This is a genomic window from Faecalibacterium prausnitzii (assembly GCF_003287405.1).
Classification (GTDB): domain Bacteria; phylum Bacillota; class Clostridia; order Oscillospirales; family Ruminococcaceae; genus Faecalibacterium; species Faecalibacterium intestinale.
Window position 1 is genome coordinate 1 of record NZ_PRLD01000012.1, and the last position, 88,929, is coordinate 88,929.

Below are 88,929 nucleotides of genomic sequence, written 5' to 3' on the forward strand. Positions count from 1 at the left end.
ACGCTCCGCTGGGCCAGAGGCAGGGAGGGGTGTTCCGACTCCCCCCTCCCTACCTCTGGACTCCACCCACCCCGCAATGCAACAACTGCGACCGCCGCCAGCGGCGGAAACAGGGAGCAGTTGTTGGGGCAGCGGCCAGCAAGACGCGAGTGCCGCCCAAGGCACGAAGCGGATGCTGGGTGCCACAACCCGTCGTCAAGGGCTACACGCCCTTGACAATCCTAAAGAAGAAGTCGAAGCACAAAAAAGCTAGCGCTGCGCCAGTCGGCGCTATCGCTTTAACGCTTTTTTCGCTTCTCCATTTATAGCCCCTCAGTCGCTGCGCGACAGCTCCCCCGAGGGGGAGCGAGCACACCCGGAAACTTTGCAGTTTAACCGCAAACTTTCCCGCTATGCCAAAGGCTCCCTCCCAGAGGGAGCTGGCAAAACCGTCAGGTTTTGACTGAGGGAGTTTCCTTACCATCCTATGCAGCGCCATTACTCCTCATGCGGTGCGGGCAGCGGAGATTTATCGGGGTCGGGTGCGGGAAGGGGTTCCAGCGTCAGCCAGAAGTCCTCCTGCTCCTTACGATCTTTTTCGTTGGGGGTATTTGTTTTATCCATACAGCATCCCTGCCTTTCTGCATAAAGGGTCGCCCGTTGGGTCATGCTTTATGCACAAAAAGGAGGAAAGAGCCATGAAACACGCAAAACGCAGCGGCTGGCGTCCCTTCTGGGCGGCGCTGTGCGCCGCCCTGCTGGTGCTGCTGCCGCTGGTGGGCGGCACGGTGCTGCTCAGCCGCGCCCAGCTGCGCAGCAGTCTGCGGCAGGCCGCAAAAAGCCAGAGCGGGGTGCCCATCCGTCTGCCCAAAGCCACAGACCAGTGCACCGTGCTGCTGTGTGTGGCAGACGAGACTCCGGGCTTTGTGCTGGCCTACCTGAACGCCGGGCAGAACTGCATCCATCTGCTGGCGGTGCCCGCCGCGCTGGAAGTGCCCTTTGGGGGCAAAAACGTCCCCCTTGCGGATTGTTACGCAGCCGCAGGACCCGCCCGCTGCCGGGAAGCGCTGGGCGAGGTATTCGCCCTGCCGGAGGACGCCGACTATCTTGCCATCGCCCCTGCGGTGCTGACAAAACTGGCGGCGCGGTACGGCGCAGTGCGGGTGGGCTTTACCGGGGCGCTCACCCCGGAGCAGCTGGCGCGGTACGGCAAGGGCACTGGGGTGCAGGGTATCTCCGCCGCCGATGCTCACGGCTTTTTAGCGGCGCTGGATGCCGACACTTCTCTTTCGCCCCGGCGCAGCGCCGCCGCCCGGGCAGCGGTGTGGGATGCGTTTTTCCGGCAGGCGCTGGAGCTGCTGCCCACCACCCTGCCGCAGGGTCTGCGGGAGGTGAGCAGCAGTCTGCTGACCAGTCTGACCGCCGTAGACCTTGCTACACTGGAACGCACGCTGGAATTTTTAGCCACCAGCGCCGAGCCGGTGGATATCACCGCCGACGCCCTGCCCGGGGACTGGGCGGGCGGGCACTATACGGTGTCCGATGCTTCCCGGGCGGCGGTGCAGAGCTTTTTTAACCTCTCCCCGGCGGCGGCGCAGTCCGCGTCCGGCAGCGAGCCGTAACCCAGCACCAGTGTCCCGGCGGCAGAGTGTGCCGTGCCGGTCAGGTCGTAGTCGCTCAGCAGGGAACAGCGCACCCCGTACTGCCGGGCAGCAGCCCGCAGGGCGGCGTCCGGCGGCGGGTTTTTCAGCTGTGCCAACAGGTGCAGACCGGTGTGCAGCCCCGCAAGGGTAAGCTCTTCCGGTGCAAAGGAGGTGCGCAGCGCCGCCGCCAGCGCATCCCGCCGGGCTTTGTAGGCGGTGCGCTCCCGCGCCAGATGTCGGGTGAAATAGCCCCCGGTGATAAAGCGCGCCAGCGTCTGCTGCTCAAACCGTCCCACCGTGCCGGAGTAGAGCCGGTATTTTTCCTGCCACGCACCCAGCAGCTGCCGGGGCAGCACCATGTAGGCAATGCGGATGCCCGGGGCAAGGCTGCGGGAGCAGGTGGACAGGTACACCACCGGGCCGTCTGCGCCCGCCATGCCCTGCAAACTGGGCAGCGGGCGGGTGTCAAAGCGGAACTCCGAGTCGTAGTCGTCCTCTATGATGTACCGCCGTCCCGGGGCGCGGGCTGCCCAGTGCAGCAATTCTGCCCGGCGTCCGGCGGGCATGGTGACCCCGGTGGGAAACTGGTGGCTGGGGGTGACGTAGCACACCGCCGCATCGCTGGCAGAAAGAGCCGTCAGCGACAGGCCGTCCGCGTCCACCGGCAGGCAGCAGCAGGGCACGCCGTTGTTTTCCAGCACTTGCCGGGCGCGGGGGTAGCCGGGGGTCTCCACGGCGGCGGGGCCGGGCAGCAGCGGTGCCAGCAGCCCCAGCAGATATTCCAGCCCTGCGCCCACCACCAGCTGTTCCGGGTCGCACTGCACGCCCCGGTACTCGGCCAGATACCCTGCCAGCGCCTGCCGCAGGGCGGCATCGCCCCGGGCGTCCCCGGGGGTGAGCAGTTCCGGCGCGGAGTAGAGTAGTTCCTTTTGCAGCCGCGCCCATGTGCGGAAGGGGAACAGCCCCGGGTCCACGCCCCGGGTGGACAGGTCGAACTGCACCGGCGGGGCAGTGTCAGCGGGGGGCGCTGCCGCCGGTGCAGAGGGTGCGGCGGGCGGCTGCGTCCCCTGCGGCAGGGCAAGATACTCCTGCACCGTAAACCCGCTGCGCTCCCGGGCAGTCAGGTAGCCCTCGGCTGCCAGCATCTGGTAGGCGGTGTCCACCGTGTTCACCGAGACCGACAGCTCCGCCGCCAGCCGCCGCTTGCCGGGAATCCGGGTGCCCGCCGTCAGGGTGCCCGCCCGCATCTCGGCGGCAAGGCTGCGGTAAAGCTGCTCGTACAGCGGCACCGCCGAGGCCGGGTCCAGCGCCGTGGTCAGATGTACCATAGAATGTCCCTCCCGTGTAGGCATTTTGTCAAACTGACCCCATAAAAAAACTTTATTCTGGGTATTTTCATAGGGTCAGTTCTGCGTATAATAGGAGCATACCCGCCGGACACCCAAATGTCAAGTAGTTTTGTGGGGTTATCGGCGTGATTGGAGGGAAAGTATCATGTCTACTACTGCAATGTGGCTGCTGCTGGCAGTCGTCGTTATCCTGATCCTGTTTTTCAGTGTGCTGTACAAGCGCCGCTTTACGGTGCACGAGCTGGCGCTTACCGGCGTGATGGCTGCGCTGAGCCTTGTGGCCTACCTGTTCTTCCGCATCCCGTTCTACGGCGGTTCCTCGTTCCATCTGGGCAACACCTTTACTGCCCTGACGGCGCTGCTGCTGGACGGCGTGTCCGGCGGTCTGGCGGGTGCCATCGGTCTGGCGCTGGCGGATATCCTTGCCGGTGACCCGGGCTACGCTATTACCACCTTTGTGCTCAAGTTTATCATCGGCATCACCTGCGGTGCCGTGGCACATAAGGTGTTCAAGCTGCGGGATCAGGATCGTCACAGTGCCGGGTATCTGGTCAAGGTGATCGTCTCTGCGGGTTCCGGTCTGCTGCTGAACGTGTTCACCGACCCCTTCCTTGGCTACTTCCGCAACGTGTACATCTTTGGGCAGGAGTACACTGTGGCACAGGCGCTGACCAAGATCGCCGGCGGCGTCACCTTTGTGAACAGTGTGGCTTCCACCGCCTGCGCCGTGGTGCTGTATCTGGCACTGCGCCCCGCGCTGGAGCGTGCAAAGCTGCTTTCCAAGGGCGAGTAAAAATAAAAAGGGCTCCTGAAGCGCCAGCTGGCGCTTCAGGAGCCCTTTTTTTGTTACCGTTTTCGGCTGCAAAGGTGCTTTGCGGCGTCCCGCCCGGCGGCAAGGCCGCTGCCGAACGCCCAGTGCAGGTTGAAGCCGCCGCAGCTTCCGGCGCAGTCCAACGTTTCCCCCACGAAGTACAGCCCCGGACAGCCCTTGAACTGGAAGGTCGGTTCCACCTCGGTCAGGGCAAGCCCGCCGCCGGTGGTCTGCGCCTGCCGCCAGCCGCAGGGGGTAAGCCCCTCGCACCGCCAGTGCTTGGCGGTGCGGGCAAGCTTCTGCCAGCTGCCTGCAGGCAGGGCGTGGGGGGCAGTGTCCGGCAGGGCGGCGGCAGCCCAGAGGGCACGGCCAATCTTGCCGTGCAAAAGCCCCAGCCAGAACGCCGCCGCCGTGTCCTCGGCAAGCAGCGGCGTCCGCGCCGCAAACAGGGCGGCAAGCTCTGTCTCCGGCACAGCGGGGAAGAGATCAAGTTCTACCGCCGGGTGCTTCGGGCTGCGCCCGGGGGCAAGCAGGCCGGACAGCTGCATGATGCAGATGCCGGAAAGCCCGTAGTCGGTAAACTGCACCTCGCCCATCTCTTCTGCCAGCATCCGGTCGCCGTCCAGCAGGCGGGCAGCGGCCTTGGCGCGGATGCCCGCAAGGCTCTTGTTCGGCTTTGCGCATTGCAGGGCGGTCAGGCAGGGGTAAAGCGGGCGCATCTGCCCGCCGCAGGCGGCGGCAAAGCGGGTGCCGAAGCCGTCCGTGCCGAACTGCGGCCCGGCAGCACCGCCCATGGCGCAGATAACGGCATCTGCCCGCAGGCTTTCGGTGCCGCCCTCGGCGGTGGTAAACTGCACCGCATAGCCGCCCTTGCTCTGCCGCAGGGTGCTTACCGTGCAGCCGGTGCGCAGCTGTACCTTGTGCCGCTGCAAATGCAGCTCCAGCAGCGCCAGCACGTCGGCGGCCTGATTGGAATAGGGGTACACCCGCCCGGCGTCATCGGTGCGGGTGTACAGCCCCAGCTGCTCGAACCACGCCAGCGGCGCGGCGGCATCCACCGCCGCCAGCAAAGGCCGCAGCGCGGCGGGGTCGGCGGTGAAGTATTTTTCCGGCGCAATGGCGGTGTTGTCCAGATTGCAGCGGCCGTTGCCGGTAGCCAGCAGCTTTTTGCCCACCTTGGGGTTGCGCTCCAGCACCGTGACGCGGGCAGAGGGCGCGGCCTGTGCAGCCGCCAGCGCAGCGGCCAGTCCGGCGGCACCGCCGCCCAGAATAAGGATGTGTGCCATGCGGACACCTGCTTTCTTTAGGTTTATTCCTATTTATTGTAGCAGAACCCCGCCCGGAACGCAATGCGGCGGGCAAAGCAAAAAATGCGCTGCCGGTATAATTTGCCGCCGCTGACAGATACTACATACAAAGGAAACCAAAAGGAGGACACTATAAATGAAAGCAACCGGTATCGTGCGCCGCATCGACGAGCTTGGCAGGGTGGTGATCCCCAAGGAGATCCGCCGCACCCAGCGCATCCGGCGGGGCGACCCGCTGGAGATCTTTACCACCGGCGACGGGGAAGTGATCTTTAAAAAGTACTCGCCCATGGGCGAGGTGAACACCCTTGCCGCCCAGCTGGCGGAGGTGCTCAGCCGCCAGTTTGCGCTGACCGCCTTTGTGTGCGACAGGGACCGCATTCTGGCGGTCAGCGGCAGCGGGCGGCGGGAGCTGGCAGACCGCAGTATCAGCCAGCCGCTGGAAAAGCTGATGGAAGCCCGCAAGCCCTACCAGAGCCCCGGCAGCCCGGAAAAGACCCTGCTGCCCTGCGAGGGCGCACCCCGGGTGCTGCTATGCGCCGCACCGGTACTGGCGGGCGGGGACGTGACCGGCGCAGTGGGTCTGCTGACCGAGGATCGCGCCGCCTGTCCGGAGGACGCCCAGTGCAAGGCAGTGGCGGTGGCAGCGGCCTTTCTGGCAAAGCAGATGGAAGAGTAAGGCGGAGCGATTTTAAATGGCCTCCGCAGAGCTCTGGCCATCATCAGCGGAAAACATTTTATATTTCGGGGTACAGAAACGCCTGCGGGCGTTTCTGTACCCCATTTTCACGGGTTGGGGCGTGGGAAACAAACTCCCCCAGTCATCGCTGCGCGATGCCAGCCCCCTCTGGGATGGGGCCTTTGGCATAGCGGTAAAGTTTCCGGCTAAAGCGCAAAGCTTGCGGGCGCGCCAGAGGCTCCCTCCCAGAGGGAGCTGGCAAAGCCGCAGGCTTTGACTGAGGGAGTTCACACCCCCCCTTTATGACAGAATTATGAATCTTTATAAACATTTTTGCAAAGGGCTTGACAGCAGGGCAAAAACGATTATAATGGTCTTAGCACTCAGGAACAAGGAGTGCTAAACAAACAAAAGCGATACAAAAAGGAGGCAGGCGCTATGACGATGGATGCACGCAAGCAACGGGTCTTGCAGGCAATCGTGGCGCTGTATGGCCTTGAGGGCGAGCCGGTGGGCAGCAGCGTGCTGGCAAACTACTTTGATATGGCAGTGTCCAGCGCAACGCTGCGCAACGAGATGGCGGCGCTGACAAAGCTGGGCTTGCTGGAGCAGCCCCACACCAGCGCGGGGCGTGTGCCCAGCGCCAAGGGCTACCGGTATTATCTGGACAACCTGCTGACCGACGATCAGCCGCTGGACCGCGTTACCCGCGCCCGGGTAGATGCGGTGTTCGCCAGTCTTGACCACGAGCCGGAAAAGCTGGCACAGGGTGCTGCCAAGGCGCTGGCCGCCATCAGCGGCTGCACCGCCGCCGTCAGCACTCCCTGCGCCGAGGATCTGTGCATCGCCCATTACGAGGTGGTGCAGGTGGGCCGCAGCGCAGCCGCTGTGCTGGCTGTGACCACCGCCGGTTACGTCCGCACCCGGGTGGCGCGGGTACGCACCGGGCTTTCCCGGGAAAATGCAGCCGCCCTTGCGGCGCTGCTCAACCGCAACCTTACCTTTGTGGCACCGGTGGATCTTTCCACCCGGATGCTCAGCGAGCTGTGCAGCCAGATCGCACCGGAGCTTGTGCCGGTGGTCAGCGCCGCAGCCGCAATTTTGCAGGACAGCGTAAAGCCCCATGTATTTCTGGGCGGCGAGCAGTACCTGCTGGACTGGCCGCAGCTGGACGGCCGGGTGGGTGATATCCTTACCCTGCTGAACGACGAGGAACAGGCCGCAAGCCTGATCGCACCCCCGGAAAACCGCAGCGAAAGCGTGCTGCTGGGCGAGGATCTGGAACCGCAGATCCCCGGGCTGTGCATCGTGAGCGACCGGTATCTGGTAGGCGGCGGGCTGTGGGGCTCCATTGCCCTGATCGGCCCCACCCGGATGCCCTTCCAGAAGCTGATGCCCCTGCTGCACGAGTTTGCAGACCAGCTGGGCGAGGGCATGAGCGGCAAACGAAAAGACACCCCGCAGGCTGCCGTACCACGGCGGACTGTGATCTATAAGGAGGATCTGGAATGAGCGAAGAAGCAAAGAACACGGTGCCCGAGACCGAGCAGCCGGAGACTGCCCCCGAGGAAAAGACCGCTGCTGCAGCGCCCGAACAGGCTGCTGCCGAAGCTGCCACCGAAGAGGACAAGAAGAAGGACGGCGGCTGGTTCAACAAGAAGGCCCGGGAGATGGAAGCCGTTAAGGCAAAGCTGGATGCAGCGGAAAAGAACGCTGCACAGGCCAAGGATCAGCTGCTGCGCATGGCTGCCGAGTACGACAACTACCGCAAGCGCTCCACCCGCGAGGCCGACCAGAAGTTTGGCGACGGTGTTTCCCACGCAGTGGAAAAGATCATCCCCATTCTGGATACGCTGGATATGGCTGCCAACGCCCCCACCACCGATGAGAACTACAAAAAGGGCGTGGTCATGACGCTGGATAAGGCGGCAAAGGCACTGGAAGCCCTCCATGTGGAGGAGATCGAGGTGCTGGGCAAGCCCTTTGATCCCAACTTTATGAATGCTGTGCAGCAGATCCCCGCCCCGGATGGGCAGGAGAGCGGCACGGTGGTCACCGTTTTCCAGAAGGGTTACAAGCTGGGTGACAAGATCATCCGCCATGCAACCGTTGTGGTGGCCGAATAAACAAGCCGAACCTCCCGCAAGGGAGTTTGCAATAACATCCGCTTGACATCATCATAAGCATCATATAAACAAGATTTGTTCTTTCGAGAGGAGACTTCATTATGAGTAAGATTATTGGTATCGACCTTGGTACTACCAACAGCTGCGTGGCTGTTATGGAGGGCGGCGAGCCTGTTGTCATCGCCAACTCTGAGGGTGCCCGCACCACCCCGTCCGTTGTCGGCTTCACCAAGACCGGCGACCGTCTGGTAGGTCAGGTTGCAAAGCGTCAGGCTATCACCAACCCCGACAACACCGTTTCTTCCATCAAGCGTCAGATGGGCACCGACCATAAGGTGACCCTGAACGGCAAGGAGTACACTCCCCAGCAGGTCAGCGCTATGATCCTGCAGAAGCTGAAGGCTGATGCCGAGGCTTATCTGGGCGAGACCGTCACCGAGGCTGTCATCACTGTGCCTGCCTACTTCAACGACAGCCAGCGTCAGGCAACCAAGGACGCAGGCACCATTGCCGGCCTGAACGTCCGCCGTATCATCAACGAGCCCACCGCAGCTGCTCTGGCTTACGGTGTGGATAAAGAGGACGACCAGAAGATCATGGTCTACGATCTGGGCGGCGGCACCTTCGATGTGTCCATCATCGAGATGGGCGACGGCGTTACCGAGGTTCTGGCCACCAACGGCGATACCCATCTGGGCGGCGATGACTTCGACCAGCGCATCATCGACTGGATGGCAGACGCCTTCCAGACCGAGAACGGCATCGACCTGCGCAAGGACAAGATGGCTGCACAGCGCTTGAAGGAAGCTGCCGAGAAGGCTAAGATCGAGCTGTCCAGCGCAATGAGCAGCCAGATCAACCTGCCCTTCATCACCGCCGATGCTACCGGCCCCAAGCACTTGGATATGACCCTGACCCGCGCAAAGTTCAACGAGCTGACCGCTGATCTGGTGGATCGTACTATGACCCCCGTGCGCAAGGCTCTGCAGGATGCAGGTCTGCGCGCTTCCGACCTGAAGAAGGTGCTGATGGTCGGTGGTTCTACCCGTATCCCCGCTGTCTACGACGCAGTGAAGAAGGAACTGAACTGTGAGCCCTTCAAGGGCATCAACCCCGATGAGTGCGTGGCTGTCGGTGCTGCTATTCAGGGCGGCGTTCTGAACGGCGAAAAGAAGGGTCTGCTGCTGCTGGATGTCACCCCGCTGAGCCTTGGCATTGAGACTCTGGGCGGCGTGTGCACCAAGATCATCGACCGCAACACCACCATCCCCACCCACAAGAGCCAGGTGTTCTCCACCGCAGCCGACAACCAGCCCTCTGTTGAGGTCAACGTGCTGCAGGGCGAGCGTGAGTTTGCCCGCGACAACAAGAGTCTGGGTGTGTTCCATCTGGATGGCATTGCACCGGCTCCCCGTGGCGTGCCTCAGATCGAAGTTACCTTCGATATCGATGCCAACGGCATCGTGAAGGTCAGCGCCAAGGATCTGGGCACCGGCAAGGAGCAGAACATCACCATCACCGCTTCCACCAATATGTCCAAGGAGGACATCGACAAGGCTGTGAAGGAAGCTGAGCAGTTTGCTGCCGACGATAAGAAGAAGCGTGAAGAGGTCGATATCCGCAACGGTGCCGACCAGATGGTGTTCCAGACCGAAAAGATGCTGAAGGAGAACGGCGACAAGCTGCCCGCAGACGTGAAGAGCGATGCCGAGGCAAAGCTGGCTGACCTGAAGACCGCTGTCCAGTCCGGCAACGTGGACGACATCAAGGCAAAGCAGGAAGCCCTGAGCCAGGTGTTCGAGAAGATGTATCAGGCAGCCGCTGCCGCACAGCAGGCCGCCGGTGCACAGCCCGGTGCTGACGCAGGCGCAGCCAACGAAAAGTCCAACGATGACGGCGTTGTGGATGCCGACTTCAAGGAAGTCTAAGTCTGAAACAAAGCGCTGTGTCCGGCCAAACCGGCGGGCATACGCGCAATAAAGCAAAAGCCGCTCCGGTTTAGGCCGGAGCGGCTCTTGCTGGTTTATAGAGTGAGGAACCGACCGGGGCGTTACCCGGGGAGGGCGTTCCCGGAGAGGTGAGTGGATATGGCACAGGAAAAGCGTGATTATTACGAAGTGCTGGGGGTATCCAAGGGCGCAAGCGATGCCGAGATCAAAAAGGCATACCGCAAGCTTGCCATGAAGTACCACCCGGACTATAACCCCGGCGATAAGGACGCCGAGGCAAAGTTCAAGGAGATCAACGAGGCAAACGAGGTGCTTTCGGACCCGAAGAAGCGCCAGCTGTACGACCAGTACGGCTTTGCCGGTGTTGACCCCACCTACGCAGCACAGAACGGCGGCGGCCCCGGCGGCTTTAGCGGTTTTGGCGGCGATGGTGTGGATCTGGGCGACATCTTTGGCGATATCTTCGGCGGCGGCTTTGGCGGCTTCGGCGGCTCGTCTCGTCAGGCAAATCCCAACGCCCCCCGCAAGGGTCAGGACATCCGGGTGCGCATCACCCTGAGCTTTGACGAGGCCGTGCACGGCTGCAAGAAGAACATTACCATCACCCGTCAGCAGGAGTGCACCGAGTGTCACGGCTCCGGCTGTGCCGCCGGCAGCAGCCCCGAGACCTGCCCGGACTGCGGCGGACGCGGCTTTGTCATCCGCCAGCAGCGCACCCCCTTTGGCGTGATGCAGACCCAGCAGCCCTGCTCCCGCTGCGGCGGCAAGGGCAAGCTGGTAAAGAACCCCTGCAAGGTCTGCCACGGCAGCGGCAAGGTGGCTACCAAAAAGACGCTGGAGGTGTCCATCCCCATGGGCATCGACGACGACCAGAGCTTTGCACTGCGCGGCATGGGCGATGCCGGTACCAACGGCGGCCCCGCCGGTGATGTCATCGTCATGGTCAGCGTGCGCCCCAGCGAGGTGTTCCAGCGCGACGGCTACGATGTGTGGGTCACCGTGCCCATCACTTACAGTCAGGCTGTGCTGGGCGACAGCGTCACCGTGCCCTCCATTGACGGCAAGGTGGAGTACACCGTGCCCGAGGGCACCCAGAGCGGCACCACCTTCCGCCTGCGCGGCAAGGGCATCCAGTACCTGAACGGCCGTGGCCGCGGTGATATGTACGTCAAGTGCGAGGTGGAGATCCCCAAAAAGCTGAACAAGACCCAGCGCGATGCCCTGAAAAAATTTGAGGGCACTTTGAAAGAAGAAAACTACGAAAAGCGTAAGGGCTTCTTCAAAAAGCTGAAGGATATGTTCAACGCATAAAATACCAAACGGCGGCGCGTTCCATCGGAACGTGCCGCCGTTTTTTGCGTGTGCGCAAGGCCGATTCGTCTCACACACTTGCGCTTTCGTCTAAAATAGGGTATGATTGAGACGAAAGACGGGCATCATGAGACAAAAGAACCGCCGGAAGAAGGAGGAAACACAGTATGAGAAGCTTTGACTACGGACAACTGGCAGACCGGATGTGGGATATGGAAACGCTCTCGTATGTGGCAAAGATCCATGAATGCAAAGGCCGACAGGAGCTTTATGTGCGCCAGAAACCGGCAGAACTGGATCGTTTGGTGGAGATTGCCAGAATACAGAGCACAGAGGCTTCCAATAAGATCGAGGGCATCGTAACGACCGATACCCGCATGAAGCAGCTGCTGGCCGATAAAACCACACCGCGCAACCGGGACGAAAGCGAGATCATGGGGTACCGAGAGGTGCTGAACACCATCCATGAAAACCATGATCTGATCCCGGTCAACTCCAATTATATCCTTCAGCTGCATCGGGACATGATGCAGTATGCAGGCGTTTCGTACGGAGGACATTTTAAGAACGTACAGAACTATATCAACGAGACCAGACCGGACGGCACGCAGGTGACCCGGTTTCAGCCGGTGGCACCCTATGAAACGCCTGCGGCGATACAGGCCATCTGCGAGAGCTATAATCAGACGCTTTTACAGGAAAAGGTGGACCCGCTGCTGGTGATCCCGGCGTTTGTATGCGATTTTTTGTGTATCCACCCTTTTAACGATGGCAATGGTCGGATGAGCCGTCTGCTGACGCTGCTTCTGCTCTACCGCAGCGGGTACGAGGTGGGAAAGTATATCAGCATTGAAAAGCAGATCGAAAAAACGAAGGATACCTACTACGAGGTGTTGCAGCAGATCGATCAGGGCTGGTATGAGGGAACGAATGACCCGGTGCCGTTTATCCGGTATATGCTGAAGATCATTTTGGCTTGCTATGCTGAGTTTGAACAGCGCGTAGGGCTGGTGAACGCAGAGGGAACACGGAGCACGGCACAGCAGATCGTGGAGCATTATGTCAACGGAAAAATCGGGCGTTTTACAAGTGCAGAGGTGATGGCAGCCTGCCCGATGATTGCAAGATCTACAGTGCTGCGGGAACTGAAGGAGCTGACCCGGAAAGGCGTTCTGCAAAGGCTTGGCACAGGCAAAAACACCTGCTATGTCCGCAGGGATGCGCTGGAGAAGTAAGGCCGATTCGTCTCATACACTTGCACTTTCGTCTAAAATGCACCCTGTTTTAGACGAAAACTTGGATACATGAGACGAAAGCTAAAAGAGAACCCTATAAAAACAGCGGAGGCGCTGCCCTTTCGGGCAGCGCCTCCGCCTGCTTTGTTCTTTGGTGTACTCCGAGCCGGTCTTATGAGATAAGATGGATCAGAGCAGAACGATCGCTGCGTTGATGATCAGGCCGACACCGGTAGCGCTGGTGCTGATCATGTAAGCGGTGCAAGCGATGTCACGGATGGCATTGGCAGTGCCCTTGTTCATGTCGGCAGTCAGAGCATCCAGACCGGTCTCGGTCCAGGTGTTGGGGTTCTTACGGCGGTAGTCGCGGACAGCGGTCACGCCTCTGAACCAGCCATACGGCGGGATCAGCCAGCACAGCAGAGCCTCGGTCATGGTGGCAGTAGCGCCGCCTTCGGTGTAGGTCATTTCCTCAGTGGACAGTACATTGTAGTACGCGGGCATCATCATTTTTTCCATAATAACACTCCTTTTGAAACAAAGCTATCCAAAACGGTGCACCCAAACGCACCGTTTTATCTGATTAAAAGGCTCAGCGCACGATCAGCAGGATGGCGCTCAGGGGAGCCAGTGCCACTACCGTGGTGGCGGAAACGGCGTCCCGTACAAAGTTGCTGGCAGATTTGCCCATATCGGCGGCAATGGCATCGGTAGCGCGGCCCAGCACGGTAAAGAAGTTGCCGTCTCTGTTGCCCTCCTGCTGCAGCCATGTGCGTGCCTGCCCAATGCCCCAGACATAGCTGGAAGCCAGCACCACAGCGCCTACGACCGTTGCGGCAGTAGTGGCAATCCCGGCAGCATCATCGATCGTGCCGCCGCCTGTGGTATAGGTCATTTCTTCGTTGGAAAGCACCGCATAATCTGCGGGATAAGTCATCTTTTTCATCTTCAATACTCCTTTGTCAAGGGGAAATGCCGCATTGCATCCCGTTCCCACGGCGTCTATATCCAAGTGCCGATAGAGCATTGTTCTCTATATGGTCATTCTACAACAGCAGTCGGATTTTATCAAGGGGTTTTGGCACATCTGTGCAAAAACTGGCGGGACGCATGAAATTGCGGCTGCAAATTTGTGAAAATAGACTGCAATAATTTCGGCATTTGGCAGTTTAGCCTTTTACCCCGGCGCGGTAGAGGTAGGGGTCGCTCTTGAAGCTGTCAAAATTGTACAGCACAAGGATCTGGTCGTAGCCGTTATCGGCGATCAGCTGATCCAAGCCGTAGTTGTAGTTGCGGAAATCCACCACGTCAATGTCAGCGTAGTTGGCGGTCAGGTAGGGCACAAAGCAGTTGGCGTAGCTGTCCTTGATGACAAGGATGCGTCCGCTGCCGTTGCCCTGCACCCGGCTCAGGCCGTTGTTGCCGTGCAGGAACATGGCGTACTTGTCGTAGACGGAAAGCTTCTCCGTATCATACAGGCCGGTGGTCTGCCCCTCGGCGGGCTGACCCGCCGCCGTCACGTTCCATACCGTCAGGGTGTTGGCAAGGTCGTAGTAGGTGATCACGTCCGGCACAGCGTTCCATGTGCGCGCCTTGGCGTAGTGGGTGCCGTAAAAGCCGTCGGCAGTCAGGGCGGTATGGGCGGTGGTATCAAAGGGGGCAAGGTCAAGGGCATCGCACAGCTGGCTGTAAGCGTAGTAGGCGCCAAGGCTCGTCCAGTGGTGGTCGGTGCGGTAGTAGATATACTCGCTCTTGTGGGCGGCAAGGGTCTGGCGCACGTCCACAAAGCTGCCGCCTGCAGCCTGTACCGCAGCGGAAAGCTGGTCAAGGTAACCGTCCTCGTCCAGCAGGGGGGCGTTTGCGGGTACGTTCTCCTTGTAGATATCGCTGGCGGCGGGTGCCAGCAGCACATTCACCTTGCCCGGGTAGCGCTGGCACAGGCTGGTGAGCGCGGCGGTGTTCTTGGGCAGGGTGCGCTCCTCGCTGGAAAGCAGCCCGTAAGTGCGGGGGAACATCATGTGCTCTTTGCCCAGCAGGATGCCGCCGTTCTGCTGCTTTTGCAGCAGAGTGGTCTCCACCACGCTTTGCAGGCTGATCCACTGGTCGCGCCCTGCCACCTGATCCTTGACGTATTTGGTGTAGGCAGTAAAGTAGCTGTTCAGCCCCTTGGCGGTGAACTGGGTCAGCGCCGGGCGCTGGCTCAGGGTGGTGTTCTCCAGCTCGCTGTAACTGCGGTCCGGGGTGACCATATCCAGCGCGAACAGCCCGATGAAAAACAGGCTGAACACCACCAGCACCGGGTAGTGCAAAAGGGAGGAGGTCTTTTTCTCGTGTTTGGACATCTTCCAGCCTCCTTAAAAGTTAAAGTACAGGAACGGGCTGTTGGTGCTGCCCACCACATAGGCGGTGGAGACCACCAGCAGCGTCAGGATGGCGGCGCAGCGGGTGACCACGTTTTTGCGCAGCACATCCCACAGCTTTTCGATCAGCGGGGTGCAGCACACCACGCTTACCGCCAGCAGCACGCCGTAGTTCCGCAGGAAATACAGCGGCGACACCCCGCCGGAGGGGACAAAGAGCTTTTGGAACAGCAGCCCGAAGGACACGCCGGTGTCGTTGCCCACGAACATCGCCCAGCCTACCACCACAAGGAACAGGGTGTAGAAATGCGGCCACACCTTACCCTTTTTCAGGTAGGGCAGCAGGAACAGCTTTTCGACAGCCAGCAGCACAAAGTAGTAAAGACCCCAGCAGATAAAGTTCCAGTTCGCGCCGTGCCAGATGCCGGTGAGCAGCTCCACGATGAACAGGTTCAGGATCTGCCGCTTAAGCCCCTTGCGGTTGCCGCCCAACGGGATATACACATACTCGCGGAACCAGCCGGACAGGGTCATGTGCCAGCGCCGCCAGAACTCGGTGATGGAAGCGGAGATATAGGGGTAGTTGAAGTTTGCGGGGAAGTCGAAGCCCAGCATCTTGCCCATGCCGATGCCCATCAGGGAGTAGCCGGAGAAATCGAAGTACAGCTGCAAACTGTAGGCGATGATGCCCAGCCACACCAGCGGGGTGGAAGCGTTTGCCAGACCCACAAAGGTGGTGGAGGGGCTGTCGGCTACCCCGATAATGTCCGTCCACAGCGCGCCCACGGCGTCCGCCAGCAGCACCTTTTTGGCAAGACCGAAGGTGAACAGGGTCATGCCCTCTTCAATTTGCTTGAGGTTATAGCGGTGCTTGTAGACGTGCAGCTGGTCGGAGACGTCCCGGTACTTGACGATAGGCCCCGCGATGAGCTGCGGGAACATGACCACATAAGCGCCGAAGTCGATGATATTGCGCTCGGCTTTTACATCCCGGCGGTAGACGTCGATGGAGTAGGAAAGGGTCTGGAAGGTGTAGAAGCTGATGCCCAGCGGCAAGGTGCCGATGCCTTGTATCTCGGCAAAGGCGGTACCCAGCAGGGCGTTTGCGCTGCGCAGCACAAAGTTTGCGTACTTGAAGTAGAACAGCATCCCCAAGCTGCCGACAAGCGCCACCAGCAGAAAGAAGCGGCGCAGCGCGGGCTTTGCATCAAAGTATTCGATGGCAAGGCCGCTGAGATAGTTGATGAGGATAAGCGCCACCATGACCGGGAAAAAGCGCACTTCGCCCCAGCAGTAGAACACCAGACTGCATAAAAACAGCACGGTGTTCTTGAGTTTTGCGGGGGCAAGATAGTACAGCGCCAGCGTGATGGGCAGAAAACGGAACAGGAAGATGATGGTGCTGAAAACCAAGGGGTCAGCCTCCTTTTTTACACGGAATTACAGACTCAGCCTTCCCCCGGCCGGGGGAAGGCGGCATGACGGATGCGGGCGCATCTTCAGCAGAAATACCCCTCATCAGGGGCTTTTCTACTGAAAAAAGCCGATGCCGCAGATGGCACCGGCTCAGAAGGTCAGATTCAGCTGTTCAGGGCGCTGTCCACAGCACTGTTCAGGTCTGCGGTGCACGCGTTGGAAGCGATCACCATGACCACACGGTCGCCCTTGGAGGAGATGATGGCGTTTTCCACGTTGCTCTGTGCCTGTGCAAACTCGGCGTAGTTGCCGTAGAAAGCCACCTGATCCTGCTTGTAGCTCTCCAGCGCGGTCACCACGTCCTGTGCCTTGCCGGAAGCAGCTTCCACCACCAGCACAAGGCCGGCATCGCCGTTGTCGTTGCTCTTCACGCCCTTGTAGGCGGCTACGTCCTCCGCTTTCAGGCCGAAGTCGTACTCGATGTTCATGGCGGCGATCTCGAACTGGTTGGAGATGGGGTCAGCAGCCAGCAGGCTTTCCACGACGCTGTCCAGCGCGGCGGTGCCGTTTTCAGCGGTATCCGCTGCCGGGGCGGCAGTGCTGGAAGCCGGTGCAGAGGTGGCGGCGCTGGACACGGAGGACGGCGCGGAAGAAGCGCTGCCGCCGCAGCCGGTCAGGGCAACAGCCAGCACGGCACTGACGGCGATCACAGAGAGTTTTGTGCGGTTTATCATAAAATATTCCTTCTTTTGTTGAATTCATTTGTCGGGGTGCGGGGCTGCACCGCGCACACGGGCAGACTGTATTTATCTTACCATAACGGCGGGTAAATTGCAACGCACCCCACAGGGTTTTCCGGCAGTTTTCATCGGATTTTAACCGGTCACGGTCTCCCCGGCGGCAATGCGCTGCAAAACGGCTACCGCGTCCTCCAGACACAGGCCGCTCTGGTTGAGCAGGGCGGCGTTTTCCGCGCCCACATAGCGCCAGTGCCACGGCTCGTAAGTGATGCCGGTCACGCTTTCGGCTTCCTTGGGGTAGCGCAGGATAAAGCCGTACTGTTCCGCGTTCTCGCACAGCCAGCGGAAGGCGGCGGTGTCGGCAAAGCCGGTGTCAAGGGTGGTGTGCTCCGGGCTGTTCAGGTCGGCGGCAAGGCCGCAGTTGTGCTCGGAGCAGCCCGGCGGGTTGACGATGACAGCCGCCTTTTCCCGGGCGGCGGCTTCGCTCAGACCCTTATCACGGTAGTACTGGGTCTTGTTGTCGTACAGCTTTTTCTGGTAGCTGACGCTGCGGTAGCCGCTCTGCATCCGCACATCCACGCCGTCCTTGGCGGCAGCAGCCTGCATGGAGAGAAAGGCATCGGCGGCTTCAGTCTGCAAAGTCTTGTTGATGGCGGTAGCCGAGCCGCATTCCTTGGTCTCGACAGGATAGTCCTCCGTTATCGGGTGGGTGCGGCTGACAAGGATCATGCGGGGGTCATCCAGGATGGCCTGTGCCTGTGCGGCGGTAAGGGTGCTCTGCTGCACGCCGTATTCGGCGGGCTGCGCAAGGCTCTCGGCAGGCAGCTCGGGCAGCTGCGGCACGGCGGCCTTGCGGGTGCAGGCGTAGGCGGTGCCGCCCGCCGCAAAGCAGAGCAGCGCCGTCAGGCAGAGCAGACGGCGGGCATGATGTTTATGGTGGTGGGAAGAATACATAGAACCTACCTTCTTTCACAAAAAAGGATAAGTGCCCGCCGCCCCGGGCAGACTATCCGCAAAAGGGGGCGCGGGAAGATGAAGATGACAGCGCAGGAATACGCACGCCGGGTGCAGAAGGCCGGGCCGCACTCGCCGCTTTTGGCAGACTGCCTTTGGGCGTTCTGCGTGGGCGGCGGTATCTGCCTGCTGGGCGAAGGGCTGCGGCAGCTGTTTCTGCGGCAGGGCGCGGACGCCGAAGCGGCGGGCACCCTGACCAGCTGCACCTTGATTTTGCTCTCGGCGGTGCTGACCACGCTGGGCTGGTACCAGAAGCTGGCGGCAAAGGCCGGGGCGGGGTCGCTGGTACCCATTACCGGCTTTGCCAACGCGGTGGTCAGTGCGGCCATCGAGTTCAAGGCCGAGGGCCGTGTACCGGGCACGGGAGCCAAGATGTTCCTCATCGCCGGGCCGGTCATCGTGTACGGCACGCTGGCGGCGGTGGTGTACGGTGTGGTGCTGTGGCTGCTGGGGGCTTCTGCCTTATAATACGGAACAGCCCCGCCGGATATTGCAGTGCTACAGCACCAGTATAGCACGTTCCGGGGCATTTTTTGCAGAAAAGGAGAAATTTTTTATGACAGAGCGCCGGGGCGATACCCTGTTGTTCCATACCCCGCCGGTCATCGCCGCACAGGCGGCGGCGGGCGGCAAAAAAGAGAGCGAGGGCCCGTTGGCAGCGGGCTTTGACGAACTGACCACCGACAATCGGCTGGGACAGTGCAGCTGGGAAGCCGCCGAAAAGCAGTTGCAGCTGCGGGCGGCGCGGCTCTGCCTGCAAAAGGCTGGCTTGCCCGCAGAGCAGGTGGACCTTGCGCTGGCGGGAGATCTGCAGGCGCAGTGCACCGCCTCCGGCTACGCGCTGCGGGAACTGGGCGTGCCCTTTGCGGGGCTGTTCGGGGCGTGCAGCACCATGGCGGAGGCGCTGGCGCTGGGCGCGGCGCTGTGCAGCAGCGGGGCGGCGCAGAACCTGCTGGCCATGACTTCCAGTCATTTCTGCGCGGCAGAGCGTCAGTTCCGCACCCCACTGAGTTACGGCGCGGTGCGCACCCCTACCGCCCAGTGGACGGCTACCGCCGCCGGGTGCTGCCTGCTGCGTCCGGCAGGGCAGGGGGTGGGCATTGCCGCCGCCACCTTTGGGCGGGTGCAGGACTATAACATCAAGGATATCAACAACATGGGCGCAGCCATGGCACCGGCAGCAGCCGCTACGCTGCTGCAGTATCTTGCCGACACCCATGCAGAGCTGCGGGATTTCGACTGCATCTACACCGGCGACCTTGGGCTGGTAGGCAGTCAGATGCTGCGGGAGCTGTTGGCAGCAGAGGGTCTGCTGCTGAAAAACCACGCGGACTGCGGCTGTCTGCTTTACGATGCCGGGGAGCAGCGGGTAAAAAGCGGCGGTTCGGGCGCGGGCTGCTGCGCCGCCGTACTCTGCGCGCATATCCTGCCAAAGCTGCTGCGCCGCGGCAGCCGCCGGGTGCTGTTTATCGCCACCGGGGCGCTGATGAGCCAGACCACCTTTTTGCAGAAGGAGAGCATCCCGGCGGTGGCACATTTGGTAGAGCTGACCGCGCCGGAAAAGGAGAGCTGAAATGAACTATCTGTGGGCATTTTTAATAGGCGGCGCCATCTGCGCGGTGGGGCAGTTGTTCATCGACCTGACAAAGCTGACCCCGGCACGCATCCTGACCGGCTATGTGGTGGCGGGAGTGGTGCTTTCGGCGGTGGGGCTGTATGCGCCGCTGGCAGAGTTTGCCGGTGCGGGGGCGACGGTGCCGCTGCTGGGCTTCGGGCATCTGCTGGCAAAGGGGGTGCGCACCGCCGTGGCGGAAAAGGGCGCTGTCGGCATCCTGACCGGCGGGCTGACTGCTGCCTCTGCGGGCATCACCGCAAGCCTTGTCTGCGGCGTGGTGTGCAGCCTTGCGGGCAAAAGCCATGACCAGAACTGAATAATAGGATGCGTTTGCGGGCAGCATCCTTGCCCTCTCAGCCATCGCTACGCGATGCCAGATTCCCCCTTTTGTCGCTGCGCGACATCTTCCCCCGGCCGGGGGAAGTCGGCCCTCAAAGTGGGAGCCCTTGGCAGTCCACACAAACTTCATCTCTTTGCCAAGGCCTCTCCCTTTGGGAGAGGTGTCACCACAGGTGACGGAGAGGGCGAGCCCGCTAAAGAAATACAAGAGAACATCATCACTTTGTCCGCGCTGCTTCGCTATATTTTGCGCCCGGCGGCTGGTAAACTGGGGGCAAAACGGAGGTGAAGCGGATGAAACACAGCGGTCAGACCGTATTGTGGGAGCTGTGGGCGGCGCTGTGCCTGTGCACGGCGCTGGTGCTGCCGCCGGGCAGCCCGTGGCTGCACGAGCCGGCGCTGTTGTACCCGGGGCTTTCGCTGGCAGTGCTTGTGCCCGCCGCGTGGGCGGCGTGGTGGATGGCGGTGCCGCCGCAGCCGTTGCCGCCGGAGCAGCTGCTGGAGCCGGTGCAGCGGCAGAGCCTTGCCGCGCTGTGTGGGACATAACAGCGGAAAAAACAAAAACCCCTGTGCCGGGTACCCGGTACAGAGGTTTTGTTCGTCAATCAAACTGCGCGATCAAGCGTTCTTGTTAGCACGCTTTGCCATACGGCTGATCTTGCGGCTGGCGGTGTTCTTCTTGATGACACCCTTAGCGCGAGCCTTGTCGATCGCGGAAACAGCAGCCAGGACGGTTGCGTCCTTGTCAGCGGCATTCGCATCGATGGCAGCGTCTGCCTTCTTGACGACTGTTTTCAGGTTGGTCTTAATGGCCTTGTTGTGAGCCTGCTCTGCAGCAGCCTGCACGACGCGGTCCTTCTGAGATTTGATGTTAGGCATTCGTTCCACCTCCTTGGCTACCTATAACAGCGCACCCTATGATACCATATTTCGCGTACCAGCGCAAGCGTTTTTTTGATTTTTGTTTGGAAAAGTTTTGTTTTTCCCATACTTTCCGGCAATAAGGCGGGCTTTTGCCCCAAAAAAGGAACGGAGAGTGTGGAAAATGCGTACTACGGATATGGCTGACGAGCTGTTCAGCGGCGCGGCGCAGCCGCTGCCCGCAGGGGTGCGGCTGGCTACCGCCCGCCACGGCGGGGTGACAGTGACCCGGGTGGAGATCGCCCGCGAGGGGCTCAGCCGTCCCCGGGGCAGGTATGTGACGCTGGAAATGCCCAGCGTCAGCGTGCTGGACGAGCGGGATGCCGCCGTCATCGAGGTGTGCGCCCGGGAGCTGCGCGCCCTTTTGCCGCCGGAAGGGCCGGTACTGGTGCTGGGGGTGGGCAACCGCCGCATCACCGCCGATGCCCTTGGCCCGCGCACGGTGCAGCGCATCCTTGTCACCATGGGCGCGGGCGCTGCCCCGCCGGTGCGGGGCTTGCGGCCGGTAGCAGCCGTTGCGCCCGGGGTGGCGGCAGCCACCGGGCTTTCGCTTCAGCAGCTGGCGGCGGCGCTGGTGGGGCAGCTGCACCCGGCGGCGGTGGTCTGCGTGGACAGTCTCTGCTCCGCCGAGGGGCAGCGGCTGGGGCGCACGGTGCAGTTTTCGGACACCGGGCTTTACCCGGCGCAGGCCGACCACACCCGCCACCTGACCCGGGACACCCTTGGCGTGCCGGTGGTGGCGGCGGGCATCCCTACCCTGATGCAAGCGCAGGAGGGCGCAGACCTTGTGGTCACGCCCCGCGCGCTGGACAGCGTCATCGCCCACGGCGCGGCTCTGCTGGCGTGTGCGGTCAACCGCGCCTTGCAGCCCCGCCTTACCGTGCAGCAGCTCTGCTGGCTGACGGGGTGAAGAAAGGAGGTCTTGCCATGCGCAGCAGAGAGCCTTGGCGTCTGCCTGCGGGGCAGAGCAGGGCAGTGCCCTTTTTGCAGGCCGCGGTGCTGTTTGCAGCGCTGTGCATCTTTGCCCGCAGCGCCGCGCTGGTGCTGGCGGCCTTTCTGGCAGCGCCGGTGCCTGCCGCGCAGACTTTGCTGCATCTGGGACAGCAGGCCGTGGAGAGCCGCGCTGCGGCATCTGCGGAAAGCGTGCCGGAGGACGTGTCCGCGCCCTCTCCGGCGCAGGAAGCTGACGTCCCGGTGCAGACCGGGGTGGAGCGGTATTTTGTGGCGCTGCAGCCGGACGAAGCCCGCCCTGCCGATGCCGGCACGGTGACAGAGCAGCAGTTCGGGCAGGGCAGCGGCGAAAAGTACATTCCCTGCGGCGCGGGCAGCATCAAGAATAACACCCGGCAGACGGCGGCAGACATTGCCGCTGAGGTGGCGCAGCCCCTGCCCTTTGCCATCGAAAAAGACAGCGCCGCGCCGCAGGTGCTCATCATGCACACCCACGCCACCGAGGACTACCGCCTTTCTGCCGGGCTGTGGTTCACCCCCGGGGACGGGGCGCGCAGCACCGACCGCAGCATCAATATGTGCGCGGTGGGGCGGGTGATGGCCGATACCCTCAATGCGGCGGGCATCTGCACCCTGCACGACGAGACCCTGAACGACTACCCCAGCTACACCGGCAGCTACGCCAACAGCCGGGCGGTGGTGCAGCAGTATCTGGCGCAGTACCCCAGCATCAAGGTGGTGCTGGACGTCCACCGCGACGCCATCGAGCGGGAAAACGGCACCCGCTGCGCCCCGGTATGCACCATAGACGGACGGCAGGCGGCGCAGGTGATGATCATCTGCGGGTGCGACAACGGCACCAGCGTGCAGCTGCCCGCATGGCGGCAGAACCTGCGCTTTGCCGCTGCGTGGGAGCGCAGCATGGAAGCAAAATACCCCGGCCTTACCCGCCCGGTGCTGTTCAGCTACCGGTTCTATAATCAGGACCTGACCACCGGCAGTCTGCTGATCGAGATCGGCGGGCACGGCAACAACCTAAATGAGGCCCTGTACGCCGGATATCTGGCAGCACAGGGCCTCGCGGATGCATTATTAAGCTGAATCAGCCGCCAAGGCTGGAGATCATGCTGCTCTTGGCAGACTGATAGTAGCTCCATGCCTGATCGGCCACGGTCTCGGGCTGGTTATACTGCCGCAGCACGCTGCGCATCTCGCTGACCACCGAGGAGACGGCACTGTCGTAGGTGCTCTCCACAGAGGAAAGATGGCTGTAGGCGATGCTGACCTTATTGGCAAAGGTCCGCTCTTCGGCGGGCAGAGAGTGGTACTCATCCTTTGCGCTCTGGATGGCGCTGCTGACATCCGACCGTGCCGAGGACTCCAGTGAATACAGCTCGCTCATCAGAGAGGAGATCTTGGCATCGCACTCGGGGTTTGGCGGGTCGTAGACGTGGCCGGGGTCACTGGCAGTGCTGCTGCCCGGTGCAGCCGACTGGGAGGCGCTTCCGTAGGCGGGAAGCCAGTCGCCGAACATGAATTCCTTGTATCCGGCAATGAATTCCTCTTTGGTGCAGCCGCTCAGCAGGGCTGCCAGTGCGCAGCTGACCACGGCAAGGGTCAGCAGGCGGATGATATGGTGTATGTGTTTCATGATTTCCTCCAGAATCTGTTTTTGCGGAATACCGCTTTTTCCCAGTTTACCAGAGAAAAGGCGGCCTGACAAGAAAAAATGCAGAATTTTACCGGATTCCGCATGGTAAGGTTGACAAAATGCCGCCAACGTGCTATTTTAAAACAACAAATGCAAGGAACGGGAAAAGTAGCGCGGGCCGTCCGGCCCAGAGAGTGCGGCACAGCTGAGAGCCGCGCCCGTGCGCCGCGTGAACGAACACCCGGGAGCAGCAAACTGAACACGGCAGCGCGTCTGCCGCTAAGTAGGTGCGCCGCAGGTCCAGCGTTATAGGGACAGCGCTTAAACAAAGAGCGCGTGAGCGACCGGGCACTTCCGGTAATTCAGGTGGCACCGCGGACATTACAAGACAGCTTGTTCGCCCTGAACTTTCAGGGCAAAAGCTGTCTTTTTTCTTTGTAAAGGAGAACTATTATGGAACGTACCGAGATCCTTTCGCTGTTCAAGAACACCCCGGCGGACGGCACCGAGATCACTGTCTGCGGCTGGGCAAAGAACATCCGCGACTCCAAGAACATCGGCTTCATCGCCCTGTCGGACGGCGGCTGCTTCAAGACCCTGCAGGTGGTGCTGGAAGCCGGCAAGCTGGCAAACTATGATGAAGTCATCCACACCGGTCTGTACAGCAGCCTGCGCATCAAGGGCAAGCTGGTGCTCACCCCGCAGGCAAAGCAGCCCTTTGAGCTGAACGCCGAGAGCGTGGAGATCCTGGGCGACTGCCCCGCCGACGAGTACCCCCTGCAGAAAAAGAAGATGAGCATGGAGTATCTGCGCACCATGCCCACCCTGCGCCCCCGCACCAACACCTTCAACGCCGCTTTCCGCGTGCGCAGCGTGGCAGCCTACGCTATCCACAAGTTCTTCCAGGAGAACGGCTTTGTCTACGCCCACTCTCCGCTGATCACCGCCTCCGACTGCGAGGGTGCCGGCGAGATGTTCCGCGTGACTACACTGGATCTGGACAATGTGCCCAAGACCGAGGACGGCGCTGTGGATTACAGCCAGGACTTCTTTGAAAAGCCGGTCAACCTGACTGTTTCCGGTCAGCTGGAAGCCGAGGCCATGGCCATGGCATTCGGCAAGGTTTACACCTTTGGCCCCACCTTCCGCGCCGAGAAGAGCTTTACCACCCGCCATGCTGCGGAGTTCTGGATGATCGAGCCGGAGATGGCCTTCTGTGACCTGAACGGCTACATGGACAACGCCGAGGCCATGATCAAGTACGTCATCCGCTATGTGCTGGACAACTGCCCGGACGAGATGGCTTTCTTCAACCAGTTCATTGATAAGGGTCTTGTCGAGCGTCTGGAGCTGGTGGCAAACAGCGATTTTGCTCGCATCAGCTACACCGAAGCCATTGAGATCTTGGAAAAGAACAACAAGAAGTTCCAGTACCCCGTGGAGTGGGGCGTGGATATCCAGACCGAGCACGAGCGCTACCTGACCGAGGTGGTGTACAAAAAGCCGGTCTTTGTCACCGACTACCCCAAGGAGATCAAGAGCTTCTACATGAAGCAGAATGCCGACGGCAAGACTGTGGCAGCAGCAGATATGCTGGTGCCCGGCATCGGCGAGCTGATCGGCGGCAGCCAGCGTGAAGAGGACTACGGCAAGCTGGTGGCCCGCATGGACGAGCTGGGCATGGACAAGACCAACTACGAGTGGTACCTGAATCTGCGCAAGTTCGGCGGCGTGGAGCACGCAGGCTACGGCTTGGGCTTTGAGCGCATGATCATGTACCTCACCGGCATCCAGAACATCCGTGACGTGCTGCCCTTCCCCCGCACCGCATACGGCTTCTGAGAAGCGCGCATACTGTAATCAAAGAAAGCCGCCGCCTTTGCGGCGGCTTTTTTGGTTGAACGGGAGCGCCTTCGATGAACGGCCTCGCCCTCTCAGTCACCTTCGGTGACAGCTCTCCCAAAGGGAGAGCCTCTGGCGAAACCGGTAACTTCGCGTGGACTGCCAAAGCCTCTCCCTTTGGGAGAGGTGGATTTGCGAAGCAAAGACGGAGAGGGCGAGGATGCTAACCGCAGCACCGCGCTTTCGCAGAAAGCGGCGCTGCAAATGCCGTTTCCCTCTACGACCCCACCCGTGAAAATGGAGCAGCGGAACGCCCGCAGGCGTTCCACTGCTCCGAAATAAAAATAATTCTTCCGCTGAATATTGCCAGAGCGAAGCGGAGACAATTCTGAATCGTAAAAACGCCTATCTTTTCAACAAGGAGCACAAAACAAGTGGAAAACATTTCGCCTGCCCTCTTGGACTGGTTTTACAAAAACCGCCGCAGCCTGCCCTTCCGGGAGGACCCCACCCCCTACCATGTGTGGCTCAGCGAGGTGATGCTGCAACAGACCCGGGTGTCGGCGGTGCTGCCGTATTACTACCGCTTTCTGGAAACGCTGCCGGATATCCCCGCGCTTGCCGCCTGCGAGGAGGAAAGGCTGCATAAGCTGTGGGAGGGGCTGGGCTATTACAGCCGGGTGCGCAACCTGCAAAAGGCCGCAAAGCTCGTCTGTGCGCAGTACGGCGGGCAGCTGCCCGCCGACTACGCCGCCCTGCGTGCACTGCCCGGCATCGGGGAGTACACCGCCGGAGCCATCGCGTCCATCAGCTTCGGACTTCCCGTGCCCGCCGTGGACGGCAATGTGCTGCGGGTGTTTTCCCGCCTGTATAATGACCCGGGCGTGATTACAGAACCGGCGGTAAAAAAGGCCTTTACAGCCCGGGTCATGGAGCATCAGCCGCCGGAAAAGGCCGGGGACTACAATCAGGCGCTGATGGAGCTGGGTGCGCTGGTCTGTGTGCCCAACGGTGCGCCTTTGTGCGGGCAGTGCCCGCTGGCGGAAAGCTGCCTTGCCCGGGCGGCGGGCACCACCGCCCAGCTGCCCCAAAAGGCAAAGCCGAAGCCCCGCAAGCTTGTGCCGGTAACGCTGGCACTGGTGGAAAGCCCGGCGGGCTTTCTGGTACAGCAGCGGCCGCAAAAAGGGCTGCTGGCCGGGCTGTGGCAGCCGGTGCTGTGGGAGGACGAGCATCTTTTGCAGGCCGAGGTGCTGGCGCGGCTGGCGGCACTGGGGCTGGACACCGGCACGGCAACTCCCGCCGCCCTGCCCGCCGCAAAGCACATCTTTACCCACATCGAGTGGCTCATGTCCGGCGTGCAGCTGCACGTTGCGGCGCAGAGCGCCCCGGCGGGCTATGTCTGGGCAAACCGGGAGCAGCTGCGCACCACCTACACCCTGCCCGGGGCGTTCCGGGCGTATAAGCCGCTGCTGCTGTGACTTTGGCAATTTGCTGTAATGAACCGCGCCAAAACCGGCACACTGCCCAAACTGCGCCCCGCAGCACCTTCGGGGCGTGAAAATTGGGGTGCAACGGTTGTAATTTTGGGCGGGAACGGGTATAATAAAAGCTACAAAGCGGCGCTGACTGCCGCTTGAATCAAGATCCTTTTGCGGGACGCCCGCTGGAAAAATCAAGCTGAAACAACGTTTCAACTGCAAAAAGGAGTGTACTGAATCTATGAAAAAATCTTGCTTGGTCGCTGTGATCGCTGTTCTGGCTGCTGTGGCTGGTGCGCTGGCTGCTGTGGCACTTTACCTGAACCGCCGCGAGAAGGAGCTGGACGAGTACGAGCGCCTGCTGTTCGGCGAGGATGACGCAGAAACCGTAGAGCCGGAGGAAGCCGCTGCTGAGGACGAGGCAGAATAATTCCCCAAAATACCGGAAACTGCCGGGAAGATAAGCGCATCGGGGCGCACGGAGCAGTCTGTCTGAACGGACTTGCCCCGGTGCGCCCTTTTTGTACATAAGGAGAAGGAACATGAAGCGTTTTTTGCTTTGGCTCATCAGTGTGGCGCTGGGTGTGGTGGTGCTGCTGGCGGCTGTGATGGGGGTAAGCTATGCCTTTACCACCGAGGGCGGCTGCCCGGACGGGGCGGCGCAGTACGGCGGGCAGGCGCTGGAGCCGAACGGCTCCTGCTGGCAGGTGCCGCTGCTGGGCGGGCAGCTGGATAAAGTGTTCGCCAGCCCCGCCACCCTGACCGTGCAGAAGCTGGGGGTGCTGTACACCGCCCACCCGGAGCTGACGTTGCCGGACTGGACGGGCTACACCGCCCTGACCATCCAGAATGCGGCGGGGGATGTGCTGTTTGCGGGCAGTGCGGGGGAGTACCAGAACTTTCTCTTCCCCGCGAACGGCGAGTATAAGGCGGAGCTGACCGCATGGCGTGTGCCCAAGGGCGGGGTCATCACCCAGTTCGAGGGCGGCAGCACCGGGCAGCTGCGCAAAAACTTAGGTCTGGAGCGCCCGGCCAAGCCCACCGGCTGGTACCGGTACAGCTTCCGGTTCACTTTGCAGGCCAGTGCGGAGGTGGAGCTTTCCGCCGAGCGGGTGGAGCAGGGCGGCACGGTGGGCGTGCGCATCTCCGGCATGACCGGAGACGCCGTGCCCATCATTGAGACCGACCTTGGCAGCGTGCAGTGCGTGCGCGCCGCCGAGGGCTGGCGCGCCTATATCCCGGCAGCCTATAACGCTTCCTCCGGCGGACACGAGGTGAACATCACGGTGAACGGCGAGACCATCACCCGCACCCTGACCGTGCTGCCGAAGGACTTTGGCACGGTGGAGGTGGAAGCCGAAGAACCGGCTGCGGAGAGCGCCAACGCCCAGTTCCGCAGCGCCATCTGGCCGCTGTACGAAGCTGCCGCCACCGCCAAGCAGTGGCAGGGCGGCTTTGTGCCCCCGGCTGAGGACTCCATGACCCTGGTGGACTACGGGCAGATCAAAGTAACGGACGGCCAGCAGGGCAGCCGCTCCAACTCCACAAAGCTGTACACCATCCCCGGTGCGCCCTGCCGCGCCGCAGCCAACGGCACGGTGGTGTTTGCGGGCGATCTTGCGCTTACCGGCAATACGGTGGTCATCGACCACGGCTGCGGGCTGCGCAGCTACCTGTACGGCTTGCAGGAGATTTCGGTCAGCAGGGGACAGACCGTGGAAAAGGGGCAGGCTGTGGGCGCACTGGGCGAGGAGCTGACCATGGACTTCAAGCTGGGCAGCAGAAGCGTGAACCCGCGCCTGCTGTTCCAGACCTCCGGCGGGCTGTTCTGGAAGGAAAACTGAACAAACTCCCTCAGTCTTCGCTTCTGCGTGGCTGGGGGAGTTTTTTGAAAAAACCTGTAACGTTTTTCCTCTTTGTGCGTTATTGGGGTGAAAGGGCGCACGAAAGCCCGCAAAGGAGGAAATGACCATGAAGCTGGAATGTGACGTGATCCGCGATCTACTGCCCCTGTACGCCGAAAAGCTTGCCAGCCCCGCCAGCAGTGCGCTGGTGGAGCAGCACCTTGCAGCGTGCCCTGCCTGCCGTGCAGAGCTGGAACAGATGGAAAAACCGGTGCCGGTGCAGCCGGAACCCCAGCCGGATGCACCGCTGAAAAACATCCGCAGCAGCCTGAACCGCCGCCGTCTGCGCACCATGCTGTGCAGCTTTGCGGCAGCGCTGGCGCTGGCGGCGGTGTGCGGCTTTGGCTGGTACGGCTACACCGCCTGCGACCGGGTATCCTTTTTTGATGCACGATTGCAGGCTTCCTACCAGCAGGCGGAAAACGGTGCCAACGGCTGGGTGCTGGAGACCCGCGCCGAGGACGTATATCTGAAGCCGACCTATGCCGACAGGCACTACGAGGTCATCCGCTACCGCATTCCGTGGGTGCACGATGCCCTTGACAAGCTGCTGCAAAAGGACACAGACCTTCTCCGCTGCACCGGATGGATGCGCACTGACCGCTCGGCGGTGGTGGATGCAGCGGATATGACGGTGGCGTTCAACGGTCAGGACGGCACATGGTATGCGCTGGGCAGCGCCCCTGTGGCATGGGATGAGGTTGAATGGCCGGAGTGATGCCTATGGACATTGAAACCATCTACCGGCTCTACTTCCGGGACGTCTGCCTGTTTTTGCAGGGGCTTACCCGCAGCGAAGCGCTGGCCGAGGAGCTGACGCAGGAGACCTTTTTCCGAGCGCTGGACGGCCTTGAGGACTATGACGGCAGGCAGGATGTGCGGGCGTGGCTGTTCACCGTGGCGCGCAACGCCTACTACGACCACTGCCGCCGCGCAAAGCACGCCGCCCCGCTGGAAGATGCCGAAACAAAAGCCGCCGACAGCCCGGACATCGCGCAGCTGTTGGTGGACAAGGACGCCGCTTTTACGGTGCACCAGTGTCTGCACGCGCTGGAAGAACCCTACAAGGAGGTTTTCAGCCTGCGGGTGTTCGGCGAGCTGCCCTTTGACCGCATCGGGGCGATCTTTGGTCACAATGCCGCATGGGCGCGGGTGACCTATTACCGCGCCAAGACCCGCATCCAGACCATGCTGGAACAGCAGAAATAATAAAACAACACCGGAGCGTCCGAAGATGCTCCGGTGTTGTTCTGTTTATCCTCAGGAAATTGCGTCCACATCCCACTTCATGCGGACGGCATCGGCGCCGTCCAGCTTGATGTGCATGGCACCGGCGTTATCCAGCACCTGCTCCGGCTTGCGGGCACCGCACAGGACGTGCAGCCCCGGGATCATGCGGGCGGTCATGGCGATGACCAGCTGCGCCATGGTGCAGTTGTACTTTTCGGTCAGGTCGCTCCACTTTGCCAGCAGTTCCAGCGCCTGTGCCCGGCGGGTGGGCTGGAAACAGGGGTTCGTGTTGCGGGTGCTGCCCTCCGGGTAGGTGGTGTCCATGGTCACCTTGCCGGTCAGCAGTCCCTGCTCCAGCGGGGAGTAGGCCTGCACCGAGACGCCCAGCTCCTTGCAGGTGGGCAGCAGCTGCTTTTCAATGCGGCGGGTCAGCAGGCTGTACTTTTCCTGAATGACGTCCAGCTGGCCGTACTTGCAGTAGCCCCGGATGATGTCGGAGGTGACGTTGGAAGCGCCGATGGCGCGGATCTTGCCCTGCTCCTTCAGCTTCATCATGGCTTCCATGGTCTCTTCCAGCGGATATACGCCGAAGTCCGGGCTCTGCCAGTGGGTGTACAGCACGTCCAGATGGTCGGTGTGCAGACGGCGCAGGCTGTCCTCCACGTCCTCGATGATGCCCTTGGCGGAGAGGTCGCGGTACACCTGTACGCCGTCCACTACCTTGTGCAGGATGGGGGACTCGTGCCGCCACTCCAAGCCACACTTGGTGGAAAGCACCACCTTGTCGCGGTCGATGTGCTTCATGGCTTCGCCCACCACTTCCTCGCTGTGGTACAGCCCGTAGATGGGCGCAGTGTCGATCCACTGGATGCCCTGCTCCACGGCGGTCTGAATGGCCTTTACCGACAGTGCATCGTCGTTATCGCCCCACCATGCACCGCCGCCGATGGCCCATGTACCCATGCCCAGAAACGGCACGGAAATGCCGCTTTTGCCAATGTTGATGTTCTGCATATACTTTACCCTCCATGCCAGCAGTGTTCCCCGCAATGGGAACCCTCATTCCAATGTCTGGCATACTTTGTTGTGTTTTTTATTCTATAAAAAAGAACTGCGGAGCGCAGGTGCACTCCGCAGCGCTCTTTTATCAGATGTTGCCGAACTCGCTCAGCTGCAAGCTCTCGTTGTGAGTCTCTGCCCAGCGCACCGCCCAGTCGGAGGTGAACAGCAGCAGACGGTTGCCCTTCATGTCCTCCACAGCCTTGGTGTCGCTGGTCAGGTCCAGATCCCGCAGGTTGTAGGTGTCGGGATCGTTCTGCACCCAGCGCAGCTGCTCAAAGGGCAGCTGCTGCATACGGATCTCCACGTTGTACTCGGTGTTCAGGCGGTACTCCAGCACTTCCAGCTGCAGCACACCGACCACGCCGACCACCACTTCTTCCATGCCGCCGCCGACCTCGCGGAAGATCTGGATGGCGCCTTCCTGCGCGATCTGCTCCATACCCTTCACGAACTGCTTGCGCTTCATGGTGTCCTTCTGCTCAATGCGGGCAAAGTGCTCCGGGGAGAAGGTGGGGATGCCCGCGAACTGGACCTTCTTTTTGCCGGTGCACAGGGTATCGCCGATGGAGAAGATGCCCGGGTCGAACAGGCCGATGATGTCGCCGGCGTAGGCCTCGTCCACGATGGCGCGGTCCTGCGCCATCAGCTGGGTGCCGGTGGCAAGCTTGATGTTCTTGCCCTCCTGCACATGGTAGGCTTCCATGCCGCGCTCGAACTTGCCGGAGCAGATGCGCATAAAGGCAATGCGGTCGCGGTGGGCCTTGTTCATGTTGGCCTGAATCTTAAAGATAAAGGCGGAGAACTCGTCCCGGCAGGGATCCACCGGCTCGCCGGTCAGGCTGTCCACGCGGGCCAGCGGGGCGGAGGTGAGCCGCAGGAAGTTTTCAAGGAAGGGCTCCACGCCGAAGTTGGTCAATGCAGAGCCGAAGAACACGGGGCTCAGCTCGCCGCGCAGCACCTTGTCCAGATCAAACTCCTCGGCAGCGCCGTCCAGCAGCTCGATCTCGTCCACCAGCTGCTGGTGCAGGTAGGGGGTCAGCAGCTCGTCCAGTGCGGGGTCGCCCAGCTCGGCTTCGGTCTCGCTGACCTTCTTCACGCCGTTGGCGCGGCCATCGCTGGAGAAAGCCAGCACCTTGCGTGCGTTGCGGTCGAACACGCCCTTGAACTCCTTGCCGCAGCCGATGGGCCAGTTCATGGGGTAGGTCTTGATGCCCAGAATTTCTTCGATGTTCTCCATCAGCTCAAAGGGGTCGCGGGCTTCGCGGTCCATCTTGTTGATGAAGGTAAAAATGGGGATATGGCGCAGGGTGCACACCTTGAACAGCTTGATGGTCTGCGCCTCAACGCCCTTTGCGGCGTCGATGACCATGACGGCAGAGTCTGCCGCCATCAGGGTGCGGTAGGTATCCTCCGAGAAGTCCTGATGGCCGGGGGTGTCCAGAATGTTCACGCACTTACCGGCGTAGTTGAACTGCAGCACCGAAGAGGTGACCGAGATACCACGCTGCTTTTCAATGTCCATCCAGTCGGACACGGCGTGCTTGGCGCTCTGCTTGCCCTTGACGGAACCAGCCTGATTGATGGCTCCACCGTACAGCAGCAGCTTTTCGGTAAGGGTAGTCTTACCTGCGTCGGGGTGGCTGATGATGGCGAACGTCCTGCGGCGTTCGATCTCTTCACGATTTGTCATAGATGATAGCTTCTCCTATAAAAATTGCCTTTGCAAGGCAGAGAATAAACGGCAGACAGATGGTGTCTTACATGGGAGCCTCCATCCTGCTTTCTGAGAAAACCCTCTCCGGCATACTGTCAGTCGTGACGGAGAGGATTCTTGTTTTTACACATACGCACCTTATTCTATACGAAAACGCGTGATAATGCAAGGGTTTTCGTTATTTTTTCAGGATCAGGCAGGGCAGAGGGGCAGTTTCGGCCCAATTGGCAAAATCACACACCAGAACGGTGAAACTTTTCAGTGGAAGTGCCCGCAGAAAACGCAGCACCGCCTGTTTTTCGTCCGAGCCGATGACCGCCCCGCTGTACAGGATGGCACTCACGATGCCGCCGGGGCGCACCGCCTGCAGCGCCGCCTGCAAGGCGGGGATGCTGCTCTGCGCGGTGGAGAACACCCCGTGGTCCGCCCCCGGCAGCCAGCCAAAGTTGAACATGACTGCATCGGCAGTGCCGGGCTGCACATACTGTAATAAGTCGGCGTGGCTGCCGCAGATGAGCTTGTACCGGTCGGCGGGCACATTTGCCTGTTCCAGCCGGGCGCGGGTGGAGCGGATGGCTTCGGGCTGCACGTCAAAGGCCAGCACCCGCCCGGCGGGGGCGGTCAGATTGCACAGAAAGGCGGTGTCGCCGCCGTTGCCGCAGGTGGCGTCCACGCACAGCTGCGGGTGCACCAGCCGGGCGGCTAAAAAGTCCTGCACGAACTTGACCGCCGTTAAATCCGGGGTGCGGCGGCGCACCAGCTGCCCGCCCTCGGCGGCAAAGCCGAATTTGCCCCAGAAGGCAAGCTCGGCGGCGTTTTCCGGCAGCGGGGCGGTAAAAACGGTGGCGGTTTCCCGGTCATAACCGCCAAAGCTGCGCAATACTTCTTTTAACAGGTAGGAACCGTAGCCCTTGCGCCGCCACCGGGGCAGGATGCACAGGGCGGCAAGCTGTGCGCCCTTGGGGGCGGGGGAGAGGGTGCACTCTCCGATGCAGTCCTTTTCTTTATACAGGGCAAACCCCTGTTCGGTGCGGCGCAGTTCCATAAAAAGCTCCTCCTTGACGGGCCAATATTCTTCCCTTACAATAGCAAGCGGCGGCGCAGCTGTCAAGGGCAGAAAAGCAGGACCGCATTTCACATATTCTTCACGGCGCAAGCGATTGATTTTCACATTTGACGGTTACAATAGGGACAGTTCAAAGGAACAGATGTCCCTGCGGACCGGCCTTTGAGGGAAGGATGTAGTAACATGGAAAACGAGAACAAGTGGGAATACGATTATTCCGCTTCCAATAACGAGACCGGCTACCCCAACGTGGGCAGCAGCGGCATGAACACGGCAAACCAGTATAACGAGCCGGAAGCACAGCCCGTGCGCCCGGCGTATACCGCCCCGGCAGACGGCGGCAGCGTGCCGCCCACCCCGCCGGAGCAGCCGCAGTACAGCGCCCCGCAGCAGCCGGAAAAGCCCCGCCGCAAAAAGAAGAAGTTCAATGGCGGAAAGCTGGTGCGCAGCGCCGTGGCGCTGGTGCTGGCAGCTGCCATGGGCTTTGCGGGCGGCTTTGTGGGTGCAAAATACGGCGGCGGCAGCAAGGTGGTCATCCAGCAGGTGGAGCGCCCTGCCAGCTCTGACAGCAGCACCGACAGCACCGGCAATTCCATCAGCGCCACCAGCGGCACCGGCCTGAGCACCGCACAGGTGGCAGAGCTGGTCAGCCCCAGCGTGGTGGTCATCACCACCGAGCAGGTGGTCTACTCCCAGTGGTCATGGTACGGCCAGAGTCAGGTGGAGAGCGGCGCGGGCAGCGGCGTCATCATCAGCTCGGATGGTTATATCCTCACCTGCGCCCATGTGGTGAGCGGCGCTTCCAACATCACTGTGAGCATCGGCGACAAGGATTACCCCGCTACGCTGGTGGGCGAGGATACCACCAGTGATATCGCCGTGGTGAAGGTCGACGCCACCGGCCTGACCCCCGCCACCGTGGGTGACAGCGATAACCTGAAGGTGGGCGAAAGCGTCATGGCCGTGGGCAACCCCTTGGGTGAGCTGGGCGGCACCGTGACCAGCGGCATCGTCAGCGCCCTGAACCGCAGCGTCAGCATTCAGGGTTCCAGCTCTGTCAACACTATGTCCCTGATCCAGATGGATGCCTCCGTCAGCCCCGGCAACTCCGGCGGCGGCCTGTTCAACATGAACGGCGAGCTGGTGGGCATCGTCAATGCAAAGTCCTCCGACAGCGATGCCGAGGGTCTGGGCTTTGCCATCCCGGTAAATGACGCCGTCAAGGTGGCGCAGGAGCTGCTGGAAAACGGCTATGTGACCGGGCGTCCCTATCTGGGCATCAGCTACTATGCCGTGACCGACGCCCAGACCGCCGCCCAGCTGGGCGTGAACGCCTACGGTGTCTACATCGTGGAAGTGGTCAAGGGCGGCCCTGCCGACAAGGCGGGCCTGCAGGCCGGTGACCGCATCGTGAGCGTAGACGGCAGCGAGGTTGCCACCCAGAGCGACCTTGGCACCCTGATGCAGGACCACAAGGCCGGCGACACCATCGAGATCACCGTGGCACGCGGCGGTCAGATGCAGACCGTCACCGTCACCCTTGGCGAAAAGGGCGCAGAGAATAACTGAAAATAGTAAAAAGGCTGCTGCACGGAATGTGCAGCAGCCTTTTTTGGTTGTGGGAAAAACTCCCCCAGTCGCCTACGGCGACAGCCCCCTCTGGGATGGGGCCTTTGGCATAACGGTAAACTTTCCGGCTAAAGTGCAAAGCTTCCGGGCGCGCCAGAGGCTCCCTCTCCGAGGGAGCTGGCAAAACCGTCAGGTTTTGACTGAGGGAGTTCGTTCTTTATTTACACCGCACCAAAAACAGTCGCGCTGTACGGCGCAAGGGGGGCTTTGTTTGTAAAAACGCGGCTTGCCCCCCGCCACAGGCTGGAAGAAGTGCCGTCGCTCAGTAGCTTCCACTGCCCGGCGGGCAGGGGAACGGTGCAGGCGGTTTCGGTGGGGTTATAAAAGACGCACAAAGCGCTCCACGCCGCGCCGTCTCCCCAGACGGCGGGCAGTGTCCAGCCCACCAGCGGCTGCTCCAGTGCAAAGAACTGCAAGGCCTCCGGGGCGTGACGGTCGGTGCTGCCCAGCCGGGGAAAGGCTGCCCGCAGCGCCAGAAGCCCCCGGTAGTAGTCCACAAGGGCGTGGTACTGCTCGGCGCGGTTCCAGTCCAGACGGTTCAGGGCGGGGGAGGAGCGGTAGCTGTTGCCCACGCCCTTTTTGGTGCGGGCGAACTCCTCGCCTGCCTGCATGAAGGGCAGGCCGAAGCTGGTCAGGTAGATACCCGCCGCCAGCCGGTTCTGTGCCAGCGCCACGGTGTCCCGGGCGGTGAACTCCGGCTTTTCGTACCGGACGCAGAGCAGCTTGTCCCACAGGGTAAAGTTGTCGTGGGTGGAAACGTAGCTCACGATCTGGCTGGGCGCGTGGGGCGGCAGACGGTCGCTGCGGCACCATGCCGCCACCGCTGCGCCGATATCCCAGAAGCTGCCGGGCTTGCCCTCCACATAGCCCGGCTCCCGGGCATCGAAGCAGCCGCCCTTGATGGCGTCCCGGGTGTCATCGCAGAAGATGCCCACCCGCTCGTTGAGCATGGCAAGGTTCGCTTTGTTGGCTTCGTACCGGTGCAGCTGGCTGGCACCGCCCTGCCACGGCTCGCCGTACAGCAGGATGTCCCGCCCGCCGGGCAGGCTGTCCAGCGCAGCGCGCACCGCATTGATGCTCTCGGCATCGTACAGACCCATCAGGTCGAACCGGAAGCCGTCGATGTGGTACTCCTTCGCCCAGTAGAGGATGGAGTCGATGAGGTACCGCCGCGCCATGGGGCGCTCGCTGGCAAACTCGTTGCCGCAGCCGCTGCCGTTGGAAAAGCTGCCGTCCGCATTCTGCCGGAAAAAGTAATAGGGCACGGTATTGTTCAGGGGATTTTCGGTACGGTAGGTGTGGTTATACACCACGTCCATCACCACCCCGATGCCCGCCGCATGGAGGGCGGCGATCATCTCCCGGCACTCCCGGATGCGCACCTCGCCCCGGGTGGGGTCGGTGGAGTAGCTGCCCTCCGGCACGTTGAAGTTGGTGGGGTCGTAGCCCCAGTTATACTGCCGCAGCAAGGGCTTTGCTTCGTCCACGCTGCCAAAATCGAAAATGGGCATCAGCTGGACGTATTTTACCCCCAGCCGCTTGAGGTAGTTCAGGCAGGTGGGGTGGATGCCATCGCCGTGCAATGTGGTGCCCTGCTGGGTAAAGGCCATATATTTACCCCGCCACGCCGGGCGCACCCCGCTGGCGGCATCCTGCGAGAAGTCCCGCACGCTCACCTCCCACACGGCGCGCTGCGCCGGGGGGATAACGGGGCGCACATCCCGCTCCCACCCGGAGGGCGCGGTGCGGGCAAGATCTACGATCATGCTGCGGACGCCGTTTACCCCCACCGCCCGGGCGTAGGGGTCGCCGGTCTCGCGGGTGATGCCGTTTACGGTAACGGCAAAGGTGTAGTAGCGGCCGTGCTGCTCCCCGGGCAGCCAGATGCTCCACACCCCATGCGCCCCGCGCACAAGGGGCTCTGTGCCCAGCACGGCGCCGCCGTCTCCCTTGTGGTATAAGGTCACGGTAACTGCTTCGGCGGTGGGTGCCCACAGCCGCAGACAGGTGCCGCCGGGGGCGTAGTCCGGCCCAAGAGGGCCAGTATAGTAGTTTTCGCGGTGGAAGGGTACGTTTTCAAACAGTGTTTTCCACTGGGCAGGCGTTTTTGCGGCCATGGTCAGCTTCATTCCTTCTTGTAAGATTCATTATATTCAGTGTATCGGACAACGCGCTTTTTTTCAAGAGGGAATCCCTTGCAAAATGCCGCGCAGTTCACTATACTGGAAGAAAAACACCGATGGAGGGCAGCACCATGGCATATACCGATGATTGGGAAAGCTTGATGAACGGCGTGTTCGGCGCGGGCGGCAAACTGAAGTTCGGCGGCGCACAGCCGCAGCCGGAAAAGCCGCAGCCCAAAAAACCGGCGGGCAGCGGCCTGCCGGATCTGAATGCGGCGCTGCTGGAACAGCAAAAGCAGCTGGACGAAATGCTCAAGCAGCAGAACGCCCGGCTGAAAGCGCAGGATGCCGGGGTGCAGACGGCGCTGGAGGACAGCCGCCAGATGCTGCGGGATATGGAAGCAGACGGCTTGCTGGCCAAGGGCACGGCGGACACAAAGCCGGAGCAGCTGGGCAGCTTTGAGGGCCTTGCCGCCGAGGTAAAAAAGACTGTCCTTGGGCAGGATGCCTTTGTGGACAGCGTGGTGCGGGCAATGCGCCGCCCCTTTGTGCTGGGCACCGAGGGCGCAGCCGCCCACAACGTGATCCTGCTGTGGGGCGCACCGGGCACGGGACGGCACTTTGCGCTGGCAGAGACTGCCCGCATCATGGCGGCGCGGGGGCTTTTGCAGAGCGACCGGATGGCGGTGATGGATCTCGCACTCTACCCCGACCCCGGCGCGGAAAAGCTGTTTTTGCAGGACTTGTACGCTGCGCTGCACGCCCCGGGCGAGATCGTGGTGTTCGAGCACTACGAGAGCTGCCACCCCGGCTTTCTGCGCATCCTCTCCGACCTCGCGGTCAAGGGCAGTGCGCCTTTGTCCAGCCGGTATCTGGTCAACAAGGAGGGCATTCTGGTGGAAGCCGGCACGGCGCTTGCCCCCGGTGCAGTGAGCCGCATCGACCCCTGCGGCAAGTACCTGATCTTCTTCTCCCGCAAGGGACGGGAAGCGCTGGCAGATAAATTCGGCGCGTCCTTTGTGGCGGCGGTAGGGGATGTGTGCCAGACCGCCCCCTTCACCCCGGAAGCACTCGCCGCGCTGGCGGCGCAGCAGCTGAACGCGCTGGCGCAGCGGGTGCACAGCCGTCTGGGGCTGACCCTCACCGCCGGGGCGGAGGTGCGGGACTATGTGGCAGCGCAGTGCTCCAAGGAAAAGGGCGCAGAGGGGCTGGCAGACTGCTGTGAGCGCATTTTCCGCGCCCTGAGCGAGTATTGTTTGCAGACCGATGCAAAGCTGTCCGGCACGGTGGCGCTGACCGCCGCGCCCGAAGGGCTGCAATTTGCGCTGAACGGCGCTGCGCCCGCAGACCTGTTCAGCCTGCTGCCGGCGGCCTACACCGGCGCGGTGGAGCAGATCCGCGCCGAACTGGATGCGCTGGTGGGGCTTGCCCCGGTCAAGGAGTATGTGTTCGGGCTGGCAGACAATTTACAGGTACAGCAGCGCCGCGCGGCGGCGGGCTTCAAGACCGCAAGCCTGTCCATGCACATGATCTTTACCGGCAACCCCGGCACCGGCAAGACCACCATTGCCCGGCTGGTGGCAAAGTACCTCAAGGCCATCGGCGCGCTGGGGGGCGGGCAGCTGGTGGAGGTGACCCGCGCCGACCTTGTGGGGCGCTACACCGGGCACACCGCCCCGCTGACCAACAGCGTCATCGAGAGCGCACTGGGGGGCGTTTTGTTCATCGACGAAGCGTACAGTCTGTACCGCGGCGAGCAGGACAGTTTTGGGCTGGAAGCCATCGACACCCTTGTAAAGGGCATGGAGGATCACCGGGACGAGCTGGTGGTCATCCTTGCGGGCTACACCAAGGAGATGGAGGTGTTCCTCACCGCCAACAGCGGCCTTGCCAGCCGCTTCCCCAACAAGATCGAGTTCCCGGACTATACGGCGGACGAGCTGCTGGACATCACCGCCGTGCTGGCAAAGGGCAAGGGCTACCGCCTTGCCGAGAGCTGCACCTTCCCGCTGCTGGGGTACTACAAGCGCCGTCAGGCGCTGGACAGCCGCACCGCCGGCAATGGCCGTCTGGCGCGCAACACGCTGGAAAAGGCCATCTTCAACCAGAGCCGCCGCCTTGTGGCTGAGCCTGCCGCAGAGCTTGACCTCATCCAGCCCAGCGATCTGGAATTTGAAGAATAAAGAAAACACCATGCCGGACAGCCTGCGGGCTGTCCGGCATGATGTTTTTACGGTCAGAACCTTTCGTTCTGCAACCCGTCCAATACTTCGTACAAATCGCGGCACTCGGCGGTGTACAGACGGCGCATCTCGTCATCGGCGGGGGCCATGTCCGGCACCATCACGGTGACAAAGTGCCCGGCGGCACCGGCGCGCACGCCGTTGTAGCTGTCCTCCAGCACAAGGGTGCGGCCGGGCACAGTGCCCAGCGCTTCCGCTGCCCGCAGAAAGATCTCCGGGTCGGGTTTGGAAGCCGAGAACTGCTCGCCGGAGACAATCACCTTAAAATAGTGGGTCAGACCCCAGCCGTCCAAATGATGCCGGATAGACGCCATCCGGCTGGAGGAAGCCACCGCCATGGGGATGTGCTGCGCGTCCAGCCATGTCAGAATTTCGTCCAGTCCGGGCTTTTTGGGCGGCGGTGCCTGAAACGCCTTTTCCGCCTGTGCGTGCAGCGCCTCGATGATAGCATCCGTGTCGCAGTTTTCCCCGTAGAAGCGGCGCAGCACCGCCCGCATGGTGTCCCCTGCCGTGCCGCGGGCGGCAACGTCCAGCCCTTCCTTATAAGAAAGCCCAAGGGTGGCCAGTGCCGGCTCCCACAGGGTCGCCCACACCCGCTCGGTGTCAAACATCAGGCCGTCCATATCAAAAATAACGCTGTCGATCATGGCAGTATGCTCCTTCCATAGAAAAGCGGGGCTGTGCTCCGCAAAAGTGCTCTGTGCCCCTATTGTACCATAGATTTGGCAGTTTGCACACCACTGTGCTCATAATTTGGTGCAACTTACCGGGTGGAAAGATGAAACATTTTGTGATTCCTTGCAAAACCGGCTGGGAATATTATAATAGAAACCAACATTTGTGTCATAAAGCGCCGGAAATCGTGCGCACGCGCATAAAAGGAAAGAGGGAAACTCACTATGTTGGATATCAAGATCACCCGCACGGCTGCGCCCAAGGCAAAGCCCACCGATGAGACGAAGCTCGGCTTCGGCAAAAAGTTCTCCGACCATATGTTCGTCATGGATTACACCGAGGGCGAGGGCTGGCACGATGCCCGCATCGTTCCCTACGGCCCCTTTGAGCTGGACCCCGCTACCGTGGTGTTCCACTACGCACAGGAGATCTTTGAGGGCATGAAGGCCTACCGCACCGCCGATGACACCGTGCAGCTGTTCCGCCCGGACTGCAACGCCAAGCGTTTTCAGGATTCTGCCGACCGTCTGTGCATCCCCAAGATCCCGGTAGAGGACTACATTCAGGCCGTTGAGACTCTGGTGGATGTGGACCGCGACTGGGTGCCCCACACCGACGGCGCTTCCCTGTACATCCGTCCCTTCATCTTTGCCAATGATGTGGGTTTGGGCGTGCACGCTTCCAAGCACTATATCTTCTGCATCATCTGCGCTCCCTCCGGCGCTTACTACGCCGAGGGCATCAACCCCGTGCGCATCTACGTGGAGGACGAGTACATCCGCGCCGCCCCGGGTCTGACCGGCTTTACCAAGTGCGGCGGCAACTACGCCGCTTCCATCAAGGCCGGCGAGCTGGCCGAGGAGCAGGGCTACGCACAGGTGCTGTGGCTGGACGGCGTGGAGAAGAAGTACGTTGAAGAAGTGGGCAGCATGAACATCATGTTCAAGATCGACGGCAAGGTGTACACCGCTGCTACCGTGGGCACCGTGCTGCCCGGCGTTACCCGCCGCAGCTGCATCGAGCTGCTGAAGGACTGGGGCTACGAGGTCGTTGAGGGCAAGATCGCCATTGCCGACATCATGGCAGCTGCCCGCGAAGGCAAGCTGGAAGAGGTGTTCGGCACCGGTACTGCCGCTGTCGTCTCCCCCGTCAAGGAGCTGGTCTGGAAGGGCGAGCACGCCTTTATCGGCGACGGCAAGATCGGCCCTGTCACCCAGAAGCTGTACGACACCATGACCGGTATGCAGTGGGGCAAGCTGCCCGATACCAAGGGCTGGATCGTGCCTGTGGAAAAGAAATATTGAGCCGCCTGTCACCCTACGGCTTTTTAAGGGACTGCTGCACACCGTCTGGGGCAACAGTCCCTTTTGCATCACCGCAGATGCCGTTTGCTGCTTTAGCTGGCTCGCCCTCTCAGGCGCTTACGCGCCAGCTCTCCCAAAGGGAGAGCCCTTGGCATGGCGGTGCAGTTTCCGGCTGAAGTGCAAAGTGTACGGTTTCGCCAGAGGTGGCACGGCGTAAGCCGTGACGGAGAGGGCGAGCACACCGACCACAGCGCCGTGCTTTCGCAGAAAGCGGCGCTGTAGATGCCGTTCACCGTCACGACCCCTCTCGTGAAAATGCGTTTGGAGCGGCCCGCAGGCCGCGACAAACGCGAAAATAAAATAATTATTCCGCTATTTATGCGCAGAGCGAAGCGGAGCGCATTCTAAATCATCCCGCCGCCCCTTTGCGCATAAAGATTGCATTTCCCGCCGCATGGTGCTACACTACCTATAAAGGGCGTGGGCTTGCTGCCTGTGCCCTTTGCAGGAAGATTTGAGAGGAAAGAAGCACCATGATCAAAAAATGGAGCATGAGTTACCCGGCGGTCAACGGCACCGAGCAGCGCCGGGTGTATGTCTACCTGCCCACCATGTACGAAGCACAGCCGGAGCGCCGGTTCCCCGTGCTGTATATGTTCGATGGGCAGAACGTGTTTTTCAACGAGGATGCCACCTACGGCAAAAGCTGGGGCGTGGCGGATTATCTGGACTATACCGACACCCCGCTGATCGTGGCGGCCATCGAGTGCAACGCCGGGGCAAACAACGAGCGTCTGGTGGAGTATTCCCCCTACCGCTTCGATGACCCCACCTACGGCCACTTTGACGGCAAGGGACAGGCCACCATGAGCTGGTTCATCCACCGGTTCAAGCCTTTGATCGACCAGAATTTCCGCACCCTGCCGGACAGGGCAAATACCTTTATCGGCGGCAGCAGCATGGGCGGACTGATGAGCCTGTATGCCCTGCTGCAGTATAACGATACTTACAGCCGTGCCGCAGCACTTTCCCCCTCCATCTGGGTGGCGCCGGATAAGCTTTCCGGCCTTGTGGGGCGTGCAAAGCTTTCCCCCGGCACGGTGCTGTACATGGACTACGGCTCCCGGGAGATGGGCAACCACGAGGGCATCCGGCGGGAATTTTCCAACTTGAGCGGCAAGCTGATGACCCGGGGCATCCACCTGACCAGCCGCATCGTGCCCGGCGGCACCCACAGCGAAGCCAGCTGGGAAAAACAGCTGCCCTTCGTGTTCCACACCCTGCTGTATGAGGTAGAGGAATAAAAGAAGGGTAACACCATCACCACACCAAAGGAGGAAACACCATGGAGATGCAGTATTTCAAGGAGTACAGCCCGGAACTGGGACGGGATATGGAGTGCAAACTTTACGGCCACGCCGGCCGCCCGATGCTGTATATCCCCTGTCAGGACGGCCGTTTTTTCGATTTTGAAAACTTCCACATGACCGACACCCTTGCCCCGTGGATCGAGTCCGGGCAGATTATGGTGCTTTCCATCGACACCATGGATCAGGAAACATGGTCGGACGCACAGGGCAACCCCTATTGGCGCATCCGCCGCTATGAGCAGTGGCTGCACTATATCACCCGCGAAGCCGCCCCGATGCTTCAGCATCTGGCGCAGCAGCGCAACGGCTGGAACGATCTGCCCGGCATCATCGCTTTCGGGTGCAGTCTGGGCGCTACCCACGCGGTAAACCTGTACCTGCGCCGCCCGGATATCTTCTGCGGCTGTCTGGCACTCAGCGGCATCTACACTGCTCACTACGGCTTTGGCGACTACATGGACGAGCTGGTGTACATGAACTCCCCCGTGGACTACATGAAGAACTTCCCGGAGGATCACCCCTATATGCAGCTGTTCCGCAATCAGAAGGCGGTCATCTGCTGCGGTCAGGGCGACTGGGAACAGCCGGACACCACATGGCTGCTCAAGCGCATCTTTGAAGCAAAGCATATCCCCATCTGGGTAGACCTGTGGGGTCACGATGTCAACCACGACTGGAACTGGTGGTACAAGCAGGTGGCGTACTATATGCCCTACATTCTGGGCCAGCAGTGACCCATCCCGTGAAAATGGCACAACGGCGCGTCCATGGACGCGCCGTTGTTTCCCAATATTAAAGTCTGTCCCGCCCCGCAGGGGCTTTTGCAATAGAGGTAACGGAAAGAGGAATCAACAAATACTATGCAGAACTTTATTTTTATCTCCCCCAACTTCCCCACGAACTACTGGCAGTTCTGCCGGGAGCTGAAGAACAACGGCCTGAACGTGCTGGGCATCGGCGACCAGCCCTACGAGGAGCTGAAGCCGGAACTGAAGGCAAGCCTGAACGAATACTACAAGGTGAACAGTCTGGAAAACTACGACGAGGTGTACCGCGCCGTGGCCTTTTTCACCTTCAAGTATGGCCGCATCGACTGGCTGGAGTCCAACAATGAATACTGGCTGGAGCGGGATGCCGCCCTGCGCACCGATTTCCACATCACCAGCGGCTTCCAGACCTCTGATATGCCCCGCATCAAGTACAAGAGCAAGATGAAGGAGTACTACCAGAAAGCCGGTATCGCCACCGCCCGCTACCACATGGTGGATGACCTTGCAGGCTGCAAGGCCTTTGTGGCACAGGTAGGCTACCCGGTGGTGGTCAAGCCGGACAACGGCGTGGGCGCTTCGGATACCCACCGCCTTTCCAGCGACAAGGAGCTGAAAGAATTTCTGGCCTACAAGGAGAAGGAGCACCCGGATGTGGCCTACATCATGGAGGAATTCGTCCGCGCCGAGGTGAACAGCTACGATGCCATCATCGACGCCCACGGCAACCCCATTTTTGAGGCGGGCAACGTAAGCCCCGTATCCATCATGGACATCGTGAACAACGATGACAACTCCATCTACTACATCATCAAGGATCTGCCGGAGGACACCCGCGCCGCAGGCCGTGCCGCCGTCAAGAGCTTTGGGGTGAAGAGCCGCTTTGTCCACTTCGAGTTCTTCCGCATGACCGAGAATCAGGCCAGCATGGGCAAAAAAGGTCAGATCGTGGCGCTGGAGGTCAATATGCGCCCCTGCGGCGGCTTTACCCCGGACATGATCGACTTTGCCCGTTCCACCAACGTGTACAAGATCTGGGCGGACATGATCGCCTTCGGCGGCACCGATATGCCGGTGGGTGAGCACTATTACTGCGCCTTTGCCGGCCGCCGGGACGGCAAGAGTTTTGTTTACAGCCACGAGCAGCTGATGCAGAAGTATCAGGACAATATGCGCATGGTAGACCGCATCCCCGAGGCACTGTCCGGTGCCATGGGCAACCAGATGTATGTGGCTACCTTCTCCACCCGTGACGAGATGGAAAAGTTCTACTCCGATGTGCTGGCCGTCACCGATGCCACCAACGCCAAGGTGCAGGCCGAACTGACGAAGGTGCTGGCTCTGGGTGAGCCGGAGACGGTAAAGGCTGAGAAATAATTGGTGTGCTGGAGTGCGCTCCCCCATAAGCGTCCTCGCCCTCTCCGTCACGGCTTGCGCCGTGCCACCTCTCCCAAAGGGAGAGGCTCTGGCGAAACCGCACACTTTGCACATGAATCGGAAACTGTACCGTTATGCCAAGGGCTCTCCCTTTGAGGAAAGACTTCCCCCGTTCCGGGGGAAGATGTCGCACAGCGACAAAAGGGGGAATCAGTCACCGAAGGTGACTGAGAGGGCGAGCCCGCTGCCCTCCCGTGAAAACACAAGCCCGGAAAGTCCGCAGACTTTCCGGGCTTGTTCTATTTCATTACACCTTTGCAGCGCCACGCTCCAGAATACCGTTGAAGCGGGAGAAGAAGGTGATGGTGGTAATGGTAGCCGCCAGAATATCGCTGACCGGCTCTGCCAGAAAGACGCCGAATACCGGGTTCGGCAGCAGGTGCGGCAGAATGAAGATGAGCGGGATCAGCAAAATGATCTTGCGCAGACAGGCCAGCAGCAGGCTGACCTTGGCCTGACCCAGCGCCATAAAGCTCTGCTGACAGGCGATCTGGAAGCCCATGGCAAAGATACCTGCCATGTAGATGCGCATGGACCATGTGGTGTAGTCGATCAGCGCCGTATCCGAGGTGAAGATGCCCGCCACAGCCCCCGGCGCCAGCATCATGAGCAGCCAGAACAGGCAGGTGTAGCAGCCGCACAGCAGCAGCTGGAAGTGGAACGCCTCCTTGACGCGGGACTTTTTGCCCGCGCCGAAGTTGAAGCTCATCACCGGCTGACCGCCCTGACAGATGCCCTGAATGGGCAGGGTGCACAGCTGGGAGGCGCTGGTGATGACGGTCATGGCACCCACAGCCACATCGCCGCCGTACCGCGCCAGACTAGAGCTGAAGCTGATGGACAGCAGGCTCTCAGTGGACATCATCACAAAGGTGGAGATGCCCAGCGCCATCACTGGCAGGATGACCTTCTTTTCCGGGCGCATACAGTCCTTGCGCAGGCGCAGGATGGTCTTTTTGCCGGTAAGGAAGCGCAGAATCCACACCGCGCCCACCGCCTGACTGAGCACGGTGGCAATGGCAGCGCCCCGCACGCCCAGACCCAGACCAAAGATCAGGATGGGGTCGAGAATAATGTTGATGACCGCACCGATGACGGTGGTAAGCATACTGGTCTTGGCAAAGCCCTGCGTGGTGATGAAGGGGTTCATGCCCAGCACCAGCAGCACGAACACCGAGCCCAGAATGTAGATGCGGCTGTACGCCAGCGCATAGGGCAGGGTGGCGTCACTGGCACCAAAGAGCCGCAGCAGGGTGGGTGCTCCGGCGTAGAACACCACGGTCAGCACCACCGAAAAGAGCAGCAGCATGGTAAAGCTGTTGGAGATGATCTTTTCCGCCTGCTCCTTGTCGCCCTGTCCCAGCGCAATGGCGGTGCGGGGTGCGCCGCCCGCGCCCACCAGCATGGCGAATGCGTTCAGCAGCATAAGGATGGGGGTGAACAGTCCCACGCCGGTCAGCGCTGCCGCGCCGATGCCGGCAATATGTCCGATGTAAATGCGGTCCACAATGTTATACAGCAGGTTGACCACCTGTGCAACGACCGCCGGGATCATGAGCTGCAGCATCAGTTTTTTTACGCTGCCAGAGCCCATATCCTGTTTTGCCTGTGCCATGGATGTGATTCTCCTTTTTATCGCAATTTTCAAGAATAGCGCCTATCAAAACGGCATATTTGCGATATGCAGTTTGCGGATGTTGCCAAGGCATTAAAAACGCAAACTGCTATACTTCAAATTTGAACTATCTCTTCTCTATTATACTCAAAACCCGCAAAAATACCAGTCCCTTTTTGCAAAATTTTCCGTGCTGCGCAAAAAGCTGAAAACCCCGGGACTGCTGCACCGCAGCCCCGGGGTTTGGAATGCGAAAAAGTGTTGACGCCAACAGGCTTTTTTGCTATACTATATAAAGTTTATCATGGAGATGTATCGAAGCGGTCGTAACGAGAACGACTCGAAATCCAAGTGGATGCTTCGCCGGATGTCTCCATATCACACGAGGAAACGTCAATTTTGATGTCCTGGCAGGCTTCAAAGCCTGTCTGAACAATGCGTTTTCTAACAATATTCTAACAGCAAATATTCCAAGTTTCAAGGCCGATTTGCGATATACAAATCGTAAATTTGCTATGAAAATATACTTGGAGATGTATCGAAGCGGTCGTAACGAGAACGACTCGAAATCGTTTTGTCCTTAACCGGGCACGTGGGTTCGAATCCCACCATCTCCGCCAGAAGTCGCAGATTCAAACGAACCTGCGACTTTTTCTTTTGCATCAAGCAAAGAAAGACCGCTTTTTCCTCATCACAGTATGCTTTATACATGAACGATAAATCCATAATTATTTGGGGAGCTTGGATTCTCCCAGAAGGTTCGCAATGACCCCAGCAGACCCCTGTTTGCTTTTGTAATCGAGATGTGCGTAGATGTCAGCGGTGGTAGAAAAGGTGCTGTGCCCCAGCCATTCCTGAACCTGCTTCATAGATACGCCGTTCATCACCATCAGGCTGGCGCAGCTGTGGCGCAGATCGTGGAAACGGATATGCTTCAGCCCGTACTTGGTCAGAAGCCAGTCGAAGTGCTCCGTCACGAAGTTCGGGCGGATCAGCTTGCCTTCCTGATCGGTGCAGACGAAATCCAGATACTCAGTGCTGTAGCTCTTCTTGAACAGCTTGCGGTAAAGCTGCTGCCTTTCCTTCTGCTTCAGAAGTTCTTCTTCCACAGCCGGGATCAGCGGCAGGGTGCGGCAGCTGGTCTTGTTCTTCATCACATCGCTGACCACAGGAACGTACTTGCCGTTCACCAACTGTTCCGTCACCTTGTGATTGATGGTGATGGACTTGCGCTCAAAGTCGATAGACGACCACTTCAGCCCAAGCACCTCGCTGCGGCGCAGACCGTAGTAGGCTGTAATGAGGATGCACAGGTGCAGGGGGTCATCCTGCGATACTTCCAGCAGCTGCTGGACTTCATCCTTGGAGTAGAAGTTGGGCCGGAAGCTGTTCTTCTTCGGGCGGTCAACTTTCAGCATCGGGTTGGTTTCCAGATAGTCCTTGCGGACGGCATCCTTAAACGCTTTACCGAAGATGGCGTGGTAGTGAATGACCGTGTTAGTGGTGTAGCCCTCCAGCAAGATCTTCTCCTGAAACTCATCCAGCACCTGCGGCGTGACCTCGCACAGCTTCAAGCCCAGCGGCTCAAAATACTGCGTGATGCGCCCGGTGATCATCTGATTGTAGCTGATAAAGGTTGCAGGCTGGATGGATGCTTTATGGACTTGCACCCACTCGTTGAGATAATCCAGAAACAGCATCTCCGACTTGCTGACGGGTTGGAGATGCTGCGGCAGGGGCTTGGCGGTTTTAGCATCTACTTTTTCGTAGGCTCCGCCCCGCCCTGTGGGCAGCTCCCCGGTCTCATCATAGTGGAGCAATACTTCCCGGAGCATGGATTCTGCCTTGCGCTTGTTGCCTCGGACGGTCAAACCTGTGGAGATCCACTTGATCCTCCGCTTGCCGTTGGCATCATAAAGATTGATCACGAAATAGAAACGTCCATTTTTCTCTTGGACAGACCCTGTAGTTTTCATCATAAACCTCCTTTGGGTCAACAGGCGTGCTGTCCGTTGCTGCACCCACAGCATACCACATCCAGCGGCGGATTTCCAGCCGGGAAGGTGCTCTGCCCGGTGAGCAGGAACTCGATCACACTCAGCTTCGGGATACGATAGGTGCGGCCGATTTTAAGCGCAAATAGGCGGCGGGAACGGATCAGTTCCCCAACTGTATGGCGGTTCAGACCGAGCATCTCCGCAGCCTGCTGAAGGCTGACGGCATCGGGGTAACCGGGAAACATCTGGGAATAGGCATTGTTAAACTTCATAGGCACTCCTTCAGCATAAGTAGTCTAAGGTCAAAAAGTGTGTTACCTGCGGTTATATCCTTTGCAGCAAAGCTGCGGTCAGGTGGCAATGTAAAGAGAGCTGACAGTAGTTTCAACTCTCGCATCGCAGATAGACTTGCAGCCCATCTGCGTCAATATGATATAGGTCTCCCATATTCGCCCTCGGCACCCTAGGAGTGGGGAATCGTCCGGCAGCGGATTCACACCGCACCATTGGCATTTCAGCCACCCCGTCTTCGTTATGACCGGGCTGCGAGTTACAGAAGTACCTTTTGTGAAGTGCCGGACGATTGAGCTATTCTGTTTTCAAAGAACAGAGTATTATAGAAAATCTTCGGAATTTAGGGCTTCCGAAAATTATCCCTCTAATTGGTAGCCGATGAAAAAGGGCTTTTTGTTACCAGAAAAAGAAATTCGTTAAAAAGTTCTTGGAAAATATAGCCGAAGTAGCTTCTTGGTTAAAATAACGTCGGTCCATGGGGTAACCGATGGAGGGCGAAACTTTGCAACAATGGCGGTGCCTGAAGTTGAAAGTGGTCTTGAAAAAAGATGCCCTCAATAGGTAGCCGACGAAAAAGGCCAAAACGTAGCAATGTTTTTGAAAATTAACAAAAAAGTCACAATTTGCATTTGCAAATCGTGCGTCTGCTATTAAACGGAATTGTCATAATAATCATACGAGTACAAGCAAACCTTCGTGAAAGAAGATACTCCGAAGAAATACCCCTCTATATACGAGCCCACGAAAAGGGCTATTCTGCACCCACCACTTACAATCTGTAACCAAGATGTAATCGTTCAAATTGATACTAGCCAGAAGAATCCTTCATAGCGTCAAAAAGTGTGTCACCTGCGGATAGGTGGCAATGTAAAGAGAGCTGACAGTAGTTTCAACTCTCGCGTCGCAGATAGGCTTACAGTCCATCTGCGTCAATATGATATAGGTCTCCCATATTCGCCCTCGGCACCCTAGGGGTGGGGAATCGTCCAGCAGCGGGCTTGCACCGCTTCATTGGCATTTCAGCCACCCCGTCTTCGTTATGACCGGGCTGCGAGTTACAGAAGTACCTTTTGTGAAGTACCGGACGATTGAACTGTTCTGTTTTCAAGGAGCCGCTTTTTATAGAAAATCTTCGGAATTTAGGGCTTTTGAAAAATCATCCCCCTAATTGGTAGCCGACGAAAAAGGCCATTCTGCACCCACAATTTATAACTTGTAACCAAGATGTAATCTCTCGAATCGATATTCGCCAAAAAAAGAAGCCTTCATATACGAACCCAGTTGAAAGGCCAAAATACAACCACATCTTCGAAAGTTAACAAAAAAGTCACAATTGGCACTTATGAAAAAAGAAGACTGGATTTCTCCAGCCTTCCAAAAGTATGTATCAATGGTTGCAGTTCAAGATCTTCTCAAGCGTGTCCGCAAACCTGACATTCTGCTCCTTCGTCCGCTTTGGGCTCCCCTTGGGGTGCTTTCCGGCACGGAGGAGCTTTTTGTTTTCATACCGCCGCAGCATGAGAGCGTCTATGTTGTCGGCGGTGTATTCCAGACCATTCTGGTTCAGCACCCGGGCGCACTTGGCAAGGCACATACTCGCCAGCCCGTAGTCCTGTGTTACGACAACATCCCCCGGCTTTACCCGGTTGACAAGCGCAAAGTCTACGCTGTCGATACCCTTGTCGAATACCATCGTCTGTGCACCCTCACGTTCGATCTGGTGCGAGGTGTCGCACAGGATAATGACAGGAACGCCGAACTGCTTTGCAATCTGCAATGTCAAATCGACAACCGGACAGCCATCTGCATCGATCAAAATGGTCATGCGTGTTCCTCCATCACCCACCGAAAGGCTTTCGCAGTGCGCAGGTCGGCGTCTTTGAAATGCCCGCCGCTGTTCCATTCAAGGGTGCAGTCTGCGCCACGCTCTGCAAGCCGACTGTGCAGGGTGCGGATATTATCCCCCACCGCAGCCATGACAGCGTTTTTCGTGCGCTCTTCCTTGTCGCCAAGGCTCAGATAAATGTGCTGTGCCTGTATCGGATGCTGCTGTTCAAACTCCATCCAGCCCGGAAACCAAACAGAGGGGGATGCGGCGGCGACACCATAGAACAGATCAGTCTGGGTGGATGCCCACAACGCAAACAGCCCGGCCAGTGAATAGCCGCCCAGAATGATTTTGACGTTTTCCGGGAGATGAAACTGCCGCTTCAGCGTGGGGATGACCTGTTCTATCAGAAAGCGCAGGGTGTCCATAGCATTGCCGCCAAATCCTTGCGTTCCCCACACAGCAGGGGCTTCCCACGGAGAAAGTGCATTGTTCCAGCTTTCCACGGGCACGGCCGCAAACAAAAAATTCCAGCTGCTCTGCGCAATCACTGTCACTTCATGGTCTATGCTCTGCAACTCATGTTCGCCTGTCATTTGGAGCAGTAGGTATTCTGCATGGGGCTCGCCGTAAATGCGGCAAGGTTTGTTCCCGATTTGCATTGTCTGTGCAGTCATTGCGGCGTCCTCCCGAAAAAACTTTGATAAGCCCAGTATAGCAACTGAAAAATTGTTTTGCAATTCAAAAGGCGTTCGCATTCGCAGCAAGCAGTGCTTCGTGGTACCATTCTGGAACACCGAAGCTGTCTTGCAAGCAATGTCTTTGTATATACAAAGACTCTTGCCTTGCAAGAGCTTGTTGGGCGCAGCCCAAACCCGTTGTTCTGCCTCGTGCCGATGCAGGCTTCGCGTTTCTGCAAAACGCTCTTTCAGCACTCTGTAAGAGTGCACAGCCATCACGGTTCCGTGATGTTCACAGGGATTGGGACTGCATCCCAACAAGCAGAATACGCACGGCAAATTTGCAATGCCATGCGTGTTTGAGCCTTTGTATATACAGAGGCACTGCTTGCTGGAGCAATCCAAAATCCAAAACTTGTTTTTTGTGGAAAGAAGAAATTTTGAAACTAGCAACCATTATTACGCTTTTCAGACAGTAATGAGATAGCTTCTCCGAGAAGATTGTGAATCTCAGGTCGGTCTGCTATTTTAGCATATAGACCCTTCATATTTAGCAGAAGATAGTCTAGCCGACAGATTTGACGATCGAGCTCTAATTGCTTATAGAAATCAGTTACTTCGCTTGGTTGTCCATCCACAACCCTTATGTAATATAGTTCATCTCTAAAAAAAGCATTCCGTATACCATCGTGATCTGGATGTAATAATGATCGAATCTCAGGTTCTATTAAGAAGTCGCTCTTATTATGGTTGCATGTCTGACAAGATAATACGATGTTGCTAATATCCCCTGCAGCCGCTTTATTAACAAAGCAGTCTGCTGATTGGGGGATAAAGTGATCGATTTCAAACATTGTCTTTGGAATGATTTTTATCGAAGTACCACAATAGGCACACTTTCCATTGTAGATTTTTATAAAGTCTTTCTTGTAGGTGCCCTCATTCTTTGAAACATACGCATGAATATCCTTTGCACGTGGGTGCTGTGTACGGAATGAATCCATGAAAATTTTCTTGTCTTCTAATATGTTGCCATATCCGGGACAATATTCTGTATCTCTGTAATCTTTACTCATTGATTATTTTTGACATCTCCTGAAAAGCGAGTACAAGTTTATCGATATCTGCTGCGGTAAGACTATCATATGCTGCGGTGCCATTCAAGGAACCAAGTACCCGTTCTTTTATAATCGGCTCCCAACTGTCGTTGCTCTTAAATCGAATTGCCAAATTGCGATAAATTTTCACTTGTTCAATTGCATGTTTGATAATATCAGGAAGAATATGATCATAGTATTCCTTTGCAGCTAATCCACATTTGGGATTGAATTTTGCAATGGTTTTGACAGAATCATCCTCACCATTTTGAGTAATAACTACAACTTCGATAAATGGAAATTGCTTTTTTAAAATAATCTTGAACTCTTCTCCGGAAAATTTCCCATCGGTTGCAGAATTGTTTTCAAAAAGCCGCGAGTCAATCAGAATGATATTTGCCGTAGCCACTTGAGGATTTTCTAGTAGACTTTTGTATCCTTCAGCTGGTTTGAATTCGTGTTCAGATATATTAAGGACTATATCACTTTGCAGAGCGTTTTTTAAGTCTTTGTCTAAATATTCGCTTAGTTGTGAATCGATGTCATCATCGATATAAAGTAAATTATATTCCTCCATTACAATGAACCTCCAATTGAAAACTCGGCAAAAAATCCTTTTGTACCGCGAATATCCAAAATTTGACCACCAGACATATTTACGGTGTTATTGACGATCCACATTCCGAGACCATGACCGTTTTTTCGGGTTGTTTCGTGAACCTCTAAAATTTTCATAGGATTGTTCTGATACTTTCGGGCTAAGCCTACACCATTATCGGAATATGAAAATTTCAGCAAACCATCTTCTAATGAACCCTGAATTATAATATTCAGATGGTTGCTCTTTTCATTTTGCTGAATACTATTTAGTATAAGATTGTCAAAAATAACATGAAGCACGTCCTCAGATAGATAGTACTCAATATCAGAAGCTACTCTAATACATATCGATATCCACGCATAATCTCGTTCCCAACTCTCTTTTATACGGTTTAAAAGTACTATTATAGACTGCATTCCAGGCTGAAATTGACGCTTTTCGATTTCTGAAAGCATTGTATCCATAAAAGAAACAATCTTAGCACATTTTTCACGTCCCTTTTCAAGAAGTACGGGAACATTTTTATACGCCTTCCTTGTCTTTTCTGGCGATAAAAGCTCATCCCACATTCCATATTCTTGCAGTGCGGCAATAATATAATCTGTATTCGCTGAAATCGAATTACGATCGTTTCTCATTTCATGGGCAATAGAAGAAGCTTTCAGGCCGGTTGTTGCAAGCACATTTAGAATACGGATGTCATACTTATAACGTTCCTCTACATTCGTCCGCTCTTGGCGAGCATCTTGGCTTTCTTGGCGGTAGTTCTTGATTTCGTCAACGAGTTGCATAGATTCTTGCACGGTAAGCGTAGGAACCAATTTTGGATTTTGAACGACTTTATCTGAAACGGGAGTTTTAGCAGGAATGGAAACAGATTCATTCTTGACATTAATATGTCTCACGATATCTTGACGGTACCGCTCAAACTCCTTAAATCCCAGCAAAATAATATCAACAAAGAGCTGATAATAAATATTTTCATCCAGACCTTGTCTATTAGATAAGTCTTGAAGCATCGCGTTGCGCCTTTTGTCGATTTCTATCTTTCCCGATATCTGGTTTTCACGAACTCTCCAAGCTCCTGTGGGATGTGAAGCTGCAGCGGGTGATTTACGGGAACGTTTTCCAAAGCCTAACCAATCTTTTTTTCCGTCATAGGCGGATATACTGAAGGCATTTCTATACAGAATCACTCCGCCTGGCATTGGCGCAGGTAAACCGTGATGTTTATACAAAAATTTTTCACATTCAATGGATGATGGCTTCATACAAAAGAAAAAAGTGCCTGAGAAATCACCTAATTGAGATGCAATGTCTTCCAATTGTTCTTCCGTTAAATCATAATTGGGTAATCCGGTTAGCTCGGTAACGATATCAACTTCACTTTCTTTTCTTTGGAGATTTATATTTGGACAATAATCCTGAGCAGAATCCAAAAATTCATCCGAATCAATTACTGTGTTCAGTGTTTTTTCATGGCTGTTATAATTTATAGAAATGCAAGAAAGACAATTCACGCCAAGAACTGGTTGAGGAAGATAGAAGGGAATATCGCCAGAAAAGTCTGGATGTGTCACAGAGATGTTCATAGCCCTGTCATTATAGGTTTTCGACAAGAAATTGACGAGATTTTCAATTTTCTTTTTGCCCCACTTTTCGCGCAATCCAGAGATTTTGATAGTAGTTCCCACGGATAATTTTGTTGAATCCTGCCGCATGGAAGATGAATTCCAATCTGTTTCCCAAATTATTCCTGCATTGGAATCCTTCTTTGTTTGAATCATTACATGATTGCCGAGTCGTGCCAAGGCAAAACGACCAACGCCTTTTGATCCGGCCAGAACTCGCTTCCGATTATTTGCATCAAAAATTTCATAAGATTTATCGCTTTTTCCAACATGCATCCATGCCGTTCTGATATTATTTTCGTCCATTCCTTGTCCGTCGTCAGCAATAACAAGCTGATCTCCTGAAAAAGAAATGTTCACATGCAGAGCTCCGGCGTCATAGGAATTTTTGACTAGTTCAAGAATAGCGGATTCGTCGTTTGTGAAGTTGTTCACACCCAGCAGATACGCAATTGTGCTGTCTTCAATTACATATTGTAAATGTTCCATGAAATCAAATCTCCTCAAACTGATAGTCGTTGATATCTTTGCAAGTTATTCGCTTGGATTTTCCACTAACACTTAAGCCTTGGTTTAAAATATACTCCAAAAAATCTTTGCTTTGAAGGATTGTTAGCGCGTCTTGTAGACTGGATTTACCATCGGAAACGGTTATATAGATACCGGAATATGGGATGTCATCAGCTGCCAAATAATATACCTCAACAGTATTTGTTACTACTGTTGAGAGAAGAAGTTTTTCCTGATGGAGATGGCTTAAAGCCTGTGAGCGACCATATTCGTACCACTTTGCTGATTTGTCAGCATCACGCACAATGAGTTTGTCTTTGAAAGCGAGTAGGTGTTCGTATGTGTTTGGAAATCGAGATTTAAAATCATCTTCTTCATAGCGCATCAGGGTATCTTTTTCATCATAATAGTACGGGAAAATTATTTGTTCTTTTACATTGCGCCGGAGAGAGCGTGGAGCGGCACCTTTTCTTAAACATCCCGGTTCAATAGAGGCTTCTTCTTTTACAATAAATGCCTTATTTAATTGAGTTGCAACGGCTATAGATGCGTGATACCTGCTACCAAACCGGATTGTTCTTTTTCTGTTAATATCAGTATTCAAAAAAACCCATTTATCGCCTAAAAGTTTTTTTTTCACTTGAACGCTATTTGCTTTCGATGTGGCACGATAATTAATAGTTGCTATATTATCTCTGCTTTCATAAACCAGAATGCTGCTTGATGTAAGCGTATCTTCAAATAATTGACTATTGGGATATTCCCATACGGTGCTGATGCCAGGAAGAAGTTTTTTTCGTATATCGTCTGCAAAAACATTCTTGTAAATATTGCTTGGAATCAATTGAACCATCTTTCCACCAGAAGCAAGTAAGTCGACACCTTTTTCTAGGAAAGCATAGCAGTAGTCGAATTTCCCCTTTTTACAAGTTCTAAAATTTTGACGGATGAATTTTCGATTTGTTTCATCAATATCGTGATATGAAATATACGGAGGATTTCCAATAATAAAATCAAATTTAATATCTGGAGTCCACTGAAGTGCATCTGTGCACACAAACGACCAATTGACGGTTGAAATTCCATAACTCCTTACGATTTCATTGAGATCGCTGATGCATTGATCGTACAATTGTGGATCAAGTTCAATACCATAAATGTCAGCAGACAGTCCAGAGGAAATATTATTAACATCGATATTCTGCGTGAGAGCATCCTCAACGTATCGCTTGACAATTTGTTTGATAATATTACCAGATCCAAATGAATACTCTAAAACTTTTTTCCCAAATAAGTCACGAGAATAACCTGCCAAATCGAGCATGTCGTCTACTTTGTTTAAGGGGGTAAACTTTTGGCACTTCTTTTTATTGCGTTCATTAGCTATAATTGGATTCATGACTTACCTCGAACTCTCAAATGTATTTCGCTTTTTACATGTATGAATCGACAAACAAGAAATCATTGATGCAAAATTTTCTATTAATAGTTTTTTGTTGACTTTTGAATTACATATGTCAACCGGCATAGAAAGGTGCACTATTATAGTATTGCTTTTTGAATCTTTTCCAGAATCGTCTGATCAGCCGGGAGCCACGGAACAGAATCAAGCTCCTCTTTAGTCAGCCAGCGTGCAGCCTCGGCTTCTTTCAGCACCAGTTCGCCGGAGACCACCTCACACCAGAAACAGTCCATGGAAAGATGGAAGGCGGGATAATCGTATTCAATGGTGCCAATCAAATCGCCTACCGCGATCTCGGTGTCCAGCTCTTCCCGGATCTCTCGTTTCAGCGCCTGCTGCGGGGGTTCACCCGGCTCGATTTTGCCGCCTGGGAATTCCCATCCGCCCTTATATTCGCCGTAGCCGCGGGCGGTGGCATAAATTTTATGTTTCGTCTGAATATCGTCGCAGATCACAGCTGCAACAACGCGAACAACCTTCATGATATTCTCCTTTTAACCGACCACCAGCTTGTTGGTCTTTTTGAGGAACTTTGCAGGAATCGGGCGGTCCAGCTTCCATGTGATGTTCATGGGGCGGGAGCCCTCGTGCTTCACATAATTCACCGTGCCCAGATAGGTATACGCCCCTGCACCGCCAAAACGGGCATCTGCCTTGAACTCGCGCACGAACAGCAGAACCCGGCTTCCTTTTGCCCGGTGATGGATGTACCGCTGCCCGGTGGCAGAGTTTTCGGCGGTGGTGCTCTGGCTCTGCCAGTGGAACAGGCTTTCGTTAATGGAATAATCCTTGTACATGGTGCTGGGAGAGTAATCCTTGTCCGCTTTGTTCAGGGTCACAAAGAATACGTCCAGCTGCTTTTCCGGCAGCCACTTCACGCCCTCGCGGACGGTAGCAGGCTTCAAAAAGTCCAGTGCTACCAGCAGCTGGTCGCGGGTATAGGTGCAGTGCAGGTCCAGCGGACAATCAAAGCCTACATCCACAGGTTCGTCGATAAAATCAATGCGGTCATATTGATACTGCAAAAGTGCCTGCAGTTCCCCCAGCAAAACGGGACTATCTGAAAGTGCATACAGGTTGTCGAGCACTTCCTCGCCGTTCCAATCTTCAGCGGTTTTGCCCCAGACAGTGACATAGAACATCTGCAACATCCTCTGTTCAACAGGCGGCAAAGCTGAAAAATCCGTATTGTCCAGTTTGGGCAAAAGGTCCAGTAAAAATTGAATCCACCGGCGGGAATCTACTACCGCGAACCGTGCAAAGGCTTTCGTCATAATCTCTTCAAGCGGTTCCGCGAAATCGTCCGTTACACCGGCGCGGACACACAACCGTGCAAAGCAGAGCTTCTTGCTGTAAATTGCACGCGGGTCAAGATGATAGTAATCGAGAAAATCGCCAAGGGTCAGCGGCAGGCCGGTGTCCTCTGTAAAAGATGCCGCGCGTGCCACAAGGCCGGAAGTGCGGTCATAGGAAGAGCTGATATTATCCAGCACATATTTTGCCGCGATCTTTTCCAGCTGGATATAACAGCCCTTGGGCGCAGAGACAAAACCCTCTTTAATCTCTCGGCTGACGCTGTGGGTGGTGTTGGAGAGCAGGGCCGTAAACTTTTCCTCGAAATTGTACTTCTTGTTTGCCTGCCCGATGAAGTCCAGCACGGTCAGGCATTCCTTGTTTTCAGCCAGACGCAGGCCGCGGCCCAGCTGCTGCAAAAACACGGTCAGCGACTCGGTGGGGCGCAGGAACAGCACGGTGTTGACTTCCGGGATGTCCACGCCTTCGTTGTAAATGTCCACCACAAAAATGAAACGAATCTCCCCGGAAACGAGCTGCTGTTTGGCGGTGTTGCGCTCCTCATCGGAAGAATCGCCGGTCAGCGCTATGGACGGGATGGCGTGGGTGTTAAAATAGTCCGCCATGAACCGGGCGTGCTCGATGGAAACGCAGAAGCCAAGCCCCTTTACCTCGTCAATATCGGTGACATATTTCAGGATAGAATTAACCACAAGGTCAGCGCGGCGCTGTGCCACCATGCCGCTGAAGGTGTACAGGTTGGACAGTTCGGCCTTATCATAACCGCCGGTGCGCCATTTCAGACTGCTCAGGTCGGCCGTATCGGTCACGCCGAAATATTGGAACGGGCACAGCAGTTTCCGGTCAATGGCTTCCGGCAGGCGAATCTCGGCGGCAACGCGCCCACCGAAATAATCCAGAATGCTCTTGCCGTCCATACGCTCCGGTGTGGCAGTCAGGCCCAACAAAATATGTGGCTGATAATACTCCAACAGCTTCTGATAGGTGGGCGCGGCGGCATGGTGGAATTCGTCCACCACGATATAATCGTAGAAATCAGCCCCGGTCTTGGCGGTAAAATCCTGCGAGTTGAAGGTTTGGATGGAAATAAACAGGTATTCAATGCTGTCCGCTTTGTAATTGCCGACCAACAGTTCGCCGAAATTGGCATCTTTCAACACGGCACGGAAAGTGTACAGGCTCTGTTTCAGGATTTCTTCCCGATGCGCCACGAACAGCAGCCGGCAGGGCTTGCCGGGATGCTGTTTACAGAACCGCTTGTAATCCAGCGCCGAGATGACCGTTTTGCCGGTGCCGGTGGCGGCAACCACCAGATTGCGATTGTGCCCGCGCACGGTGCGTTCGGCTTCCAGCTTGTCCAGAATTTCCTGCTGGTAGGAATACGGCAGAATGTCCAGCGTGTAAATGCCGCTGTGGTCGGTCTCGCTGTACTTTTCGGCTTTCAGGGCCCGCGCAAGGCGCTCCCGCTGACCTTCGTTGTAGTACTCAAACTCGCCGGCGTTCCAGTAGCTTTCAAAGGTGGCGGCAATCTTATCGATGGTCTCCGGTAGGTCTTTCCGGGTCACTTTGACGTTCCATTCCAGTCCGCTGGAAATGGCCGCGTTGGACAGGTTGGACGAGCCGACATAGGCTGTTGTAAAACCGGTGTCCCGGTAGAACACATACGTCTTTGCGTGGAGCCGGGTGCGCTTGGTGTCGTAGCTGACCTTGATTTTCGTATTAGGCAGCTGGCGCAGTTCTTCGATAGCCTTTACATCGGTGGCACCCATGTAGGAAGTGGTAATGATACGCAGCTCTCCGCCGTTCTGGGTAAACTGCCGCAGCTCGTCCATAAGCAGGCGCAGACCGCTCCACTTGATGAAGGACACCAGCATGTCGATGTGGTCGGCAGACACGATCTCCTTTTTCAGTTCAGTGTACATCTGCGGCTCGTGGATGGCACCGGTGAACAACGAGCTTTGCGCAAGAGGCGTTTCCGGCCGTTCGATGTCTTTGGCCGCTTTTCCGGTGGCAAGGCGGGGGTCATTTTCCCGTAAAAGCGCAAGAAGCTGCTCTGCACGCTGGTCAACGCCCAGCGCGGCAAAGTCAGGTTCTTTGGTGGTAGTCTGGATGGTGCTTACGATCTGGTTTGCCAGAGCAATCTGTGCTTCGATGCCGCCGCCATTGTCCTGTACGTTGTCGAGGCCTTTCTGTACCACTTCGGTCAGGTACTGCGCCAGCACTTTAGAGGCTTCTGCCGTGTCGATGGGCGCAGTGGATTTACGAGCTTCCGGAACCTCCGAAAGCTCACGGTTCAGCGCATTGTTAATGACCTGTTCGTACAGTCCGGGGTGAAGCATGATGACACTTCCTTGCAGTTTTCTTCTATTATAGCGCGGACAAAAGCCCTATTCAATGCTCACAATACGGATGAGACATTGCTTAACCACTCAAAAAGAACAATAAACAGGCAGGCTGCTGACATATTTCTGTACTAATCTCTGGAAAGAAGTCAGAAAGTGCTCTATAATGAACTTATAACGAATTCGGATTCTACAAAATACCCAAAGAGGTGTGCTCTATGGAACCATTAAAAGCAACCAGCGTCAATAGCCGTACGGAAGAACTGTTTGTTCAGCTGTTCTGTGAAGCATTCGGCCCGGAGAAAACAGAAAATTTGCAGGTTCAGTATCCGTGTGTTGATATCTATGGTCGGCATCGCTACATCGACTTTGCGTTGGAATCGCCTGAATCCAAAATTGCAATCGAGATAGACGGAGAAACTTACCACAACCCAAGTAAGGTTTCCGAGAACAAGTATGCAGATGACCTTCTGAAGCAGAACAGTCTGGTTTATGATAACTGGAAGGTTTACCGCTGGATTTACAGTCAGCTGGAAAAGCAGCCGGAAAAGGTCAAGGATGAGCTGATTACATTTTTGGGCAGCAGCCCAATGTTCAAGGCATTTGAAGCAGACCTTCCGGTTCAGATGGGTCAGACAATCGAACTCCGGGATTATCAGCAGGAAGCCATCGAGAACCTGAAAAAGGTGCGGGACGATGGGAAAACCATCGCATTGCTGTACCATGCGACAGGCGTAGGAAAGACCATTACCGCAGCGACAGATGCGAAAGCCGTGGGCGGGCGCACGCTGTTTCTGGTAAATGCGCTGAAACTAGCATCTCAGGCGAAGGATACCTTTGCGAGGGTGTGGCCGGAGGCGACACTTGGCGAGTATACCGGTGGACAGAAAGATGTTTCACAGACCGTTATTTTTGCAACTGTCCAGAGCATTTCCAAAGATTTGGAAAAGTTTTCGCCCACAGCGTTTGACTACCTGATTGTTGACGAGTGCCACCATGCGGCAGCGAATACCTATCAAAAAATCTTTACATATTTTCACCCGAAGTTCATTCTTGGCCTGACAGCGACCCCGGAACGCAGCGATGGCGAGGATATGCTGGAACTGTTTCAGAATGTGGCGCACAAGGTGGATTTGAAAACAGCAGTGGAACGTGGCGTGCTGGTGCCCATCCGCTGCATCCGGGTCAAAACTAACATCGATCTGACGGACGTGCGCATCAACGGTATCAAGTATAATTCGCAGGACTTGGAAAGCAAGCTGTTTATCCCGGAACGGAATCAGCTGATCGTGGATACCTATCTGAAATATGTGAACGGAAAAAAGACGGTGATCTTCTGCGCCAGCGTAGACCATGCTGCGGAAATCGCAAAGTTGCTGCGCGACAATGGAGTAGACGCAGAAGCCGTTTCTGGACGTGACCGTGTGGAGATTCGGGAGAAAGTCCTGAAGGATTACGAAACAGGGTCAACGGACGTATTGTGCGCCTGCGATTTGCTGAACGAAGGCTGGGACAGCCCGCATACCACCGTTCTGTTTATGGCACGGCCAACGATGTCCAAAACTATCTATATGCAGCAGCTTGGTCGTGGTACGCGCCGTTGTCCGGGCAAGGATGACTTGCTTGTCATCGACTTCGTAGACAACGCCAATATGTTCAATATGCCGTATAGTCTGCATCGTGTGCTGAACATTGCCAAATATCAGCCGATGGCCTATGTTCTGGCACCGGAAAATAAACGGAAATTGGATCAGGATATGCTTTTCAAAGGCGAGAAGCCCGAAGCATGGCTGGATGTTCCGATTGATGTGGATAACTATGAAATCATTGACCTGTTCAACTGGCAGAACAGCGTCAAAGATATGATTTCGCAGATTGAGCTTGTCCGCATGGTCGATGTTCAGTCCGAAACGGTTGAACGCTATATTAAAGACGGAAAAATCAAGCCTGATCTTTCCATTCCGTTTGGGGATAAGCGGATGTTCCACTATTTCCGGGAGGAAAGCATCCGAAATATCGCTAAACAGTATGGCTGGGATTTAATTACGCCGCAGAATATGGCAGACAAGTTTATGAAGTTCATCGAAACAATGGATATGAGCTATTCCTATAAGCCGGTGCTGCTCAAGGCAATCTACGAGTATATGGACAGCAACGGTCGGGTAGCTCTGCCGGATGTTGTGGATTATTTTATCGACTTCTATGAAGATCGTAAAGCGCATGGGATGATAGCAGAAAAGCCGAACAGCATCTATCAGAAGGGTGGATACACCCGGAAAGATGTGGAGAAAAATGTTCTTTCCAATCCGTTCAAGCGGTTTGAGGATATGCGTTTCCTGATGCGCTGCAAGGATGTGGAAACCATTGAAGTCAACCCAATCATTTTCCGCAAGCTCACGAAGGAAGATTGGCTGCATATCATAAGGGTCTGCGATAAGAGTCTGGAAAAGTATTATACGAGAATCTCTTGAAGTTAGTATAGAAAATATCGATTTGGGGTGGCGATAACGATGAAGATAAATCAACTTTTAGATGAAATAGATCTTCCTGAAAGGTACTTTAGTGAGGCATTTATCATTGGTGAAAAATTCGAAGAGGAAGCAAGTAAATACCTAACACTTCTTGACAATTGTGATGAGTGTGATCTTGATGCCGATAAAAAAGCTGAATTTAATGAAAAATTAAATGAGTCAAAAAGGGTTGCCGCTGAGATAAGTACAAAAATAATTGCTGTCTTCGAAAGCTATGAAGAATCGAATTATAAGGTATCGCAAGAACTATTCGATGAAGTCATGGAAATTTTGAGACCAGCTCTTTTTATAAGTTTGATGAACGGGAGAATTCTTGTATCTGCTGGAGAAAAAACAATCTGCACATGTATGAGACTGTTTGGAAGTTCTAATGGGGGACGATACTTTAGAATTAGGGCTGTAGATGGCCGTAGTCAGACTATCAAAAGTAATCCAAATGAATTGTTTCATATTCCAATGAATAAGCGAGCATATTCGAGTAATGAAAGATTCAGCTTAGCAGGATTTCCATGCCTGTACTTATCTACAATGCTCCCTCTCGCTTGGCAGGAATGTAATTATCCCTCAAAATATTATTATTCTGAATATCAATATATTTGGAGTGAAAGCCAGGATAATAAAATAGATCTGAGCAAAGAACTGAAATTATTGGCATTATATTCTCCCATGGAGATAAAAACGTGGGGATTTACGGTAAAATACAATGATTTTGAAGTGTGGAATGAGGTGATCTGTCGGTATCTTAAAATGTATCCGTTGATTTTGGCATGCTCATTTATAAATCAAAGTGGCAACACACCATATAAGCAGGAATATATAATTTCACAAATGCTGATGCAGTGGGTTAAGCGAAATCATGAAACCGTTCAAGGGATAGACTATTTTTCTTGTGTAGATATGTTCTTTGATACATCTAAATGGTGTGCTAATAATATCGTGATTCCGGCTTTTCCTAACTATGAAAATGGTATTAGTGTTCCTTTGCGTGAAAAATTTTCATGGACAATGCCTGCTTTTTGTGAGCTTCCGATTGTTTCAAAAAATAAAACGGAACGGGATCGAAAATTCATATATGAATTCATGGAGCAAATCAATCATGCGCTTCGGGTACGTCGGCCCATGCCTGATATGTATATTAGAGTCCTTCAGAGCATGAAGGAAACAGCGGATTGCCTTCTGAATTTAATGGCAAATGACAATATTTGCGACATGAGATTGATGTTGAAAATTTTAAAATCGCTTGGTTCAAATGTTGCGGATATTTCACGGATGAATTTATTGGAAAACATTGAGGATAAAATATCAGAAGCTGAAGATGGAAAATGGTCAACGGAAGAGGTTAAAGCGGCCAGTGTTGAATTTGAAAAATTGTATAGAGACTTCACAGGGCAGGATAATAGTGTTAAGTCTATAATCGATAAGCATCAAGATTTGATATGGAATCACCATGAGACTCAACCAACGTTGGAAATATTGTATCAAGGTGCACACGAAATCATTGGTTTTAAAGATCTGCTTCACAATGCTCATCGCCTATTTGGATTTAGTGAAATCAAAGACAACGAGGATACATTTAATAACCTGACGAGACTCGCACAGGATGCAGGTGTTCCGATAGGAACGTTTTGGGAACAAGAAGGAAAGGACGACGTGTGGCTAAGAAATCATATCATAGAAATAAAAAGTCCAATATTGATTGAACGGAATAACACAAGTATTTATTCAGATAAAAAAGTTAAGTCACAACAGATTCTATGCATTGGATGTACTGAGAAAAAGCTAAAAGAAATATTACAAAAGTAAATGCTCGGATGCACATCTGTAAATTGGGAAACAGAAAGATGCGAATTATTATATCGAACAAAATCCGTTGCAAACGCTGTGGAGACGTCATCGAAAGCAAAAGCCATTACGATTTGGAGAAGTGCAGCTGTGGTCTCTGTTGCGTAGATGGCGGCAAGGACTACGTGCGGCGCGTTATCAGGACCACCGAAGGCGGAAAATATGCGGACTACTGCGAAGAACTTTCAGAGTGGGTAGAAGTTCCTGACCCAAACGATGATGACGGAACTTAAATGAATAAGACCCACAGATTGGAGGCTCATTCCAATCTGTGGGTCTTGTTGTATCCATTGGCTGATACCTATTGATACCAATTAGTATCAATATATTAACAACCAACAAAAAAATTATATAAATAGGACTGCTTCAAACCTTACTCAATTATGCTTTCCCTTAAAATCGGCTGCATTTTAAGGGAAAAGCAAAGCGATTAAGGGATTCTGCTCTAAAAAAGCTGGACATTCGAGAAGAACCAGTATATACGGCAGCAATGCCGCCTTAAAGTGAGGGGTCGATGGATTGAGCCCTAGTATTGATACTAGTTGGTATCAGCTGACTTCTGATATTCGGCCATGATCCTTCTTGCCCTGCCGCGGGTGGTATCCTCAAAAGTCTCAGCTTCGCTGAAATGCAGCCAGAAAGGGTCCTCCATCAAGCAGGCATTGGTGCGCTTGACGATTTCCCACGCATTGTAGTCTGGCAGGCCCATCATCTCCAGAATCTCCTTGCAGTCCATCCGGTTTCGGGGGAAGATGCGCTTCTTTGCCCAGACGACCACATCGACCAGTGGGACTTTGCGGCTGCTGCCGATAAAGAGGTTCAAGGGCAGGTCGTACTGTGGCACCCCCTCATTGGCGCAGAGATACTGCCCATCTTCGCTCAAATGAGCGATTTCCTTTTCATCCAGCATCAATTTCAGGTAAGCCATAAAGACACCTCTCAAACTTTGGAGTTCAGGTATTCGACAAGCTCCCAAACGGTTGTTAGTGGATTGCTTTGTCGAGATATCAGCTCTGTGTCTTGATTCCGGACTTGTTCAGCCCGTGCTTTTGCCCGCTGGATTGCAGTGGATTGCAAAGGCTTCAAAACGTCAAAGTAATCCTTGCTCTTCTCATAATCGGGGATTCTGTTCGATTGTTTCAGTAAGTGAATCAATGCTTGACAATCCTCAACTTCTGCCTGTTGATTTACAAAATGTAGTAGGAACCACAACTCGAAAGATGGGTTAGAATAGGCCAGATGGTAGCCTTCCTTTTGAGCGGACTGTTTGGCACGCAGAAGAACCTCGTTGGAGTTATCGTCACGGTCAAATACGCACCAGATGGAGTCACCATCTTCCGGATAGTATGGATTATTGCCCATCGTTGCTTTGGCCTTTTGCACAAGCCTGTCGGCAGACTTATACTGAGAAGAAATCGGGATAATGTCAATATTGCATCCTCGACCGCGGAAACGCTTGAAATAGCGGATCTCGGTTTCACTGCCCTCGCAGATAAGATACACGACCGGGTTGCGCTTTCTGGTGTGGGCAGACTTGCGGCTGATCTCTTTTATTCTGCCCATGCCGCATTACCTCCAATGAACGGAATCGCACCGTAGCGACCTTGTAAATAGCCCTTGGAGATATTCTCACCTTTCCGGGGAGAAAACTCGGTCAGGGCGTAAATATCGGTCTGCATGGTCTTTTCGTTCTTCTCTGCAAACCAAATCTGATCGCGCCGCAGCAACGTCAGGTCGAGAAGTCCGGTATCGTGTGTTGTAAAGATGAGTTGTGCATGGTTTGTATTGATAGCGGCATCCTGCACCATCTCGATCAGATGCCTTGTCAGCAGCGGGTGCATACTGGATTCTATCTCGTCTACTACCAAAACAGAGCCTGCTTCTAGTGCAGTGAGCCACATACCGATGCGAGAGAAGAAACGCTGTGTCCCAACGGATTCCTGACCCAACGGGAGCCAGAAACCCTTAGAAGTGCCATCTTCGGCATCGAGGGTGTGCAGTGCGGAAATGATAGGCTCTTCCTTGGAGCCTGTAATGCGGATGTCCTTGATACCGAGGTCTGCATACAGCATTTCATGCAGGATACGGCTCTTTTCAGAGCCACCCTGCCGAATGGCAGATAATGTAGCATCCAGCCGCATTTCGGTTCCCATAAAGCCTGTCAGCTTTTCAAAGAACCACAGATACGCTTTTTCGGTCTGGGGGCAGTTCCACTCGTTCGAGCTGGACAGATAAAGGCGGTTTTCAGCAGTTCGTCCAGCAAGCGTGAACTGCTCTTGAATATTCTCGCGGAACTGATAGCCATTGTTTTCTCTTGAAAAAATCAAGGCTTCTCGGCCATTCGGCCAGTGATAGAGATATTCGGTCAGGACTTTGGACTTGTCAAACGAGAACCCATAGGCATACTTGATGCCGCCATAAAAATAGATGGCTTCAAAGCTGGTCGGCTGTGTGGGCTGGTCAGTGAAAGCAAACGGCTCCTGCGGAAGGGACTCACCTTTCAGCAGCTTGGCATATCGGCCACAGACCATTTCCCGCATGAGCAGGAGGGCATGGAGAACATTGCTCTTCCCGGCTGCATTTGCGCCGTACAGTGCCAGCACAGGCACAAGCTGTTTCTTCTCGTCCGGCGAAATCAGGCAATCGGACAGACTTTTATCCGTAGATGCTTTCAAGCTGATGATAGCTGTATCTTTGATGGAACGATGGTTGGTGACTGAAAATTGAAGCAGCATCGCAATTCCTCCCAGATGATTTTCTGAATTCAGTGTACTCTATTCTGAGCGGAAAGTCAAATTTTGATTTTGAAATTCGAAAATATTCCGCAAAAATCAAGAATAAAATCTAAAAAATCGGCTTTTGATACCGTTCGGATGCTATCAGAGATCATTCTGCATACACGACTTCCCTCACCACCACTTCTTCCGCCTGCGCTTTCAGCCCGTTCATATGGGCCGCCCAGAAAAGCTGTGATCGCTCTTTGTCCGGCGCAGGGAACTTGTCTGCCAAGGCCGCAATCGTGCGCTCCAGCTGTTCTGAGGCGGCTCTCTGGACTTCCTGCAAATGCGGCCAGAGCGTACCGTTCAGCAACATCCGGTTGTACAGCACAGGACGCTGATTCTTGAGATAGGCCAGCCGCATCCGGCCATACTTGCCCAGCGGTTCGGTATCATCGGTCTGCGGCAGGGTGAGCAAGGGCAGCTGATACTCCCCAACCTGTGCGTAATGGATCTCGGTGCGGACAGTGTTTGTGCTCTTCATGGAAATTCTCCTTTGCATTTTCAATGCGTTTTGCGGTCTTTGCGGAAAACAGCGCTCACTTCTTCCGATTCTGTGCGGTCAGCCAGTTGCCCTGCGCCTGATAGTAGTGCTCCATCGTGGTGGGTGCGTTCAGGATGGTGGTGCGCAGATAGGCCATGATGTTCTTGATGGGCTGGGTGGTGTTGGACATCACATCGAAGATGTACTCAACGTGCTGGCTGGTCAGCTTGTCCAGCCGCAGCCGAATGGCTTTAGTGGTCTGCGGCTGCTTGCCGACGTACTGAGTCTGTCGTGGACAGCAGTACATCTCCACAATGTTGTCCAGCAGTTCCTCCAGCTTGTCGGGGTCGTACCGCTGGGCAAGGGTGTCGATCTCCAAACGTTCCCGAAACTCCTCCCGCACCTGTGCTTCCATCTGGTCAAAATCTGCGGATTCGTCTGTCTGCCCTGATAGATTAGTACTTTGTCTTTTAGTATTTTGTTTATTAGTATTTTGTTGCGTTGCCTTTTCCAAATTGGGCTCAGCCAAATTTGGAAAATCCAAAAATGGTGAAGAACAAGGTTTCATGCGACTTTTGGTTGCGGACGGGTCCGACGGATCGCCTTCCTTGCCGGGAACGGCAGGAGCGTCCTCAACAGGCGATTCATAAACCTGATAATCGTAGTCGATGATCTGCCCTTTGGCATTGCGGACTTTCTGACGGCGGACGTAGCCGTGTTCTTCCAGTTCCAGAACAGCGGTGCGTACACTGTCCAGACCATCCTTGCAACCAACGGTCAGTCCCTTCAGGCTATAATCCCAATCGTCCGGCAGGGAGAGCATATAGGACAGCAGTCCCTTGGCTTTCAGGGACAGCCTCTTATCCTGCAGGTGGTGGTTGCTCATGACGGTGTAGTTAACATTTTTATTGACGCGGAATGTTGACATGGCGGCTTCCCTTTCAGCCCAATGCGGGCAAGAGAAAACGCAGCATTTCCCGGCTTTCGGGAAACGCTGCGTTCAGACAGGGAAGCCTGCTGTGAGCTGGCACAGCAACGGCAGCACTGCATAATTCAATCGCAAGTTTAACGGCAGCTTTCAATCCAAACAGCTTATTTGCGATATACAATTCGCAGTTGTTGCCAACGAATCAAAATGCGAATTGTAATAACGGACATCTAACACAACTACACCTGAAATGCAGACGCTGACGGCCCGTGTGAAAAAGGCTTTTTCTAACGTCATTTCGCAAAAAGCGGCTGATTTTTGCCTGCAAATTGCGGTGTGACGTGCCTTTTTTGAGGTTACAAAAATGCCCTCAGCTGCCAATGACGGCCGCGCGGGACCAGCTTCATCCAACAATTTTAAAGACTCGAAATCGTTTTGTCCTTAATCGGGCACGTGGGTTCGAATCCCACCATCTCCGCCAACAAAAAGCATCAGCTCAGGCTGGTGCTTTTTTTGCGGCAAAGATGGTGAGGATGAGAACAGGGCGGCGGTCCGCAGACCGCAAGCAATCAGCCCAGTGCAACGACGACGACCGCTGCCTGTGGCAGAAACAGGGAGGAGTTGTTGGGGCAGCGTTCTGATTTTTCAAAGCCCTGCCAAGGGGCTGCGGAAAAATCAGCAAACGCAACCCGTTGCTGTTGCTTAGCCCGCGGGAGAATATCCACCATCTCCGCCAACAAAAGGCATCAGCTCAGGCTGGTGCCTTTTTATGTTCTCCAGCCATTAAAAAGAATGTATCAATATTTTTTGCTCAGAATCTTCTCAAGCGTATCCGCAAACCTGACATCCTGCTCCTTCGTCCGCTTTGGGCTTCCCTTGGGGTGCTTTCCGGCACGGAGGAGCTTTTTGTTTTCATAACGCCGCAACATGAGAGCGTCTATGTTGTCGGCGGTGTATTCCAGACCGTTCTGGTTCAGCACTCGTGCGCACTTGGCAAGGCACATACTCGCCAGCCCGTAGTCCTGTGTTACGACAATATCCCCTGGTTTTACCTGGTTGACGAGAGCAAAGTCTACACTGTCAGTCCCTTTATCGAACACCAGCGTCTGCGCACCTTCTCGCTCGATTTGGTGAGCTGTGTCGCACAGGATGATGACCGGAATGCAAAACCGCTTTGCAATCTGCAAAGTCAAATCCACCACCGGGCAGCCGTCTGCATCGATCAAAATATTCATCGGCTTTCCTCCATCACCCACCGAAATGCTCTTGCGGTACGCAAATCGGCGTCTTTGAAATGCCCGCCGCTGTTCCATTCAAGGGTGCAGTCTGCGCCACGCGCGGTAAGCCGACTGTGCAGGGCACGGATGTTATCGCCCACCGCAGCCATGACGGCGTTTTTCGTGCGCTCTTCCTTGTCGCCAAGGCTCAGATAAACGTGCTGTGCCTGTATTGGGTGCTGTTGTTCAAACTCCATCCAGCCCGGAAACCAAACCGAGGGGGATGCAGCGGCGACACCGTAGAACAAATCGGTCTGGGTGGATGCCCACAGCGCAAACAATCCCGCCAGCGAGTAGCCGCCCAGAATGATTTTGACGTCCTCCGGGAGATGAAACTGCTGCTTCAGTGTGGGAACGACCTGTTCTGTCAGAAAGCGCAGGGTGTCCATAGCATTGCCGCCAAACCCTTGCGTTCCCCACACGGCAGGGGCTTCCCACGGAGAAAGTGCATCGTTCCAGTTTGAGACCGGAACGGCGGCAAACAGAAAGTGGTGCGCACTCTGTGCAATAGCGGTAATCTCGCTTTCCATGCTTTGCTGCTCGTGTTCACCGGTCATTTGGAGCAGCAGGTATTTTGCATGGGCTTCGCCGTAAATACGGCAAGGTCTGTTCCCGATTTGCATTGTCTGTGCGGTCACTGCGACTTCCTCCCGAAAAAATTTTGATAAGCCCAGTATAGCAACTGAAAAATCATTTTGCAATTCAAAAGGCGTTCGCATTCGCTGCAAGCAGTGCAAGTTGGTCAGAACGTTTCCCATATCAAATACACTACTTCCTCACCTGCGCTTCGATCTCTCCGGTAAACTGAAACCATCCATCCTCATAGTCCATAACAAAGTCTGCGTGATACTTGTTCAGAATAAGTTTTATATTGGAAAGCCCGAATCCATGAAGACTTGCATTCGGTTTTGTCGTCTGGATCGTATCATTTTTTATTTCGACCGGAAGGGTCGTATTCCGAACAGAAAACAAAAAGCTTTGTTTTAACACTGCAGAAACCCGAATCACCCGATCGCCCTCGATTTTTTCGCAGGCTTCAATGGCGTTATCCAGCAGATTGGAAAACAGGACGACCATATCCGATACATCAAAAGGCAGAGCCGATAAATCGTTCAGCTCGAAATCAATGTCGATCCCCTTCTGGATCGCTTCCGTTGCTTTCGTATTGAACAGTGCATCCAAGATCGCATGGTGAGAGTTGACGAGGAACGATCGGTCTGTCTGTTCCTTGGATACAGAATTCAAATATTGCTCTGCCGCATCATATTCCTGATTTTGCAAAAGATCTTGAAGTGTATTGAGATGTGCCTGAAAGTCATGTACCTTATGGCGCTGAGCCGTATAGAGCTGACTTGCGGCTTCCATATTTTTAGCCTGAAACTGGAGCTGCTGTTCCAGCGCCAAAACTCTTTCCTGATTTTCAACGGTCTTTTCCATTCGTTCCAAAAGATACAGCACTGCCACATTTGCGGCAAAAATCAAACCGCATACCGCAGCAATCACCATTTCGCTTGCGCTTTTACCAGTCGTCATGTACAGCAAAAGCACCAGCATCACAAAAGATGTTCCCGGAAACAAAAAATAAAGACCTGATTTTACGCCCGTCAGCTTGTTGGGGGTTCTCAAGCTCCTTCTTCTCCGCATAAGCTTTCGAAATGTGTATGCCAGAAAAAGCTCTGCCGAATAGTTGATAACTCCATAGCTTATCATAAGCGGAAAACTTGTTCGAAAGGACGCTCCGTCCATTCCACAGATAAAAGCACCTGCCATGCCAAGCCCAAAAGACAAACAGTAGGTCATGAGATATTCTATACAGACTAAGAGCAGCAGCATTCCGCTGGAGATCTCTCTATACAATGCTCTTGCGCTCAATGTGTACGACAAAAGGATCATGCCGATCTTTACAGCCGGATCTCGGCCAAAGAAAACAAGCGGAACTTGCAGGATCCAGAAATTCAGAGCAACAAGGCACCCGATGCCCAACGTAAACTTCCAATTATCCCATCGTCTTTGGGCAAATGCATCCAAAAAGAAGATCAAAGACAGTGTATCGACCACCGTATAAAGAAAGCTCAAGAGATCGCCCATCGATTTTTCCCTCTCCACTTCAAGTAATGCTGTTTTAATTCCTTGTGGCTTTTAGCGCTTGAGGGCAAAACGATCCCTCCGCGTAAGTGCACCTTTTCATACTGCATCTGTTCGATGTACTCCATATTTACCAGAAAGGACTTTTGGATACGCAGAAACCCAAGGTCTTCCAACTTTTCCGATAAATCTGTCATATTTCCATAAAACCGATATTCGGTCCGTTCGTCGTGGATCAGGTGCATGATAACGATTCTCAGATTTGACTCCAGATAGAGAATATGATTTACCGGAATATCGATCAATTCCGAATTGACGGAGATCGTAATGATTTGTTTTTTTCGGACCACTTCTTTGACTGCATCCTCAAAATAGGATACCAGTCTTTCCTGCATATTGGTTTTCAAAAGATACCGAAACGCCTGTACTTCAAACCCTTCCGGCGCATACTGGATGAAGTTGGTCAGAAAAATGATCACGATCCCCGGTTTTTCTTTCCGAAGTCTCCACGCCAGATCGATGCCGCTGAAGTCTCCCATATCGATATCCAGAATCGCGATATCGCACCCCGCAAGGTCTTTGATCGCACAGGGATCATCAAACAGGTGAAACCGCACCTGCATTCCATTTTCTGCGCAATGCTTTTGGAGCAGCTCTGAAACCTGCTCTGTAACACGCCACTCATCATCACAGATCAATACATTCATCTGAAATTTCCCCCAAGATAAACGAACCGGCTTTTGGTTATTCAAAATATCTCATCCGCTCTCACAGCGATTATAATACGATTAGGTTGAAATCGCAAATAGTGCACTCTATAGGACAGAGCCGTGCCTTTTCATGACAGAAAAACCGTTTTTCGTTACCATAATGTGGATTTTTTCGTGGTATGAGCGTAAAACAAAACCACCTTCCCGCATTATAAAATACCAAGGAGTGTCGTCATGAAAGCACCGCGATATAACAGCAGTTTGCGCAAGAGGTTCCTCGCTTTCGCAGCTGCTCTTGTCCTTCTTTTCGCTCTTGTGTTTGAACTTTATCCAAGAAGCGCTCAGATCATCGATCTCTCCACCGGTTCCGGGCTTTCCAGAATGCTCCGATACGATGACGCGCAGGTCTATATCTTTGGCGAGATTCATCGAAAAGTAGAATACCAAAAGTTCCGCAATGTGCTATTCAAGTATCTTGTGGAGAAAAAAGGTGTGCGTGTCCTTTTGATGGAGCATGGCTATGCAAGCGGCTTTATCGAAAACGAAACGATACAGAACCGGATGACCTTTTCCGATGCGTTCGATCAGTTTACGATATCCCAAGAGGACTACGAATTATTCCGGTGGATGTCGGAATTCAACCGAAACAGACCGGACAATGATAAGATCTCCATCGTTGGCGCAGATATCACGGATTCGATTGAGATGCTCTGCACCTTCTGCAAGTATCTTCTGAAAGATTGTGATTTTTCAGCAGCAGACAGAGAGACACAGATGCTTTTGATCGGCATCCAGAAATGCCGGTTGCAGTATCGTTTTCAAAACAGTCTGCTGCCACAGCTGATCGAGCAGATGCAGACTCGGCCGGAACAACTCGAATTAGTGCTGGGCGATAAGATGATCCATCTGGAGCGTGCTCTTCTGGGCTGGCAACAGGAGCTGACGTGCAATGAACTGAACGATTATCAGGCAGAGCTTCAACCTGGCGGCAAGGCTATGGCTTATCGGGAGGATGCCCTGTATGCAAATCTCCAGCGGATCTATCAGGAAAATCCAACTGCAAAGTATTTCGGTTCGTTCGGGGCAGCACACGTCCAAATGACACGCTATGTTGGCGATGGAACGGTTTATTGGATCGATGATTGTTTCGTTTCACGGATGGCTGGTGAAGAAAGCTTCCTTGACGGCAAACTGACCGTCATTGACGGCATCGTGACCTATGAGATCGGAGATCTGGGCGAATCTGATACGAACCATATCATCTTGTATAATACCGCCCGCGCAAAGAATCCCGCCGCTGAAAACGGAAAGTTCTTTGCGGGAGCCCCTGACATCCCGGATGAAAAAATTGCGCAGTATGCAATATTGTTTGAGCACCCGGATCAGATCACAAGCAGCGAGGAGCATCCGGGCTGGTATTGGCTCAGCCATAGGTAAAATTTTCCCCAAAGCAAAATTTGGTATTGACAAATCCCAAATCCGTGCTTTAATATAGGCAAATTCAATACACTAAACCGTTGAAGCGGAGATAACGGCGAACCATGCCTGTACAGAGAGCCTGCGCAGCTGAGAAGCAGACCGGAAACAGTTCGTCAAGGAAAAGGCGGCCTTGCGTCGCTTTTTCCTGAAATGGACCGCTGAGGGTGCAGGGAACTGCGGTGCTTTTGCCGCACAGTATTCTGCAACGTAGGGCATACGTCAGTTGCCGGGGATGTGTTGGCATCCCGCCAAGTGCATGGGGTCGTTCCCATGAAGTCAGGGTGGCACCGCGGATCAAAGGCCAAGCTTTATTCGTCCTTGACAGAAGAAGGTTTCTTCTGTCAAGGGCGTTTTTCTTTTACACTCCTCCGGCAGAAGCGCCGGGCTTTTTGTATATCGTGTCCAGCCTTGGCGTCACCGGCACCCGCAGTGAGATCAAAACCGACCTTGCCGCCATTGTAAAGGTGGTGCGGGAGAACACCAAGACGCCCTGCGCCATCGGTTTTGGCATCTCCACCCCGGAGCAGGCCGCAAAGATGGCAGGCATCGCCGATGGTGCCATCGTCGGCTCGGCCATCATCAAGCTGCTGGAGCAGTACGGCACTGCCGCACCGGAGCAGATCGGTGCCTACGTCAAACGCATGAAGGACGCCGTGCGCGGATGACCGCGCACAAACAAAGAACATAAATAAAAGCATCGGCAGCTTCCGCTTCTGAACCTCAGAAAACCAGCGGAGTTTGCCGATGCTTTTTGTTCTTTTTTGCAGCTTGCTCAGACGATGCGTTTGCCGTCCAGCACGGCCTGCTTCAGGGTATCGCCGTCATACACCAGCTTGAGGGAAAAGTAGGGATGCTCTTCCTCCAGCAGACGGAAAAAGAGCTTGTCTCCCTCCCAGATGGGCAGCGTTTGCACCTCAGACTTCTGCACCCACTGCAGTTCTCCCTCGGCGCAGGCATCACCCCGGATCATTTCGCCCTCCCACCGGTCGGCGGTGTACAGATGGATGAACTCGGTCATATTGCCCCACACAAAGGTCAGCAGTCCCCGGGCGCGGTAGCGCGTCAGGGTAAGGCCGGTCTCCTCCCGCACCTCCCGCACAAGGCAGTCCTCCGGGCTTTCAAACCGTTCAAATTTGCCGCCCACACCCACCCATTTGTCGTGGTTGTAGTCATCCTGCTTTTTGATGCGGTGCAGCATCAGGTAAGCGTCCTCCCGCTCCAGATAGCAAAGGGTGGTGCTGAAGATGGGAAATTCCGGGTCCATAAATGCGCCTAAGTTCATGGGGAGTTCTCCTTTTTTGTCCGATGTTTTTTGTCAGTATGCTCGCCCTCTCCGTCTGCTCACTGCGTTCGCATCCACACTCCCCCTTTTGTCGCTGCGCGACATCTTCCCCCGGTGCGGGGGAAGTCTTTCCTCAAAGGGAGAGGCCTTGGCAAAGAGATGAAGTTTGTGTGGACTGCCAAGGGCTCCCACTTTGGGGGAGCTGGCATCGCGTAGCGATGACTGAGAGGGCGAGACCGCTGACCGTATCTCTTTTCATAAGAAAGGGCTGCTGCATGAAACGCTGTGCAGCAGCCCTTTGGGAAGTGTCTCCGCTGCGGATGCCCACAAAGCAGCGGAAGCGTTTTTCGATTTATGCCTTGCGTTCGGCGCGTCCCTTGCCTGCGCTGTTCAGCTTGCGCACCAAATCGTTCTGGTGCTTGCGCTGGCTGGGGGTGGGCTGGGGGTCTTTGGCTTCCCCGGCACGCTTGCCGGCCTGGGCAGCGTCGGGGTCGATGCGCTCCAGCGTCCACTCCTGATTGCCGCCCGCCACATAGTTCCAGATCTGCGCCTGCGCGCCGTTGGCAGTGTTCATGCCCACAAGGTCGATGTACTTATCCGACAGCACATTGCGGATGCGGGTGCGTCCGCTGCGGGTAGGTTCCAGCGCCCAGCACTGGCTCAGCCCGCTGGTGCGGCTCCACTGGTGCAGCCATGTGCCCTCCACCACGCCGCCAAGCGCCAGATCGATCATCTTGCCGGTAAAGCGGTTCTGGATGCGCCAGCGTCCCTCGCCCGCGTCCACAAACTGCCACTGCTGCCACGGATGCCCCGCATAGCTCCACAGCTGGATGCCGGCGCCGTTCTCCGTGTTGAAATCCTTTACTTCCAGTACCTTTCCGTTGGGGGACTTGATAATGTAGTATTCCCCCTCCATAATGACGACCTGCGATGCCTTTGCCATAGAGCACAACTCCTTTCCGCTATGGTAGCCCTATTATACCCGATTTGCCCGCTGGCAACAAGAATGCTTTTCCATAATCTTTCTTTTGTTTTTTGTGCATTCTGTCGTGTTTTTGCAGCGCAAACGTTTTCGGAAGCCAGCAATGTTTTTTACCGGCGGGCACTTTGCACTCCGGCGCAGGTTGTGGTACAATAAAGCCATCCACTATTAAGGAGGGGATCTTTCATGACCAACGAGACTTTACAAACCATTCACAGCCGCCGCAGCTGCCGCGCCTACAAGCCCCAGCAGATCACGGATGCAGAGCTGGACGCCGTGCTGGAGGCCGGCACCTACGCTGCCAGCGCTATGGGACGCCAGAGCGCTAAGATCGTGGTCGTGCAGGATGCCGCTACCCGCGCCCAACTGACCCGGATGAACGCCGCCGTCATGGGTGCCGACAGCGACCCCATGTACGGCGCACCCACCATTCTGGTGGTGCTGGCCGATGCCCACGCAAACTGCGCCGTGCAGGACGGCAGCCTTGTCATGGGTAACCTGATGCTGGCTGCCGCATCGCTGGGGCTGGGCAGCTGCTGGATCAACCGCGCCCGGGAGGAGTTCGACTCCGCCGAGGGCAAGGCACTGCTGAAAAAGTGGGGCATCGAGGGCGACTGGATCGGCGTAGGCCACTGCATTCTGGGCTACCCCGCCGCCGAACCCAAGCCCGCCGCGCCCCGCAAACCGGATTACATCGTAAGAGTATAAGGAGTTTTATGAAGCCTGATTACAAGCTGGTCGCAAAGGCCAAATACATCCACAACACTGCCGACCTTGCCAGCGAGCTGTGGCACGAGGTCTACAAGCGCTACTACCCCGCAAAGCAGCTGGACACCCTTGTGGAGGAGCTGCAAAGCGCCGACGCCATTGAAGCGGACATCGACAATGACGTGAACTATTTTCTGGTGTTTCTGGGGGGCAAGCTCATCGGCTACTTTGCGTGGAAGATGGAGAACACCGCCCTGCACCTGATGCACCTGTACCTCAAGCCGGAATACCGCGGCAAAGCCATTGGCCGGGACATCGTGCAGACCTGTGAGCGGCTGGCCAAGGGCGAGGGCAAGGGCCGGGTGTGGTGCACCATCCACGCCAAGGCGCTGCCTGTGCAGCAGTTCTTCAAGGCGCTGCGCTACCGCGAGCTGCGCCCCGCCGAGCAGGAGACCGGCACCATACCCCGCAACGAGCTGGTGTATGAGCATACCCTGAGCTGATTTCCGAAAAATCACAAAATAGCCATTGAAATTTATCCGCGTTTGTACTACACTGATGTAGTGTAATAAAGCCGCTGTCTGCGGGCATTCTGTGCAAAAAAGGAGACTATCATGGCGAAAGATCATCCCACCGGCAACTCCGGCCTGTACCGGGCTTTTCTGCAGCTCAAGACCCCGGAGGAATGCTATCGTTTTCTGCAGGACGTGTGCAGCTATTCGGAGCTCAGCGCAATGGAGCAGCGCTACAACATTGCCGAGCTGCTGGCCGACAAGCGCATCTACACCGAGATCATGGACAAGACCGGTGCGTCCAGCGCTATCATCAGCCGGGTCAGCCGGGTGCTGAGCGCGGACGACAGTGTGCTGCGTGCGCTGCTGGAAGCTGAAAAAAAGGCCGCTGACTGATCCAAAGGCCGCGTACCGCCAAAAGGGCATTGCCCAAAGCTGCGGCACGCGGCTTTTCTTTTTGATATTTGATATGGGAGGTTATTCTTATGGCAAAAGCTGTTGTATTTTTTGCAGAGGGCACCGAGGAGTGCGAGGCTCTGCTGGTGGTGGACCTGCTCCGCCGCGCCAAGGTGGAGGTGCTGGTTGCCAGCGCTTCCGGCAGCCGGGAGATTTTGAGCAGCCATAAGGTGCATATCACCGCCGATGCACTGGCAGAGGAGGTCGATTATTCCGACGTAGATCTGGTGGTGCTGCCCGGCGGCATTCCCGGTACGCCGAACCTTGCCGCCAACAAGACGGTGACCGACACCTGCGTTGCCTTTGCAAAGGCAGGCAAAAAGGTAGCCGCCATCTGCGCCGCACCCAGCGTGCTGGCAGCACTGGGTCTGCTGGAGGGCAAAAACGCCACCGCTCACGCTGCATTTCAAGACAAGCTGGCGGGTGCCCATGTGCTGGACACCGAGGTGGTCGTGGATGGCAACATCACCACCAGCTACGGTCTGGGCGGTGCCATCCCCTTTGCGCTGGAGCTGGTGCGCCAGCTGGCCGGAGAAGCGGAAGCCGACCGCATCCGCAGCGCCATCGCCTACCGGCACTGAGAGGAGGGGCACTGTATGCGTTTTGTCACCTGCCGCCTGCCGGACGGTGTGGAGGACCCTGCCATCCTCTCGCAGGACGGCACACAGGTCTGGCCGCTGAGCTGGCTGGGGCTCTCCTACGAGACCCTGTCTGACGCCATCCCCTTTCTCACCCCGCAGGTGCGGTTCGGTTTGCAGCTGGCCATCAGCGGCATCCCGGCGCTGCCGGTGGAAGCCGTCACCCTGCAAAGCCCCATCCCCAGCCCTGCACAGGACGTGGTCTGTCTGGGCATCAACTATATGGCGCACTCGGATGAGGCCGAAAAGTATTCTGCGGACGCCTTTTCCACCCAGCATCAGGACGCCATCTACTTCTCCAAGCGGGTCAGCCGCGCGGTACCGGACGGCGGCTTCATCGAAGCACACACCGACCTTGTGCAGAAGCTGGACTACGAGTGTGAGCTGGCGGTGGTGCTGGGTAAGGACGCCAAGGATGTGCCCGCCGGGCAGACCCAAGACTATGTGTTCGGCTACACCATCCTGAACGACGTCTCCGCCCGGGACGTGCAGACCGCCCACAAGCAGTGGTATTTCGGCAAAAGTCTGGACGGCTTTACCCCCATGGGGCCCTGCATCGTCACCGCCGACGAATTTGACACCTACCCGCCCGCGCTGCCTATCCGCAGCCGGGTGAACGGCGAGCTGCGGCAGGATTCCAACACCAAGCTGCAAATTTTTGATATCGACCACGTCATCCACGAGCTTTCGCAGGGCATGACCCTGAAAGCCGGTACCATCATTGCCACCGGCACCCCTGCCGGGGTGGGCATGGGCATGGACCCGCCGCAGTTTTTGCACCCGGGCGACACCGTGCAGTGCGAGATCGAGGGAATTGGCACGCTGACCAACACCGTGCGCTGAATCTACTTGTGGAACTGCCCAAAATTTTACATGGATTTCAGTCCGATTGCACGAAATGCCGCCGCAGCACTGCTCTTTTGCGGAAAAATATGGTATACTATAAAATACTGATAAAAAATGCGGCGCATCCGCATCAAAGGGGTAAATGACATGAAGGAATACGCATTTGGCATTGATCTGGGCGGCACTACTGCCAAGGTCGGCCTGTTCACCACCAGCGGCAAGCTGCTGGAAAAGTGGGAGGTAAGCACCGATACTTCCAATAATGGTGCTCACATTCTGGAAAATCTGGCTGCTGCCGTGCAGCAGAAGATGCAGGAAAAGGGTCTGTCCGCAGACGAGGTCGAGGGTGTCGGTCTGGGCGTGCCCGGCCCGGTGCTGGATTCCAGCATCGTGCCCATCGTGTGTGCAAACCTTGGCGGCTGGGGCAACCGCAACGTGTCCATTGAACTCAGCGAGCTGCTGGGCGGCATCCGGGTGCTGGTGGGCAACGACGCCAACGTGGCTGCGCTGGGCGAGATCTGGATGGGCGCGGCACAGGGCTGCCGCAGCGCCGTCATGGTCACGCTGGGCACCGGCGTGGGCGGCGGCGTCATCGTGAACGGCAAGGTCATCGATGGCGCTCACGGTGCCGGCGGCGAGATCGGCCACATCACCGTCAACCCCCACGAGACCGCCGTCTGCGGCTGCGGCAAGCGCGGCTGTCTGGAGCAGTATTCCAGCGCCACCGGCGTTGTGCGCTGCATGAAGAAGCTGCTGGACGCAAACCCGGACACCGCCTGCACCCTGCGCGGCAAGGACTTTGAAGCCAAGGACGTGTTCGACGCCGCCCGCGCCGGGGACGCACTGGCCGCCCGCGAGGTGGACGAGATGGCTTCTACGCTGGGCATGGCACTGGCCAACATTGCCGCCACCACCGACCCCGAAATGTTCATGATCGGCGGCGGCGTGGCCCGCGCCGGGGAGATTCTGTTCAACCCGCTGGTGCGCCACTACAAGGAGTACGCCTTCCAGTCCTGTAAGGAGACTCCCATCAAGGCCGCCAGCCTTGGCAACGATGCCGGCATCTACGGTGCCGTGCGCCTGATCGTGGGTGCCTGATAAGGAAAATAGCCCGCCTTCACCGTACCGATCGGGCAGAAGGCTGAAAACATAAGATCAAAGCAAAAAGAGATAGGCAACCCCTTTCGGGGAAACCTATCTCTTTTTTGTTGGTGCTGTTTTGCAAAAGCCCTTAGTTGAACTTGAAGATCTTGCGCAGCTGGCGGTAGGTGGAAATGACCACCTTATCGCCGCCGGGGAAGCGCAGGTCGGTCAGGCCGCCAAGGTTCACGCGTACGGCGCGGTAGACGCCGGGGGTAACGTGATCCTTGAGGTACTGCCACAGCTCTGCCTTTTTGGCGTGTGCTTCGGCGCTGCCGTCCAGCAGCAGGAAGATGTCGCTGACCGCCATCATCACAGAGAGGTAGTGCACCATGTAGGCGCGCAGACGCTTCTGACCCTTGAGCGCGTCCAGATCCTGACAGTCGATCATGTGCTTTGTGACCCGCAGCTGCTGATCCACGCGGCCGATCATCACGCTCTCGTTCACGCTCTGGTCTGCGCGGCCGATGAAGTAGCGGTACAGATCCAGATCCATATAGTACATACTCTTGACGTAGGGCAGGGGCTGGTACACAAAGATGTTGTCCACATAGAAGGTGTGCTTGGGCAGCACCATGCCGCACTGGCGCAGCACCTCGGTGCGGTACATGACCGAGTGCATCAGCAGGTTCTGATCCGGGCGGAAGTGCCGGACGTGCACCCAGTCGAACAGACGATTCTGCGGGAACACGTTGGTGTAGCGCACGGTGTGGCTGGTGCCGTCCTCCACGTGCTCGTACACATAGTTGCAGATCATCAGATCCGGCGCGGTGCCGCGGGCTACCAGCGTAGTCAGGCGCTCCAGCACCTTTTTCAGGGCGTCGGTGTCCAGCCAGTCGTCGCTGTCCACTACCTTGTAGTACAGGCCGGTGGCGTTGCGGATGCCCTGATTGACGCCCTCGCCGTGGCCGCCGTTCTCCTGATGGATGGCCTTGACGATGGTGGGGTACTTTGCGGCGTACTCGTCGCAGATGGCGGGGGTGTCATCCTTGACGGAACCATCGTCCACCAGAATGATCTCGGCCTGCTCGCCTGCGCTCAGCAGCGTTTCGATGCAGTGACGCATATAGGCTGCCGAGTTGTAGCAGGGCACGGCAAAGGTGATAAGTTTCTGCTGCATATTATAAATGCTCCTTTTTACATTGCATGATCCATGCCGGGCAGTCTGCGGGGGTGGCATGGAGATATGTGTTCTCATTATAGCATTTTCGCGCCTGAAAAGCTATCCTTCCCGGGCAGAAAGAGTGGATATCGCACATTTTTGCGCAAAGTGACGCTTTTTTCTGCCAAAAGTATCGGTTTTGTGGTATACTGATAAGGTTTTGAGCGATCGGCGCGTCAGCGCACCTACTTATATAACGGAGGAGACCATGGAAAACCCGCACAGTATCCTGAAAAAAGTTTTCGGCTACGACAGCTTCCGCCCCGGGCAGGAGGAGATCGTCAGCCGCCTGCTGGCCGGGCAGGATGTGCTGGCGGTCATGCCCACCGGCGCGGGCAAGTCCATCTGCTATCAGGTACCGGCACTGCTTTTGCCGGGCATTACCATCGTGGTGTCCCCGCTGGTCAGCCTGATGAAGGATCAGGTGGGAGCGCTGGTGCAGGCGGGCGTGGCGGCGGCTTTTCTGAACAACAGCCTGACCGACAACCAGAAGGCGCTGATGCTGCACCGCGCCCGGGAGGGCTGGTATAAGATCATCTATGTGGCTCCGGAGCGGCTGGAGATGCCGGGCTTCCAGCGGTTTGCGCAGGAGCGGCAGATCAGCATGGTCACGGTGGACGAGGCGCACTGCATCAGCCAGTGGGGACAGGACTTCCGCCCCAGCTATCTGCGCATCAAGGCATTTGTGGACAGCCTGCCCGCCCGGTCATAGGCGCATTCACCGCCACCGCCACCGCCCATGTGCGGGAGGATATCCGCACCCATCTGGCGCTGCGAGATCCTTACGAGGTGACCACCAGCTTCGACCGCCCAAATCTGTACTTTGAGACCCGGCGGGCGCTGCCCAGCCAGAAGCCCAAGGAGCTGCTGGAACTGGTGCTCAAGGAGGGCAATCATGCGGGCATCGTGTATTGCAGCACCACCCGGCAGGTGGATGAGACGGTGCAGCTGCTGCAGAGCCGCAGCATCCGGGCGGCAGCCTACCACGCAAAGCTGGATGCGGACACCCGGCGGCAGAATCAGGACGATTTCCTCTACGACCGGGTGCAGGTGATGGTTGCCACCAATGCTTTCGGCATGGGCATCGACAAGCCCAACGTGCGGTTCGTCATCCATTATAATATGCCCAAGGATCTGGAAAGCTATTATCAGGAGGCTGGACGCGCCGGGCGCGATGGTCAGCCCGCCCGGTGTACCCTGCTGTATTCCGGCACAGATGTGCGCACCATCCGATTTTTTATCGACAAGGAGCGGGAAGCCGACAACGGTCTGCCCGCCGATGTAAAGGCCGAAGCCGCCCGCAAGGCAGAGGAGCGGCTCAAGTACATGACCTTCTACTCCACCACCCAGCACTGCCTGCGCGGCTTTCTGCTGCAATACTTCGGGGAAGCAGCGCCCAAAAAGTGCGGCAACTGCTCCTGCTGCCTTGCCGCCGAGCAGGAAGCGCAGTTGCAGGTGGAGTACGCCCGCCGCCGTGCCGCCCAGAGCGCCGACCGGCTGGAAAAGCCCCGCCGCGCAAAGCCCGCCGCAGCCGGCAGCCTGAGCGAAGCGGACGAAAAGCTGCTCAACGCTCTGTACGCTGTGCGCAAGCGCCTTGCGGGCAAGCAGAACCTGCCCGCCTTTATGGTGTTCAACGATGCCACCCTGCGGGAGATGGCAGAGAAAAAGCCCATGAGCATCGACGAGCTGCTGAACATCAGCGGCGTGGGCGAAAAGAAAGCCGCCCGCTACGGCAACGCCTTTCTGCGCGTCATCGAGGACGCCGTGGGCAGCCGGGAGTGAGAAACCCCCATTTTTCTACGTCAGAGCAAAACTCTGTGGAAAATGGGGGCGTTTTGCATTAAAAAAGAGAGCCGAATCTCTCCGGCTCTCTCAAGTATGCGTCCGGAAGAACGCATACCCCAATTAGTAGATATATTATACTCCATCGCACTGGAAAATGCAACTGTCAGATATAATTTTTCAGAATGTTCATTCTGGAAGGAAGATCAGGGTGGATAACAATTGCGGAAACAGCGGGATCGACAGAATTGCGATAGGTTTCTGTGATCCGCGTAAAGTCCCGAATGAATGCGTTGATTTCTGTTTTGGGTGTGTGCAGAAGTTTCAGGTAATAGCACATCAGGATCAGATAGTCGCCAATCGTTTTGAAATTTACATACGGCAGGCCGATCGCAGATTTCAGACAGGTGCTCATGGCCTTTGAGGGGTCAAAGGTACGGAATCTGGTATCGAACACAACGGCATTGTGCGCGATTGCATTGCGCAGATCCTTTAAAGCGTAGATATACCGAAAAAGCAACTCGCAATTGGTATCGTTGGAAAGATCGATCCCGATTCGCTGAGAGATATCCTTCCGCACGGGCTTCGTCAGACAGGAGAGAAGATAACCAAGATCGCCCATCGTCATGATCTCAAAATAAGCCCAAATGGGCACCCCGGAATACAGGGGATTGTTATAAAAGTGGGTGATTTTGGGGTTTCCTTTTTCATAGGCATTTGCAAGACTTGTCTGAATAGAACGCTGAAGATTCAGCTTTCGCTGCTGAGCACGTTTTTTCTGCTCCGGCGTAAAGTCAGAGGGAGAATTGTTGTAGCTGCACACTACACGATCCAGCATATCCTGAATGCTTTCGGAATTCGCGTTTTCCAAAATACCCTGCAAGGCGATGTTTTTGACAGCAGTTTCAATGAACATCATTCTGCCGTAAAAAAGCGCTTTTAATGCAGAATCGTATTCAATGGTGGCAGATAGCTCCTGATAGGAAGAAAAGGGCAACCGAGTTCCGGCAGAACGGAAAAAGCGATACCCTTTGTACCCGTGATAGTAGCCAGTGTTGATTAACTGCCGTTTTTGTACACTGCCGGAAATTGCAATGCCGTTGCTGCGCAAATGACGCATCAGACCATCAATCGTTTTATAACTCATGTGCATCACCGTTCCATGGTATGGGTGGCGAACACCTTTTCGTCCTCCCACCACACGGGCTGCCCGGCGGCAAGGGACTTGGGTACGTCCAGCAGGCGCTGGTTGCGGCTGCCGCGGAAGCGCAGGGAGATGTCGTGTTCGGCCTGCACGAATCTGCCGTCCACCAGCACATCCAGCAGTGCCAGCAGCTCGTCGGTCACCTCGCACCGCGCGGGACTGGGCTCTTTGCCGGTAAGCTGTTCCCAAGTGTAGCCGGAATAGCACCACACCGTTTTGGCAGGGTACAGCGCCTTGAAGTTGCGCACAAAGGGCAGCAGCTCCCGCTGGTTCTCCGGCTCAAAGGGTTCGCCGCCCAGCAGGGAGAGCCCGGCGATATAGTCCGGCTGACAGGAGACGAATACCTCGTTGCGCACGGTCTTATCAAAGGGCTGACCGTAGGCAAAGTCCCATGCTACGGCGTTGAAGCAGCCCGGGCAGTGATGGCGGCAGCCGGATACAAAAACGCTGGTGCGCACCCCAGGGCCGTTGGCGATATCGTAATACTTGATGTTTGCGTAGTTCATGCTAATGTTCCTGTCGTTTGCTGAAAAGATGTTTGGAGCGGCCGAAAGACCGCTCCAAACATCAAATCAAAAATAAAGTTTTGCTGTTTTTACAGATGCAGCACGCGGTCCTTGATCTCCTGCGTGCGGCCCTGATTCCAGAACTGGGTGCCGATATAACCGCAGGTGCGGCGGGCAACATTCAGCTTGTTCTGGTCGCGGTTGCCGCACTTGGGGCACTCCCACACCAGCTTGCCGTCGTCCTCTACGATCTTGATCTCGCCATCATAGCCGCACACCTGACAGTAGTCGGACTTGGTGTTCAACTCGGCATACATGATGTTGTCGTAGATGAACTGCAGCACGCTCATGACGGCTTCCAGATTGTCCTGCATATTGGGCACTTCCACATAGCTGATGGCACCGCCCGGGGACAGGCGCTGGAAGTCGGCCTCGAATTTCAGCTTGGTAAAGGCGTCGATGGGTTCAGAGACATGGACATGGTAGCTGTTGGTGATATAGTTCTTGTCCGTGATGCCCTCCACGATGCCAAAGCGCTTTTGCAGGCACTTGGCAAACTTGTAGGTGGTGGATTCCAGCGGGGTGCCGTAGAGGGAGTAGTCCATGTTCTCGGCCTTCTTCCACTCGTTGCACTTGTCGTTCATGTGCTGCATCACGCTCAGGGCAAAGGGCTTGGCACCGGCGTCGGTGTGGCTCTTCCCGGTCATATACTTCACGCACTCGTACAGGCCGGCATAGCCCAGACTGATGGTGGAGTAGCCGCCGAACAGCAGCTTGTCGATCTTTTCACCCTTCTTCAGGCGTGCCAGCGCACCGTACTGCCACAGGATGGGGGCGGCATCGCTGGGGGTGCCCAGCAGCCGCTGATGACGTGCCTGCAAAGCGCGGTGGCACAGCGCCAAACGCTCGTCAAAGATCTTCCAGAACTTTTCAAAATTGCCGCCGGAGCTCAGGGCAACGTCCACCAGATTGATGGTGACCACGCCCTGATTGAAGCGGCCATAGTACTTGGGCTTGCCGGTCTCGGGGTCCACATAGGGGGTCAGGAAGCTGCGGCAGCCCATGCAGGTGTAGCAGTGACCCTCGCCGTTCTTGTCCACCTTGAGTTCCAGCATCTTCTTTTCCGAGATATAGTCCGGCACCATGCGCTTGGCAGTGCACTTGGCAGCCAGCTCGGTCAGGTAGTAGTAGGGGGCGCCGGGGCGGATGTTGTCCTCTTCCAGCACATAGATCAGCTTAGGGAAGGCGGGGGTGATCCACACGCCTGCCTCGTTCTTCACGCCCTGATAGCGCTGCCGGATGGTCTCTTCAATAATGATGGCAAGGTCGGCCTTTTCCTGCGGGTTGCGGGCCTCGCCCAGATACATGAATACAGTAATGAAGGGTGCCTGACCGTTGGTGGTCATCAGAGTGACCACCTGATACTGGATGGTCTGCACGCCGCGGTTGATCTCGTTGCGCAGACGGCGCTCCACGATCTCCTTCTTGCGCTCGGCAGAGACGTCCAGACCTTCCATCTCCAGCTCCACCTCAGCGGCGATCTTCTTGCGGGAGACGTCCACAAAGGGTGCCAGATGGGTCAGGCTGATGCTCTGGCCGCCGTACTGGTTGGAGGCCACCTGTGCAATGATCTGGGTGGCAATGTTGCAGGCGGTGGAGAAGCTGTGCGGCTTTTCGATATAGGTGCCGGAGATAACGGTACCGTTCTGCAGCATATCCTCCAGATTCACCAGATCGCAGTTGTGCATATGCTGGGCGAAGTAGTCGGAATCGTGGAAGTGGATCAGACCCTCCTGATGCGCCTTTACGATCTCCGGGTCCAGCAGCAGACGGGCGGTCAGATCCTTGGAGATCTCGCCGGCCATATAGTCGCGCTGCACGCTGTTGACGGTGGGGTTCTTGTTGGCGTTCTCCTGCTTGACCTCTTCGTTCTGGCACTCGATCAGGCTCAGGATACGCTCGTCAGTGGTGTTGGTCTGGCGCTTCAGGCTCTGGACGTAGCGGTAGGTGATATAGTGGCGTGCTACATCGTGCGCCTGAATGTCCATCAGCTGGTTCTCCACCAGATCCTGTACTTCTTCCACGCTGACCGCGCGGTTGAGCTGCTGGCACTGGTCGGTAACGGCTGCGGCGATCTGGGTGATCTGCTCCCGGCTCAGACGAGCCTGACCGCCCACAGAATCGCTGGCTTTGGTAACGGCGGTGATGATCTTGGTAATATCAAAAGGAACTTCTGCACCGTTTCGTTTGATGATCTTCATCGGTTCTCCTCCTTCTATATAGGCGCATTGTGAACGGGTATCCCTTACCCTAAGAGATACCCGTTTGCGCACAACGATATCCAACAAACTGAATGTAGCTCTATTTTATCATTATCTAGTGGCAAGTCAAGCGAAATACCACTATATTTTGCGTTTTGTAGCAATCGCCAAAAATCGCAGATATTTTTCGGGACAAAATTTTGCACGGAAAGTCTTGACAGCGCAGTACGCTTTCCGGCGGGTAATATAAGCCGCTGTCTATACCCGTTTGTACATCACGCTGCCTATATAATGTAATAATATAGGGCGGGAGACACCACCGCTGCCGGAGACGTCAAAACACCCGGCGGTTCCCGGCGGAAAACTGGCGATAGTTCACAAAGCGCAAAAAAAGGCGAAAAAAATGTAAAAAAGGCTTGCAAAAGCGGTTGCGGTATGGTACTATATGTGAGCGCCAAGCGCTGAGACAAAAGAATGACTTCTGAAGTCCCAGCAGGAAGCCCTTGAAAAGAACCAATAGACGCTGAAAAGTTCCGGCTGATACCGAGAAACTGAAAGCGCTCCAAGTTCACAAAACTTCAAAAGCTTCTCAAAAAAGTGCTTGACAAAAAACCACTTCTGTGGTAAAATAATCAAGTCGTCAGCCGCTAAGGCTGCGGCGCACAGGACCTTGAAAATTGAACAATATCGAAAGAACTTGTAACGGAACCTATTTTCGTGTTGGAA

Annotated in this window: 80 protein-coding genes, 1 tRNA gene and 2 pseudogenes; 40 read left to right on the plus strand and 43 right to left on the minus strand. The window is 56.0% G+C overall.

The genetic code is table 11. The features are described from left to right. Positions 1-477: 477 nt before the first annotated feature. On the minus strand, positions 478-603 hold the full coding sequence (locus C4N24_RS15780) for a hypothetical protein (protein WP_278320370.1): 126 nt from the start codon (positions 601-603) through the stop codon (positions 478-480). Between the two features lie 74 nt (positions 604-677). Between C4N24_RS15780 and C4N24_RS11360 the strand changes: the two genes are divergently transcribed. Next, positions 678-1,601 carry a hypothetical protein gene (locus tag C4N24_RS11360; protein WP_112091506.1) on the plus strand — a complete coding sequence of 308 codons (924 nt, stop codon included), beginning with the start codon at positions 678-680 and terminating at the stop codon, positions 1,599-1,601. Here C4N24_RS11360 and C4N24_RS11365 read toward each other — a convergent pair. Then, complete coding sequence (locus C4N24_RS11365) at positions 1,508-2,950, minus strand: PLP-dependent aminotransferase family protein (RefSeq protein ID WP_112091507.1); 1,443 nt, start codon at positions 2,948-2,950, stop codon at positions 1,508-1,510. The two genes, C4N24_RS11360 and C4N24_RS11365, sit on opposite strands and share 94 nt — an antisense overlap. A 166-nt stretch (positions 2,951-3,116) precedes the next feature. On the opposite strand from C4N24_RS11365, the gene C4N24_RS11370 reads away from it, so the two are divergent. Then, complete coding sequence (locus tag C4N24_RS11370; protein ID WP_238057081.1) at positions 3,117-3,764, plus strand: ECF transporter S component; 648 nt, start codon at positions 3,117-3,119, stop codon at positions 3,762-3,764. Between the two features lie 53 nt (positions 3,765-3,817). Here the strand turns inward: C4N24_RS11370 and C4N24_RS11375 are convergent, their stop codons facing one another. Beyond that, on the minus strand, positions 3,818-5,068 hold the full coding sequence (locus tag C4N24_RS11375) for an aminoacetone oxidase family FAD-binding enzyme (protein ID WP_112091508.1): 1,251 nt from the start codon (positions 5,066-5,068) through the stop codon (positions 3,818-3,820). A 157-nt stretch (positions 5,069-5,225) separates the two neighbouring features. Here C4N24_RS11375 and C4N24_RS11380 point away from each other — a divergent pair, with 157 nt between their 5' ends. From C4N24_RS11380 to C4N24_RS11410, 6 genes are all read left to right on the plus strand, one after another. Further along, on the plus strand, positions 5,226-5,768 hold the full coding sequence (locus C4N24_RS11380) for a stage V sporulation T C-terminal domain-containing protein (protein ID WP_112091509.1): 543 nt from the start codon (positions 5,226-5,228) through the stop codon (positions 5,766-5,768). A gap of 438 nt (positions 5,769-6,206) precedes the next feature. Then, positions 6,207-7,280: a heat-inducible transcriptional repressor HrcA gene (gene hrcA, locus C4N24_RS11390; RefSeq protein ID WP_097785731.1), complete on the plus strand. Its 1,074-nt coding sequence runs from the start codon at positions 6,207-6,209 to the stop codon at positions 7,278-7,280. Further along, positions 7,277-7,894 (plus strand): nucleotide exchange factor GrpE, encoded by a 618-nt coding sequence (locus tag C4N24_RS11395; RefSeq protein ID WP_097785732.1) that lies wholly within the window; start codon positions 7,277-7,279, stop codon positions 7,892-7,894. Before hrcA ends, C4N24_RS11395 begins: the two co-directional genes overlap by 4 nt. A gap of 101 nt (positions 7,895-7,995) precedes the next feature. After that, a complete protein-coding gene (gene dnaK, locus C4N24_RS11400) occupies positions 7,996-9,822 on the plus strand; it encodes a molecular chaperone DnaK (RefSeq protein ID WP_112091511.1) in 1,827 nt (608 codons plus the stop codon). A 159-nt stretch (positions 9,823-9,981) separates the two neighbouring features. Next, complete coding sequence (gene dnaJ / locus C4N24_RS11405; protein ID WP_112091512.1) at positions 9,982-11,154, plus strand: molecular chaperone DnaJ; 1,173 nt, start codon at positions 9,982-9,984, stop codon at positions 11,152-11,154. A gap of 167 nt (positions 11,155-11,321) precedes the next feature. Continuing rightward, entirely contained in the window at positions 11,322-12,389 is a 1,068-nt protein-coding gene (locus tag C4N24_RS11410; RefSeq protein ID WP_112091513.1) for a Fic family protein, read from the plus strand. 189 nt (positions 12,390-12,578) lie between these two features. On the opposite strand, the gene C4N24_RS11415 is transcribed toward C4N24_RS11410, so the two are convergent. The 6 genes from C4N24_RS11415 to C4N24_RS11440 all read right to left on the minus strand — a co-directional run bounded on the left by C4N24_RS11415 (position 12,579) and on the right by C4N24_RS11440 (position 17,859). Then, entirely contained in the window at positions 12,579-12,908 is a 330-nt protein-coding gene (locus tag C4N24_RS11415) for a hypothetical protein (RefSeq protein WP_112091514.1), read from the minus strand. 73 nt (positions 12,909-12,981) lie between these two features. Further along, on the minus strand, positions 12,982-13,335 hold the full coding sequence (locus C4N24_RS11420) for a hypothetical protein (RefSeq protein WP_112091515.1): 354 nt from the start codon (positions 13,333-13,335) through the stop codon (positions 12,982-12,984). A gap of 223 nt (positions 13,336-13,558) precedes the next feature. Further along, positions 13,559-14,731, minus strand: a complete 1,173-nt coding sequence (locus C4N24_RS11425) for a DHHW family protein (protein ID WP_112091516.1) — start codon at positions 14,729-14,731, stop codon at positions 13,559-13,561. Positions 14,732-14,743: 12 nt separating this feature from the next. Beyond that, positions 14,744-16,162 (minus strand): MBOAT family O-acyltransferase, encoded by a 1,419-nt coding sequence (locus tag C4N24_RS11430; protein ID WP_112091517.1) that lies wholly within the window; start codon positions 16,160-16,162, stop codon positions 14,744-14,746. A 167-nt stretch (positions 16,163-16,329) separates the two neighbouring features. Continuing rightward, positions 16,330-16,899 carry a DUF4358 domain-containing protein gene (locus C4N24_RS11435; protein WP_112091518.1) on the minus strand — a complete coding sequence of 190 codons (570 nt, stop codon included), beginning with the start codon at positions 16,897-16,899 and terminating at the stop codon, positions 16,330-16,332. Positions 16,900-17,040: 141 nt separating this feature from the next. After that, on the minus strand, positions 17,041-17,859 hold the full coding sequence (locus C4N24_RS11440; RefSeq protein ID WP_112091519.1) for a M15 family metallopeptidase: 819 nt from the start codon (positions 17,857-17,859) through the stop codon (positions 17,041-17,043). Between the two features lie 78 nt (positions 17,860-17,937). Between C4N24_RS11440 and C4N24_RS11445 the strand changes: the two genes are divergently transcribed. The 4 genes from C4N24_RS11445 (at position 17,938) to C4N24_RS11465 (ending at position 20,419) form a co-directional block, all read left to right on the plus strand. After that, a complete protein-coding gene (locus C4N24_RS11445) occupies positions 17,938-18,387 on the plus strand; it encodes a SpoVA/SpoVAEb family sporulation membrane protein (protein WP_112091520.1) in 450 nt (149 codons plus the stop codon). 88 nt (positions 18,388-18,475) lie between these two features. Beyond that, positions 18,476-19,492, plus strand: a complete 1,017-nt coding sequence (locus C4N24_RS11450; protein WP_112091521.1) for a stage V sporulation protein AD — start codon at positions 18,476-18,478, stop codon at positions 19,490-19,492. A 1-nt stretch (position 19,493) separates the two neighbouring features. After that, positions 19,494-19,850, plus strand: coding sequence for a stage V sporulation protein AE (spoVAE, locus tag C4N24_RS11455; protein ID WP_112091522.1), 357 nt, complete (start codon positions 19,494-19,496; stop codon positions 19,848-19,850). A gap of 317 nt (positions 19,851-20,167) precedes the next feature. Further along, the gene (locus C4N24_RS11465) at positions 20,168-20,419 is read left to right on the plus strand and encodes a hypothetical protein (protein WP_005925284.1); all 252 of its coding nucleotides are present in this window, start codon (positions 20,168-20,170) and stop codon (positions 20,417-20,419) included. A gap of 72 nt (positions 20,420-20,491) precedes the next feature. Here C4N24_RS11465 and rpsT read toward each other — a convergent pair whose 3' ends face one another. Beyond that, positions 20,492-20,752 (minus strand): 30S ribosomal protein S20, encoded by a 261-nt coding sequence (gene rpsT, locus C4N24_RS11470; RefSeq protein ID WP_005943554.1) that lies wholly within the window; start codon positions 20,750-20,752, stop codon positions 20,492-20,494. A 166-nt stretch (positions 20,753-20,918) separates the two neighbouring features. Between rpsT and gpr the strand changes: the two genes are divergently transcribed. Together gpr and spoIIP are read left to right on the plus strand one after the other, a co-directional pair. Continuing rightward, on the plus strand, positions 20,919-21,704 hold the full coding sequence (gene gpr / locus C4N24_RS11475) for a GPR endopeptidase (protein WP_112091523.1): 786 nt from the start codon (positions 20,919-20,921) through the stop codon (positions 21,702-21,704). Between the two features lie 17 nt (positions 21,705-21,721). Continuing rightward, entirely contained in the window at positions 21,722-22,846 is a 1,125-nt protein-coding gene (gene spoIIP / locus C4N24_RS11480) for a stage II sporulation protein P (RefSeq protein ID WP_112091524.1), read from the plus strand. A gap of 1 nt (position 22,847) precedes the next feature. On the opposite strand, the gene C4N24_RS11485 is transcribed toward spoIIP, so the two are convergent. Then, a complete protein-coding gene (locus C4N24_RS11485; RefSeq protein WP_242983254.1) occupies positions 22,848-23,396 on the minus strand; it encodes a hypothetical protein in 549 nt (182 codons plus the stop codon). Positions 23,397-23,849: 453 nt separating this feature from the next. Between C4N24_RS11485 and asnS the strand changes: the two genes are divergently transcribed. The 6 genes from asnS (at position 23,850) to C4N24_RS11515 (ending at position 29,829) form a co-directional block, all read left to right on the plus strand. Then, positions 23,850-25,238 (plus strand): asparagine--tRNA ligase, encoded by a 1,389-nt coding sequence (gene asnS / locus C4N24_RS11490; RefSeq protein WP_112091525.1) that lies wholly within the window; start codon positions 23,850-23,852, stop codon positions 25,236-25,238. Positions 25,239-25,672: 434 nt separating this feature from the next. Continuing rightward, complete coding sequence (gene mutY, locus C4N24_RS11495; RefSeq protein ID WP_112091526.1) at positions 25,673-26,716, plus strand: A/G-specific adenine glycosylase; 1,044 nt, start codon at positions 25,673-25,675, stop codon at positions 26,714-26,716. Between the two features lie 241 nt (positions 26,717-26,957). Further along, positions 26,958-27,146: a hypothetical protein gene (locus C4N24_RS11500; protein WP_055186669.1), complete on the plus strand. Its 189-nt coding sequence runs from the start codon at positions 26,958-26,960 to the stop codon at positions 27,144-27,146. A 112-nt stretch (positions 27,147-27,258) separates the two neighbouring features. Beyond that, positions 27,259-28,560, plus strand: a complete 1,302-nt coding sequence (locus tag C4N24_RS11505) for a murein hydrolase activator EnvC family protein (RefSeq protein WP_112091527.1) — start codon at positions 27,259-27,261, stop codon at positions 28,558-28,560. Positions 28,561-28,687: 127 nt separating this feature from the next. Further along, entirely contained in the window at positions 28,688-29,338 is a 651-nt protein-coding gene (locus C4N24_RS11510) for a zf-HC2 domain-containing protein (protein ID WP_242983255.1), read from the plus strand. 5 nt (positions 29,339-29,343) lie between these two features. Continuing rightward, a complete protein-coding gene (locus tag C4N24_RS11515) occupies positions 29,344-29,829 on the plus strand; it encodes an RNA polymerase sigma factor (RefSeq protein ID WP_112091529.1) in 486 nt (161 codons plus the stop codon). Between the two features lie 51 nt (positions 29,830-29,880). Here C4N24_RS11515 and C4N24_RS11520 read toward each other — a convergent pair whose 3' ends face one another. The 3 genes from C4N24_RS11520 to C4N24_RS11530 form a co-directional block, all read right to left on the minus strand. After that, positions 29,881-30,864 carry an aldo/keto reductase gene (locus tag C4N24_RS11520; RefSeq protein ID WP_112091530.1) on the minus strand — a complete coding sequence of 328 codons (984 nt, stop codon included), beginning with the start codon at positions 30,862-30,864 and terminating at the stop codon, positions 29,881-29,883. A 133-nt stretch (positions 30,865-30,997) separates the two neighbouring features. After that, positions 30,998-32,602, minus strand: coding sequence for a peptide chain release factor 3 (locus C4N24_RS11525; RefSeq protein ID WP_006735394.1), 1,605 nt, complete (start codon positions 32,600-32,602; stop codon positions 30,998-31,000). Positions 32,603-32,804: 202 nt separating this feature from the next. Next, positions 32,805-33,671: a bifunctional GNAT family N-acetyltransferase/class I SAM-dependent methyltransferase gene (locus C4N24_RS11530; RefSeq protein ID WP_112091531.1), complete on the minus strand. Its 867-nt coding sequence runs from the start codon at positions 33,669-33,671 to the stop codon at positions 32,805-32,807. Positions 33,672-33,875: 204 nt separating this feature from the next. Here C4N24_RS11530 and C4N24_RS11535 point away from each other — a divergent pair, with 204 nt between their 5' ends. After that, positions 33,876-35,261, plus strand: a complete 1,386-nt coding sequence (locus C4N24_RS11535; protein ID WP_112091532.1) for a S1C family serine protease — start codon at positions 33,876-33,878, stop codon at positions 35,259-35,261. A gap of 221 nt (positions 35,262-35,482) precedes the next feature. On the opposite strand, the gene pulA is transcribed toward C4N24_RS11535, so the two are convergent. Next, positions 35,483-37,450: a type I pullulanase gene (gene pulA / locus C4N24_RS11540; protein WP_112091533.1), complete on the minus strand. Its 1,968-nt coding sequence runs from the start codon at positions 37,448-37,450 to the stop codon at positions 35,483-35,485. 110 nt (positions 37,451-37,560) lie between these two features. Between pulA and C4N24_RS11545 the strand changes: the two genes are divergently transcribed. After that, entirely contained in the window at positions 37,561-39,627 is a 2,067-nt protein-coding gene (locus C4N24_RS11545) for an AAA family ATPase (protein ID WP_112091534.1), read from the plus strand. Between the two features lie 53 nt (positions 39,628-39,680). Here the strand turns inward: C4N24_RS11545 and C4N24_RS11550 are convergent, their stop codons facing one another. Beyond that, positions 39,681-40,334: an HAD family hydrolase gene (locus C4N24_RS11550; protein WP_112091535.1), complete on the minus strand. Its 654-nt coding sequence runs from the start codon at positions 40,332-40,334 to the stop codon at positions 39,681-39,683. 252 nt (positions 40,335-40,586) lie between these two features. Between C4N24_RS11550 and C4N24_RS11555 the strand changes: the two genes are divergently transcribed. From C4N24_RS11555 to C4N24_RS11570, 5 genes are all read left to right on the plus strand, one after another. Beyond that, positions 40,587-41,666 (plus strand): branched-chain amino acid aminotransferase, encoded by a 1,080-nt coding sequence (locus C4N24_RS11555; protein ID WP_112091536.1) that lies wholly within the window; start codon positions 40,587-40,589, stop codon positions 41,664-41,666. Between the two features lie 153 nt (positions 41,667-41,819). Beyond that, positions 41,820-41,948, plus strand: coding sequence for a hypothetical protein (locus C4N24_RS15785; protein ID WP_278320371.1), 129 nt, complete (start codon positions 41,820-41,822; stop codon positions 41,946-41,948). A gap of 251 nt (positions 41,949-42,199) precedes the next feature. Then, a complete protein-coding gene (locus tag C4N24_RS11560) occupies positions 42,200-42,970 on the plus strand; it encodes an alpha/beta hydrolase (RefSeq protein ID WP_112091537.1) in 771 nt (256 codons plus the stop codon). A gap of 41 nt (positions 42,971-43,011) precedes the next feature. Further along, positions 43,012-43,770, plus strand: a complete 759-nt coding sequence (locus C4N24_RS11565) for an esterase family protein (RefSeq protein ID WP_112091538.1) — start codon at positions 43,012-43,014, stop codon at positions 43,768-43,770. A 126-nt stretch (positions 43,771-43,896) separates the two neighbouring features. Then, positions 43,897-45,180 carry an ATP-grasp domain-containing protein gene (locus tag C4N24_RS11570; protein ID WP_112091539.1) on the plus strand — a complete coding sequence of 428 codons (1,284 nt, stop codon included), beginning with the start codon at positions 43,897-43,899 and terminating at the stop codon, positions 45,178-45,180. Positions 45,181-45,487: 307 nt separating this feature from the next. Here C4N24_RS11570 and C4N24_RS11575 read toward each other — a convergent pair whose 3' ends face one another. Beyond that, positions 45,488-46,855 carry an MATE family efflux transporter gene (locus tag C4N24_RS11575; protein ID WP_112091540.1) on the minus strand — a complete coding sequence of 456 codons (1,368 nt, stop codon included), beginning with the start codon at positions 46,853-46,855 and terminating at the stop codon, positions 45,488-45,490. A gap of 529 nt (positions 46,856-47,384) precedes the next feature. Between C4N24_RS11575 and C4N24_RS11580 the strand changes: the two genes are divergently transcribed. Further along, positions 47,385-47,475: transfer RNA gene (locus C4N24_RS11580), tRNA-Ser, on the plus strand. Between the two features lie 108 nt (positions 47,476-47,583). Here C4N24_RS11580 and C4N24_RS11585 read toward each other — a convergent pair. The 10 genes from C4N24_RS11585 to C4N24_RS11630 all read right to left on the minus strand — a co-directional run bounded on the left by C4N24_RS11585 (position 47,584) and on the right by C4N24_RS11630 (position 60,608). Beyond that, a complete protein-coding gene (locus tag C4N24_RS11585) occupies positions 47,584-48,783 on the minus strand; it encodes a tyrosine-type recombinase/integrase (RefSeq protein ID WP_242983257.1) in 1,200 nt (399 codons plus the stop codon). A 65-nt stretch (positions 48,784-48,848) separates the two neighbouring features. Next, the gene (locus C4N24_RS11590) at positions 48,849-49,124 is read right to left on the minus strand and encodes a helix-turn-helix domain-containing protein (protein WP_097773038.1); all 276 of its coding nucleotides are present in this window, start codon (positions 49,122-49,124) and stop codon (positions 48,849-48,851) included. Positions 49,125-50,533: 1,409 nt separating this feature from the next. Next, positions 50,534-50,971 (minus strand): YaiI/YqxD family protein, encoded by a 438-nt coding sequence (locus tag C4N24_RS11595; protein ID WP_112091542.1) that lies wholly within the window; start codon positions 50,969-50,971, stop codon positions 50,534-50,536. After that, a complete protein-coding gene (locus C4N24_RS11600) occupies positions 50,968-51,930 on the minus strand; it encodes an alpha/beta hydrolase (RefSeq protein ID WP_347475227.1) in 963 nt (320 codons plus the stop codon). Before C4N24_RS11600 ends, C4N24_RS11595 begins: the two co-directional genes overlap by 4 nt. Before the next feature lie 170 nt (positions 51,931-52,100). Next, positions 52,101-52,730 (minus strand): HNH endonuclease, encoded by a 630-nt coding sequence (locus C4N24_RS11605; protein ID WP_055188915.1) that lies wholly within the window; start codon positions 52,728-52,730, stop codon positions 52,101-52,103. Beyond that, positions 52,723-53,328, minus strand: a complete 606-nt coding sequence (locus tag C4N24_RS11610; RefSeq protein ID WP_055188913.1) for a hypothetical protein — start codon at positions 53,326-53,328, stop codon at positions 52,723-52,725. The genes C4N24_RS11605 and C4N24_RS11610 overlap by 8 nt, the downstream gene beginning before the upstream one ends. Further along, entirely contained in the window at positions 53,328-55,472 is a 2,145-nt protein-coding gene (locus tag C4N24_RS11615) for an ATP-binding protein (RefSeq protein ID WP_112091543.1), read from the minus strand. Before C4N24_RS11615 ends, C4N24_RS11610 begins: the two co-directional genes overlap by 1 nt. A gap of 4 nt (positions 55,473-55,476) precedes the next feature. After that, a complete protein-coding gene (locus C4N24_RS11620) occupies positions 55,477-56,892 on the minus strand; it encodes an Eco57I restriction-modification methylase domain-containing protein (RefSeq protein ID WP_112091544.1) in 1,416 nt (471 codons plus the stop codon). 143 nt (positions 56,893-57,035) lie between these two features. Then, positions 57,036-57,437, minus strand: coding sequence for a (deoxy)nucleoside triphosphate pyrophosphohydrolase (locus C4N24_RS11625; RefSeq protein WP_112091545.1), 402 nt, complete (start codon positions 57,435-57,437; stop codon positions 57,036-57,038). Between the two features lie 12 nt (positions 57,438-57,449). Next, a complete protein-coding gene (locus C4N24_RS11630; protein ID WP_112091546.1) occupies positions 57,450-60,608 on the minus strand; it encodes a DUF3427 domain-containing protein in 3,159 nt (1,052 codons plus the stop codon). Positions 60,609-60,829: 221 nt separating this feature from the next. Between C4N24_RS11630 and C4N24_RS11635 the strand changes: the two genes are divergently transcribed. From C4N24_RS11635 to C4N24_RS15865, 3 genes are read left to right on the plus strand one after another with little or no spacing between them, the layout of a single operon-like run. After that, positions 60,830-63,082 carry a DEAD/DEAH box helicase gene (locus C4N24_RS11635; protein ID WP_112091547.1) on the plus strand — a complete coding sequence of 751 codons (2,253 nt, stop codon included), beginning with the start codon at positions 60,830-60,832 and terminating at the stop codon, positions 63,080-63,082. A 39-nt stretch (positions 63,083-63,121) separates the two neighbouring features. Next, positions 63,122-64,945 carry a hypothetical protein gene (locus C4N24_RS11640; protein WP_112091548.1) on the plus strand — a complete coding sequence of 608 codons (1,824 nt, stop codon included), beginning with the start codon at positions 63,122-63,124 and terminating at the stop codon, positions 64,943-64,945. A 38-nt stretch (positions 64,946-64,983) separates the two neighbouring features. After that, positions 64,984-65,217, plus strand: coding sequence for a DUF7695 domain-containing protein (locus tag C4N24_RS15865; RefSeq protein WP_081027638.1), 234 nt, complete (start codon positions 64,984-64,986; stop codon positions 65,215-65,217). 305 nt (positions 65,218-65,522) lie between these two features. Here C4N24_RS15865 and C4N24_RS11650 read toward each other — a convergent pair whose 3' ends face one another. The 9 genes from C4N24_RS11650 to C4N24_RS11695 form a co-directional block, all read right to left on the minus strand. Further along, positions 65,523-65,912, minus strand: coding sequence for a hypothetical protein (locus C4N24_RS11650; protein ID WP_112091549.1), 390 nt, complete (start codon positions 65,910-65,912; stop codon positions 65,523-65,525). Between the two features lie 11 nt (positions 65,913-65,923). Next, on the minus strand, positions 65,924-66,547 hold the full coding sequence (locus C4N24_RS11655) for an RloB family protein (protein ID WP_112091550.1): 624 nt from the start codon (positions 66,545-66,547) through the stop codon (positions 65,924-65,926). Next, positions 66,535-67,719: an AAA family ATPase gene (locus C4N24_RS11660; RefSeq protein ID WP_112091551.1), complete on the minus strand. Its 1,185-nt coding sequence runs from the start codon at positions 67,717-67,719 to the stop codon at positions 66,535-66,537. The genes C4N24_RS11655 and C4N24_RS11660 overlap by 13 nt, the downstream gene beginning before the upstream one ends. Before the next feature lie 151 nt (positions 67,720-67,870). After that, complete coding sequence (locus tag C4N24_RS11665) at positions 67,871-68,245, minus strand: TnpV protein (RefSeq protein WP_242983258.1); 375 nt, start codon at positions 68,243-68,245, stop codon at positions 67,871-67,873. Between the two features lie 55 nt (positions 68,246-68,300). Further along, positions 68,301-69,173: a DUF6017 domain-containing protein gene (locus tag C4N24_RS15170; RefSeq protein ID WP_146746803.1), complete on the minus strand. Its 873-nt coding sequence runs from the start codon at positions 69,171-69,173 to the stop codon at positions 68,301-68,303. Between the two features lie 797 nt (positions 69,174-69,970). Then, positions 69,971-70,408 (minus strand): YaiI/YqxD family protein, encoded by a 438-nt coding sequence (locus C4N24_RS11680; protein WP_112091553.1) that lies wholly within the window; start codon positions 70,406-70,408, stop codon positions 69,971-69,973. Beyond that, a complete protein-coding gene (locus tag C4N24_RS11685) occupies positions 70,405-71,073 on the minus strand; it encodes an alpha/beta hydrolase-fold protein (protein WP_112091572.1) in 669 nt (222 codons plus the stop codon). Before C4N24_RS11685 ends, C4N24_RS11680 begins: the two co-directional genes overlap by 4 nt. Before the next feature lie 145 nt (positions 71,074-71,218). Further along, on the minus strand, positions 71,219-72,538 hold the full coding sequence (locus tag C4N24_RS11690) for a sensor histidine kinase (RefSeq protein ID WP_112091554.1): 1,320 nt from the start codon (positions 72,536-72,538) through the stop codon (positions 71,219-71,221). After that, positions 72,523-73,242 carry a LytR/AlgR family response regulator transcription factor gene (locus tag C4N24_RS11695; RefSeq protein WP_112091555.1) on the minus strand — a complete coding sequence of 240 codons (720 nt, stop codon included), beginning with the start codon at positions 73,240-73,242 and terminating at the stop codon, positions 72,523-72,525. Before C4N24_RS11695 ends, C4N24_RS11690 begins: the two co-directional genes overlap by 16 nt. A 237-nt stretch (positions 73,243-73,479) precedes the next feature. On the opposite strand from C4N24_RS11695, the gene C4N24_RS11700 reads away from it, so the two are divergent. Further along, positions 73,480-74,682, plus strand: a complete 1,203-nt coding sequence (locus tag C4N24_RS11700) for an erythromycin esterase family protein (RefSeq protein WP_112091556.1) — start codon at positions 73,480-73,482, stop codon at positions 74,680-74,682. Between the two features lie 416 nt (positions 74,683-75,098). Then, positions 75,099-75,389, plus strand: a pseudogene (locus C4N24_RS11705) (tryptophan synthase subunit alpha); the annotation flags it as partial. Between the two features lie 107 nt (positions 75,390-75,496). Here the strand turns inward: C4N24_RS11705 and C4N24_RS11710 are convergent. Both C4N24_RS11710 and C4N24_RS11720 read right to left on the minus strand, forming a co-directional pair. After that, positions 75,497-76,006: an NUDIX hydrolase gene (locus tag C4N24_RS11710; protein ID WP_112091557.1), complete on the minus strand. Its 510-nt coding sequence runs from the start codon at positions 76,004-76,006 to the stop codon at positions 75,497-75,499. A gap of 352 nt (positions 76,007-76,358) precedes the next feature. Continuing rightward, a complete protein-coding gene (locus tag C4N24_RS11720; protein WP_112091558.1) occupies positions 76,359-76,949 on the minus strand; it encodes an RICIN domain-containing protein in 591 nt (196 codons plus the stop codon). 225 nt (positions 76,950-77,174) lie between these two features. On the opposite strand from C4N24_RS11720, the gene C4N24_RS11725 reads away from it, so the two are divergent. From C4N24_RS11725 to C4N24_RS11750, 6 genes are all read left to right on the plus strand, one after another. Continuing rightward, entirely contained in the window at positions 77,175-77,696 is a 522-nt protein-coding gene (locus C4N24_RS11725) for a nitroreductase family protein (protein ID WP_112091559.1), read from the plus strand. Between the two features lie 8 nt (positions 77,697-77,704). Next, on the plus strand, positions 77,705-78,199 hold the full coding sequence (locus C4N24_RS11730; protein ID WP_112091560.1) for a GNAT family N-acetyltransferase: 495 nt from the start codon (positions 77,705-77,707) through the stop codon (positions 78,197-78,199). 111 nt (positions 78,200-78,310) lie between these two features. Further along, on the plus strand, positions 78,311-78,604 hold the full coding sequence (locus C4N24_RS11735; RefSeq protein ID WP_112091561.1) for a YerC/YecD family TrpR-related protein: 294 nt from the start codon (positions 78,311-78,313) through the stop codon (positions 78,602-78,604). A gap of 89 nt (positions 78,605-78,693) precedes the next feature. Beyond that, positions 78,694-79,245: a DJ-1 family glyoxalase III gene (locus C4N24_RS11740; protein WP_005925413.1), complete on the plus strand. Its 552-nt coding sequence runs from the start codon at positions 78,694-78,696 to the stop codon at positions 79,243-79,245. A gap of 15 nt (positions 79,246-79,260) precedes the next feature. After that, entirely contained in the window at positions 79,261-80,145 is an 885-nt protein-coding gene (locus tag C4N24_RS11745) for a fumarylacetoacetate hydrolase family protein (protein ID WP_112091562.1), read from the plus strand. A 150-nt stretch (positions 80,146-80,295) separates the two neighbouring features. Continuing rightward, positions 80,296-81,246, plus strand: a complete 951-nt coding sequence (locus C4N24_RS11750; protein WP_242983260.1) for an ROK family glucokinase — start codon at positions 80,296-80,298, stop codon at positions 81,244-81,246. A 133-nt stretch (positions 81,247-81,379) separates the two neighbouring features. On the opposite strand, the gene C4N24_RS11755 is transcribed toward C4N24_RS11750, so the two are convergent. Continuing rightward, positions 81,380-82,408 (minus strand): glycosyltransferase family 2 protein, encoded by a 1,029-nt coding sequence (locus C4N24_RS11755; protein WP_112091564.1) that lies wholly within the window; start codon positions 82,406-82,408, stop codon positions 81,380-81,382. A gap of 250 nt (positions 82,409-82,658) precedes the next feature. On the opposite strand from C4N24_RS11755, the pseudogene C4N24_RS11760 reads away from it, so the two are divergent. Further along, positions 82,659-84,232: pseudogene (locus C4N24_RS11760) on the plus strand (RecQ family ATP-dependent DNA helicase). 166 nt (positions 84,233-84,398) lie between these two features. Here the strand turns inward: C4N24_RS11760 and C4N24_RS11765 are convergent. The 4 genes from C4N24_RS11765 to C4N24_RS15530 all read right to left on the minus strand — a co-directional run. Further along, positions 84,399-85,379 carry an Abi family protein gene (locus C4N24_RS11765; protein ID WP_181573086.1) on the minus strand — a complete coding sequence of 327 codons (981 nt, stop codon included), beginning with the start codon at positions 85,377-85,379 and terminating at the stop codon, positions 84,399-84,401. Positions 85,380-85,384: 5 nt separating this feature from the next. Beyond that, positions 85,385-85,942, minus strand: a complete 558-nt coding sequence (nrdG, locus tag C4N24_RS11770) for an anaerobic ribonucleoside-triphosphate reductase activating protein (RefSeq protein ID WP_112091566.1) — start codon at positions 85,940-85,942, stop codon at positions 85,385-85,387. A gap of 89 nt (positions 85,943-86,031) precedes the next feature. After that, on the minus strand, positions 86,032-88,203 hold the full coding sequence (gene nrdD, locus C4N24_RS11775) for an anaerobic ribonucleoside-triphosphate reductase (RefSeq protein ID WP_112091567.1): 2,172 nt from the start codon (positions 88,201-88,203) through the stop codon (positions 86,032-86,034). Positions 88,204-88,644: 441 nt separating this feature from the next. Beyond that, positions 88,645-88,929, minus strand: a 285-nt coding sequence (locus C4N24_RS15530) for a hypothetical protein (protein ID WP_207657276.1), incomplete at its 5' end; no start/stop codon positions are given.

Coding starts and splice junctions, on each gene's coding strand:
- C4N24_RS15780 (WP_278320370.1), bottom strand. CDS start 603: ATGGATAAAACAAATACCCCCAACGAAAAAGATCGTAAGGAGCAGGAG.
- C4N24_RS11360 (WP_112091506.1), top strand. CDS start 678: ATGAAACACGCAAAACGCAGCGGCTGGCGTCCCTTCTGGGCGGCGCTG.
- C4N24_RS11365 (WP_112091507.1), bottom strand. CDS start 2,950: ATGGTACATCTGACCACGGCGCTGGACCCGGCCTCGGCGGTGCCGCTG.
- C4N24_RS11370 (WP_238057081.1), top strand. CDS start 3,117: ATGTCTACTACTGCAATGTGGCTGCTGCTGGCAGTCGTCGTTATCCTG.
- C4N24_RS11375 (WP_112091508.1), bottom strand. CDS start 5,068: ATGGCACACATCCTTATTCTGGGCGGCGGTGCCGCCGGACTGGCCGCT.
- C4N24_RS11380 (WP_112091509.1), top strand. CDS start 5,226: ATGAAAGCAACCGGTATCGTGCGCCGCATCGACGAGCTTGGCAGGGTG.
- hrcA (WP_097785731.1), top strand. CDS start 6,207: ATGACGATGGATGCACGCAAGCAACGGGTCTTGCAGGCAATCGTGGCG.
- C4N24_RS11395 (WP_097785732.1), top strand. CDS start 7,277: ATGAGCGAAGAAGCAAAGAACACGGTGCCCGAGACCGAGCAGCCGGAG.
- dnaK (WP_112091511.1), top strand. CDS start 7,996: ATGAGTAAGATTATTGGTATCGACCTTGGTACTACCAACAGCTGCGTG.
- dnaJ (WP_112091512.1), top strand. CDS start 9,982: ATGGCACAGGAAAAGCGTGATTATTACGAAGTGCTGGGGGTATCCAAG.
- C4N24_RS11410 (WP_112091513.1), top strand. CDS start 11,322: ATGAGAAGCTTTGACTACGGACAACTGGCAGACCGGATGTGGGATATG.
- C4N24_RS11415 (WP_112091514.1), bottom strand. CDS start 12,908: ATGGAAAAAATGATGATGCCCGCGTACTACAATGTACTGTCCACTGAG.
- C4N24_RS11420 (WP_112091515.1), bottom strand. CDS start 13,335: ATGAAAAAGATGACTTATCCCGCAGATTATGCGGTGCTTTCCAACGAA.
- C4N24_RS11425 (WP_112091516.1), bottom strand. CDS start 14,731: ATGTCCAAACACGAGAAAAAGACCTCCTCCCTTTTGCACTACCCGGTG.
- C4N24_RS11435 (WP_112091518.1), bottom strand. CDS start 16,899: ATGATAAACCGCACAAAACTCTCTGTGATCGCCGTCAGTGCCGTGCTG.
- C4N24_RS11440 (WP_112091519.1), bottom strand. CDS start 17,859: ATGTATTCTTCCCACCACCATAAACATCATGCCCGCCGTCTGCTCTGC.
- C4N24_RS11445 (WP_112091520.1), top strand. CDS start 17,938: ATGAAGATGACAGCGCAGGAATACGCACGCCGGGTGCAGAAGGCCGGG.
- C4N24_RS11450 (WP_112091521.1), top strand. CDS start 18,476: ATGACAGAGCGCCGGGGCGATACCCTGTTGTTCCATACCCCGCCGGTC.
- spoVAE (WP_112091522.1), top strand. CDS start 19,494: ATGAACTATCTGTGGGCATTTTTAATAGGCGGCGCCATCTGCGCGGTG.
- C4N24_RS11465 (WP_005925284.1), top strand. CDS start 20,168: ATGAAACACAGCGGTCAGACCGTATTGTGGGAGCTGTGGGCGGCGCTG.
- rpsT (WP_005943554.1), bottom strand. CDS start 20,752: ATGCCTAACATCAAATCTCAGAAGGACCGCGTCGTGCAGGCTGCTGCA.
- gpr (WP_112091523.1), top strand. CDS start 20,919: ATGCGTACTACGGATATGGCTGACGAGCTGTTCAGCGGCGCGGCGCAG.
- spoIIP (WP_112091524.1), top strand. CDS start 21,722: ATGCGCAGCAGAGAGCCTTGGCGTCTGCCTGCGGGGCAGAGCAGGGCA.
- C4N24_RS11485 (WP_242983254.1), bottom strand. CDS start 23,396: ATGAAACACATACACCATATCATCCGCCTGCTGACCCTTGCCGTGGTC.
- asnS (WP_112091525.1), top strand. CDS start 23,850: ATGGAACGTACCGAGATCCTTTCGCTGTTCAAGAACACCCCGGCGGAC.
- C4N24_RS11500 (WP_055186669.1), top strand. CDS start 26,958: ATGAAAAAATCTTGCTTGGTCGCTGTGATCGCTGTTCTGGCTGCTGTG.
- C4N24_RS11505 (WP_112091527.1), top strand. CDS start 27,259: ATGAAGCGTTTTTTGCTTTGGCTCATCAGTGTGGCGCTGGGTGTGGTG.
- C4N24_RS11510 (WP_242983255.1), top strand. CDS start 28,688: ATGAAGCTGGAATGTGACGTGATCCGCGATCTACTGCCCCTGTACGCC.
- C4N24_RS11515 (WP_112091529.1), top strand. CDS start 29,344: ATGGACATTGAAACCATCTACCGGCTCTACTTCCGGGACGTCTGCCTG.
- C4N24_RS11520 (WP_112091530.1), bottom strand. CDS start 30,864: ATGCAGAACATCAACATTGGCAAAAGCGGCATTTCCGTGCCGTTTCTG.
- C4N24_RS11525 (WP_006735394.1), bottom strand. CDS start 32,602: ATGACAAATCGTGAAGAGATCGAACGCCGCAGGACGTTCGCCATCATC.
- C4N24_RS11530 (WP_112091531.1), bottom strand. CDS start 33,671: ATGGAACTGCGCCGCACCGAACAGGGGTTTGCCCTGTATAAAGAAAAG.
- C4N24_RS11535 (WP_112091532.1), top strand. CDS start 33,876: ATGGAAAACGAGAACAAGTGGGAATACGATTATTCCGCTTCCAATAAC.
- pulA (WP_112091533.1), bottom strand. CDS start 37,450: ATGAAGCTGACCATGGCCGCAAAAACGCCTGCCCAGTGGAAAACACTG.
- C4N24_RS11545 (WP_112091534.1), top strand. CDS start 37,561: ATGGAGGGCAGCACCATGGCATATACCGATGATTGGGAAAGCTTGATG.
- C4N24_RS11550 (WP_112091535.1), bottom strand. CDS start 40,334: ATGATCGACAGCGTTATTTTTGATATGGACGGCCTGATGTTTGACACC.
- C4N24_RS11555 (WP_112091536.1), top strand. CDS start 40,587: ATGTTGGATATCAAGATCACCCGCACGGCTGCGCCCAAGGCAAAGCCC.
- C4N24_RS15785 (WP_278320371.1), top strand. CDS start 41,820: ATGGCGGTGCAGTTTCCGGCTGAAGTGCAAAGTGTACGGTTTCGCCAG.
- C4N24_RS11560 (WP_112091537.1), top strand. CDS start 42,200: ATGATCAAAAAATGGAGCATGAGTTACCCGGCGGTCAACGGCACCGAG.
- C4N24_RS11565 (WP_112091538.1), top strand. CDS start 43,012: ATGGAGATGCAGTATTTCAAGGAGTACAGCCCGGAACTGGGACGGGAT.
- C4N24_RS11570 (WP_112091539.1), top strand. CDS start 43,897: ATGCAGAACTTTATTTTTATCTCCCCCAACTTCCCCACGAACTACTGG.
- C4N24_RS11575 (WP_112091540.1), bottom strand. CDS start 46,855: ATGGCACAGGCAAAACAGGATATGGGCTCTGGCAGCGTAAAAAAACTG.
- C4N24_RS11590 (WP_097773038.1), bottom strand. CDS start 49,124: ATGAAGTTTAACAATGCCTATTCCCAGATGTTTCCCGGTTACCCCGAT.
- C4N24_RS11595 (WP_112091542.1), bottom strand. CDS start 50,971: ATGACCATTTTGATCGATGCAGATGGCTGTCCGGTTGTCGATTTGACA.
- C4N24_RS11600 (WP_347475227.1), bottom strand. CDS start 51,930: ATGGCTGTGCACTCTTACAGAGTGCTGAAAGAGCGTTTTGCAGAAACG.
- C4N24_RS11605 (WP_055188915.1), bottom strand. CDS start 52,730: ATGAGTAAAGATTACAGAGATACAGAATATTGTCCCGGATATGGCAAC.
- C4N24_RS11610 (WP_055188913.1), bottom strand. CDS start 53,328: ATGGAGGAATATAATTTACTTTATATCGATGATGACATCGATTCACAA.
- C4N24_RS11615 (WP_112091543.1), bottom strand. CDS start 55,472: ATGGAACATTTACAATATGTAATTGAAGACAGCACAATTGCGTATCTG.
- C4N24_RS11620 (WP_112091544.1), bottom strand. CDS start 56,892: ATGAATCCAATTATAGCTAATGAACGCAATAAAAAGAAGTGCCAAAAG.
- C4N24_RS11625 (WP_112091545.1), bottom strand. CDS start 57,437: ATGAAGGTTGTTCGCGTTGTTGCAGCTGTGATCTGCGACGATATTCAG.
- C4N24_RS11630 (WP_112091546.1), bottom strand. CDS start 60,608: ATGCTTCACCCCGGACTGTACGAACAGGTCATTAACAATGCGCTGAAC.
- C4N24_RS11635 (WP_112091547.1), top strand. CDS start 60,830: ATGGAACCATTAAAAGCAACCAGCGTCAATAGCCGTACGGAAGAACTG.
- C4N24_RS11640 (WP_112091548.1), top strand. CDS start 63,122: ATGAAGATAAATCAACTTTTAGATGAAATAGATCTTCCTGAAAGGTAC.
- C4N24_RS15865 (WP_081027638.1), top strand. CDS start 64,984: ATGCGAATTATTATATCGAACAAAATCCGTTGCAAACGCTGTGGAGAC.
- C4N24_RS11650 (WP_112091549.1), bottom strand. CDS start 65,912: ATGGCTTACCTGAAATTGATGCTGGATGAAAAGGAAATCGCTCATTTG.
- C4N24_RS11655 (WP_112091550.1), bottom strand. CDS start 66,547: ATGGGCAGAATAAAAGAGATCAGCCGCAAGTCTGCCCACACCAGAAAG.
- C4N24_RS11660 (WP_112091551.1), bottom strand. CDS start 67,719: ATGCTGCTTCAATTTTCAGTCACCAACCATCGTTCCATCAAAGATACA.
- C4N24_RS11665 (WP_242983258.1), bottom strand. CDS start 68,245: ATGAAGAGCACAAACACTGTCCGCACCGAGATCCATTACGCACAGGTT.
- C4N24_RS15170 (WP_146746803.1), bottom strand. CDS start 69,173: ATGTCAACATTCCGCGTCAATAAAAATGTTAACTACACCGTCATGAGC.
- C4N24_RS11680 (WP_112091553.1), bottom strand. CDS start 70,408: ATGAATATTTTGATCGATGCAGACGGCTGCCCGGTGGTGGATTTGACT.
- C4N24_RS11685 (WP_112091572.1), bottom strand. CDS start 71,073: ATGCAAATCGGGAACAGACCTTGCCGTATTTACGGCGAAGCCCATGCA.
- C4N24_RS11690 (WP_112091554.1), bottom strand. CDS start 72,538: ATGGGCGATCTCTTGAGCTTTCTTTATACGGTGGTCGATACACTGTCT.
- C4N24_RS11695 (WP_112091555.1), bottom strand. CDS start 73,242: ATGAATGTATTGATCTGTGATGATGAGTGGCGTGTTACAGAGCAGGTT.
- C4N24_RS11700 (WP_112091556.1), top strand. CDS start 73,480: ATGAAAGCACCGCGATATAACAGCAGTTTGCGCAAGAGGTTCCTCGCT.
- C4N24_RS11710 (WP_112091557.1), bottom strand. CDS start 76,006: ATGAACTTAGGCGCATTTATGGACCCGGAATTTCCCATCTTCAGCACC.
- C4N24_RS11720 (WP_112091558.1), bottom strand. CDS start 76,949: ATGGCAAAGGCATCGCAGGTCGTCATTATGGAGGGGGAATACTACATT.
- C4N24_RS11725 (WP_112091559.1), top strand. CDS start 77,175: ATGACCAACGAGACTTTACAAACCATTCACAGCCGCCGCAGCTGCCGC.
- C4N24_RS11730 (WP_112091560.1), top strand. CDS start 77,705: ATGAAGCCTGATTACAAGCTGGTCGCAAAGGCCAAATACATCCACAAC.
- C4N24_RS11735 (WP_112091561.1), top strand. CDS start 78,311: ATGGCGAAAGATCATCCCACCGGCAACTCCGGCCTGTACCGGGCTTTT.
- C4N24_RS11740 (WP_005925413.1), top strand. CDS start 78,694: ATGGCAAAAGCTGTTGTATTTTTTGCAGAGGGCACCGAGGAGTGCGAG.
- C4N24_RS11745 (WP_112091562.1), top strand. CDS start 79,261: ATGCGTTTTGTCACCTGCCGCCTGCCGGACGGTGTGGAGGACCCTGCC.
- C4N24_RS11750 (WP_242983260.1), top strand. CDS start 80,296: ATGAAGGAATACGCATTTGGCATTGATCTGGGCGGCACTACTGCCAAG.
- C4N24_RS11755 (WP_112091564.1), bottom strand. CDS start 82,408: ATGCAGCAGAAACTTATCACCTTTGCCGTGCCCTGCTACAACTCGGCA.
- C4N24_RS11765 (WP_181573086.1), bottom strand. CDS start 85,379: ATGAGTTATAAAACGATTGATGGTCTGATGCGTCATTTGCGCAGCAAC.
- nrdG (WP_112091566.1), bottom strand. CDS start 85,942: ATGAACTACGCAAACATCAAGTATTACGATATCGCCAACGGCCCTGGG.
- nrdD (WP_112091567.1), bottom strand. CDS start 88,203: ATGAAGATCATCAAACGAAACGGTGCAGAAGTTCCTTTTGATATTACC.